At 45.4% G+C, this 115,343-nt stretch carries 96 protein-coding genes, 4 tRNA genes and 3 pseudogenes (1 of these 103 cut by a window edge); 57 read left to right on the forward strand and 46 right to left on the reverse strand.

Annotated features, from left to right (window positions below):
- The 5 genes from C1A10_RS05090 to C1A10_RS05110 form a co-directional block, all read right to left on the reverse strand.
- Positions 1-363: the 5' portion of a hypothetical protein gene (locus C1A10_RS05090; RefSeq protein ID WP_101909221.1), read on the reverse strand. 27 nt of this gene lie to the left of the window's left edge; the window shows 363 of its 390 coding nt (coding positions 1-363); it begins with the start codon at positions 361-363; its stop codon lies beyond the left edge, outside the window.
- Positions 364-382: 19 nt separating this feature from the next.
- Positions 383-5,782, reverse strand: coding sequence for an RHS repeat domain-containing protein (locus C1A10_RS05095; RefSeq protein ID WP_101909222.1), 5,400 nt, complete (start codon positions 5,780-5,782; stop codon positions 383-385).
- Between the two features lie 499 nt (positions 5,783-6,281).
- Positions 6,282-6,830: a recombinase family protein gene (locus tag C1A10_RS05100; RefSeq protein ID WP_101909223.1), complete on the reverse strand. Its 549-nt coding sequence runs from the start codon at positions 6,828-6,830 to the stop codon at positions 6,282-6,284.
- A 204-nt stretch (positions 6,831-7,034) separates the two neighbouring features.
- Positions 7,035-7,874: a zinc ribbon domain-containing protein gene (locus tag C1A10_RS05105; RefSeq protein ID WP_101909224.1), complete on the reverse strand. Its 840-nt coding sequence runs from the start codon at positions 7,872-7,874 to the stop codon at positions 7,035-7,037.
- Positions 7,875-7,901: 27 nt separating this feature from the next.
- Positions 7,902-8,105 carry a hypothetical protein gene (locus tag C1A10_RS05110; protein WP_101909225.1) on the reverse strand — a complete coding sequence of 68 codons (204 nt, stop codon included), beginning with the start codon at positions 8,103-8,105 and terminating at the stop codon, positions 7,902-7,904.
- A gap of 152 nt (positions 8,106-8,257) precedes the next feature.
- On the opposite strand from C1A10_RS05110, the gene C1A10_RS05115 reads away from it, so the two are divergent.
- On the forward strand, positions 8,258-8,605 hold the full coding sequence (locus C1A10_RS05115; protein WP_101909226.1) for a helix-turn-helix domain-containing protein: 348 nt from the start codon (positions 8,258-8,260) through the stop codon (positions 8,603-8,605).
- A 55-nt stretch (positions 8,606-8,660) separates the two neighbouring features.
- On the opposite strand, the gene C1A10_RS05120 is transcribed toward C1A10_RS05115, so the two are convergent.
- Genes C1A10_RS05120 through C1A10_RS05130 form a run of 3 tightly spaced genes read right to left on the reverse strand, consistent with a single transcriptional unit; the run spans position 8,661 to position 11,054 of the window.
- Complete coding sequence (locus C1A10_RS05120) at positions 8,661-9,623, reverse strand: class II glutamine amidotransferase (protein ID WP_101909227.1); 963 nt, start codon at positions 9,621-9,623, stop codon at positions 8,661-8,663.
- Between the two features lies 1 nt (position 9,624).
- On the reverse strand, positions 9,625-10,752 hold the full coding sequence (locus tag C1A10_RS05125) for an amidoligase family protein (RefSeq protein WP_101909228.1): 1,128 nt from the start codon (positions 10,750-10,752) through the stop codon (positions 9,625-9,627).
- Positions 10,753-10,769: 17 nt separating this feature from the next.
- Positions 10,770-11,054, reverse strand: coding sequence for a DUF960 domain-containing protein (locus C1A10_RS05130; protein ID WP_101909229.1), 285 nt, complete (start codon positions 11,052-11,054; stop codon positions 10,770-10,772).
- 249 nt (positions 11,055-11,303) lie between these two features.
- Between C1A10_RS05130 and C1A10_RS05135 the strand changes: the two genes are divergently transcribed.
- Positions 11,304-11,483, forward strand: a complete 180-nt coding sequence (locus C1A10_RS05135; RefSeq protein WP_101909230.1) for a helix-turn-helix domain-containing protein — start codon at positions 11,304-11,306, stop codon at positions 11,481-11,483.
- Positions 11,484-11,494: 11 nt separating this feature from the next.
- Here the strand turns inward: C1A10_RS05135 and C1A10_RS05140 are convergent, their stop codons facing one another.
- Positions 11,495-13,255, reverse strand: a complete 1,761-nt coding sequence (locus tag C1A10_RS05140; RefSeq protein WP_101909231.1) for a hypothetical protein — start codon at positions 13,253-13,255, stop codon at positions 11,495-11,497.
- A gap of 183 nt (positions 13,256-13,438) precedes the next feature.
- Here C1A10_RS05140 and C1A10_RS05145 point away from each other — a divergent pair, with 183 nt between their 5' ends.
- The 5 genes from C1A10_RS05145 (at position 13,439) to C1A10_RS05165 (ending at position 16,490) form a co-directional block, all read left to right on the forward strand.
- Positions 13,439-14,536, forward strand: a complete 1,098-nt coding sequence (locus tag C1A10_RS05145; RefSeq protein ID WP_101909232.1) for a hypothetical protein — start codon at positions 13,439-13,441, stop codon at positions 14,534-14,536.
- Positions 14,537-14,787: 251 nt separating this feature from the next.
- A complete protein-coding gene (locus C1A10_RS05150; protein WP_101909233.1) occupies positions 14,788-15,057 on the forward strand; it encodes a hypothetical protein in 270 nt (89 codons plus the stop codon).
- A gap of 75 nt (positions 15,058-15,132) precedes the next feature.
- Positions 15,133-15,336 (forward strand): helix-turn-helix domain-containing protein, encoded by a 204-nt coding sequence (locus tag C1A10_RS05155; protein ID WP_101909234.1) that lies wholly within the window; start codon positions 15,133-15,135, stop codon positions 15,334-15,336.
- Positions 15,333-15,713 carry a tyrosine-type recombinase/integrase gene (locus C1A10_RS05160; protein ID WP_101909235.1) on the forward strand — a complete coding sequence of 127 codons (381 nt, stop codon included), beginning with the start codon at positions 15,333-15,335 and terminating at the stop codon, positions 15,711-15,713. Before C1A10_RS05155 ends, C1A10_RS05160 begins: the two co-directional genes overlap by 4 nt.
- Before the next feature lie 27 nt (positions 15,714-15,740).
- Entirely contained in the window at positions 15,741-16,490 is a 750-nt protein-coding gene (locus tag C1A10_RS05165; protein WP_101909236.1) for a tyrosine-type recombinase/integrase, read from the forward strand.
- 130 nt (positions 16,491-16,620) lie between these two features.
- On the opposite strand, the gene C1A10_RS05170 is transcribed toward C1A10_RS05165, so the two are convergent.
- The 18 genes from C1A10_RS05170 to C1A10_RS05250 form a co-directional block, all read right to left on the reverse strand.
- Positions 16,621-16,697: transfer RNA gene (locus C1A10_RS05170), tRNA-Pro, on the reverse strand.
- 37 nt (positions 16,698-16,734) lie between these two features.
- Positions 16,735-16,808: transfer RNA gene (locus C1A10_RS05175), tRNA-Gln, on the reverse strand.
- Between the two features lie 197 nt (positions 16,809-17,005).
- Positions 17,006-18,580, reverse strand: a complete 1,575-nt coding sequence (locus C1A10_RS05180; RefSeq protein ID WP_101909237.1) for a tyrosine-type recombinase/integrase — start codon at positions 18,578-18,580, stop codon at positions 17,006-17,008.
- A gap of 925 nt (positions 18,581-19,505) precedes the next feature.
- On the reverse strand, positions 19,506-19,703 hold the full coding sequence (locus C1A10_RS05185) for a hypothetical protein (protein WP_101909238.1): 198 nt from the start codon (positions 19,701-19,703) through the stop codon (positions 19,506-19,508).
- A 12-nt stretch (positions 19,704-19,715) separates the two neighbouring features.
- Positions 19,716-19,892: a hypothetical protein gene (locus C1A10_RS18425; protein WP_180950998.1), complete on the reverse strand. Its 177-nt coding sequence runs from the start codon at positions 19,890-19,892 to the stop codon at positions 19,716-19,718.
- Between the two features lie 201 nt (positions 19,893-20,093).
- On the reverse strand, positions 20,094-20,549 hold the full coding sequence (gene tnpA / locus C1A10_RS05190) for an IS200/IS605 family transposase (protein ID WP_101909239.1): 456 nt from the start codon (positions 20,547-20,549) through the stop codon (positions 20,094-20,096).
- Between the two features lie 181 nt (positions 20,550-20,730).
- Positions 20,731-21,201 carry a hypothetical protein gene (locus tag C1A10_RS05195; RefSeq protein WP_101909240.1) on the reverse strand — a complete coding sequence of 157 codons (471 nt, stop codon included), beginning with the start codon at positions 21,199-21,201 and terminating at the stop codon, positions 20,731-20,733.
- Positions 21,202-21,649: 448 nt separating this feature from the next.
- Positions 21,650-22,153: a hypothetical protein gene (locus tag C1A10_RS05200; protein ID WP_101909241.1), complete on the reverse strand. Its 504-nt coding sequence runs from the start codon at positions 22,151-22,153 to the stop codon at positions 21,650-21,652.
- Positions 22,154-22,175: 22 nt separating this feature from the next.
- Positions 22,176-22,676 (reverse strand): hypothetical protein, encoded by a 501-nt coding sequence (locus C1A10_RS05205; RefSeq protein ID WP_101909242.1) that lies wholly within the window; start codon positions 22,674-22,676, stop codon positions 22,176-22,178.
- Positions 22,677-22,855: 179 nt separating this feature from the next.
- A complete protein-coding gene (locus C1A10_RS18195; protein WP_145997700.1) occupies positions 22,856-23,518 on the reverse strand; it encodes a hypothetical protein in 663 nt (220 codons plus the stop codon).
- 369 nt (positions 23,519-23,887) lie between these two features.
- Positions 23,888-24,052 carry a hypothetical protein gene (locus C1A10_RS18430; protein ID WP_180950999.1) on the reverse strand — a complete coding sequence of 55 codons (165 nt, stop codon included), beginning with the start codon at positions 24,050-24,052 and terminating at the stop codon, positions 23,888-23,890.
- A gap of 124 nt (positions 24,053-24,176) precedes the next feature.
- Entirely contained in the window at positions 24,177-25,715 is a 1,539-nt protein-coding gene (locus tag C1A10_RS05220; RefSeq protein ID WP_101909245.1) for a hypothetical protein, read from the reverse strand.
- Positions 25,716-26,455: 740 nt separating this feature from the next.
- Positions 26,456-26,902 (reverse strand): hypothetical protein, encoded by a 447-nt coding sequence (locus C1A10_RS05225; RefSeq protein ID WP_101909246.1) that lies wholly within the window; start codon positions 26,900-26,902, stop codon positions 26,456-26,458.
- A gap of 385 nt (positions 26,903-27,287) precedes the next feature.
- Positions 27,288-27,860 (reverse strand): recombinase family protein, encoded by a 573-nt coding sequence (locus tag C1A10_RS05230; protein ID WP_101909247.1) that lies wholly within the window; start codon positions 27,858-27,860, stop codon positions 27,288-27,290.
- Between the two features lie 224 nt (positions 27,861-28,084).
- A complete protein-coding gene (locus C1A10_RS05235; protein WP_180951000.1) occupies positions 28,085-28,678 on the reverse strand; it encodes a SprT-like domain-containing protein in 594 nt (197 codons plus the stop codon).
- 324 nt (positions 28,679-29,002) lie between these two features.
- Positions 29,003-29,998 carry a rolling circle replication-associated protein gene (locus C1A10_RS05240; RefSeq protein ID WP_101909249.1) on the reverse strand — a complete coding sequence of 332 codons (996 nt, stop codon included), beginning with the start codon at positions 29,996-29,998 and terminating at the stop codon, positions 29,003-29,005.
- Positions 29,999-30,166: 168 nt separating this feature from the next.
- Complete coding sequence (locus C1A10_RS05245) at positions 30,167-31,483, reverse strand: DNA adenine methylase (protein WP_101909250.1); 1,317 nt, start codon at positions 31,481-31,483, stop codon at positions 30,167-30,169.
- Positions 31,484-32,137 (reverse strand): hypothetical protein, encoded by a 654-nt coding sequence (locus tag C1A10_RS05250; protein ID WP_101909251.1) that lies wholly within the window; start codon positions 32,135-32,137, stop codon positions 31,484-31,486. It abuts the gene before it with no gap.
- 517 nt (positions 32,138-32,654) lie between these two features.
- Between C1A10_RS05250 and C1A10_RS05255 the strand changes: the two genes are divergently transcribed.
- The 8 genes from C1A10_RS05255 (at position 32,655) to C1A10_RS05290 (ending at position 41,801) form a co-directional block, all read left to right on the forward strand.
- Positions 32,655-33,572, forward strand: coding sequence for a helix-turn-helix transcriptional regulator (locus C1A10_RS05255; RefSeq protein ID WP_101909252.1), 918 nt, complete (start codon positions 32,655-32,657; stop codon positions 33,570-33,572).
- Positions 33,573-33,683: 111 nt separating this feature from the next.
- Positions 33,684-34,526, forward strand: a complete 843-nt coding sequence (locus C1A10_RS05260) for a hypothetical protein (protein WP_101909253.1) — start codon at positions 33,684-33,686, stop codon at positions 34,524-34,526.
- 11 nt (positions 34,527-34,537) lie between these two features.
- Positions 34,538-35,977, forward strand: a complete 1,440-nt coding sequence (locus C1A10_RS05265; RefSeq protein WP_242968838.1) for a hypothetical protein — start codon at positions 34,538-34,540, stop codon at positions 35,975-35,977.
- A 30-nt stretch (positions 35,978-36,007) separates the two neighbouring features.
- Positions 36,008-36,532 carry a YcjF family protein gene (locus C1A10_RS05270; RefSeq protein WP_242968840.1) on the forward strand — a complete coding sequence of 175 codons (525 nt, stop codon included), beginning with the start codon at positions 36,008-36,010 and terminating at the stop codon, positions 36,530-36,532.
- A gap of 228 nt (positions 36,533-36,760) precedes the next feature.
- Positions 36,761-37,828 carry a hypothetical protein gene (locus tag C1A10_RS05275; RefSeq protein WP_101909255.1) on the forward strand — a complete coding sequence of 356 codons (1,068 nt, stop codon included), beginning with the start codon at positions 36,761-36,763 and terminating at the stop codon, positions 37,826-37,828.
- A gap of 3 nt (positions 37,829-37,831) precedes the next feature.
- Complete coding sequence (locus tag C1A10_RS05280; RefSeq protein WP_101909256.1) at positions 37,832-39,334, forward strand: AAA family ATPase; 1,503 nt, start codon at positions 37,832-37,834, stop codon at positions 39,332-39,334.
- A gap of 9 nt (positions 39,335-39,343) precedes the next feature.
- The gene (locus C1A10_RS05285) at positions 39,344-40,855 is read left to right on the forward strand and encodes a hypothetical protein (RefSeq protein ID WP_101909257.1); all 1,512 of its coding nucleotides are present in this window, start codon (positions 39,344-39,346) and stop codon (positions 40,853-40,855) included.
- 4 nt (positions 40,856-40,859) lie between these two features.
- Positions 40,860-41,801 carry a hypothetical protein gene (locus C1A10_RS05290; RefSeq protein WP_101909258.1) on the forward strand — a complete coding sequence of 314 codons (942 nt, stop codon included), beginning with the start codon at positions 40,860-40,862 and terminating at the stop codon, positions 41,799-41,801.
- A 90-nt stretch (positions 41,802-41,891) separates the two neighbouring features.
- Here the strand turns inward: C1A10_RS05290 and C1A10_RS05295 are convergent.
- The 3 genes and pseudogenes from C1A10_RS05295 to C1A10_RS05305 form a co-directional block, all read right to left on the reverse strand.
- Positions 41,892-43,052: pseudogene (locus tag C1A10_RS05295) on the reverse strand (IS256 family transposase).
- Between the two features lie 319 nt (positions 43,053-43,371).
- Positions 43,372-44,502 carry a hypothetical protein gene (locus C1A10_RS05300; RefSeq protein ID WP_101909259.1) on the reverse strand — a complete coding sequence of 377 codons (1,131 nt, stop codon included), beginning with the start codon at positions 44,500-44,502 and terminating at the stop codon, positions 43,372-43,374.
- A complete protein-coding gene (locus C1A10_RS05305) occupies positions 44,499-45,821 on the reverse strand; it encodes a hypothetical protein (protein WP_101909260.1) in 1,323 nt (440 codons plus the stop codon). Before C1A10_RS05305 ends, C1A10_RS05300 begins: the two co-directional genes overlap by 4 nt.
- Positions 45,822-46,765: 944 nt before the next feature.
- Here C1A10_RS05305 and C1A10_RS05310 point away from each other — a divergent pair.
- The 22 genes from C1A10_RS05310 (at position 46,766) to C1A10_RS05415 (ending at position 71,959) form a co-directional block, all read left to right on the forward strand.
- On the forward strand, positions 46,766-47,335 hold the full coding sequence (locus C1A10_RS05310) for a CD3072 family TudS-related putative desulfidase (RefSeq protein ID WP_242968841.1): 570 nt from the start codon (positions 46,766-46,768) through the stop codon (positions 47,333-47,335).
- A gap of 100 nt (positions 47,336-47,435) precedes the next feature.
- The gene (locus C1A10_RS05315; protein WP_101909261.1) at positions 47,436-47,996 is read left to right on the forward strand and encodes a CD3073 family putative ECF transporter S component; all 561 of its coding nucleotides are present in this window, start codon (positions 47,436-47,438) and stop codon (positions 47,994-47,996) included.
- A 300-nt stretch (positions 47,997-48,296) separates the two neighbouring features.
- A complete protein-coding gene (locus C1A10_RS05320; RefSeq protein ID WP_101909262.1) occupies positions 48,297-48,968 on the forward strand; it encodes an aspartate/glutamate racemase family protein in 672 nt (223 codons plus the stop codon).
- Between the two features lie 42 nt (positions 48,969-49,010).
- Complete coding sequence (locus C1A10_RS05325) at positions 49,011-50,081, forward strand: DctP family TRAP transporter solute-binding subunit (RefSeq protein ID WP_101909263.1); 1,071 nt, start codon at positions 49,011-49,013, stop codon at positions 50,079-50,081.
- Between the two features lie 77 nt (positions 50,082-50,158).
- Complete coding sequence (locus C1A10_RS05330; RefSeq protein WP_242968843.1) at positions 50,159-50,641, forward strand: TRAP transporter small permease; 483 nt, start codon at positions 50,159-50,161, stop codon at positions 50,639-50,641.
- Positions 50,641-51,912: a TRAP transporter large permease gene (locus tag C1A10_RS05335; protein WP_101909264.1), complete on the forward strand. Its 1,272-nt coding sequence runs from the start codon at positions 50,641-50,643 to the stop codon at positions 51,910-51,912. Before C1A10_RS05330 ends, C1A10_RS05335 begins: the two co-directional genes overlap by 1 nt.
- Positions 51,913-52,014: 102 nt before the next feature.
- The gene (locus C1A10_RS05340; protein WP_207654715.1) at positions 52,015-52,758 is read left to right on the forward strand and encodes a FadR/GntR family transcriptional regulator; all 744 of its coding nucleotides are present in this window, start codon (positions 52,015-52,017) and stop codon (positions 52,756-52,758) included.
- Between the two features lie 13 nt (positions 52,759-52,771).
- Positions 52,772-53,125, forward strand: a complete 354-nt coding sequence (locus C1A10_RS05345) for a cupin domain-containing protein (RefSeq protein WP_101909265.1) — start codon at positions 52,772-52,774, stop codon at positions 53,123-53,125.
- A gap of 52 nt (positions 53,126-53,177) precedes the next feature.
- Positions 53,178-53,978 (forward strand): beta-keto acid cleavage family enzyme, encoded by an 801-nt coding sequence (locus C1A10_RS05350; protein WP_101909266.1) that lies wholly within the window; start codon positions 53,178-53,180, stop codon positions 53,976-53,978.
- Between the two features lie 13 nt (positions 53,979-53,991).
- A complete protein-coding gene (locus C1A10_RS05355) occupies positions 53,992-55,431 on the forward strand; it encodes a four-carbon acid sugar kinase family protein (RefSeq protein WP_101909267.1) in 1,440 nt (479 codons plus the stop codon).
- A gap of 55 nt (positions 55,432-55,486) precedes the next feature.
- Positions 55,487-56,320, forward strand: a complete 834-nt coding sequence (locus tag C1A10_RS05360) for a class II fructose-bisphosphate aldolase (RefSeq protein ID WP_101909268.1) — start codon at positions 55,487-55,489, stop codon at positions 56,318-56,320.
- A gap of 220 nt (positions 56,321-56,540) precedes the next feature.
- Positions 56,541-57,164 (forward strand): recombinase family protein, encoded by a 624-nt coding sequence (locus C1A10_RS05365; RefSeq protein WP_101909766.1) that lies wholly within the window; start codon positions 56,541-56,543, stop codon positions 57,162-57,164.
- Between the two features lie 399 nt (positions 57,165-57,563).
- Positions 57,564-59,330, forward strand: coding sequence for a methyl-accepting chemotaxis protein (locus C1A10_RS05370; protein WP_180951002.1), 1,767 nt, complete (start codon positions 57,564-57,566; stop codon positions 59,328-59,330).
- A gap of 231 nt (positions 59,331-59,561) precedes the next feature.
- Positions 59,562-61,601: a methyl-accepting chemotaxis protein gene (locus C1A10_RS05375; protein ID WP_180951003.1), complete on the forward strand. Its 2,040-nt coding sequence runs from the start codon at positions 59,562-59,564 to the stop codon at positions 61,599-61,601.
- A 157-nt stretch (positions 61,602-61,758) separates the two neighbouring features.
- On the forward strand, positions 61,759-63,663 hold the full coding sequence (locus tag C1A10_RS05380; protein WP_101909271.1) for a sigma 54-interacting transcriptional regulator: 1,905 nt from the start codon (positions 61,759-61,761) through the stop codon (positions 63,661-63,663).
- Positions 63,664-63,964: 301 nt separating this feature from the next.
- Positions 63,965-65,212, forward strand: coding sequence for a four-carbon acid sugar kinase family protein (locus C1A10_RS05385; protein WP_101909272.1), 1,248 nt, complete (start codon positions 63,965-63,967; stop codon positions 65,210-65,212).
- 15 nt (positions 65,213-65,227) lie between these two features.
- On the forward strand, positions 65,228-66,379 hold the full coding sequence (locus C1A10_RS05390; protein ID WP_101909273.1) for an iron-containing alcohol dehydrogenase: 1,152 nt from the start codon (positions 65,228-65,230) through the stop codon (positions 66,377-66,379).
- 28 nt (positions 66,380-66,407) lie between these two features.
- Positions 66,408-67,442, forward strand: coding sequence for a 4-hydroxythreonine-4-phosphate dehydrogenase PdxA (gene pdxA, locus C1A10_RS05395; RefSeq protein ID WP_101909274.1), 1,035 nt, complete (start codon positions 66,408-66,410; stop codon positions 67,440-67,442).
- A 15-nt stretch (positions 67,443-67,457) separates the two neighbouring features.
- Positions 67,458-68,564, forward strand: coding sequence for a TAXI family TRAP transporter solute-binding subunit (locus C1A10_RS05400; protein WP_101909275.1), 1,107 nt, complete (start codon positions 67,458-67,460; stop codon positions 68,562-68,564).
- A 61-nt stretch (positions 68,565-68,625) separates the two neighbouring features.
- Complete coding sequence (locus C1A10_RS05405; RefSeq protein WP_101909276.1) at positions 68,626-70,563, forward strand: TRAP transporter permease; 1,938 nt, start codon at positions 68,626-68,628, stop codon at positions 70,561-70,563.
- A 32-nt stretch (positions 70,564-70,595) separates the two neighbouring features.
- Complete coding sequence (gene dapA, locus C1A10_RS05410) at positions 70,596-71,489, forward strand: 4-hydroxy-tetrahydrodipicolinate synthase (RefSeq protein ID WP_101909277.1); 894 nt, start codon at positions 70,596-70,598, stop codon at positions 71,487-71,489.
- A gap of 11 nt (positions 71,490-71,500) precedes the next feature.
- Positions 71,501-71,959, forward strand: coding sequence for a NanQ anomerase/TabA/YiaL family protein (locus C1A10_RS05415; RefSeq protein WP_180951004.1), 459 nt, complete (start codon positions 71,501-71,503; stop codon positions 71,957-71,959).
- A gap of 98 nt (positions 71,960-72,057) precedes the next feature.
- On the opposite strand, the gene C1A10_RS05420 is transcribed toward C1A10_RS05415, so the two are convergent.
- The gene (locus C1A10_RS05420) at positions 72,058-72,336 is read right to left on the reverse strand and encodes a zinc-ribbon domain containing protein (RefSeq protein WP_101909279.1); all 279 of its coding nucleotides are present in this window, start codon (positions 72,334-72,336) and stop codon (positions 72,058-72,060) included.
- Positions 72,337-72,535: 199 nt separating this feature from the next.
- Here C1A10_RS05420 and C1A10_RS05425 point away from each other — a divergent pair, with 199 nt between their 5' ends.
- The gene (locus C1A10_RS05425; RefSeq protein ID WP_180951005.1) at positions 72,536-73,312 is read left to right on the forward strand and encodes a trypsin-like serine peptidase; all 777 of its coding nucleotides are present in this window, start codon (positions 72,536-72,538) and stop codon (positions 73,310-73,312) included.
- A gap of 94 nt (positions 73,313-73,406) precedes the next feature.
- A complete protein-coding gene (locus C1A10_RS05430; RefSeq protein ID WP_145997701.1) occupies positions 73,407-73,661 on the forward strand; it encodes a hypothetical protein in 255 nt (84 codons plus the stop codon).
- Positions 73,662-73,724: 63 nt separating this feature from the next.
- Here the strand turns inward: C1A10_RS05430 and C1A10_RS05435 are convergent, their stop codons facing one another.
- The 9 genes from C1A10_RS05435 to C1A10_RS05475 all read right to left on the reverse strand — a co-directional run bounded on the left by C1A10_RS05435 (position 73,725) and on the right by C1A10_RS05475 (position 84,318).
- Positions 73,725-75,476 carry a methyl-accepting chemotaxis protein gene (locus C1A10_RS05435; RefSeq protein ID WP_180951006.1) on the reverse strand — a complete coding sequence of 584 codons (1,752 nt, stop codon included), beginning with the start codon at positions 75,474-75,476 and terminating at the stop codon, positions 73,725-73,727.
- A 200-nt stretch (positions 75,477-75,676) separates the two neighbouring features.
- Positions 75,677-77,041 carry an efflux RND transporter periplasmic adaptor subunit gene (locus C1A10_RS05440; RefSeq protein WP_101909283.1) on the reverse strand — a complete coding sequence of 455 codons (1,365 nt, stop codon included), beginning with the start codon at positions 77,039-77,041 and terminating at the stop codon, positions 75,677-75,679.
- 15 nt (positions 77,042-77,056) lie between these two features.
- Complete coding sequence (locus tag C1A10_RS05445) at positions 77,057-79,408, reverse strand: ABC transporter permease (protein ID WP_101909284.1); 2,352 nt, start codon at positions 79,406-79,408, stop codon at positions 77,057-77,059.
- Positions 79,402-80,109 carry an ABC transporter ATP-binding protein gene (locus tag C1A10_RS05450; protein ID WP_180951007.1) on the reverse strand — a complete coding sequence of 236 codons (708 nt, stop codon included), beginning with the start codon at positions 80,107-80,109 and terminating at the stop codon, positions 79,402-79,404. The genes C1A10_RS05445 and C1A10_RS05450 overlap by 7 nt, the downstream gene beginning before the upstream one ends.
- Positions 80,090-80,722, reverse strand: a complete 633-nt coding sequence (locus C1A10_RS05455; protein WP_180951008.1) for a TetR/AcrR family transcriptional regulator — start codon at positions 80,720-80,722, stop codon at positions 80,090-80,092. Before C1A10_RS05455 ends, C1A10_RS05450 begins: the two co-directional genes overlap by 20 nt.
- A gap of 151 nt (positions 80,723-80,873) precedes the next feature.
- Positions 80,874-81,923, reverse strand: coding sequence for an XdhC family protein (locus C1A10_RS05460; protein ID WP_101909286.1), 1,050 nt, complete (start codon positions 81,921-81,923; stop codon positions 80,874-80,876).
- On the reverse strand, positions 81,904-82,713 hold the full coding sequence (yqeB, locus tag C1A10_RS05465) for a selenium-dependent molybdenum cofactor biosynthesis protein YqeB (protein ID WP_101909287.1): 810 nt from the start codon (positions 82,711-82,713) through the stop codon (positions 81,904-81,906). The genes C1A10_RS05460 and yqeB overlap by 20 nt, the downstream gene beginning before the upstream one ends.
- On the reverse strand, positions 82,697-83,401 hold the full coding sequence (gene yqeC, locus C1A10_RS05470) for a selenium cofactor biosynthesis protein YqeC (RefSeq protein WP_180951009.1): 705 nt from the start codon (positions 83,399-83,401) through the stop codon (positions 82,697-82,699). The genes yqeB and yqeC overlap by 17 nt, the downstream gene beginning before the upstream one ends.
- Positions 83,389-84,318 carry a selenium metabolism-associated LysR family transcriptional regulator gene (locus C1A10_RS05475; RefSeq protein WP_145997702.1) on the reverse strand — a complete coding sequence of 310 codons (930 nt, stop codon included), beginning with the start codon at positions 84,316-84,318 and terminating at the stop codon, positions 83,389-83,391. The genes yqeC and C1A10_RS05475 overlap by 13 nt, the downstream gene beginning before the upstream one ends.
- 237 nt (positions 84,319-84,555) lie before the next feature.
- Between C1A10_RS05475 and selD the strand changes: the two genes are divergently transcribed.
- The 3 genes from selD to C1A10_RS05495 all read left to right on the forward strand — a co-directional run bounded on the left by selD (position 84,556) and on the right by C1A10_RS05495 (position 87,094).
- Entirely contained in the window at positions 84,556-85,596 is a 1,041-nt protein-coding gene (gene selD, locus C1A10_RS05480; protein WP_101909290.1) for a selenide, water dikinase SelD, read from the forward strand.
- 93 nt (positions 85,597-85,689) lie between these two features.
- Positions 85,690-85,776, forward strand: a tRNA-Leu gene (locus C1A10_RS05485).
- 913 nt (positions 85,777-86,689) lie between these two features.
- Complete coding sequence (locus C1A10_RS05495) at positions 86,690-87,094, forward strand: hypothetical protein (RefSeq protein ID WP_101909292.1); 405 nt, start codon at positions 86,690-86,692, stop codon at positions 87,092-87,094.
- A gap of 287 nt (positions 87,095-87,381) precedes the next feature.
- On the opposite strand, the pseudogene C1A10_RS05500 reads toward C1A10_RS05495, so the two are convergent.
- A pseudogene (locus C1A10_RS05500) lies at positions 87,382-88,435 on the reverse strand (IS481 family transposase).
- Between the two features lie 83 nt (positions 88,436-88,518).
- Here C1A10_RS05500 and C1A10_RS05505 point away from each other — a divergent pair.
- The 4 genes and pseudogenes from C1A10_RS05505 to C1A10_RS05520 all read left to right on the forward strand — a co-directional run bounded on the left by C1A10_RS05505 (position 88,519) and on the right by C1A10_RS05520 (position 99,368).
- Positions 88,519-89,022 (forward strand): LysR substrate-binding domain-containing protein, encoded by a 504-nt coding sequence (locus C1A10_RS05505; protein ID WP_242968844.1) that lies wholly within the window; start codon positions 88,519-88,521, stop codon positions 89,020-89,022.
- Positions 89,023-89,177: 155 nt separating this feature from the next.
- Positions 89,178-89,969, forward strand: a pseudogene (istB, locus tag C1A10_RS05510) (IS21-like element helper ATPase IstB).
- 1,027 nt (positions 89,970-90,996) lie between these two features.
- Entirely contained in the window at positions 90,997-96,912 is a 5,916-nt protein-coding gene (locus C1A10_RS05515) for a glucoamylase family protein (protein WP_180951010.1), read from the forward strand.
- Between the two features lie 23 nt (positions 96,913-96,935).
- On the forward strand, positions 96,936-99,368 hold the full coding sequence (locus C1A10_RS05520) for a glycoside hydrolase family 94 protein (protein WP_101909294.1): 2,433 nt from the start codon (positions 96,936-96,938) through the stop codon (positions 99,366-99,368).
- Between the two features lie 83 nt (positions 99,369-99,451).
- Here C1A10_RS05520 and C1A10_RS05525 read toward each other — a convergent pair whose 3' ends face one another.
- Positions 99,452-100,045 carry an ATP-dependent Clp protease proteolytic subunit gene (locus C1A10_RS05525; RefSeq protein ID WP_101909295.1) on the reverse strand — a complete coding sequence of 198 codons (594 nt, stop codon included), beginning with the start codon at positions 100,043-100,045 and terminating at the stop codon, positions 99,452-99,454.
- A 9-nt stretch (positions 100,046-100,054) separates the two neighbouring features.
- Positions 100,055-100,447 (reverse strand): helix-turn-helix transcriptional regulator, encoded by a 393-nt coding sequence (locus C1A10_RS05530; protein ID WP_101909296.1) that lies wholly within the window; start codon positions 100,445-100,447, stop codon positions 100,055-100,057.
- 399 nt (positions 100,448-100,846) lie between these two features.
- Between C1A10_RS05530 and C1A10_RS05535 the strand changes: the two genes are divergently transcribed.
- The 8 genes from C1A10_RS05535 to sdaAA all read left to right on the forward strand — a co-directional run bounded on the left by C1A10_RS05535 (position 100,847) and on the right by sdaAA (position 109,871).
- Positions 100,847-102,112 (forward strand): glycosyltransferase family 2 protein, encoded by a 1,266-nt coding sequence (locus C1A10_RS05535; protein WP_101909297.1) that lies wholly within the window; start codon positions 100,847-100,849, stop codon positions 102,110-102,112.
- A 214-nt stretch (positions 102,113-102,326) separates the two neighbouring features.
- A complete protein-coding gene (locus C1A10_RS05540; RefSeq protein WP_101909298.1) occupies positions 102,327-102,938 on the forward strand; it encodes a TetR/AcrR family transcriptional regulator in 612 nt (203 codons plus the stop codon).
- Positions 102,935-105,415 carry a phosphoenolpyruvate synthase gene (locus C1A10_RS05545; RefSeq protein ID WP_101909299.1) on the forward strand — a complete coding sequence of 827 codons (2,481 nt, stop codon included), beginning with the start codon at positions 102,935-102,937 and terminating at the stop codon, positions 105,413-105,415. The genes C1A10_RS05540 and C1A10_RS05545 overlap by 4 nt, the downstream gene beginning before the upstream one ends.
- A gap of 17 nt (positions 105,416-105,432) precedes the next feature.
- Positions 105,433-106,305, forward strand: a complete 873-nt coding sequence (locus C1A10_RS05550) for an ABC transporter ATP-binding protein (protein WP_101909300.1) — start codon at positions 105,433-105,435, stop codon at positions 106,303-106,305.
- Between the two features lie 10 nt (positions 106,306-106,315).
- Positions 106,316-107,113 (forward strand): ABC transporter permease, encoded by a 798-nt coding sequence (locus tag C1A10_RS05555; protein WP_180951011.1) that lies wholly within the window; start codon positions 106,316-106,318, stop codon positions 107,111-107,113.
- A 2-nt stretch (positions 107,114-107,115) separates the two neighbouring features.
- Positions 107,116-107,916: an ABC transporter permease gene (locus C1A10_RS05560; RefSeq protein WP_101909302.1), complete on the forward strand. Its 801-nt coding sequence runs from the start codon at positions 107,116-107,118 to the stop codon at positions 107,914-107,916.
- A 386-nt stretch (positions 107,917-108,302) separates the two neighbouring features.
- A complete protein-coding gene (gene sdaAB / locus C1A10_RS05565) occupies positions 108,303-108,971 on the forward strand; it encodes an L-serine ammonia-lyase, iron-sulfur-dependent subunit beta (protein ID WP_101909303.1) in 669 nt (222 codons plus the stop codon).
- Positions 108,972-108,983: 12 nt separating this feature from the next.
- Positions 108,984-109,871, forward strand: a complete 888-nt coding sequence (sdaAA, locus tag C1A10_RS05570) for an L-serine ammonia-lyase, iron-sulfur-dependent, subunit alpha (protein ID WP_101909304.1) — start codon at positions 108,984-108,986, stop codon at positions 109,869-109,871.
- 81 nt (positions 109,872-109,952) lie between these two features.
- Here the strand turns inward: sdaAA and C1A10_RS05575 are convergent, their stop codons facing one another.
- From C1A10_RS05575 to C1A10_RS05585, 3 genes are all read right to left on the reverse strand, one after another.
- Positions 109,953-110,171, reverse strand: a complete 219-nt coding sequence (locus tag C1A10_RS05575; protein WP_101909305.1) for a hypothetical protein — start codon at positions 110,169-110,171, stop codon at positions 109,953-109,955.
- A gap of 143 nt (positions 110,172-110,314) precedes the next feature.
- Positions 110,315-111,784 (reverse strand): Ig-like domain-containing protein, encoded by a 1,470-nt coding sequence (locus C1A10_RS05580; RefSeq protein ID WP_101909306.1) that lies wholly within the window; start codon positions 111,782-111,784, stop codon positions 110,315-110,317.
- 168 nt (positions 111,785-111,952) lie between these two features.
- Positions 111,953-112,035: transfer RNA gene (locus C1A10_RS05585), tRNA-Leu, on the reverse strand.
- Between the two features lie 506 nt (positions 112,036-112,541).
- Here C1A10_RS05585 and C1A10_RS05590 point away from each other — a divergent pair.
- The 3 genes from C1A10_RS05590 to C1A10_RS05600 all read left to right on the forward strand — a co-directional run bounded on the left by C1A10_RS05590 (position 112,542) and on the right by C1A10_RS05600 (position 115,272).
- Positions 112,542-113,495 (forward strand): GDSL-type esterase/lipase family protein, encoded by a 954-nt coding sequence (locus C1A10_RS05590; protein WP_101909307.1) that lies wholly within the window; start codon positions 112,542-112,544, stop codon positions 113,493-113,495.
- A 13-nt stretch (positions 113,496-113,508) separates the two neighbouring features.
- Entirely contained in the window at positions 113,509-113,979 is a 471-nt protein-coding gene (locus C1A10_RS05595) for a DUF4358 domain-containing protein (protein ID WP_101909308.1), read from the forward strand.
- A gap of 357 nt (positions 113,980-114,336) precedes the next feature.
- Complete coding sequence (locus C1A10_RS05600; protein ID WP_101909309.1) at positions 114,337-115,272, forward strand: magnesium transporter CorA family protein; 936 nt, start codon at positions 114,337-114,339, stop codon at positions 115,270-115,272.
- Positions 115,273-115,343: the final 71 nt, after the last annotated feature.

Here is a 115,343-nt window from a genome sequence, read left to right on the forward strand (position 1 = left end):
TACTACGCTAAACAGACATAAGCAAAATGAAACACGTAATAGCAACCCTAGCCAAAAAGCAAGTGCCTGAATTTGAGTTGTAGGAGTGACAAATATATTGATCGCAGCCAGAATGATGAAAACAATAGCGGTTACAGTAAAAACATGATACCAAATAAAACACCATTTTGTCATGTCTGGATTATTATACTTTAAGACACATGACAACAGTATTTTATCTTTCATTGACTGTTCTCTGCAAATTTTCTTTTTGCGTGTTTTGCTCATACCATAGAAGGCAAAATGATAAACGCATTTTCTTAATAATAGAGTAGATATCAAAGTAACGACTGTTAGTAGGAATATCCCTGTAGCTTCTTTCATCTTGCCTCCTAATTAATGGTTATGCAATAACCGCCCTGATTTTTTTCTTTGCACGGTCTTCCAGCCCAGTTGCATCAATTATTTTTTCGATTGTAGTATCACGTACTCCTTCAATTAACATTGTCCTAATAATTGTTTTCCAAATTTGTGTTGCAGTTTGCGAAAAATAATACGTAAGTGCATTTGAAATTTCTTTTGTTGCTCCTCTTCCTAGCTGATACATAACTGCATTCCCAACGCGAGTTGAAAGCGCGTTGCTCATTGAATTAAGATGTTCCAATGGGATATCCGGTATGCCCATCACTGCGCTAAGTTTATCGCCAACTATACCCATAGCAGCGCCTGACATTGTAGAAAACCCTAGGTCGAACCAGTCCACTTTTTCTATATTGCCGCCATTATCATATAACTGGGTAGCCAAGTTTCCTGTACCTCCAACTATCGCCCCTGCCGCCGGTGCAGGCACCCCAACCGACATCAAAGCTCCTCCAACAGCCCCGGAAGCCGCGGAAATGCCCACATGTCCCCAGTTTACAGCATCCCAATTTCCTTTTGACGCGATAAGTTGTGCACCAAGATTAACGCTAGCACCTATAGCCCCGCCGACAACCGCAGCGATAGCTATATGTATCCAGTTACCGTTCTTATCTACATATAAAATAGGGTTGTTATGGCAATAAGTATACAGGTTCAAACTTAATGGGTCAATAACGGCTTGCCCATTTGGCATTTTGTAAGTTAAGTGCATTATAGTATCTTGCTGTGTGAATCTTCCTATCATAGGGTTGTAGCTACGGTTACGCAAGTAATATATCTGAGTTTCTTTATCAAGATACTCCCCGCAATAGCGGAATGGGTTGAAATCCAGCGGTTCCGGATCGGTTTCAATACCAAACGCATCATAGTTGTAATTTTTCAGCAGATTGCAGTTGGCATCATACCGTTGGGTCACGTCGCCATGCGCATTAAAGGTGTAGTATTGCAGTGCCCCGTCCTGTTCGCGCGCAATGAGATTGATCCCTCGCAGATAACGTGCCGTTACGCTGCCGGTCGTGCCGATTTCCGCCACGATGTTCTGCCCGTCCCACAGGTGAGTAACAACGGATGCGCCGCTGGACTTACTGTGACGAAGTCCGTCCGGACGGTATTGGAATGTAACCGGTGCGCCGCCCATGCTCTCACTGACCAACTGATTGAGTCCATTATACACTCTTGTTTCAGTCGAATCAACAGTAGTCTTTGTAAGCTGGTTCCCGTTTGCGTCATAGGTATATGTGGTGGTTTCAGCCGCAGAATCTGTGGTTTTAACTTCGCTTACCAGCCGGTTTCCCGCTGCATAAGTATAATCTACCGAATACTCTTCGCCCCCTCCGGAAACTCTCATTTTAGAGCGGTTGGAGAAGCGGTCATAAGAATAGTTGATTGCTTTACCCCGGCGTACGGATTCCTCAATCAATCTGCCGAGCTTATCGTATCCGTAGCTGACCATCACACCGTCCTGATCTTTTTTCCGCGTCTGATTTCCATCCAGAGAGTACTGATATTCATAAGACGTCATTACCAAAATAGAGCCATCTATTGTAGATTCTTTTCTGTTTAGCACCGAAGTAACAAGATTCGCATCGTTATAGGTATACCGAATGAGGATATGGCTTTCCGGATATTCCAGCGCGGTACGATTACCATTGTCATCATAGCTGTACATTGCAATCGGGGTTCCATTTTTTGTTACCGTCTTTAGACGATTCGCCCTGTCATAGGTATATCCAAGATTAATTTCCTGGACTGTTCCCCGCTTTAATGTAAAGCTGATCCTGTTTCCTGCAGCATCATAACCCATGATTTTTACTACATCATTGCTTTCACTCTGTTGAATGACTCTTCCCTGTGCATCATACTGATAGGTAACTGACAGAGTGTCGTTGCTTTCACTGAGCTTCTGACCGGTTTTGGTATAGCGATGCTGCGTGCTGGTTGTTTCGCCACCGGCTGTTACGCTTTCATTTAGAATACGATCGAGTCCATCGTATGCATAAGTGTATACATTGCCATTTCGGTCTGTCTTGCTGATCAGGCGCCCCATACCGTCGTAAGCAAACCGTTCTGTGCGATCGGCGGGATCCGCCGCTGTCAAAACATTACCGAACCGGTCATAGGTGTATGTGATTTTCTCCGCACCGTCAGTTGAGTCGTCAAGCATACCTGTGTACACTGCCAGTTTATTGCCTACGTTATCATATACAAAGCGGGTACGTCGCTGGTCGTAATCCTGCCTGAACAGGATGGTATCTATCACGCGATTACGGCTATCGTACACATATTCGGTTGTTTTCCACTCGGTTTCTTCGTCGTAAACTGCGTAGAGCACTTCCTGTTTAATTATATTGCCTGCCGCGTCATAGAAATATCGAGTTACCGAACGCTCTGTCCCGTCAAGCGGAGAATCCTGTATAATCAAGCGATTCAGCGCATCATATGTGAACAAAGTTATATTACCATTGGGGTCGGTCACACTGATTTTGTTCCCAAGTGCATCGTATTTTATTACAACGTTTGCCAGTTCTGCATCGGTTTCTTTCACCACGCGGCCTGCATAGTCGTATTCCCATTTGGTCACATGGCCCAGCGCATCCGTCTGCGACAGCTTGTTGCCCAGTCTATCATAGGTGTAGCTCACGACCGCGTCCGCAAGGGAACCCGAGCCTTTTACCGTTTCCTGCCGCACCCGGCCCGCCTGATCGGTCAGTGTCTCGGTGACAACAGACGGCGCGTTTGTATCTCCGGTAATGGTTTTCACCACACGGGAAAATTTGCTCTGCACCACAGGCGTAAATACAGAAGTTTCTTTGGAAAGCTCTTTGCCGCCTGTATCGGTAACCGTTTTGGAAGCTATCCGTCCGTAAGCGTCATAGGTGTAGGCCGTTTTCGCTTTGACCGAGCCGTTCTCCAAGTAAGCGGTTTTCGTTGCGACGCGCTCCATGGAATCGTATGTAAACGCGGTGCGAAGCACTTCCGTCCCGTCCGGATTCACCAGAATCTCTTTTGCGATTTTACCTGTCTGGGTATACTGATACCGCGTGCGGTTACCTTCCTCGTCTTCAGCCAGAAGAATATTGTTTATGTCGTCGTAGGTATTGGCTTTGGACGGCTCCTGCTGCCCGGTTCCGGCGGGGTAGGTTTCCCGTGTGACCCGTCCCAGCCCATCATGTGCCATCCGGGTTGCGTTGCCGTTGCCGTCTGTTTTCTGCGTCACGCGGCCGAACCAGTCATAAACGGAAGTTTGCAGGATGGTTCCTGGCGCTTCCTGCGCGTTTGTTGGTGCGACCGGATTGCCTTGCGCGTCGCAGACACCCAGCGCCCTAATTTCTGTAGGTTCGGGAGATGTGGTGCCATAACGGTACTCCGTTACAAAGCATATTGCGGTGCTGGCAAGGTTTTCTCCGTAATACCGCTTCTCTCTTTTCAGCTGGTTGGCTTCATATTCAAAGGCTGTACGTTCCTTCAGGACACCGTTTTCATACACGCATTTCACCGCGGGCAGCCGCTTGTCGCCTGTCAGGTCGTACTGTTCCTTGATGGACCAGTTTGTATTGGAAGTCGTCTTTTCGAGCAGCAGACTGTAAGTCTGATCGTACTGCATGGTAACACTCTGGTCAATGCTCGCATCCTGAGCACAGCTCTCCGAATAGGAAGTCACGTTATCCTTGCTGTCATATGCCCAGCTTTTTGTGACCTTCACGGAATTCCCGCTTGCCGGGTCATAACTGGTAACGGTTTCTGTCACCGGCAGCTTCCGTTTGGAGGAATTGCTGTCGATCTCATAGGTAATGGTGCGCTCCTGTGCGAGAGCAGCAGAACCGGACGGGAAAACATAGGTCTGCTCCTTTTGCAGCAGGCCGTACCGGTTGAAGCTGCTGACCACCCGCTTTTCATTGGCGCCGTTCGCCCGGTAATCCACCGTCGCGCTGACAACTGCTTCTTCTCCCCACGCTTCCGTTCCAACTTCCTTTTTTCGCTCGTCGGTCAAATCCAGTTCCTTTGTCTGGAAGCTATAAGACTCTTCGTGCAGAACGGTGGATCCAGTACCGCTGACACGGCCTTTTCTGGAACTAATTACATAAGATCCAACGGTTCCTTTCATGCAGCTGCCAAGGTCCTTATAAAGCAGGCCGTAGGAATACTCCGTTTTTGCGCCCGAGGGATGCGTAATACCTGTTAAATTGCAGTAGGTAATGTCTATGCCCTTGTCGCCCGACTCGTCTTCGCTCCAGAACAGCGTGGTGTTCGCAATCTGCTGCGTATAGGTATAGGAAGTCACCCGTTCAATTAAACCATCCTTTGACTGCCGGACGACCGCCCTTGCATCGAGAAGCTGGTTATTCTGTACCGTATACTTGAACAGAATATCTCCGCTGCCTTCCTGCTGCCAGTAGAGCGTTTTGAGATTCGGATTCTGGCTGTCAACGGTTTCTTTGAGCTCGATTTTCCGCCCGAACGTATCCGTGATCTGTTTGAGCTTTTTATCTGAGGTATAGACAAAGCTGATCCGGTTTCCGAATTTGTCCTCCCGGTAGGAAAGTGTAAAGCCGTAATTCGCGTCTCCGGAAAAATAATCCTTTCGCCCGTTCCGGTAGGTGATGGTGCAGCCGGAGCTAAAAGATACCGTAAGGTCATGTTCCTTGTAATCTTCCAGCTCCCATTTGCTGTCCTCATAGTTTCGTTTCACCGGGATCGACCGGCCGTCGTCCAGATGCAGATACATCGAACCGCGAAGCTGGTCTTGCAGCTGTTCGATTTTGGTCGGCGCAATTACCTCAATTGACGGGAAGTTGAAACGCCAGCCGTATCCAAGCCCGAACAGATTAAGAAAGTGGGTATTGTCGCGGGCAATTGTTTTGACCTGCTTGATTTTATAAACCGTATAAAGGTTATAATCGTCCGCATAAAATCCGTTTCTTTCACGCTGCTTTTTTAGTTTGCTTTCACTGTCGAAATACATGTATTTCATAGCCAGCGTCTGCCGTTTATAGATTTCCTGACAATACATGCTCCCGCTGCCTTTGTCCGCGAGCGGATACTGCATGCCGGAAGCCGAGGAATCATAAACGCGCTCCACCACCAGATCAAACCCGTTTTTGCCGGGCAGGACGATATCCGGATAGGAAAGCTGCAGCGCGCCGCTGTTTAAGGAAACCGTTTCATTCTGCTTATAGTCATAGTGGTAGGGCGCTTCCTCATATTTACGCGGAAGCGTATCTATATTTTCAAACGCCTTATGAGATGAATCCTCCGAGCTCGATCGCAGAGACGCCTGTATCAGCTCCACGTTCTCTTGCGCAGGGCTTTCTACCTGAATCCGGTCTTGCTCTGCGCCTCTAACAGTCTCGCTGACTTTTTTGTTTTCTTCATTGGTTGTCATAAAAATAATCCTCCTATTTATCTAATGTTTGTCACAATACGCCAATTTGTAAACTTGTTTTTTTATTTCTCCTTAGTTTTGGCTTTAAATATTATAAAGCGCGAATCTCTTAAATTGCGAACCTGATTCCTCCTTTCAATTTTATGAATCTATATAAAAAAACCGATGCCCTGCGTGTAGCAGGTACATCGGCTCATCGGCTCAAGGCTCATCGGCACTATGTGTACTTCAACTTTTTAAATATCCGTATTGATTGCTTATGCGTTGGTTTTGTTTGTTTCTGTAACTTTATTGTAGCACGAACATCCGTTCGTGTCAATATAAAATCACAAGATTTATTTACTTTTATTTTATAAATTAAATATACTTGTATTAATCTGTTGTGTCAATTACTTCAGGTTAAAACAGAGTGGATACATCCGCGGTAGGGGTGATCATTTTAAAAAAGATAAAACTAATTTATACTTTTTCTACAAAAAAGAAAGCCCAATGCTTTCTTTTAAAGGTTCCGATACAGCGTGGCCTTTTTGACTCCGGTCAACTCCTCGATTTCCTGAATAGAATATTGTTTTGTCCCATACAGCTTCACCGCTTTCTTTACCGTTTCCGGGTTGACCTTTGGCCTACCGCCTTTCCGGCCACGCGCTCGAGCAGCCTTTAAGCCTTCCCGTGTCCGGTCTGCAATGCAGTCCCGCTCAAACTGCGCAATGGCGCTCATGAGCGTAAACAGCAGTTTTCCGGTGCTGGTAGATGTATCTATGGACTCCTTGAGACTCACCAAATGAACACCTTTAGACTGGAACAACTCGGTGAGTTCTATTAAATCTTTTGTACTTCTCCCAAGCCGGGAGAGCGATTCAATCACAACGGTATCGTCCTGTGTCATCCGTTCAAGCATCTTGTTGAGTTCAGGGCGTTCCCGTTTGGTACCGGTCGTCTTTTCCATATAAACGGTATTCACTCCATAACGGGTCAGGGCATCAATCTGCCGGTCAAGGTTCTGCTGTTCAGTGGATACGCGGGCGTATCCGAATATAAAATTTTTCATAATTGTTTCCTCCATATAAGAATAACCCCGCAAGCAGGGAATGTCCTGCTTGCGGGGCGTTGCTTTAACGACCGTTTTTGAGCCTGTTTTCAGACATTAAAAAACACCGCCGAAATTGTCCGTTTCAGCGGTATTTTCGTCTCAAAACCTGTTGCTCTATCTATGTATCGTTTCCCATACGTTTTAGAAGCATTGTTTAGAGCTTTATTCGATTTTCGTAAGATAACTTCCTGCTAAAACCGGGGTGATTGTCGTTCCGCCTCCGGTATTTTCATACTGGCTCATGCCCAGCGGAAGCCCCCAGACAGAAATCACATCGTCTTTAAAAATATCATCCAGGGCTCCCATATAAAAAACGTAATAGGATAACCCGTTCACATCTATCAAATTTATTTCGTTTACCGTAAGATTTTCATCGACCTGTGTTTCTTTTATTTGAATAACATAGACTTCCGGCAGATACATCAGTTGGTCGCCATATTTGTCGCTGTTCTTCTCCAAGTGTTTAAATTCGATGCTCCGGTCAACAAAACCAGATAATTCCTGTTCAGATGCTACAGGGAACAGATCCGGATGCGTTTCAAGGAATGTTTGCGCTTTTTCACTGATCTGGTAAGGAAGATCATCGTTATCCTGCAATTGCCCATAAAATTCAGACGGAGTTATACCGGCCTCGCTGGAAGCCGGAGCTTCACTGGAGGATTCCTCTTTTGAATTTACAGGCGCCGAAGAAGAGGACGCTAAATTGGAAGAGGATTCTTCCTTGAAATAGCTGTCCATCACAGAAGGGCTCATCATAAGGGAAATCATAGAACTCACAATACCCAGCCCAAACAGAACCGCAACGGTAATCAAGATCGCAAACAGGCAGCCCCGTTTTTTCCTGGGCGGTTTATGTACTGGTCCAGTCGGATTTGATATAGGCGGGACAGGCGCCTGCCCCTTCACCTCCGAAGGGTTTTCAGGCCCTCCTTGTGCCGCGCCGCAAAAACGGCAAAACGTGCTTCCTTCCGGTAGTTCCTGTTTACATTCTCTGCAAATCATTTCTAATACACCTCTACTTATTTATTTTCAATGAAAGATCAGCCGGAACAGCCATACAATCAGCATCAGCGGAATTGTCAGCCATCCAAGAATCAGTCCCCATAAAACACGGTCCCACATAAACCTGCCTACATCCCGGGTCAGTTCAACCCTTACCCCCATGAGGTGGTACTTTAAATACCCGATGCTCTTATATCCCAGAAACACGTATAAAATTGTTGCAATTACCATGACGACCTCCAACCTTCATTGTTTTTTGACATATTTTATCTTAGCATGGTTTTTCCGCAAATTCAATATCTATAGGCATTATAATTATGTGATATCTACTATAATTTGTGTGTCTATAGGATTCCCTCTATCATAATAGCTGGGGTGATCATATGAATGATCTGACAGCAGCATTGGGAATCCGGATACGGGAACTGCGCAAGGCAGGGGGAATGAGCCAGGAAGAGCTGGGTTTTAAGGCCTTCATCAGCGCCGCGCATGTGGGGCAGATCGAGCGGGGGCTCAAAAAGCCGACGGTCGAGACCCTCGGAAAAATCGCCTCGGCGCTGGACTTGTCATTGCAGGAACTGTTTGCGTTCGATGCGCCTGTTGTTCCTGCCAGAACTTCCGCGCCGCTGGATAAGATCACTGCGTATGCCGCTGTGCTGACCGAGGAGGAACAGAAAGACCTCCTGAAAGTGATGAAGCTGTTCAAACGCTTCCGGGACAATGAAGGATAAAAAAACAGAAGAATTGTGTGAGCCGCCGTATTCCAAAATACGGCGGCTTTTGTGTTCAGTAAGCGTAATCCAGATCATAAGATTCTCCCCACCTTAGTTCATGCAGATATTCGTCCAGCAGCTGGGGATCATAGAGGAGTTCCTCGATATCCAGCTCATCCAGCCCGTAATCCATCAGCAGGTCGATCTCCCGTTCACTGATGCCCATATTCCTGGCATAAGCATATAAATCATCAAAACCATGTGAGGGGGCATACGGTTTCGGCCATGTGAACCCGCGCAGATACTCCCGATTGATAAGACTTGTGGCGTCGAAGTTGCCCCGGATAAGTTCTCCCTGTGGGTCAATCTGCAAAATGTCCCCGCAGTCCAGTTCTACCTTTTCAAACGTCTGCTTCTGGAATCCCGTTTTCTTCAAAGCCTTTTTCAGGATATCCTCCGTGGAAGCATAAATGTACATTCCCGATTGGGAGTGGTAAATGTACAGGGGGCTGTCGCCTTTGACAAAGTACAGCCCGTCCTTGTTAAGCGCCGTAAACGTAAAAGAGCCCTCGACCTGCTCCGCCATCGTGGCAAGAGACGTATGGTCGAGGGCGTTTTCCTGTTCCAGCAGCTGGACGGCGATATAACTGTCCGTCCGGATATTGGTTGCCGGCAGCTTCTTTTGCTCCCGCAGCAGCTGATCATTCCACAGCACCCCGTTATGGGCAAACGCAAACTGCCCTTCTTTTGTGGTTCCGCAGAACGGATGGTTATTCTGCCAGTCCTTTTCGCTGCCCTGTGTGGCAGCCCGGGTATGTCCCATCACCAGATGAACTTCCTGCGGGATATGAAACCGCATCTTTCTGGCAGGCAGAGGACGTTTATAGATGTGCAAATGTCCCTCAAGGAAATAGGCGATCCCCGTGGCATCCTGCCCCCGGACTTCGCTTTCCCTTGCAAGGCAGGTTACCAGTTTGTTTTTCTGCCTTGGGGTGAGTGCATTATTATAATCAAACATTCCGAATAATCCGCACATCTTACTGTTCCTCCTCTGTTGTCTGAATTGGTTCATTGATATACAGCCGCCGCTCTTTCAGGTAGGTGACGAGTTCCGGAACCTTTGCCTTGTCCAGCGTCTCCACAAAGGCGCTCCAGCTCTGTTTAGCCAGTTCCTCATCGGACATGGAAACAGCCACATTGCAGATCTCCTGTACGAGCTGCAACGTGGCTGCAAGTGTATTGTATTTGAGTGTCCCCCGGAAGATTCTGAATTCGATCGTATCCCGGTTAAAGATGTTGACACACGTGTACCGGCCTCCGTATCCTTTTTTGGCGGTATCCAGGATTTCATCAGGCCGCTCCTTGTAGCCGTACCGGGCCGCCCAGCGCTTGAACTGCTGTTCCGTTCGCCGGCTGAACCGGAGCAGTTCCGCCCAGTGGTGTTCCACAAAATAGAGAACCCGTCCAATTGCTTCATCCTGTTCTTCCACGCTATCCCCGAAATAGCTGCGGTTCACATGGACATGCAGTCCGCAGGTGCCTGTCCGGTGGCTGCAATAACCAAGATCGAGCGCTTTCTGCATGACCTGCCGCCACGGCATCCTGTGTAGATGGTAGTCTAATGACATCGGGTAGGTGACGATCTCAAGCCCGTCATCCAGCGAACCGTCCGATTTGATGTAGACATGTTCGCAGGCACGGTTTGCAAGGTCGGTCAGGGTTTCGGCGTTCTCGTTGTCCTTACCGCCGTCGTCGATTTCCAGCTCCACGCCTAAAAACAGGTTCCCGTTACCATAGAAGACGGGCTCCGGTTTGTAGCTGTAGTCATGGATGTAATCGTCAGACTGGCGGTCACTGTAACAGTCATAGCAGTAAGGGTCGTCCGAATCGTCTTCATAATAAGCCTCGGACAGGCAAAGCAGGCGGTTGCAGTTGGTACAGTTGGTATAGTAGGCGTCATAGCAGCGGTCGCATAGAGGGAAGAGGTCTGACCCTGCATTGTCATCCCGATAGATGCGCTCCCCACAGCGTTCGCAGAGTACGGTAAGCTCCTCCGCACAGGAAGGGCAGAGCTGATCCTCCTCGATTTCATACATCTGATGCAGTTGATGTTCCCCTCCGCAGTTGGTGCAGACGAATGTCCTGGCTTCTTTGCTTTCACTCATTTTGATTCTCCTCCAATTTAATATTCTGATGCAAGAAGCATCGTGCTGTGGTCTCCGTCGTCGATGACGAAAAGCTTGGCGGTAACGGGTTCAGCCCAGTCCAGCAGATGGACCTGTTCGTATGGCGGCTGCTCCTGCCGGTGGACGATCTTCTGCCTTCCGGATTCACCGGACAGTTCGAAGACCTGCAGGTAATCTTCCGGTTCCGGCATGGCTTCAATAAGATACCAGAGCAGCAGTACCAGTTCGGGCGGGATGGACAGGGATACGCCGCGGGTCAAATAGCGCGGGTTTTGAAACATGAAATCTCCTCCTCTTTTCACTCCAGATACAAAAACCCTGCATGGAAAATCCCATGCAGGGTTTTTATGTTCCATCGGGGGATATCCCAGGGGGAACCCCGACGCATCTATATAGTATGCAGTTGAAAAAATGGAGTTCAGCGCATTTGACGTTACGGAAAAGCGGTTCACGTTGCTGTCTGTTATTCTCAATGATTTGGCGTTGGATTGAACATCTGGATAATAAAAATTGAGGGGAGAAAAGCTGCAATGTTTAACAATTTTGATGACGTGTTAACGGTAGAGGAGCTTTGCGAAGCTTTGAAAATCGGGAAAAATGCTGCATACCGTTTGTTAAATGAAGGGAAAGTAAAAGAATTCCGGATAGGGCGAGTTTGGAAGATTTCAAAATCTTCGCTGGAAAGTTATATTCGACAGCAAAGCGGCTAACCACTTTGCTGCTATAGTTTAATAGGGTGGATTTTATGCTCCATCGTTTTTATGGCGCTCTCTCGATATAATTTGCTGATATTAAACATTAAATCTTTATAGAGGATAGGATCGCTGTTATCAATTCCAAAGTGTTTTTTTGAAAACACAGGAGAATGGTCAATAGATACGCGGCCTGATTGTACGGCTTCTTTTGAAAACAGAAGTTTGTACAAATCCAGAAAAAACTGATTCGTTTGACGGTCTTCTTTTGGTTCAGGAAAAAGTTCAATGTCTTGAAGATATTTCTTATAAAGTTCCGTTTTCCGCACTTCATCATCGCCGGCAAGCTCTTCCGCTTTTTCCTGGGCTTCCTTTTTTTCTTGTCTGCGGGATTTTTGCAACAGGCAGAAACGATCTGAATTATACTCGATTTTAAAGGGTGGGATGCATTGTCTATATGCCTCCTGAAAAGCAAATACGCTTCCTTTCTCTGGGATCTCTTCTGGTACAGCTTCAATATCCGGGTCGAATAGTTTATCTTCATAAAAATCATGCCGTAATAAATCCAAATGACTTTCTGCATATTGGTATAAGCTTTCCATCATAGCACTTAACACTTTTTTTGTATCTGGCAGTTTATTCTGTTCTTGCACTGTTCTCTGAAAGTGTTCATAGAGAAGGATGAAAAACGTTTTCTCTAATAAAGGGATCGTCAAATAAGCAAGTGTAAAAATGCATCGCCGGGCTTGCTTTTTCCATAGTTCCACCAGTTCAAATTCGGATTTTGGAGATCGAATGTTTTTACGTCCTAAAGCAGTGGGCTCGAGTTCGTAGTACTCAGGATTATCTGTACAGTTAGCTGCATCTATTATGATTTTCAAAATACGAGTCCGGGAGAATGCATTCGGAAGCAAGCAAACATCCGCTATGATTTGGTTAAATTCACCGCCTAAAAATAAATCGCGATTTTTTACGTTTTGAAACAATTTCACAGCTTTTTGAAAAAAGGAGAAATGAAAAAGCTGCTCCGTTTTATAATCTAGTAAAAGTTTGTCTACAGGGTCATCCCATATTAATTTTTGATCCTTTAGAGAAGTAAGCAAAGGGCGGGGTCTCAGGATATCGCAGACAAATTCCGAATATTTGTGGCTTAATTGGTAAATGTTGTCCCATGTTTCTTTTTCCGAAAGTTTCTCCAGTTGACAAGCAGGTCTCCACTTTGTTCCGAACCGAAAAATCCTGGCATAAAGGTCGGAATGATCTCTGCTGATTAAATATTCCTTTTCCCTTGTGTCTTCTGAAGAACAAATTTCCTGCAAAATACAGTTCCAATAAGGATCCTTACGTAAATATTTAATTTTAGAATATGTCTGTTTTTCCGGCAAATGATCTTCTTCCGCTATGGCATATTCGGATATGACTTTACGATCCTCAAAATAACCGATGCTGTGTAAGGCCCTATACCCTGAAAAGCCAACCTTATATTCAAGCTCATACACACTTACCTCATCCCCGCTAGTCACCAGTTCTTTTAGACGTGCAAGTGCGGAAATAATGCAGTGATTCGCCAGTGCGAGGGGCATCACCTGTTTCCTTGAAAAGTCTCCTATGATTTTAGGTGAAAAATACCGGTTGAGATCAATCCAATAGTTCTCGCAAATCCCAATACATCTGCTGGCAACTGCATCAATGATCTCGCCATCCCCCTCTTGAAAGTGCTGATCGAGATCCACGAGCAAGAGATATTCAATAAGATTTTTTTCCACCTCTAAATTGCCATAAAATTCCATATTTACCTCTTTTGTCAAATTTACATACTGAAACAAATATTAATAAATTAATAATCCTATTTTAGTATATAGATATTACGATTTGATGTCAATTTATCAAGGTTATTTTATTCTAATCTTGATGCTATACTTTGCTTGTCGATCGAAAATACATAGGGGACGCCCTAAAGAAGGAGAAAGAAAATGGAAGATCCGAAAGCAAAAATGTTTGCACCAATAATTCCGGGCATGCGCAAGGTGCTCATTCGTGAGGGTGATACCGAATGGCCGCTCCGTCCAATCATCCGCCAAGACAACCCAGGCTGTAATCAATCTTCGCCTCTACTCCCACATGCTGCAGACGATATCGCCAAATTGGACGATGGGCGGGAGCAGCCTCTCTCTAAAGATGATGAGCAAACTGCCGACTGCTCAAAAATGATAAAGCCAATTTTGCGTGAAGGGGACGAGGGCTTTGAAAGGCTTCATTTGCTGAGAGTGATGCAGGGACAGGAGGTTAAGCCGCTTGCTGCTCTGCCATGTAACAAGTCGACAGGAGACGAAGGTGGTTTTTCAATAACACCGACTGAACAGCCGATACCGGTAGCGCCAAGTCTGTCTGATCAGGCCCAACCGATTATTGTTCCGGCCGATGACATTGTGGTAAAACAGAAAGCAAAGGAACCAGTGAAAAACCGGATGTCTGCCGTTGAAATTGCGGAAATTCTTCGAGCAAACGTTGCATTTCGAATGGTGGATAATGCTTTGTATGCATACATCAAGCAGGTTTATGTCTTTCTCGATACCGGTGCGGCACTGAGGCTTATAATGCGGTATTGCCGGGATGCGGCCCGTGACTACGGAGATGGGCAGATCATCCGCCGGGTATACGATTTGATTGTGATGGAACCGGAGATTGCCCAAAAACGAATCACGATTTCCGATCGGTACATCACATTCCGCAACACCGTATTGGATGTCCATACGGGGGCTTCCTTTCCGCCCTCGCCAAGTTATTTTAACACGGCTTTTCTCGACGTGGACTACGTCCCCGGAGCAATAGCGTGCCCGAATTTCGATGCGTTTTTGGCAACATTGGCGGCCGGCGATCCGCTGCTGGTGGCGCGGGTATGGGAAACATTCGGATACCTGCTTTCTAACGACATCTCCGCGAAAGTTTTCTTCGTGATGCAAGGAGTCCTAAATAGCGGCAAAAGCAAGCTCGGCGAGTTCATTAAGAGCCTGTTTAATATTGACGCTGTCACCAATTTGGACATTTTTGTCGCTTTCTCAGTTTTCTGAGACGCTTGGGAGAACATTCGACGGATATATATTTCCCGCTCGTTGGCGCGAAAATAGTCAAAATCCACAGCATGGATTCAGGGGGATAATCCTTAAATCGTGTGCCGATGTGTCGGTGTGCCAAGGGGGATAATCGGTCAGGATACTAAAAATCAGCAAAAATCGCTGGCTCTATAGCAAAATTTATACAGATCGGCCGTGTCGGTACGCCGACACGGCACACCATTTACAAAATTCATGGAGGTTTCAATATGAGAAAGGCTAACATTTATACCAAAAAGTTTTATGCAATCTGGGGCACAAATGGCGCAGGTGTCTTCGACGATTGGGGATATGCGCAACATGCACGCAAATATATCCGAAAATCCGGTATTAAAAAATTTAGCTGCTTTACAGAAACCGAAGGCTATGCCCTCAACATCCTAAATGAAATTCTACCGCTCGATGTTCAAGCCCCGTTTAACATGAGGCTAAACAAGCTGGTATTTTGCAGCCAGCTGGCAAAGGGGCAGCCAAGATAATTAAATTCCGTAAAAGCAAAGCGTTACAGCTATATACTATACAAATATAGTATATACAAAGGGAGGACAAAAAGAATGAGTAAACAATTTGCAAGTGACAACAATCACACGATTTTATTTGCTGATTTGCCGGATGTGCTGGCTGTTTCGGACATTCAACAGGCACTTGGGATTGGACGGGCAGCGGCTTACAAGCTTGTGGGCGAAAACAAAATCAAACATATCCGTATTGGAAAAATCATTAAGATCCCCAAGCCGTTAGGAGGAATCAATATATGACAGGATCATTACAAACAAAAAATGGCAAGTATTTCGTGGTTTTAAGTTACAAGGATTTTAGCGGAAAGTGGAAGCAAAAGTGGGTTGGAACTGGTCTTGAGGCAAAAGGCGACAAACGAAGGGCTACTGAATTTATGCCACAAATTGTCGGAGAACATGCACAAATGGAGGTTTATCTTGCGAAAGGAGAAATTTTGTTTGCGGATTTTTTGAAATACTGGTTGGAAAGCAAAAGAGATAAGATAGAGCTTTCGACATGGGAAGGATATAAAGTGTATACAGAAAAGCATACCATGCCCTATTTTCGATCAAAAGGGTTGACTCTGACTGAATTGTCTCCCCGCCATTTTGTAGATTACTATAACTATGAATTTTAACAAGGGCGTGTAGATGGAAAAGGGGGTATGTCAATTCGTTCAATTCGAAGTTTCAGTCTCATCATAAAAGAAGCATTAAATATGGCGGTCATTATGGAATATATTGGCCGGAATTCCGCACTTAACGTTCCTCTTCCCAAGCAGGAAGATAAAAAACAAATCGGGACGTTCCTTGGGGTTGAAGATGCCAACAAGGTTCTGCAGGCATTCCGTGGACACCATTTACAGCCGTTGATTTATGTAACTTTGTACTATGGCTTGCGGCGCTCGGAAGTGCTCGGACTTAAATGGGGCGCTATAGATTTTAATAATGATACAATAGAAATTAGGCATACGGTGGTTAAAAACCTAACGGTGGTAGCAAAGGACAAGACAAAAACCGTTTCCAGCAACCGCACATATATGCTACTTCCAGAAATCAAAGAGCTGTTGCTACACGTTAAGGAAAAAACAGAATATTACAAGCACATGTTCGGAAGTGAGTACATTGATACAGACTACATATTTACTTGGCCTAACGGAAAACCCTATGCGCCTGACTCTGTGACAAGAGGATTTCAGCGGGTACTGAAAAACAATGGACTGCCCAAAATGCGGTTTCATGATCTTCGCCACAGCACGGCAAGTATTCTTTATGACATAGGGTGGGATTTGAAAGATATTCAAACGTGGCTGGGACATGCTGATATTGAGACAACCGGGAATATTTATACTCATATCAGCAAGCTTAGAAAACAGACAATGGCCAATAACATTGAGCATTTGTTCCATTTGTAAACCCGCAGTCTTTTTTAGAAATAGCGGGAGCGGAGATCATGAAAGGGAACGGAATGAAAACAGCGCAAAATAAAAGAACCTGTAAACTGGCTTTAAAAGCCCGTTTACAGGTTCTTTTCCGTTTCCGGTTTGGTCGAGGTGACAAGACTTGAACTTGCGGCCTCTGCGTCCCGAACGCAGCGCTCTACCAAACTGAGCCACACCTCGAAGATAATTATGGCGGCAAAAATGCCGCCACATCAGTTGGCTGCCCGACTAGGATTCGAACCCAGACAAACAGAGTCAGAGTCTGTCGTGCTACCATTACACAATCGGGCATTGTATTTAAGCTGTTTCTCGCCGAACAGCTTTATCATTATAGCTCTAAAAGTCTTTGGTGTCAATATATTTTTCAATATTTTTCTTCAAAATTCCCCATCAGGATCCCCGAAAATAAATGGCTTACAAACAAATCCGATTCCACACGAACTGTTTGTAAGCCACTTCGGTAAGCCACCGATCGCAAGCGCCTGCTGTTATCTCCAAAGAACTGTATCCAACCCCTTAGAATAAGCTCCACTAGCCGCCAGAATATCACTCTTATCTACAGAATTATAGACGCGCATTACCATATCCATGGAATTGTCCCCCATCGTTAGTTGAACAGTCTTAGGGTCTTTATTATATTCTTTAAATAAACTGGTGCAGAGTGTATGACGGAAACGATACATATTGTAATAACTGCCATCCACACCATGCCGCTTCAATTCCTTTTTATACTCATCCCCATAATAGAAAGGCAATCCCAATTTGCCATCTGTTGGTTTGGTAAATAAATATTCTGCGGTACCGTTCGCTTCTCTTTTTAAAACTAGAGTTGGATTGCTCTTAATACTTTCTTCCCATCGCTTTACTAATCCCAGCACGTTGTCACTTAACTTCAAAAGTCTTCGAGCGTATTCTTGTTTACTTCCACGCTCATTTTTAAGCATTTTGATCAACGGCTCCGCGCCACTTGTTTTCTTCATTTTAACATCAGCATTTTTTCTTTCGCTTAACGTTCTTTTAATAGTGACAGTTTTCTTATCATAGTCGAAGTCACTAAATTTAAGAGCATATGCTTCGCCCGGCCTGATTCCTGTATATGCCATAATAGTAACCATTGTCTGGAGCATAGGCTTGTTGGACAGGCTATTAATTATCATGCTGACTTCTTCATATGTAAGCGCTTTATTTTTATCCTCAACATATTTTTTTGCAACAGGTTTGTAAATATCTTCCATAATGTTTTCAGACAGAAGCTTTTTTTTAACAGCGTATTTAATAACGCACTTAAGGTTGGTATATACTTTGTTAATATGCTGTTGGGAATACATACTGGTTTTGCCACCTTTTGTGTATGTTTTGGATGTCCAGCTGTTTATGTATCGCCTTACAATATCTTCGGTCAATTCACTGACATTATAATGTCCCAATTCTGCAATAATCGGCTTTGATAACAATACCTTGCCAGAGTATGCCCGTTCACTGCCAGCACCCTCAATGGATAACAAATAATCGTTGTAGCATTTCTCAAAGCTCATTGTACTCGCAATGGCTTCCTGTGTTGTTTGAGGTTTTAACGTCACCCCATTCCTCATAAACTCGTTATATGCTTGCCAAGCCAGTGCTTCCGTTTCAGCAGTCAAAATCTTTCGATTCCTTTTACCATTCTCGCTACAGCCCAAACTGATAGCTACCTGCCATTTTTTGCGGGTTTCATTGTAAAATACACTGCCTTCTCCCTGACCTCTGCGAGTCATACTCATAAACTCCCCTTCATCTAAATTCTCTATAGAGTAGGGGGAATGATAACGCTGTTCAAAGCCAAAGTCTGTAGGTCTTTTGTGAACATTTTCGTCTGTCTTGCCAAGAAGGAACAATGCAATTGAAACGGTGCGGAGTTTTGGCATCGCTTCTGAAATAGTACATAATATTTCGGATTCGATCATTGCATTTACCTCACAAACAGTACACCCTAAATACTTCGCGGCATCATCAATGCTTAAAAGCTGTTTCCCGGTTGCTTTTTCAATCTCGTTGGCTTTTGAAATGACTTCTGCTTCTAACATAGTAGTAAACAAACCCTTCTAAAATTTATTTACCACTAATACACAAACGTCTAAAAACACGTCTTGACCGAAATAGGGAACGTTGTTTGCACAAGATGTTTCGTTGTAAATAGGTTGCGGGTTATTGTCAGACAGTTGTTTTTCAATCTTTCATCGTTTCAATGTTTCTGTTAAAGCTGTTAATAAATTCTGAAAGGTTCTATATGTACAGTTCTTTCCCCAGAAAAAATAAGCCTTGGGGAAAACTCAATTTCTTTTTTCAACTAGTTCGAAAACTGTTGGATTTTAAAATCTGCGACAGCAACCCCCTATTTCTATTTTTTTTGAAAATCCCTGAAAATCGCCTGTTTTCCCAGATTTTTTCAAAAAAATCTCATTTCAGTTTGCGTTTTACTGCGATTAATGGAATTCAAAAACACTCGAAAACACCTCAAATCATGCATTGTATTTAAATTGTCATCCAGAATTTTCCACAAAAACCGTATTTTTTTTTACTGGAAATCTTTTGGGGGACAGGGGAGCCCTCGCGACCGGTTCCGATTTTTTTCAACTAGTTAACAAAATGATGAAAAACCGACCCTGTAATCATTTGGTTTAAAGCAGGGGAATGCTTATTTTCTTCTCTCAACTAGTCCTGAAAATGTGGAAAATAAAAAAATTGGACAGATTTTAATCCGCCCAATTTCATATCCGGTTCTAAATCCACTTATCTTTTTCTCGTTTAAAATCATCCAGAAGAATAGTGAAGGTCCTGTAAACAGACTTCATTTTTCTTAACAAGGCTCTAAAAAGCATAAAAATCGACCTCTGCATAAAAATGATCCAGACAGCGGAATGCTTCAATCCCACTCTCAACTAGTCCGCAAAAAGACGAAAAATTGAAAATCAACAAAATGGGCGAGCTGAAAAGCCCGCCCGATTTTCTTTATTGCATTTTACGGTTATTCCCTTTGTAAACGTCCCACCGAAGTGCTAACGCCTTCGTAATGATATCCAGTGCCTTCATGTCTGTCATGTATTGCCTGTCTGGCGGCATTGAGACGTAGCAAATCACGATTTGCTGTGGTAGATACAGGCCATACACATTGTCACGCTGTGCAATCCCGATATTGTTTAAACGCATACAAATTACCTCCTATATTTCACGTATGATGTTGCCGGCGTTATCGCAGGCATTGATGAATGTGTTCAAAAAATAATCCTTTGAGAGTTCGTCCACGTTGTCAAGGTAAACGTCTGTTTTGAAACGCCTGATAATTTCTCCTGTTGCTTCATCTTCCAGCTGAAAAAAAAGATTAAGCATTGCGCGCATGCTGTATGCCTCCTTCCCGATCAAATTTCCAGTGATAAAAGATACCTCCCTTCTTTTTTTTATATCTTAATATCACTTGAAAGCAGTTTTTAAGGCTTCATTCTAGACTGGCAGAGGGCAAATAACTTTAACGGGCGTAGCCCTTGATTGCTAGCCACCCCTAAATGAGGTTGGTACGGTCTGGCACACGCGAAGAGCGTTTTACTTGCTACCCGTGAACGGGTTCTCTTCCTCCAGTGTCAGCTGACCATTAAGCTCATCTTCTTTGAGTTGCTTTGCGATATATTCTTGTATCTTTTCCGCATTCTTTCCTACCGTATCCACATAGTACCCCCTACACCAGAATTCTCTGTTTCGATATTTGAATCTCATATTGCCCCACTTTTCATATATCATCAGGCTGCTCTTTCCTTTTAGAAAGCCCATGAAACTACTTACACTCATTTTAGGCGGTATTTCTACCAGCATGTGTATCTGGTCTGGGCATACTTCTGCCTCTATGATATTTACACCTTTCCATTGGCATAATTCCCTCAATATTGCTCCTATTTCCAGACGTTTCTCTCCATAAAATACTTTGCGTCTGTATTTTGGTGCCCATACTTTGTGATATTTGCAGTTCCATGTTGTGTGTGATAGACTATGACTGTCATTCACTTTGACTGACCTCCTTTTGATGTCCCTTGCAGTTGCCAGACCGCAAGTTTATCCTACATCAAAAGGAGTTTTTTTGTCATGTCTCATCGCTAAAGCTCCACTGAACCCCGCGACTATCGCGGGGTTTTCATATACAAAAAAGACCCGCCGTGAAAGGCGGGTCTTTAAAGCTTTAATAGTATTACACGGATTCTTCTGTTACTTCAACCCCTTCGCAAATAGCAATCTTTCCTTTTCCGTCTAAATAAGCCCCTCCGCATATTCCCCCAAACTCCAATAAAGCTTTGAGCCTGCTCTCTGAAATATTGGTTCTGGCAAACCTGCTGTTTACCACTTCATAAACAGTCTCTTTTCCCTTATGCACTCCGACGAGCACATAAATCATGTAGACAGCGGAACTGGACAGCACCAAAGGGCGCAAGCCGTTAATGCCTGTTTTAACCATGATATTGCAGGTGTGAAAGCCTTTCTCATCTAACTGCAAGGAACCGCCCGCATCCAGCGTAAACCCATAAACTCTTTCCTGCGAGCGGAGCATGTCTTTAATCTGTTTCTCGGTATAGCCCATAATTTCTTTTGTCTCCGAAATATAGACCTCATAGCCCACCGTCCGTTTTCCTAAGTCTACCCGATTGATTAAATATTTTGCCATGTCATAAGCCCCTTTCAATGTGTTGATTTATTCCCTGAAACACATCATAACGCTGAACAGAGCGTAAAGGCTATTGACGGTATGAAAGGTGTTCAAGCAGAAATTATAGGGAAGATATCCTATGTTTCCGGTTCTCTTATAAACTCATTTGACACCCAATATCTATTTAAAATTTGGAATCAATTCTGGAGCCCCTGGGAACCTCCAGAACCCACTTCCTTTACTCATCAATAACTAACACTACTTCGGCTACAAAACTCGGAATTACCAGGCTGGGACTTGTTGTGGATTAATTCTCTCTTTTTCTTTAGAAATCCAATTTTTAAGACCTAATCTGACTTTCTGATTTTGGCAGTGCACTTCCAAGAATTATTGAATAGGACAGTTCTCCATAACAACAAAGGGCTCCCAAAATATTTTGGGAGCCCTTTGTTTAATTTATTTTTGCTTATCCGTAAATTGCGTTGTTCCAGCCACCACCAGCTTTAGTCTCACCAGTTCCTTCTCCAATTGGTGTTCTACCTGTTTCACCAGGGGAAGTATTACCCGGCTTTGATGAGCTGTTGCTTGCTGGTTTACTTGCTGTGCCTTGCTGCGCATCCTTTATAGCCTGCTGCTCTTTTGATAAACTGCTGTTCTGAGGCTGGCTTTCTGCAACAGGGGCCATGGCAGTTACGGCCTCCTGATTATATAGAACATCCTCCTGTAATTCAGATAGGGAAGAGGATAGCTGATCACGCTTTTGGGCTTCTGTCTCTAATTTCTGCTGGGTGGATTCTAGATCAGAGGAAAGCTGCTGTGCATTCGATTGGATGCTTTCCAGCTTGCTATGTAAATCATTTAAACTCTGATTTAATATGTTGATCTGCTGGAACAGATAGAAACTTACTATGAGACTGCTTGCCAATAAACAGGCCAGCACGATATTGAAAATGAGAGATTTATTCTTCATCTGAATGTCTCCTTAATCAAACTTAACCATATATTGAGCTGTCTACACCATAACCTTTAGTCTTACCAGTTTCTTTTTTATCTGCTGGTTTTAACTCGTCCCAACTAGTATGAATCTTTGGACTGTTGCTTGCTGGTTTACTTGCTGTGCCTTGCTGGGCATCCTTTATCGCTTGTTGCTCCTTTGATGGGCTGCTGGTCTGAGATTGACTTTCTGTTACAGGAGCTATTGCGGAGACAACATCTTCATTAGCTGCCTCTAAATCATCTAAGTCCTTTTCTTGATTTACAATACCGTTTTCTAAATCAGATAAACTTAGTTTGCTTTCTTCAAGCCGATCTTTTATTTTGTTGACCTGAATACTTGCATTTACAATAGAAATTTGAGTCTGCTGAATGGTTTTATGTAAAGAGGAGACTTGATTATATAAATATCCTGTTAGACTTATACTTAAAACCGCCCCAACTGCTAAAATAACATATATTCTAATTTTCGTTTTGCTTCGGTTCTCCGTTTCCTGCATACTCAATGTTCCTCCTACTTTGTGTCGTTTTATAGTACAATAGTACCGCCAATAGAATTCAAATGCAATTCAAAGTTTTACAATTAATAAGAATTTGCAATAGAGGAGGGGAAAGTGGTCAAAAGTCAAATAAGAATCCCCCTCACAAATTTGTGAGGGGGATTTCCAACTTTACAAGGTTAATACTGATTTACTTGCATCGTAGGTGCTACAACCTCTGTCGAATAGTCGCATGTGACGATGTATTCACTTACATTGCCTTCCCTTTCCTGTACATTTTCATCAATAGTCATTGTTACAGGAATATTGGCTTTGTTATCAGTCCAATTGGGAATAGACGATGTGTCAGCTGGTGTAATCGTCCATACGAAAGTTGATGCCCCTTTCTGCTTAAACTTCATTACAGAGCCTAAGTCAGTGTAATCAACAAGCATCCCTGCTTCTTTTGCTTGCTCGATGTTTGCATACATAGCATCAGCCGTTTTCAGCTGACTCGCAGTGTTAGTCATTTTAATTGGATTACCCTGTGGGTCTACATATCTGACTGTGATAGTCGAATATCCCGGAGTGAATGATGTGTCAGTCTCAACTGAATCGACCGCTGTGGTGCTGTTCGAAGCTGTTTCAGCCGATTCACTCTTAGATTCTACTTCCGATGAAGTCGCTTCTTCACTGGACGAAGAATCTGATTCGCTGGATTCCACTGCAACATTATTCGTTTTCGATGAACTTTCTGAAACTGAAGATGTATCGGCATTAACTGATTTTGATTCTTCGCTTGAGCATGCAACAAAAGCTCCTGCAATTATTGCTGCTGATAATAGTGCCATGATCTTTTTCATTTTTTCTGTCCTTTCTTAACCGTCGAAATAAAGGCATTTAATTTAGACATAAAATAATCATATACTTCTATTTCATATATGTCAACACTGATTGGCTGATATTGGGAGCCTCTGGATTCCCTATCTCTTACCTACCAATATCCAAACATTACTCCAGCCATGAAACCCCGAATTTCCCCCTTGGAGCTTGCTGTGGCTTAATTCATACTTTTTATTGAGAAATCCAAATCTGACTTTCTAATTTCGGCAGTGCACTTCCAAAATTATTAAATAGGATAGTTCGCCAACAATTATTACCAATATATGGAAATAACAACTTGATAAATCCCATAACAAAAGCCCCACTGATGTGAGGTCTTTGTTGGGTACTTATGATAAATCTTGTACATTCACGTTTGGAATGTAGAATTTCTTTGTTTGTGTAAATGCTGTATGTAATACTATTCCATCTACTATCATTAAATCACCTGCTTTTTTACCTATAACTATTGCTTTCCCTTTTGGGAATTGTATCTCTATTTTTGTTATACTCAAGCTGTCTTACCACCTTATTACTATAATAGCTTGAGTATATCATTTTTAATTTACTTTTATATCTTATACTGCTAAAAAATAAGACTCCCAAAATATTTGGGAGCCTTAAGCCTGTTTTTATTGCTTAACCATAAATGGAATTGTTCCATCCACCACCAGATTCAGTCTTACCAGTTTCACCTTCATATTTTATGCCGTCGAATCCATCATGTATAATTAATCCATTTGGACCTTTGCTTGCTGGTTTTGATGAGTTCTGCTTCGATTCATCTATAATCTGCTGTTCTTTTGATGAACTGCTGTTCTGAGGTTGTGTTTTTGGAGCCGTAGGTGCAATGGCTTCTACTGATTCTTTCTCCGGTAAACTACCTGAACTTGAACTACTTGCTGCATCCTCAACGCTTGGTACTGGTACGTTGCTTGGTATACTGCTGCTTGAGTTATCTACCACCTTGCTCTCCATCGCCCCAAACTCATTCTCACTTAAATACCCATATAACTTGTTCTTCGCTTCTGCTACTTTTATTAATAACTCTATACTCTCTGACCTGCTGATTGGCTCATCCCACCGTATCGCATTTTCTTCATCTACTCCCATTAACCCTAATTTATCCGCTATTACTATTGCATTATATAACTCCTGCTGTATCCCTTTATCAGGATTCTGTAACATATAATATAATGTATATGTCTCCCAATTCTTCTTTTCCTCTACCTCTTTCGTATCTTTGTTCTTTATTCTAAACCCTTGCTTTAATGCTATATCTCCACCATTCTTTACATCACTATAACTTACTTTCTCTTTCGGATTTACTTGCTCTAATTCCTTACTAAACTGACTCTGTACTACCATATATATCGCTTCTAATCTCGTTATACTCCCTTGACTATTATTTCCATCTAAACTCCCATCCGCCGCTTTTAAAAAGCTATATCTATCCATTTGCTTTGCAAATGCTGTATGTGCTGTTTCTCCACCTACCTGCTGAGTATATGGGTCTGTTATCCCTGCATAATCTGCTAAATAATCCTTTGATACCGGTGTATTGTATCTATATAACAATGACGCAAATTGCTCTCTTGTAACTGATTGCGTTGGATTAAATGCACTTGGATTAACACTGTCTGACAACAAATTATAATATGCATTTATGGATGCCATCAGCGCATACTGCCCATTCTCACTTGCATCTATATCAGCATACGCTTCAGAAGCTATTTTCCTTAAGGCTCTCTTTGTCTCATCCTTCGACCAATACTTCTCTTGGAATACTTTGTTTCTTAATCCATCCTCTAATGTCGAATTCCCATTCCGCTTTCCATCTTTTCCAACAAATAAACATCCATTCTTCCCACCCTCACCATTCTCACTAATGATGACTGTATAGAAGATGTCGTCAAAATCAAGCCTGAATGCCTCATTGTAAGTTTTAAGTTTGTCTAGCTGTATCCATTCAAAAGTGTCAACCTGCTGACCAAGTATATCCTGTACTTTATAACTGCTTGGGGCTATTACCTCAACAGCTATATTGTCCCCACTGTCTATTAATTCTACTAAATCAGATGAGGGCATAAGGGCACAGCCGGATAATTGACCGGCTAGCAATACTAATAAAATCAATGGGACAATTCGTTTCACCATGTTGATTTCTCGTGTTGTCATGTCTGTTCCTCCTATATCGCTAATCCTTATTTTATCATAACGCCGATTGAAAGCAAAAGCAATCTGTTTTGTTTTTACAAATTTATAATGTATTTGCTCATCTATTTTCATTGGGAAGAAAGGTAGAATTATATCTCAAATAAGTAGTTTAGGAAGTCTTTGCGGTAACAACTATATGCTTACCGCAAAGACTTTTGTGTATTAAAAGGAATCCGATTGTATTTTTATTTTTTTTGCTTGTATAGTTCGCATATCAATGTGCGAACACTACAAAATCTTTGTATATATAATTTTTTGAATGCATATTATGAATTCTAATGCAATTTCTTTTTTTACCATGCTTAATTATAAGTTCCTTGTATATCAACCTTTTTAGTACTTATCTCAATTTTCTTGACTGCATATTAATTTCTGTTATTAAATTCATATAAGGAAGGGGAGCCGGGTTCATAACATCTCATCCGGGTTAGTTGATATTAATATCTCAAATAAGTAGTTTAGGAAGTCTTTGCGGTAACAACTATATGCTTACCGCAAAGACTTTTGTGTATTAAAAGAAATTCGATTGTGTTTTTATTTTTTTTTGCTTGTATAGTTCGCATATCAATGTGCGAACACTACAAAAATCCATGCATATATGCCATCGTCAATTGTAATATCAATTTCCTTGACTGCTATAGATATGAGTTTAGTGCATAACATTTTAATCCATGTATTACTCCTTGATTCAATGTACTACATCATTTTCTAATCAACCCCATCTGCTCTAAACGTGACTTCGCTGTATGCCAATTTATTCCTTGTATCCGCGCGACTGCATTAATGGACTTCGTTTCCTTAAAAAGCTTTGCCATCTCATGTTGATCCACTAAAAGTCTATCCTTTAAAGATAGATCGTAACATTTCTGATTAATAAAGTGCATAACTTCTTTTATGTCAACTCCATAATGCTTTAGATAATAAAGATGGTTTAACCTCTTATATTTCTCGCAATTTTCTTCTAAGCGTTCTATATCTTTTTTTAATCCGGATATTCTGTTAATCAATTTTTCAATCAGGTATAGTACATCCGGGTCTGCTTCTTCAAGATACTTTGTAAACTTTCCCAGTTCATTGTCATCATAATCTCCGATGCCTAATTCAATATCACTCTCAATCGTTATGATCGCATCTTTTAATTTACCCATGCTAATTTCTCCTATTGTATAATAATTTAGTCCCTATTTTGGTAAATGGTAACGATTTAATATCTGAATGTTATTGCGCTAGGATGTCCATCCTTATAATCAGGTCGTTTTCCTCATTTTAAAAACCCTTACCTACCGAAGAATTTTTTCTGAATCATAATTTACGCTGTTTTGACCCGAATGTATCTATCAAAATCCATCGTGCTCAAGCGTAATATAACTCTCTGTTTTACCGTTTTTTTCATCTGTCCCGGCAATCATTCCACCCCTTTATAAATGTCTGTTTTGTGCCTTAAATTATTGAGAAAGCTGTTGCAGCCCTACTGCATCAGCTTTTTTCACAACTGTGCAGCGGGGAAGTACCTTCCTTCAAAACCCTATGCTATTACCGCTCAATCGAATGAGGGGATTGGTGTGTCTTTACATACCGGTAAAAGGTTGACCTTGAAACTTTTAATGTGCTGCTGGCTTGTTTTGCTGTAATCTTTTGACTTACCCAGTCTGCATAAACCGTATCAAAGCAATCTACAGCTTTCATAGGGCGTCCAAGGTGTACCCCTTCTGCCTTTGCCAGCTCAATGCCTTCCTTCTGCCGGTCTTTAATATAGGCACGTTCCAGCTCTGCCACTGCTCCGAATATTGTAAGCATGAATCTGCCGGTAGCCGAACTGGTGTCTATGTATTCTTTTTGACTGATAAACTGAACCTCTTTTTTCTCCAGTTGTTCAATTAGCTCAAGAAGGTCTTTTGTATTGCGTGCAAACCTTGAAATGCTTTCTACGATCAATACATCTCCCTGCCTGACAAACTCCATCATTTTGTTGAGCTCTGGTCTGTCTATGCTCTTTCCGCTCATTTTATCCGTGTAGATCTTTTCTACTCCCAGCTGCTTCATCAACTCGTCCTGTCTCGCTGTGTTTTGCTCCTGGCTGCTTACACGGACATATCCGACTTTCATAGGCTTCGCCCCTTTGTTTAAAGTATGATTTATAAAGCAAGATACAAAAAGGGAAGACCCGTTTTCTGTTCTGAAATACATATCCCGAAAGGTATACCTTTCACTACAGTCTTTCCTTACCATACAAACCTGTTCCATAATACAGATTTCGTACTTATGGAGCACCTTTTGCTACATTGCTTTAAAAATACACCCTCTATCTTTTTAGAGCACCTATGAATGACTTAAACTTTTTCCATTGGGCACATACAATCTCCGCAAATGATATTTACATCTTTTGTAGCCCTGACACTAATCCCGCAGGATTTGCACACATACTTTCTGGTGCTGCCTTTTTTCTTTTTTGTATCGTCATCATTCCCACCAACAGGGGAGGGGGGAGCATCCCCAGAGACTCGGCAACGGTCTATGTTTGCTAAGAGCCCATGCTTTCTAATCATCCCGATAAACGATTCTGTAGGAGAAGTTATACTATAACCGATATACTGTGCATACTCAATTTTCAAATCCCGCTTCTGCGCTTCAGCCTGAAACCGCTTATTATGGTACCGACCATTTTTGCTTGTGTCAGCAATACCGTTAATCATGCAATATAAATGCACCATTTCATGCATAAGCGTAGCCAATACATTTTCTATTGGTCTGGATAAATGCTCTGCAGAAATATTTATCTCATAATAATTATTTCCGTTGTCTTTCCAAACCTTTTGCGTTGTAATATAGCCATAGCTTTTCGGACTTGATTGGATTGTAATCACTACATCCGGAAGACTGTCACTGAAATATTTCTGATTCAAAATCTTAAATGCTGTTTCCAATAGTAGGCTGTTCTCCGATAGCATTTTAAAACCTCCATTTCTTTATCTGTAACTTATATAAAACAGTTGAAATGAAGGATGAAAAAAAGACCATACTTGGCTGTGCACTTCCAAGTATGGTCTTAAAAAATAAAGCAGCATTCGAAACAATAATCGAATGCTGCTAGCATGACATATATTGTATACTATGCGGTTACAATGGTTACAGCGGTTACACTGGTTACAATTCAGATAAAATTTATACTTATGTGATAAGTATAGCTTAACTGTCAGACTTTGTCAATAGATTGCTTCGTCTTATTCGCATTGCTTATATTAAATTTATTAGTGATTATCGCCTAAGCCTTTAACCTTTGTTGCTCTTTTGCATGGAGGAAAGCGAGAACTTTTTACCTTATATCTATAATGCAAAAAACTAGTTTGAAATTTGTTTTTGACCTGTTTTACGAATTCTTTGTTGTTTAAATCAGAATATTCTCTATTCACATTTTGAAATAGCTCTTGACTTTTAAGATCATTTTTCCATGAGCAGCAAACAATATTTCTTTTCAAATTTTTAGAAGCAAGATACGCCTTTTTTCCGTGCAAATCTTCAAAGCTATCCTTTTCCATATTTTTAATTATATAATTTTTAAACCTACATAAATCACTCGCTTTTTGAAATCTTTTTAAATGAAATCCGCCATAAATCCAAACATTTTTAAATTCCTTGTAATCTATATAAGGTAAGTTGCAGATCATATGATAGTGCCAATTTCCAGAATTTTGTTTTGCCATTACAGCTACATACTGAAAGTCTCGATATCGATATCGCATTTTTTGAATAAATTTTTTAAATAGCTTATTGCATTTTTTTACATCAGTCGCATCAAAATCTGAGCTAAAATCCTTACTTTTATTAGGTAGCTCTGTGCTTACAGAACTATCAATATTGGAAGCGGTGTCTAACTTCTTTGACCGCTTACTATTTATTTTATTTTGAGCTAACTTTTTCAAAATTTCATTGGAGAAGGTAAGGGTAATGTTCATGGATGTATGTGCGTTAAAATTGTTGGTAATTAACTCTTTTATGGTGGCGACACGTTTTCTCCTTCTTTGTATGTAGTTCTCGGCATAATAGCCTCCCTGATCGATGGGAAAATTATCTGCAGTTTTAGATTCATCGATTAACCTTTTAAATTCTTCATCAGACATTCTTGGATTTCTAAATTTGCAAAAATAGTCAGCGGGATTATATCCGCCACGTGCGCTCGTATTGGCGTAAATATATTCGATCATCGTTGTACAGTATTTCCCTATGATATATTTCTTCTTTGTCATTGCTCATAGCTCCTTATTTAAAAATATTGATATAAGGAGCTATATGTTTACGGTGTTTTCAAAGTCTTAACAACTAAAATTGATGTTGGACAATTAAAATAGAGAGTATTAGTAAAAACTAATACTCTCTGATTATTAAAGCTAAAGCTGTTTTAGTTTGCACAGTTGTCAATAGTTATACCAAAGGACTTCAAGCCGGTCGTTACCTGCCTTGCCTCCTACGCTTGTTTTCGTTGGAAATTCAATTCGCCTCCACCCATTGTCCTCATTCAAATATTTATTGTAAAGGATCAAATCATAATTAGATACCATTATTTTGCAGCTGGCATCATAAATACATTTTAGAAATTCCTCATGATCATCATAATTAAACGATGTTGTGTATAACTTGCCAAGATTGGCTGGCACTTTTTTATTCTCATATTTTTTCTTAATTGCTCCAGATAGACTGTCGACTGATTTCCAATCGATGCCTTCTAGAAGTTCTCTTTCAGATCGTGGATTTATGTAAGACGGGTCAGCATAGACCATTACCTGGGGGTCATGGATCCATGGCAACTTAATAGCGTCACTGCTATCGGCCACTTCCGCTGTTTGATCCCTGTTTATACCTAAAATCTGTCTAAAAAAATCCATAGCGTCCATTTCATAAATAAGGACATTTTCCATTCTTTCGGCACATTTAAAGAGCTTCGCCACTTGCTTATGGTATTGCATATTAGATTTGAATTTTTCATGGGAAAAAGTTTGCCCCATGGCATCACGGCTCTGCATAAATGTAATATATGTATCGACTGCCAAATTCATATCAGAATCAGCAGCATCCCTTATCACATCTCGCGAACGCTCAATATAGCCTTGCTCTACCTTATGATCATAAATAGTTTTATAATTAGCCAACAAAGAGATCAATTCATTTTTCAACTTAACATCTTTGTTTACTTCATTTAAGAGATTGAGCATCCATTTATCTGTTGCTTTACTATGTGCCTTGTTATTTGTATCATTATTATAAGTTGACTCCGGCTCAATTTCTTCTTCGCTATTTTCGTTGTAGTCAATAAATTGTTCCAATAGAAAATCGGTTGTTTTATTAACAGCCCATGGACTAACTATATTATTTTTGATCAAAAAATTCTTAATGTTTTCCCGTGCCTGCTGTTCAAGATTATATTGCGCATGGTCATAATTTTTTTTGGATTTTAAAAACTGTTCTTCACTGTATTCAGTATCCATCAACCTGTAAATAAAATCTTTGGCTGTTTGAGGATTAGATAATGCACTCATAATTGCATAAAGTCCCTCGTCCAAGTCGTTATAGATTTCAAGCTGATGGCGCGGCTTGTTTAATAGTGTCCTGCAAGCGCCTCCGAAAGGCTCAATATAAATCGTTGTGTCATCATAGTTAAGTCTTTCAGCAATAAACGCTGCCATTCTAGCTTTGCCACCATAATATGGCATGATGGAAAGCGGCCTCTTTCCCATTTATTCACCTGCTTCGTCCGATTTCTTGGAGATATATTGATTAAGTTCCTTTGCTTTAATGCGCATAACTCTTGTTGGCTTTTCATTTATGCGAGTTAAGTAGGAGTATCTGCCGGTGTTACATTGGGTATAATTTAAATCTTTTAGCATCTTCTTTATTTCTTTTAAATCATGGTCACTGTATTCGCTATCTTGGATTGATTTGTTAAATTGGTCAACAGGAATATCATAGAATCCGTCTACAAGCTCATATTCACTACACAATTCTGCCACTAGGTGCAAAATATCATCAGTTAGTTTCTTTTCATAAAGGTTAACATATTGTATAGGAAGTGTGAGGTAATTTTTTTCAATTTCATTTTGCAAGTCTGCGTAAACGATGGAACTGAATGCTACCCCATACTGCATAAACTGTTTCAGATCTTTTCCTAAACTATATATGTTGGTTTCGATAGAACCATTGGGCTCGTTGTTATAAAAACTTTCAATGATTAAGTGCTCCTGATACGTTTGGATAACTTTTTTTCTTCTTAATTGGAAAGAAAACATCTTCTCAAAATCGCAATTTACGCAATCATTTTTTATAAAAAGATTTGCATATCCATCATCGGGCTTTAAATCCCAGCCCCAGTCTATTCTCTTGCCTTGCGCCATATCAAAACCCTCACTTTCGAATCTTTTAATTATATTATACCACAAGTGCAAAGCACGCGGTGGTATAATTGGCCATTGGGGCAGGAGCGAGCCCTGCGAACGCATTGCCCTGGCCATAATCCGGTATAATGACCGTCTTGCGGTTATTATACCATAAATTCCCTTAATCTCTACATTTTCGACTTCTAAAAATCGCATTACATTTTAGTATGTTTTTATAAAAGGCAGAGGATAACGTGTAATCCAGAGAATAAAATTGGATTTATCCATCTGATTGGATGTGCTCTTCCTCCGTTGTCGAAGCCCCTGCACCAAGTTCCACTACTTTTGTGAAATCAAAGTTCTCCTTAAAATTTAATTAAATATAATCAAGCATCGCTGCAAATAAGGAAGAAAATTATGGAAATATAGGATTATGAGTGGTATCATAAAAAATAAAGGTCTTGTGAGAAAAATTTTTGGCATTCCCTATATATGTCCATCTTGCTATGTATAATACAGACAAAAGGGGGCGCAGATGGTGACAGTTGACTATAATGGCAACAAAGGATTTCGCTTATTGAGCATATATGAAACTTTGAATAAGGGCGAAGTTGTCTCAAAAACACAGCTTGCACAACAGTTTAGTGTAACTGAAAAAACCATTCAGCGTGATATAGACGACCTGAGGGCATATCTTGCCGATACCCATTTCTCCGAAGGTGAAGTGTCTATTCAATATGACAGGCTACGCGGCGGCTATTATTTAGTCCGCATAGAACGAGAATGGCTTACGAATGAAGAGGTCTTAGCTACTTGCAAGATTCTCTTGGAAAGCCGTGCCTTTTGCAAAGAGGAGTTAAATGTTCTGCTTTCTAAACTTTTGATGCAGGTGGCACTAAATGACCGCAAGAAGGTTGATGACATGATACGCAATGAGCAGTTTTGCTATATTCCCTTGCGACATGGTAAAAAGCTCTTGGGTGTTTTGTGGGAATTATCCCAATATATCACGAAAAACGAAATCATTCGCTTTACATATTGTCGCAAGGATGGCGTACAGCGCGAACATGAAGTCAAGCCGGTAGCGATTATGTTTTCGGAATACTACTTTTATTTGATTGCATTTATGGCTGATGATAGTAAGGATTTCCCCACTGTATTTCGAGTGGATCGGCTTGATAAGTTATGTGGAACTAATAAGAAATTTTATGTGCCATACAAGGATAAGTTCAATGATGGGGAATTTCGCAAGCGTGTACAGTTTATGTATTCGGGTGAATTACGGAAGATTACTTTCGAATACTGTGGACCATCTATCGAATCAGTATTAGACAGACTACCGACAGCAGAGATTTTGTCTGAAAAGGATGGCATTTTTACGATAAAAGTAGAAGTTTATGGCAACGGCATTGATATGTGGCTGAGAAGTCAGGGAGACTATATAAAAATGTAAGTCAACAGAATATGGGGATATGAGCTATGGAAAAGAATGAAATTACAATCAAAGCAAAGGAAAGCCGCAGTTAGCGAAAAATATAGTCAGAGATGAAAGGAGACAATTATTATGTTATTTTCAGGGGCAAAGAAAGAGGCTTTCGCAATTCATGAGCGAGCCGTCAGCAAATACAACACAACGCTGGCAAATGTGCAGAAAAAGTGTGAAGAACTCTATGTTACGCGGCAACAGTGCGTTATTAAGATTGAGGAAATTGAGAGGCTTATAAATAGTATAGCAAATACGCCAAAAGAGTTTGAGTGTTCCCTATCTCTCATCAAAACAGAACGTATGAAGTTTCGTGAAACGGAAAGCTATGCCGCTGAAGCTTATCAAAACGCAATTAAATCTGGTGTCGGGGTAGCCGCCAGTGTCGGAGCAGGCGCAGCTGTCGCAAGTTTGGCACCAACTGCCGCAATGTGGGTTGCCACGACATTTGGCACAGCGTCGACAGGTACAGCAATATCTACGTTGTCAGGCGCTGTTGCTACAAAAGCAGCACTTGCTTGGCTTGGAGGTGGCGCACTGACAGCTGGAGGCGCAGGTGTTGCTGGAGGTCAAGCGTTATTAGCATTAGCAGGGCCAATAGGTTGGGGAATCACAGCCTTTACAACGGCAGGGTCTGTTGTTGCACTCGGAAGCAAGAACAAAAAAATCTCCAATGAAGCCATTGAGGAAGCAAAGGAGATAACTATTGCTGGGGCGAAGTTAAACGAAACTGGTGCGGTTGTTTCTAATATACACAGCGAAACAAAGTTGTTGCTTGACAATATCAAAGAGCAACTAAGCCAAGCTAATCCGTTAGAGGGATGTGACTATTCCGCTATATCGAGCGATGAACAGCTTTTACTCGGCACTTTGGTTAATAATACACTTTCGTTGGCAGTAATGCTTAATAAAACAGTAGCGTAGAGGTCATGACCATGGACATTTCATCAATTATTAAAAGCACACAGGAACAAGCAGTCGCCTCTTGGATAGATTACCTTAATCAACTGCGCCTTAAGGAGCTGATATCCAATCTTGCTAAGCAAGACACTAATCTTGAGGGAGCACTGAGTGAACTTCAAAAATTAAAGGATTTTGTAGGTGATACTGCTCACATACTCGGTAGTAAATTAACCAAACACGGTGAAATAGCTGAACACGCTCAAGTCAACATATCTAACGCACGCAAAATTATTGAGGGGTTAAAGAGTGAATACTCCTTTCAAGGTGTGGGCAGAACGGCCCCCGAAGATTATTTGCGAGACGGAATAAAAATACAGTCAAAATTTTATACTGGTAGCTTAGGAAATAAAACGTTTGAGGCTATTAAAGGACATTTGGACAAATATCCTGATTTTATTCGTAATGGCGGTAAATACGAAATTCCCAAAGATCAGTACGATAAAATCACAGAATTGCTTAGCAAACCATTGTCACAACTTAGTCGCAGTGAGTATACTTTTGTAAAACAGATTAGGGATTGGGAAATGAAAAACGGGATCTCATTCTCTGATAAAGTAAATTCAAGCGTTGTTGATTATGCCGATGTCCAACAGTGCGAAATTGATGATACCATCAAGAAAGAGCAAGATAAAATAGAGGAAACCGACCAAAAGCGTCGTGAGGAATTCCATGAAGAAAGCAAGCCGACGCTTCAAGAGGGCTTAAAGGCTACTGGCGTTTCAGCCGCTGTCGAAGGAGGTATGAGTTTTTGCTTAGGTGTGGCAAAAAAGCTGAAGTCTGGCAAGAAACTGGGAGAGTTTACAGAGCAAGATTGGAAAGATGTTGGAATAGACACCGCCCTAGGAGCCGGTAAAGGTGCAATTCGAGGTGCAAGCGTCTATACGCTAACCAATTTCACAGCTACGCCTGCTGCCGTAGCTTCTGCGCTGGTTACTGCGTCGTTTGGCATGGCAGCACAAGCACAACTGCTGCATAAAGGCGAGATTACTACAGAGGAGTTCATCGAGAATTCAGAGGTTGTCTGCCTTGACGTAACAGTTAGTGCCATTGCTTCGGTAATGGGTCAAGTGCTAATTCCTGTTCCTGTTCTCGGTGCGGTTGTTGGTAACGCTGTCGGGATGTTTATGTATAGCATAGCGAAAGATAACCTCTCGGAACAAGAACAGACGTTGGTGCTCGGATATAATGAGACTATGCAGAAGCTGAACGAGCAGTTAGACACACACTACAAGGCTCTCATTGAACTGCTCAAGCAAGAGTTTGCCAAGTTTAAGTCCGTTATCGAACTTGCGTTTAACCTAAACGTGAACATTGCTTTTTCGGGCTCAATTACATTGGCCCGATATCTCGGATGTTCCGATGAGAAAATTCTCAAAGATAAAGTGGCTGTTGATGCGTTTTTCCTTGATTAATGACCAACTAAAATATAAAGGAGAGTAAAAATGAACAATAATGAGCATGATTACGAGGACGATTTGATGTCGGATTTGCAAGACTTTGAGTATAAGGAAATGTTGGAAAAGGCTGACAACGTAGTATTGGGCTTTGTTGCCACAACCGGGGCGACAGGTGCTATACCAATACCATTTGCCGATGCTCCATTGCTTATTGGCGAGCAAGTGGCAATGATGGTCGCCATTAACGCCATATTCAAGTTTGACGTGAGCAAAGACGCATTGAAATCACTTGCTACTGTTGCAATAGGTGTCGGCGGCGCAACGGTGGCTGGCAAGACTATTGTCGCCAATGCGTTGAAGTTCATTCCCGGCGTGGGTTCCGTTACGGGTGGAGCTATATCAGCAGCAACGGCGGCTTTTATTACACTTACACTTGGCAAGGCATATATACAAGTGTGCAAAATTATAAAAATGGGCAAGCTAAACCAAGATGATCTAACAAAAAAAGCAGGTGCCGACGCGCTGAAGGTAGCGTTTAAGGAGCAGCTTAAAAAGAATAAGCAGAAATAGCAATTATAACAGCTGACAGGTACTCTTCTTGAGTATCAGTCGGCTGTTACTGATGCAGATGACGCTATACTTAATTGACAAGACTCTTACAAAGATGGTTTGTTATTTGTGCAGTCTCCAATGGAGCAAATGCTACATATAAAACTAATTTGATACAAGTGCAAAGTAAACAATGCGAAGAATTTTGGCAAGAGTTTATTTAATGTTTTAAGAAGTGAGGTAAATAAAATGGCAAAGACAATTAAATTTAATCTTATCTGTAACGGAAACCCAGTAAGAACTTTAGATGACCTGCGCAATAATTTTTCCATTGAGGATGTACTTGAATATTACAAAAATCAATTGCTTCAAAGATGGCTTACCGTGCGAGGATACTCCGAAGAATTGAAAAAACTGGAATCAATTAAAGAGTCAGAAGACTTGCCTCTGATAAAAGCCTTAATTGATCTTTTTGAAGTGGAAGTTGATTCGTCCGTGATAGAAAAAGACACTTACATTTTAGGCTATAAAAAAGAAAGTGAGTTTCTTGCAAAAGAATATGAGATACAGTCATACAAGATTTCTTCAATTATTAGCGACTACCATTCAGAATATCAACAACTTGTAGCTACTATTATTGAGAACAAGAATGATATTGCAAAAATCAAAGCTGCTGTCAAAACAATTGATGAAAATTATCACGCCATATATGAATTGGATTATAGAACGTTGTTCAATATATCACTTTTATATGCTCCAATGACAATCTTTGTAATGCTTATGCGTGAGAATATGAGAAATAAATATCTGCCAGCAAATGATGATAAGATTGCAAATTATAGCAAACTCAGTAATAATAACACTTACTATGCAGATAGCATGACTTCATTAAATGGTATTTTCTCAAGAATACTGAAAGTAACAGAAGAAATTGCCAGTCGAGACATAGATGCTGAGAGACTTGAAAATACACAATCTCAGACAGATGCTAAAATGCGCGCTTATTTAAAAAATGATTGTTATGTAATGTACGCCGCAATTATTGAACTGACAAAATCGTACTCAGAATTGAAGGAAATTTTGGGAGATAATCTTTGTGAATTTGCTGGTGTTACAGATGGTTACTGGAAAGATGTTGAACCAAAAGGCAAGCGTTATTTAATTCTTAAAATGGAGCCTGGCAACTTTATTCGTTCTGCAGGTGAATCTAGAGGCGATCTGGATTCCAGCGTTATTAAAAATAGATTCGTGATTCTTGATGGAATCGATTACAAAAGTAACAATACAAACGATAAGTTGCTATATATGGAGGTGTAATTCATGCAAAAAAAATTCGAGGATATTCTTGCCTCTTATGTTGATGCACTACATCCCATTATCTATATTAACCACTTTGACTTTTCGGTAATTGATGATGCATTAAAAAATATTGGTCAGGGAGTTAAGATCGCAGAGTTTAATAATGCACTTGGAGCAATTGACTTCCAAACGAAAAGTCCCATGTTGGAATGCGATTTAGAACATTTCTTAAAATTGTCTATGGATGATGGATTCGAAATCGATACATTTATTGTTCTTAAAGATGTTCACCAAGAAATGGAACACCCCAAAATCATTGCTTTGCTTAAAAGAATTGCAGAGGACAACTTATATCGCGACGATTACCACTGTACTGTTTTTATTGTTTCCTCTAAGACAGTCATTCCTTTGGAGCTTGAAAATTATATAACAGTTTTTGATATACCATTGCCAACAAATATTGAAATTATGGCAATTATTAATGATTTCATAAATGACTTGAATATTCAAGCTCCGCAAGAGGTTCTCAATGATATTACCCTTTCATTCAAAGGTCTAAACGAGTTTCAAATCAAACAGATTCTTAATTTAGCATATCAAGATGGTGGTTGCATTGATGCTGAGGATAAGCAGTTAATTTTGAAGGAGAAAGAACAGTTCATAAAAAAGGCTGGAATGCTTGAAATCGTTAACTTTAGGGAAACAATTAACGATATTGGTGGATTGGAAAACTTAAAAGAATGGCTGAGAAAAAAAGCGAAAATATTTGCGAGCCTTGATAAGGCAATTAAGTTTGGTGTTGATATCCCTAAGGGAATTATGATTATCGGTATGCCAGGTTGTGGTAAGAGCTTAACAGCTAAGGCAACTGCTGATTTGTTTCAGATTCCTCTAGTTAGATTAGATGTAGGAAGACTTCTCGGAAAATATGTTGGTGAATCTGAGGATAATATGCGAAAAGCACTCAAGCTTTCCGAGGCAATTAGTCCCTGTGTTTTATGGATTGATGAAATTGAAAAAGCTTTTGCCGGTGTTGGAGGTGACGGAGGCGGTAGCGATGTTACTACTCGCCTGTTTGGACAATTTTTAACATGGATGCAGGAAAAAGAAAATACTGTATTTATCGTTGCAACTGCAAATGATATTTCAAAAATGCCTCCCGAATTTTTACGAAAGGGCAGATTTGATGAGTTGTTTTTTGTTGATCTACCAAATGGTGAGGAAAGAAGAAAGATTCTTGAAATTCATTTAAAGAAACGAAGCAAATGGAACAAAGGTATTGACTCAATTGCTTTAATAAAAGAAACGGATGGATTTAATGGTGCAGACTTGGAGGCAGTTGTCAAAGATACTATTGAACTTGCATTTATAGATGGCAGAACAACACTCACAACAGCAAATTTAATAAAATCTATTAAGGATACAAAATCAATCTCCAGCACCTTAAAAGAAAAAATCTCACAAATCAAAGAGACCATTAGCAAAATTGATATAAAGCCGGCGAGTAGAGCTGACGAAAAATAGGAGAATATTATGGATGAAAATATGAACGACAATCTTTTACTTATTGATGATATGCTCCAACCACCAATAGGCGTAGATGTGGGAATAAAACTTAAACCAATTCAAAAGCAATTTATGCAGAGTTATATTGCCCATAAAGATGAAATGCCTGTTGAAAAATGGCTTATCATGGAAATGAAGGCAAATTTGCCGGAAAAACCAGATATGGAAATTGCAGCAATAAGCTCTGAAATAATATCAACCATAAAAACCAGCGAGGAGAAAAAGGCTTCTCTAGAGAAAGCTATTGCAAATGGAAGAAGTAAGGAATCGTGGTTTGCCAGTGAAGCGAAAAACGCCACCTCATTTATGAGTGCTCAAGAAGCATCGACCTATCTGAAAAGCTTGGATAAAGCGCTTAATAATGCTAACGAGTCGCTGTATAGCACTATTTCAACACAAGCTGGTGTTATAAATCTTAACCCACATTTAGATGGATTTATAGCAGAACAATACCATGCACAGACGTTTAACTTAAATGCAGAAGCAACAGGCAGCCAATATCGTGCAAAAGTATTGCAGCCTGATGGTACTGGATACACTAAAAATTCGGTTGATGTTGTGATTATGGACGACAATGGAAAAGTTGTAAAACGTTATCAATCCAAGTACTGTAAGGATGCAGAAGCAACAGCGAAGGCTTTTGATAATGGAGATTATCGTGGTCAGCAAAAATTAGTGCCAGAAGATCAAAGTGCAGAAATTCAAAAGAAAAATACTACCGTACTGGAAGCACCTGATGGAACAACAAGCAATCCGCTTACAAAGCAAACGGCGAAAGAATTACAAAAAGAGGCACAAAGTGGAAATTGGAATGACCTTAATTGGAATAATTACCGAGCTAAGGACTTAGCATTAGGCATTGGAAAGCAGGCTGGACAGGCAGCTCTTTTGGGAGCATCTATTGGTGTAGGATTCGATGTCGCGCAAAAAGTATGGAGCAAAGAAGAGATTAATGGCGAAGAAATTGTAGAGACAGCACTATCTTCTGGCGCAGACTTTGGCGTTAAGGCTGCCGCCGCTGGAGCTCTAAAGGTCGGTGCCGAGAAAGGTATTATTTCTGTAATTCCCAAAGGTACGCCTGCAGGTACTATAGCCAATATTGCATTTGTCGCAGTAGAGAACGCCAAGGTTATTGGCAAAATGGCTACTGGTGAGCTAACTGTCAAAGAAGGCATGGATAAAATGGAGCAAGTGACGGTGTCCACTGTCGCTGGCATTTCAACAAGCGTAAAGGGCGCAGCCCTTGGAGCAACCATTGGGACTGTATGTGGTCCAATCGGCACTGCTGTTGGGGGATTCATCGGAGGCACAGTAGGCTATATGGCGGGTTCAAAAATTGGCGAAACTATCGCTAAAAGTGTACAGAAAATCAGAGAAAACACTCGAGAAGTGCTCAAATCCATAAGTGGTGCTATTTTATCAGGAGTTGGCAATTTTTGTAGCGGCGTGACGAGTTTTTGCAGTCTGTTTGGGTGGTAAGGTTATGGAACAAAAGAACTGTGTAGCTTTTTTAGACTTATTAGGTTTTTCTCATTTGGTTGAAACTGATATACGTCTTGCGTCTGAAAATTTAGATTATTTTAATCATATTATACAGACTAAGATAGTAGATGATAAAATTCAGCCTTGGCAAAAAGAAGCCGGAGAACTCCAGCAATTCGTCCGCAATTCAGGAGTGACCGCTATTGAAAATTTAATCAGCGTTAGCGATTCAATCATTATCTCGGGATCTGATTGTGACAACTTTATAATACAAATGTGTAATTTGATATCAAGTATGTTGATTCAGTCAGGAGAACCTTTTAATAAGCCGTTTACAGATATTAATACCGTGTCATATGAATACGATAATAATTTCGAAACTCATACTACAAGTAAGCTTTCTAAAAGTGCGTTTCCTTTGCTGTTTCGAGGTGGGTTTGTAATAGGAGAAAAAGATGATGTAGAGTTTTTTGATAATCTAAAAATACAAGATGGATGCGTTAGTAATAAAAGCGGAAATGTTTTTGGAAAATCTTATGTTGAAGCTGTAAAATTAGAATCATCTGGGAAAGGTCCCCGTATATTTTGCAAAAAAAATATAACAAACAATTTATCAAGTGAGTTTGCTGAAATTGTTGTTCCCACTGAAATATCGGGAATATGCGAAATCATATGGACCTTTTATGCCTTCGAGAGCATGGAAAACTGTTCAAATAAACAGGAAAATCTTAAAAGATGTTTAACTAAAACGATTTTTCCCATCGCAGAAAATTTATATCAATATTATTTAATAAAGTCACCATCTGTAGCGGAACACTACTATCAACTTATTGTTCTAATCATTAAAGGAGCCCGCTTATACTGTATTAAAAACAATATTTGTCAGAATGATATAGAAAAATATTGTAAGAATATATTTGAAGAAATGGGAAGTGACATATAGTTCAGGTAGTGTCAAGAGTTATGCGCAAATAGGTTTGCAGTCTCTGAGGGAATGAAGTCATCCGGCAATGCAAGCGTTCTCAGCCGCCGCCTACAGATGCTTCATGTTTTCATATACTTTTTGTTGCTCCACTGGGTACCTGCAACATGCCGGAGCCGTGCACAGACCAGCATGAGGGCAGAGTTCCTATCGAGGAAACATCCCATCACATGTGTACGCCTAAGAATCTCTCGGTTGAGCCGTTCAATGACATTGTTGGTACGAATGCGTGTCCAGTGCTCAAAAGGGAACGATGTGTATGTAAGCGTCTCCTCCACATCGTCCTCTACCTTTTTGGTAGCCTCCTTTAGCTTCATCTCTTTGAGTGCGGCAACCACATCTCTGGCCTTTGCCAGTGCGGCGGCCTTACTCTCCTGAGCATGAATCGCCTTGAGCATCTTTGCCACCAGCTTGCCTTTGGAGCGAGGGACAAAGGAGAACACATTGCGGCAAAAGTGCACCACGCAACGCTGGTATTTGGCGTCCGGGAACACTTCACCCACAGCCTCCAGCATGCCCCGGCACTTGTCGCCGACTATGAGTTTCACGCCGTCCAAGCACGGCTGCGGAGCCACTGGAAGAAGCCGACCCAGCTGGCCTTGTCTCTTCTTTCATGCCCTCAGCAGCACCCAAAACCTCTCGGTAGCCGTCCTCATTGACGGCGATTGCCACCAGAATGGCTACATTCTCGTACTCTCCGCCCCAGTTGCGGCGCAGGTAGATGCCGTCTACATAGACATATGGATACCTTCCGTCCTGCAAGGGGCGGTTGCGCCAGTCTTCAATGTGGACGTAGGCTTTCTTGTTCAGCTCGCTAATGGTGGAGGGCGATACCTTGCTGCCCCAAAGCGCCTCCGTGATATCCTCCACTCGGCGAACAGAAACACCAGCAAGATACATTTCGATGAGTGCTTCCTCTACGCTGCTTTCCCTGCGGCGATACCTCTCGATGATGGCAGTCTCAAACGAGATCCCCTTGAGCCGCGGCACATTGAGCGTGACGTCGCAGGAGGTAGTGGTGAGATTGCGGCTGTAATGGCCGCTGCGGTAGCCTTGCCGTTCCTCGCTGCGCTCATATTTGGCAGCTTGCGTCAACTTATCCGCCTCGGCCTCCAGCAGACCGTTGAGCGTTTCTTCCACGCTGCCGCGAACCAGTTCTTTGATCTGGCCCTTGATTACTTCCTCATTAAGCTGTACAATTTTTTCGGACATGGTTTGCTGTCTCCTTTCAGAATGGTGTGTCGTGACTTCATTCTAACAGAGAGCTGCAAACCGTGTCCCTTTTTCAATTTGCGCAACTTATTCTACCTTATCACCTTGATTATTACAATAACCGTCGCAGAAAGGCAAAACTGAAGGGCTTACCGCCTGCAATTCACAGACAGCAAGCCCTTCAGGCTGCTTAATTCATTATTTGTCTAACTTTTTGGGGTCATTTTATTTCGTCCTTTGTGCTTGCTTTTCCGTACCTGTTTGTCTGCATATCATATCTCTATGCACTTTGCGATTATATGTCTTATTTTTTAATTGACTATTTTTCTGTTATAATAAAACTATCTGAATGTTTCCAGATGAATTCTAGTTTAAAACCTGTTGCACTGCTAATAAATGCAATAATATTTTTACAAGCCTTTAATTGCTCTATTAAAGCTGTAGGTTTACTATTAAAGCGTTGAAATAATTCTATTTCAAACGGTTTATCTTTTAATACGAATTCGAAAAATATAAAATCCATATTATTTATTAAGTTTATGTACCACTCTGGATTACGAAATGATCTTTCTATCAGTCCAATTAAGTTTTTTGTATATTTAGGCGGTATAAATTTAATGGGTGCTATTATTGAGCTATTGCTTAAAAATTGCTTAGGAATTTTATTCTTTATTTCCTCATTTGCATATTGAATTACCGTATTAAATAAGTTCATTATATGCTTATCATCACTGTTGCCAAAAGTTAATCTTGATTGTACATATTCTAAGATCCCGAACGGACTTAAACCCATTAAATTATCACATATTTTTAAAAATGAATACGAAGTTAATAAAATTGCCTCGCAAACTAAATATTTTATCGCTTGAATTTGTTTTTCATCGTTTATAGATTTAAGTGATTGAATTAAAGAAGCTATAATGCTAATTGATATATTAAGACTTGTATAGGGTTGGTCAAGAAAATATTGTTTGTGAATAGTAGTTAAATATTCTGTAATAGATTGATTGGTTTTTAATGCTTCTTCTATGCTTTTAAGAAAATTGGAATAATATTCAAAATCACAATAACCTTTTCCTTCACTATGGATATATGAATCTACCTCATTTTGAGTAATGACTTTTACGTTGCATTCATTTGCAAAATGAAATACTTCTTGTGTTGCTTTAGGAAGAGCCACATATATTGAGTCTGCTTTCAAAAACGAGCCTAGGCCTTTTGCCCAGAAAATCCTTTCATACGGTTTAGAGCGTGCTTTGTTTTTGCAGTCGCAAATGACCCTAATTTCTCTAAAAGGATATGAAAAGCTAATTGCTGTAACATCAACGTCTGTAACATCCTGTTTGCTACCTGCTTGGACTGGAAGTGAGCGCCTAACAAAATAACCTTGCTGTTGAAAAATTTGGCTAATTGAATACTCAAACTCAGTTCCTTTTCCATCTAAATTCATCGAAGAGCACCACCTGTCCTTAAGGATTCAAGTATTTGACTCTGTATTTTTAATATTGGTTTAGGCTTGTTAGCTTCCATTTTTGTTCTTCTTTCTTCAGGAGTAACAAAAGAAGAAGGCAATGAATCATAAAAGCTATTGTCCACTGCTGTTTGATCAATTTTCTTTCCGTAATAAATCATTTGCTGCACTAATTCTCCAACTTCTTTTTGACGCAGGCGCATATTGAACATTGATCCTGAAGAATGAGTAACTTGAATAACACCCATTTTTTCCAATAGTTGATAGTCTTGTCCGATAGCTGTACAGGGACCCACCCAATCTCCTCTGTTTAATTTATTAAGAATATTATTCATTTTGCTGCTAGAACAAATAGAACCTCTTCCATAATTTGACTTGTATTCTCCATACCTTAAACAACTTAGTAATAATTTTGCACTATGAAAAATATCTTGATTCCAATAGTTAGCACCGATACCTACACCAACTAAATGTGGAGTCGTATAGAAAACAGCATTCCCATGTTGAGATTCAACGGTAATCCCATTAAGTAATCCTACTCCTTCCATAGTCCGAATTGTTTCTGAAGATATTTTTTTCTCAAGATTAGTATTTAAATATCCTTGCTCTTCTTGTATTAATTTTAATACCGCTTCTATGTCATTTCTTTGAGAAGCGGAAACTCCGTTTAGTGCTTTGGTTATCTTCTTTATGTCGCCTCCGAATGCATATTCATTATAATATATCTTTTCATTATCAATTTGATTGACCTTTACCAAATCAAAAGTATCTTGTATAGAAATTGTGCTATCAACAATTTTTTCTGGCATTGAATAAGTATTGCATAGCATATTTTTATATTCATCAAAAGTTCTAGGCATATCAAATGTCGCTTGTAAACCACAAATATTAGATCTTTCTAATTCAGAAGGATCCAAGTACTCAAATATGTTATTTACTGTCTCCAATGCATCTTCTTGTGAAAAGCAATATATTTCCAATTCACTAATTTTCCCATGTATATCTTTGCTAAAATCGACTTTTTCTTGCTTCTTTAATAAATCTGTATACGTATTTATTTCTGCAGGGACAATCCCTGATTGCCTTGCAAAAGCTCTTAATATATCATATGTTATAATTTCTTGTTTGTCCGCTAAAAGCTTGCTAAGCAACAATCCACATTTTCCAGCCTGCTCAGTTACATTCAAGCTATCTAATTCCATAGTATCTGTGCGTATTTTTTTGAGGTGCTTTACAACATTCATTATCCATGACGCTTTAGTTAATGCATCTATAGATTCTTGAATCGTAGTACTCATTTTTATCCTCCTAAAATACCAAAATTAAGCTCATATCATAACAACTATTATAATATTAGCACAATAGTGTAGTATTTCAAGATATTCTGACTAAAATAATCTCATTATGCTTAAATTAGTTTGATAAATGGATAATTTTTGAATGAAAAAAATTATCAAATTTTAGATAAATTACGTGTAAGCCACTTGTAAGCCAAGGCCTATATTATCACGCGAAATCTCCATTGGCTTACACACGAAACGTGTAATTTCTCTTACACCGATACTAATAAAAGCCCATGGAATCAACAAAAAAGCCCTGCTGGTTTTTTACCAGCAGGGCAAAAATTCGTTATTGATGCAGTCAGAGTCTGTCGTGCTACCATTACACAATCGGGCATTGTATAAAGCTGTTTCTCGCCGAACAGCTTTATCATTATAGCGCGGACGACCATCTTTGTCAATATATTTTCGAGAAGAAAATACAGAAAAAGAGGTAAATTCCATTTTTCATGGTAAAAATATATTACTAATTTGCAGGGCCTTTAATTTAAGATGACAGCAGTGAATGGGCGTAGACAGAGAGCAACTCTGCCCTCCTTGACACACCTAAAGAACTGGATAAAGTTACGATATACATCGTCTGTTGATTTCCGATGACATCGATCAACGAACAGTGGTGTGAATAAGGTTTGACAACAGCAATCGATTCTTCATCATCCGAGATATCGAAAAATTGGCGGACCAATCCCCCTTAAATCAAGCCTGCTCCACAAATTCCCGCTCTATATTGATGTAATCAATCCCACTGAATTTACTAATCATTTTTATTGCTTTGATTGCCCCCACGGCTTGACTTTTGAAAAATAACATGAATAATAAGGATTACTGCCAGTGGAAACGATGGACAGCAGCCGGTTGCGTGGTAGGATTGTTTTCACTATACATGAAAGGGTGTTGCCTGTATGATGGAAAATAACGATTCTCGTGTCCTGCGCAAAATTGCAGTTGTCAGCCACTGTATTTTGAATCCTGCGTCGAAAGTCTTCGCACCCGGCAATCACCAACTGGAACAAGAGGAGTCGCTGCGCAAGAAATTTCTTTATGCTGCGCTGGAATGCGGAATAGATCTGCTCCAGCTGCCATGCCCGGAGTTTACGCTTTATGGCTCCATGCGCTGGGGGCATGTCAAAGAACAATTTGACAATGTATTTTTTCGGGCACACTGCCGCAGGATACTGGAATCGGTTGTGGAACAGCTTGCGGAATATGCGGTCCATCCGGAACGGTATCTGATTCTTGGAATTGTTGGTATCGACGGCAGTCCCAGCTGTGGGGTGTCCGTGACCTGCCGGGGAAGATGGGGAGGCGAGCTGGAAAGCGCCGACCGGCTGGAACAAAGAATCGCATCTGTCCAAACTGTAAGGGAAAACGGCGTTCTGATGGAAGAATTAAGTGCTCTGCTGAATCAATATAATCTTTCGCTTCCGATCATGCCCTTGGATGATGCGCTATTGGAAAGGATATTAAAATAGATAAAATCTATAAATAATGGTTCGAATAGAAATTACCAATTAGACACACGCAGATATGTATGCTATATTGAGTCCACCTTGTTTTGGGAGGATGAAATCAATGGCAACTACAAAAACGCGGGTCTTAGTGTTAAGTGCAATTGCAATCGCCTGCAATATTGTCCTTGGAATTGTGACCAGTGCCCTCAAGCTTCCGCTTTATCTGGACACAATCGGTACGGTTTTTATCGCAGTCTATGCGGGGCCGCGGTATGGAGCAGCTGTCGGCGGTCTGACAAATCTTCTCACAGGGATCATCTTCAGCCCGAAAGATATTCCTTTTCTGCTCGTAAGCGTTGCGATTGGTTTGATTGTCGGCTATATTGCGAAGAAATTTCCTTATAATCTTGTGGTTGCGATAATAACGGGACTGCTGTTAAGCGTAGTGGCGCCCCTGATTGGTACGCCGATTGGTATCTGGGTATATGGCGGACTTACCGGTACAGGGATGGACTTTCTGGTGATCTGGCTGAAACAGAGTGGGAACAGCATCTTTGTTTCTTCATTTATTCCAAAGATTATTAATAATCTGCTTGATAAAACAGGCACCTGTCTGCTTGTCTACTTTTTGCTGAAAGGTTTGCCTGCGCAGTACAGGCTTCAGACATCAGTCTCTAAATAACCGTAGCAATGTAGCGCCGGTTGAAACAGAATATCGATGATCGTCCCCTGTAAGCCCCCTTTACGGTTTACAGGGGACTTTTTATGCGCAATCAATCCCAATTGGCTATTATGTAGATAATTAGTCTTGTATTTTGTGTAAGTGTATAAATTAATTAGGGAATACGATGGGATTTTATAGATAATTTTGGTTTAAAAGCGAATATACAAATCAAACTGGAATGATATAATAGGCACATAGAGCATACATCCTACGTTGAACATATACCCTACAAAATCCAATGCAAAAGGAGCAAACACTATGAAAGTCGGAATTGTTTACACAAGCACGACCCCGGAACTGATTGATCTTGTTGAGAAGGAGCTGAGGAAAAACGTCGGTGAGAAGGCGGAATTTGTCAGCTTTCAGGATCCTTCCATTCTGGCGGAGGTGCGGGACAGCCAATATGTTACCCCGGGAGCATCGGCCAGACTCATCGGCCTGTACACACAGGCAATCAACGCGGGGGCGGATGTTATTCTCAACTGCTGCTCTTCGGTTGGCGAAGTTGCGGACTGTGTGCAGGATATGGGCCGGTTTACCGGAATCCCGATTGTACGGATTGATGAGGAGATGTGCCGTGAGGCGGTGCGCAAGGGCAGCCGTATAGGCGTTATGGCAACGCTTAATTCCACTTTAAATCCTACCAAGAACACGATCCTGCGTGTTGCTCGGGAAATGAATAAACATGTGGAACTGGTTGACGCACTGTTGGAAGGCGCGTTCGGACTCTCACAGGAGGAGTTTAAACAGCGGATGCTTGCGAAAGCCATGGAAATCGTGGATAATGTTGACGTGATCCTTTTTGCGCAGGGCTCTATGGCGTATTGTGAGGAGCTGATTCATGAAAAATCCGGAAAGCTTGTCGTGTCAAGCCCCCGCTTTGGTGCGGAAGCCGTTAAAGAGGCACTTGAAGCCAAGGGGCTTCTCTGATAGAACAGAAACATTCGAATCATTTCGGGGAGGAAATTTAAAATGTTAAAAAAAGTTCTCGCACTACTTCTGGCATCTTCTATGACCCTCTCGCTGGCCGCGTGCGGCGGCAGCGCCAAGAGCAATAACGCTGCTTCCGGTACTGCGGCCGGTGCTTCCAGTGCCGCGGCAGCCGGCGGAAAGGCAATTACCCTGAATTTCAGCCACACACAGGCTCCGAACTCGGTGAGTGATATGGCTGCCAAAGAATTCAAGAAAATTATTGAGGAGAAAAGCGCGGGCAGCATCAAAGTAAACATCGTGACGAACTGCGGGCTTTCCGGAGGCGATTTGACGAAAGCGCTGGAAATGACTACGGCGGGGGATATTGACATCCATGCCGCCGCCCCGACGAACGCAGCGAACTTTGACCCCCGGTTTTATATTTTCTGGATGCCCTTCCTGTTCCCGACAATGGATTCACTCCTGAAGGTTTGTCAGAGCGAAGAAATTTACAACGAAGTGGACAGCTGGTGCGCTGACATGAACATGAAAATGCTCGGCTTCCATAACGCGGGTGCCCGTCAGCTTTCCAACAGCAAAAAAGAAATCCGTACTCCGGAAGACCTCAAGGGCATGAACATCCGTGTCCCGGGTGCACAGCTCTTTATCGACCTGTACAGGGACTGCTTCGGCGCGAACCCGACCGCAATGGACTTCTCCGAAGTTTATACCGCATTGCAGCAGAAGACCATTGACGGGCAGGAAAATCCTGTCAGCGTATTCGACTCTTCCAAATTTAACGAAGTTCAGAAGTATATTACCCAGTGGGATTATGTAAGAGACACCACCGCCTGGTTCATGAGCAAGAAAACCCTGGACAAGCTTTCTCCGGAACAGCAGACGATGGTTATGGATGCGGCAAAACAGGCGCTTGACTGGGCAAATACTTACGTCACTGAAAATGAAGAAGAAATCGTAAAGAAACTGGAAGAAGAAGGGGTAACCGTTACCAAGCTGTCCCCTGAAGAGCAGAAAGCATTTGCGGATGCCGCCGCGCCGCTTTATGAAAAGTACACCGAGACAATCGGCAAAGATGTAATCGACCTGTTCCAGAAGGTCGCAAACGGCTGATCATTCGACAAACAAAGCCGTCTTGAGCGGATTCAAGACGGCTTTGCTTCTTCAATATGGAGGAAAGGTAGAAAAATATGAAGAAATTCATAGATAACTTTGAGGAATACATGTGTTCCGCGGGGCTTGTGGTGATGACAATTTTCACATTCCTTGGCGTTATTTCCCGCAAGCTGCCGCAGGTAAACCTGTCCTGGACCATGGAGCTGGTTACCACTATGTTTGTCTGGGTCTGCGCCCTTGCTTCGGCGGCGGCATTTAAAACCAATTCCCATATGGGCTTCTCGTACCTGACTGATAAACTCAGAGGAATCCCGCGCGGAATCCATAAATGGCTGCGTGTGGCAATCATCTTTGCAAACTATGCGTTGTGGATTATTTATGGATTCAAAATGGTGGCCGATCAGATTGAAAGCGGCCTGGTGACTGCCGTTATGGCTACCCCGGGCTGGCTGATTGGTCTGGCTGTTCCGATTTCCGCAGTGCTGACGGTCATCCGTATTTTGCAATATGAGCTTGGATACCGGTTCGGCAAAAAAGAGAAGGGAGCGCTTCAATAATGAGTTCAACGGTTATCCTGTTTGGAACGCTTGCGATTTTTATTTTTATCAATATTCCGATTTCGGTTTCTCTGGGCCTTTCCAGCGCGATCACGTTACTGTATATCGGGATGCCTGTAACAGCGATGCCCTCTATTCTGCAGGCGACGGTGCAAAAGTTTTCCCTGCTCACCATCCCGCTGTTCGTTTTGGCAGGCGTCATTATGGACAAGGGCGGCATCTCAAAACGGTTGATTAATATGGCAAACAGTATGATCGGCCCCATTCACGGCGGCCTTGGTTATGTTTCGGTTGTGACCGCAATGTTTTTTGCGGCAATTTCCGGTTCCGGTACCGCGACGGTAGCGGCGATCGGTTCCATCCTGATTCCGTCGATGATCAAGCAGGGCTATGACGCGGGATATACAAGCGCCCTGTCTGCGATATCCGGTTCTCTGGGAACCGTCATTCCGCCTTCCATCACATTCCTGATTTATGGAATGATTACCGGTGAATCGATCAGCAACCTGTTCCTTTCCGGCATCATTCCGGGTGTCGTATTTGCGACCTGCCTATGCGTTTCCGTGTTCATCATGGCGCGTAAAAACGGCTGGAAAAGCAACGATGCCCGCGCTTCCTTCAAAGATTTCCTGCATTCTCTCAAGGATGCTTTCTGGGGCCTGATGAGCCCTGTGATTGTCCTCGGGGGTATTTATTCCGGTATCTTTACGCCGACGGAAGCGGCGGCGGTCGCGGTGATTTACAGCTTTATCGTCGGTGTTTTTATTTATAAAGAACTCGATTTCAAAAAGCTGGTGCAAACGCTCAGCGAGACTGCGATTACCACCGGTATCATCCTTCTGATCATCATGAATGCGGGTGTCTTCGCATGGCTGCTGACTCAGCAGGGCATCGCGGCGCAGCTGACAGAAATGGCGCTGGCCTTAACTACCAATAAATATGTGATGCTGTTTGTCATCAACATTATCTTCCTGATTGCCGGCTGCCTGATGGACAACACCAGCGCCATGTACATCCTGGTGCCGATCATCATGCCGATCGCGCAGGCGCTTGACATTAATATGATACATCTGGGAACCATCATTGTGTTGAACCTCTCGATTGGCCAGGTAACGCCTCCGGTCGGACCGAACCTTTATGTGGCCGCCGATATCGGCAGGGTGAAATTCGAAAACATCTGCCGCAAAATGGTGCCCCTGATCATCATGTCGCTGATTGCCCTGTTTATCATCACCTATGTGCCGTGGTTCTCGCTGGCATTAATTAAGTAGCCATTGCCGGGAAGGCAAACAGAAATCTTGCATTACGGCTTTCGTTTGATGTATACTTAAGCCATAAATAGTAAAGAAACAGCGAGCGAAGGATGGATGGATGTGGCACAAAACAAAAGCCTTTTGAGCGCCTCATTGGCGAATAAATCGGTGGTTGACCGTGTGGTGGATCAGATCACGGCGGCAATCATCAGCGGGGAGCTTAAACCGGGAGATAAAATTCCGACGGAAGTGGAATTATGTGAATCGTTTGAAGTGGGAAGAAATTCCGTTCGGGAAGCAATTAAGGTTTTGGCTTCATTCGGCGTGTTATATATCAAGCGGTCGGAAGGCACCTTTGTCAGCGATCAGTTTCATCATCGAATGCTGGAACCCATGCTCTATGGCCTAATCCTGCAAAAGGATTCCGCCACGGAGATCATGGAGCTGCGGCAGGTGTTTGATACGGGAATCATTCAGGTGGCTGTGGAAAAGGCGTCTCCGGAAGCTCTGGAACAAATGAAAAGCGCCCTTGCAGATCTTGAAAGGGAAATCCTCTGTAAGGACGCTTCCCCCGAAAAAACGCTTGAGGCAGATATCGCGTTTCATAACGCTGTAATCCGGTCGACCAATAATATCCTGATTTCGAATATTGCCGGGTATATCGACCGGATTACGATTCCGTCCCGCGTGCGCACCATGCAGAAAATTCTTGCGAGCGGAAAACAGTCCGACTTTATAGATCTGCATAAGCGGATTGTGGAAGTGATTGAGAACCGCCAGGCTGAACGCATTGCGCAGACTGTAAAGGATCACTATCAGTTCTGGAGGTTGGAAGCCTCCCCAAAAAAGCAACAGAAAAAGTGAGGGTCAAATCATTATGATTTATAGAAAAGCCGGTGAGATTGTACCGGTGCCACTGGAGAATGTGATGGGCGGCGAAGGCACCGTCATGATGGAAAAGCTGCTGATGGCGCCGGAGGAAATGCTCGGGAAAGGCAGGGCTTATGTCCGCCACACCTTAAATCCCGGAGTCAGCATTGGCCAGCATAAGCACGAGAACGAAATGGAATCGATGGTGATTGTTTCCGGACGCGCTGTCCATGTGATCAACGGGGAAACGCAGCATCTGGCAGCTGGCGACATCATTGCGGCGATGCCGGGCGACACCCATGGCATTGCCTGTGAGGGTGAGGAACCGCTGGTTCTGATCGCTCAGGTGCTTTATCAGTAAAGTTGTATCTGACTAAGTAGTATGTAATACGTAGGTTGAAGGGGCTGCATTTATGGATAAGGTTTTATTATCGGTTGCACCTGTATCGGCATCCGACACGCATATTGACCCGAAAAAGATCGCCGAGGATGTCATCGCCTGTGAAAAAGCAGGCGCGGGCATGGTGCACCTTCATGTGCGCGACGCGCAGGGGAAACTGACCCCAAACTTGGAGGTCTTCCGGGAAACGATTGAACGGATCAGGGAAAAATCCAACATCGTTATTGAAGCGTCCACAGGCGGGGTATCCAACCTGACGATTCAGGAACGCTGCGCGCCGCTTTATTACGATAAGGTGGAATGTGCGTCCCTGAATGTCGGGTCGGTCAACCTCGGCACAGCGGTCTACCAAAATCCGATTGACGAGGTTCGGTTCTGCGTGCAGGAGATTATCAAAAACAAAAAGACCCCGGAGGTGGAGGTTTTTGAGCTTGGCATGATTCACACAACAGTGCAGCTGTATCAGGAGTTTTCGATACCGGATCCACTGCTGTTCAGCATCGTGCTGGGACACGAGGGAGCCGCTCCCGCGACTGTTGAGGCGCTGATTGCAATGCGCGGCTTTATTCCCGGCAACATGCTGTGGGGGATTACCCATGCGCACCGTGTGAACAACGACATCATCTGTGCGGCGGTGGGCATGGGCGCAAAAACCATCCGTGTCGGATTTGAAGACAGCAATTATATGGATGCGGGAATGCAGAGTGAAACCAACGCGCCGATCGTGGCGCATTTCACAAAGCTTCTGGAGAGTATGGGCAAGTCACCGATGACTCCGGATGAAGCGCGCGAGACCTTCCGCATCGGACGCTGAAGGGAGGCAAACGATGAGTAATACGCTGGAACCCCTGTCCGTTTCGGTGCTTTCCGGTTTTCCGGAGCCGGACAGAGCGTCTGTTAGGCGTGCATATGAACAGGAGCTGTCCAGACTGAACCGCAAAATTGTGGTTCTGGATGATGATCCGACTGGTATCCAAACGGTACACGACGTATCTGTATATACCGATTGGAAAAAAGAAACCCTGCTGGAAGGATTCCGGGAGAAAGGCAGCATGTTTTTTGTCCTGACCAATTCGCGCGGATTTACGGTAGAGCAGACACGGGTGGCTCACCGCGAAATTGCCCAAAATATCGCCGCGGCCGCCAAAGCGGCTGGCTCCGATTTTCTTGTCGTCAGCCGCGGGGACTCCACGCTGCGCGGCCACTATCCGCTGGAGACACAAACGCTCCGCCAGATTCTGGAAGCCGAAACCGGCAAGGCCTTTGACGGGGAAATCATCCTGCCGTTTTTTAAGGAAGGCGGACGTTTCACCATCGGCAATGTGCATTATGTCAGGGACGGCGACCGGCTGATTCCCGCCGGCCAGACTGAATTTGCAAAGGACAGGTCGTTTGGCTACCGCTCCTCCGACCTTACAGAGTGGTGCGAGGAAAAAACGCAGGGGGCATACCCGGCGAAAGAGGTCACCTGCATCTCCCTGGAAGATCTGCGGGCTGGAAAGGTCGACAGCATTGCAGAGCAGCTGAAGGCCGTATCCGGATTCCAAAAAGTCGTCGTCAACGCCATTGATTACTGTGATGTGGAGGTATTCTGCACCGCGTTTATAAAAGCGGTGCTTTCAGGCAGGGAATTCCTGTTCAGAAGCGCCGCCGCGCTCACCAAAGTTCTGGGCGGGGTGCCGGACAAGCCTCTGCTGACGAAGGAAGAGCTTGTGGAGCCGGGCAATGTCAACGGCGGGATTGTGCTCGTCGGCTCCCATGTCAATAAAACCACGCTGCAAATGGAGGAACTGCGCCGCTCCAAATTTCCGATTGCGTTCCTTGAGTTTAACCAGCACCTTGTGCTGGTGAAGGGCGGCCTTGCGGGAGAGGTTGACCGCGTGGTTGCGCTTGCGGAAGAAAGAATCAGAAACGGGCAGACCGTCGCCGTCTACACCAGACGCGACCGGTTCGATCTGCCGACCGACGACCCGGATGAACAGCTGCGCGTTTCAGTCGAGATTTCGGATGCGGTGACCAGTATTGTGGGGAAACTTTCTGTGCGTCCGAACTTTATCATTGCAAAGGGCGGTATTACGTCAAGCGACGTCGGCACCAAAGCGCTGCATGTAAGGCGCGCGACTGTCATGGGGCAGATTCAGCCCGGCATTCCGGTGTGGATGACGGGTGCGGAAAGCAAATTCCCCAATATGCCGTATATCATTTTTCCCGGCAATGTCGGCGAACAGGACACCCTGCGCAAAGCGGTAGAATTGTTGATGCAATAACAAGCAAGGCGCCTGAATCCATTCAGGCGCCTTACTTGATAGAGGAGGGCACAGGATGCTGACCAACAGTATCACACTTTTAAAAGACGCGCGGGCGCATGCCCAGTGCATACCGGCATTCAATATTTATAATCTGGAGACGGCGCAGGCAGCCTTTCAGGCGGCCAGGCTGGCGCAGAAACCGGTGATTGCGGCGTTTGGCGAGGGATATCAGGAGAATGCGTCGCTTTTGGTGATTGCTGCGATTGTGAAAACGCTGGCCGGACAGCATCCCTATCCTGTCGTGCTGCATTTGGACCATTGCAAAGAGATCGACACGATCTACAGGGCAATTGACGCGGGCTTTACTTCCGTGATGTATGACGGGTCCCGCCTGCCTCTCAAAGATAATATCGCAAACACCCTGCGGGTGGTGCAATATGCGCATGAGAGGGGTGTCGGCGTGGAAGGGGAACTGGGCTGCATGAACCCGGAGGACGGGAGCGAAATGCCCGACAGCATCAGCCACAGCGCTTACACGGACGTGAATCAGGCGCGGCGGTATGCCAAGGAAACAGGGGTCGACAGTTTGGCGGGTGCGGTAGGCAATGCGCATGGTTTGTATAAGGGCACTCCACATCTGCATATGGAACGCTTGGAAGAGATCTATCGCGCCGTGGAAATTCCTTTGGTGCTGCACGGATGTTCGGGGATTCCCGCCGGGCAGATACGGCAGGCAGTATCCATTGCGGTGGCGAAGATCAATGTCAACACCGAGCTTGCACTGGCCGGAAGCAACCAAATTGCGGCGCTGCTGCGGGAAAAAGAAACTATGCGTCTTGAAAAACTGATGCTGGGAGCCCGGGAACGCATGGCGGAAGTCATGAAGTCCTTTTTTGATTTTGCCTGACGGGAATTGCTTCTGAGATATGGGAAAGCGTGTCACACGGACGATGTTCTGTGTGACACGCTTTTTGCCGTCCTGACGGGGGCATCAGAAGTTCACTGCTTGATGTCTGGATATATTTACCGCATGAAAGATTAAGCAAAATGGGTTTATTTGCTTGGAAAAACAGCTTAAAATGGAGAAAAAAGGCAGCGGCCTTAAATATTTCTATTGGAGGAAAAACATGTCTGGGAAAGTTTACGGGTACATAAGGGTTTCAAGCAAGGATCAAAACGAGGACAGGCAAATCATTGCCATGCGGGAAAAGGACATTCCTGAAAAGAATTGCTTTATCGATAAACAGTCCGGAAAGGATTTTGAGAGGCCGGCTTATCAAAAATTGATTGCCACGTTAAAACAGGGGGATCTGCTTGTCGTTAAAAGCATTGACCGGCTGGGGCGCAACTACAAAGAAATTATGGAGCAATGGCAAAAGATCACAAAGGAAATCGGCGCGGATATCACAATTCTGGATATGCCGCTTCTTGACACAACAAACAGCAAAGACCTGCTCGGGACTTTTATCAGCGATATTGTTTTGCAGCTGCTTTCATTCGTCTCGGAAAATGAACGGGAAAACATCCGCAGGAGGCAGGCGGAGGGGATTGCCGCGGCAAAAGCGAGGGGAATCAGATGGGGCGGCAGATATAAAGAAATGCCGGCTGAATTTCCGGAACTTTACCGTCAGTGGATGAAAAAAGACATCAGCCTGAATGAATTCGCCGGGCGGTGTGGTGTCTGCAAGAGCACCCTGTTTAAAAGAATTAAGGAGTACCGTGGCAATCATCATTCCGTTTCAGGTAAATAGCGAATAAAAATTTAGAAAAATATGTCGAAATTTGTTGAAATTGGAAATTTTCGATGTTATAATAAATAAAAATATACGGTTTTAACTCCATTGAAGTACACTTCAATGGAGATTTTTTATTTCTTCTAATTTACTGATAAATAATAAATTTTTGCCTGTAAGATCTCAAAAAAGCGAGAAAAAGCCGGGTTGAGAGTCCATTTAAGGTGCAATCATATAAGCCCATTGAAGTGTACTTCGGTGGAGTAATTTTAAAGAGGGCTTGTGTTTCTGTCTGACCGGCAAAATATAACATGGAGGAAGATGAACGGAGTGGTATCAGGATAATCACTTTTGCGGGGTGTGTGGGGAAATGTTTGTTTTCATAGCGCTGAGGAAATTGAGAGAGGGGTCATGAAATTGAAGAACTTTAAAATCAGCAAAAAGCTTGCGGTAGCTTTTGGAACGGTAATTCTCCTTTTTGCAGTAACCGTTGCTGTTTCCATGATTGGAATGTCAGCCATATCTGCCGATTTTTCAACTTTTTATAACGAGTCTTATGTTGTGGCCACACAGACAATGAATATGCGCAGGGGATTTCAGAGTGCGGAAAAGTATATGCTCAGCGCGATTACCAGCAAGGATTCAAAATCAGTTCAGACCAATATGGATTTATGCCAGGAACAATTAACCGCTTTGAAGGACCTTGTGGGGACTGTAAAAGCGAAGCTTACTCAGGACCAGCAGATGATGGAGGAGTACGAACAAATGATGAATTCCTCCATTCCGATCAAAGAAGAAATCTTTAAAGCGTTAGAAGGAGGTCAGAAGGATGCGGCGCTTACCACATACCAGCAGGAATACGCGCCGCTGCTGCAAAGTGCCCGGGATGTTCTGAACCAGATTGGAACCAATGCTTCCGAAAACGCGGACGACTTTTATCAAAGAGGTCTTTTGGCACAGAAGGAGGCGTTTCTTTTGTTAATTGCGCTCAGCATAATTTCTTTGGCTGCCATTTTGGTGTTCTGTGTCTATATCATTATCAGCATTACCAAACCGCTAAAGGAAATTGACCAGGCGGCGAACCGGATGGCACAGGGCGACATGGGCGCAGCCGTAATCTATATATCCAAAGACGAACTGGGGCATCTGTCCGAAAGTATGCGGGAAATGATGGATTTCCTGCGTTCCTATATTAACAATATTTCCGAAGTACTTGGAAAGATGGCCAAAGGGAATATGGATGTTACGATTGAAATGGATTATAAAGGGGATTTCGCGCCTATTAAAACATCCATGCAGCGCATCCTGTTTTCTTTGAATGACGCGCTCACTAAAATCAGCCAGTCATCGGAGCAGGTGGCCGGCGGTTCCGAACAGGTATCAAGCGGCGCGCAGGCGCTTAGCCAAGGCGCAACGGAACAGGCGAGTTCTGTGGAAGAACTTGCGACTACCATCAACGAAATTTCGGTAAAAATCAAAGAAAACGCACAGAATGCGCAAAAGGCAAACGATATGGTTGGAGAGACAACGGAAAAGCTGACCTTTGGAAATCAAAAGATGGAAGATCTGATTTCAGCCATGAATCAGATTACAGAGACCTCCAATCGGATCGGAAAGATCGTAAAGACGATCGACGATATTGCGTTTCAGACCAATATCCTGGCTCTGAATGCCGCAGTAGAGGCCGCAAGAGCGGGTGCCGCCGGCAAAGGCTTTGCCGTGGTTGCGGACGAAGTCAGAAACCTTGCCGGTAAGAGCGCCGAAGCGGTGAAGGATACGACCGCACTGATTGAAAATGCAATTCAGGCTATTTCGAATGGAACAACTATGGCGGACGATACCGCAGAATCAATCAGAGCAGTGTCTGCTTCCGCGAAGCTGGTCTCGGATTTGGTCAACCAGATCGCGCAGGTCTCCAACGAGCAGGCAACCGCTGTTTTACAGATTACGCAGGGTGTGGATCAGATATCCGGCGTGGTGCAGACAAATTCCGCCACGGCGGAAGAAAGTGCCGCCGCGAGCGAGGAACTGTCCGGGCAGGCCCAGATGCTCAAGCAGCTGGTCGGCCATTTTAAACTGAGCGGGAAAACCGTTTTCAATGAACAGCCTGCGGATTTGCAGGATGAATTGCCTTCTGTCAGCCAGACAGATGAAACAAAAGAGCTGACGTTCGACAAGTATTAATCATTCACCAATCAAAAAGGTCCCGTATCCGACTGGATGCGGGACCTTTTTGATTGGTGAATGTTGCAAGTCACAAATTGTAAAGATGATTTCACATACGCCTTGTGATTGTTACAAATAAATAAATTTTATGAAAAAATTTTGTAACATATGTGTTGATTATTGCAATTTTATGTCGAAAATAAATGCAAAGGTTGTATGGTAGAGATCACTTTAAGTAGGAGGGGTATTATGAAAAAAGCGCGGAAAACCAGTATTTTTCAAAAAATGATGATTGGAATCTGTCTGCCTGTGGTTATGATCTGTTTGGCGGCGGCGATTCTCTCGCTGCGGGCGGTTGTCCAGCCGATTGTCAATTTAACGACACAGGAATTAACGACAAAATCGCAGGCATCGGCTTATCAGGTCAATGAATTTTTTACGCGGTATTTTGAAATCAGCCGACAGATGGCAGCCAATACGCAGTTTGAGGATGTCCTCTCCGCTACGAAAACAGGGGGAAATTTAACGGGGGCAGCGGGATTTGCCAGCCTGAAACAAACGATGATCAATGTGCAGCAGACGGATTCGGAAACTATTATGGCGGCATGGATCGCCGACTTTGACACAAGCCAGCTGACGCAGTCGGACGGCTATACATCCGATGCCAGCTGGGATGTCACCTCCAGGCCGTGGTACGCCCAGGTTACGGAAGCCAAGGCCACCATTTTGACAGAGCCCTATGTGGATACAGCAACCAAGAAGATGATTGTCAGCGTAATAGCGCCGGTGTTTCAGAAAGGGGCCGGCACGATGGTCGGTGTGGCGGGAATTGATTTTTCGATTGACAGCCTCTATTCGATGATGCAGGGCTATACGCTGGGGGAAACAGGATTTTTCCTTCTGTCCACAAAAGGCGGTGTGCTGATCTATCATCCGGACAGCAATCAACTGCAAAAGAATGTGCAGGAGGCGGACCTTTCTGAAAATGCAGTCAACGCGATTTTGGGTCAGCAGACGGGAGAGATTCTCTACTCGGCTATGAACCAGAAGGCGCACGGATACCTGACACCTGTTGGGCAAACGGGCTGGACAGTGATCAGCGGACTTCCGGATAAGGAATTCAATGGCACGGTTGATGCCATCCGTTTCACGGTAATTGCTGTTTTTGGAACCGGGATTTTACTTTTAGCAATTCTGCTGGTCTTTATTTCACGCAGTATCACCAAACCCCTCAAAAACCTCGCAGGTGTTGCAAACAGAATTGCGGACGGCGAGCTGGATGTTTCGGTTGATATCCGCGCGAACGATGAGGCTGGTCAGGTTGCAGAGGCAATTGCACGGACCGTTGAAAGACTCAAAGCCTATATCAATTATATCGGAGAAGTTTCCGCAGTGCTCGACCAGATTGCTGACGGGAATCTGGTATATGACCTGAAATATGATTATACCGGGGAGTTCGCTAAGGTGAAACAATCGCTGGAGCATATCAGAAGTACGCTGACCCAGACGGTTTCCCAGATTGTCGTGACCGCGGAGCAGGTCTCGTCCGGCTCGAACCAGCTTTCTGACGGGGCACAGGCGCTTGCGCAGGGGGTCACCGAACAGGCGGGCTCTGTTGAACAGCTCTCAACTGCGGTGCTGTCTATGGCGGACATGATCGAAAAGAGCGCCGTGGACGCCGCGGACGCAAAGAACAAGTTGGCGCAGTCGGAATCCGAAGTAGCTCAGAGCAACCAGTATATGCAGGAAATGATTTCGGCTATGGCGGAAATCAGCGATAAGTCCGGACGAATCGAAAGCATTATTCAGACCATTGAAAACATTGCTTTCCAAACCAATCTGCTTGCCTTGAATGCGGCCGTTGAGGCAGCGCGCGCGGGAACCGCAGGCAAGGGATTCGCGGTTGTTGCCTCGGAGGTTAAGAATCTGGCTACCAAAAGCTCGGAGGCGGTGAAGAATACGTCCCAGTTGATTGCAGAGTCGATTGAATCGGTGAAAAACGGAACGGATATCGCAGGCCAAACCGGAACAATTCTGCAGAAGGCAACAGAAAGCTCACGGGAAGCGGTTTCCCTGATTGAAAAAATTTCTGCGGCGTCCAGTGAGCAGGCAGACCGGATTCAGCAGGTAAAATCCGCTGTCGGGCAAATTTCGTCAGTGGTGCAGACCAATTCCGCAACCGCTGAGGAAAGTGCCGCAGCCAGTGAGGAACTGAACGGGCAGGCGCATATGCTGAGTGCCATGATGTCAAAATTTACGGTGGGTGAAAAAGACCCTATGAAAGTCTGAAACAGGCGTATTCATTAGGTATCAAAAAAATCGAAACCCGGTTTTTCAATCAGAAACGCCGGGTTTCGATTTTTTTGCCCAATGTTCAACACTTGTTTCATCGCGCATTGCTTTTATGATATAATCTATTTAGCTGAATTTTACGGGGGTTGTGACTATGAAAGAGATCGTACTGATTGCGCCCTACGAAAAGATGTATGGCTTGTCGCTTGAACTGATAAAACAACATGGGTATACGAATGTGGACGTTGCGAAGGGTGACCTCCGGGAAGGCGTAAGAGTCGCCAACCAGGTAGTGGACGCGGGGGCAAAGGTCCTGATTTCGCGCGGGGGAACATTTACGCTCATCAAGGATGCGATCAATGTGCCGATTGTCGAGATTCAGACGAGCGCTTATGATGTCATTGCAAATGTCCGGAATGTGATCGGACAGGACCAGCCGCTTGCCATTGTCGGGCACCGCAATATCGTGTACGGCTATGAGCTGATCAAGGATCTGGTACAGACGGTCAAAAAAGTGGATATCGAACGCGGAGAAAGTGTCGACGAAAAAATCAGGCAATGTGCCCGGGAGGGTATCACTGTATTTATCGGAGACGCTGTTGTAAACGGAGTCTGCAAGCGTCTGGGCTATACCTGCTATATGCTGGAAAGCGGCGAAAATGCAATTTGCGCAGCGATTGAGGAGGCAAGCCGGATACTCATAGCGTCCAAGCACGAAATTGAGCGCGCGAAACGGTATATGACGCTGATTGACTACGTGCATGACGGCGTACTGGCCACCGACGACCAGAACAGGGTGCTCCTGTTCAATTCGGTTGCACAGGAAATCCTCGGGATGCCGCGCGAAGATGTGATCGGTCAAAAAATCGATGACCTTGTGGGTACGGAGACGGTGCTGGCGGAAATCGCGCAGGGAGCCCAGTTGATTGATCAGGTGCGCCGGCTGAACGACACCCAAATCACCATCAGCAATATCCCGATTGAGGTTAATCACGAAAACAAGGGCTCGGTTGCGGTCTTTCAGGATATTACCAAGCTGCAGAATCTGGAAAAGAAGGTTCGTATTCAGCTTACCGAAAAAGGATTTATTGCAAAGAACACCTTTGATTCCATTATTTATCGAAGCAAGGAAATTGCACACTGTATTTCAATTGCCAGGAAATTCAGCTGGTATGATTCCTGTGTCCTGATTGAGGGGAACTCCGGCGTCGGGAAAGAACTGTTTGCCCAGTCGATCCACAATGAAAGCCGGAGAAGGCCCGGCCCGTTTGTGGCGATCAACTGTGCCGCCCTCCCGCGCAGCATCATTGAAAGCGAACTGTTCGGCTATGTGGAAGGCGCGTTTACCGGCAGCAGGAAGGGCGGAAAAGCAGGCGTTTTTGAGCTGGCCCATAAGGGCACCATCTTCCTGGATGAAATCAGCGAGCTGCCGATTGACTTGCAGGGGCGGCTGCTACGTGTGATTCAGGAACGCGAGGTCATGCGGTTGGGCGACAGCAAGGTCATCCCGCTGGATGTGCGCATCGTCTGCGCGACGAACCGGGATTTAAAGGAGATGGTGCGGGAGGGGAACTTCCGCCGCGACCTGCTTTACCGGATCAATACGCTCTCCTTTTATATCCCTCCGCTCAACCAGCGCAAAGAGGATATCGAAGTGATTGCGCAGCATTTTCTGAACCGCTATTGCAAACGTTACGCCAAGGAGATTGACGGCTTCAGTACGGCAGCCATGCACTATCTGATGGACTACGAGTATGAGGGAAATATCAGGGAACTTCAGGGGATGGTGGAGCGCGCCGTCATTATTTGTGAAGATACCATGATTAAACTCAGCGATCTTAACGGCGGCAGAGCCGGGCAAACAGAAGCAGCCGGGAACGACCCCGCTGTGGCAGACGCGCTGACGGAGGATTTACCGAGCCTTCAGAATGTGGAAAACCGTTACATACTTTCCGTATATGAGAAATGCGGAAAATCGCCGGCAAAAACCTGCGACATTCTCAAGATCGACCGGTCTACTTTATGGAGAAAGCTGAAAAAAGCAGCTGCGCAGGTGTAGTTATTTGCAACGATGATTGCAATTTACAATTCGTGTAGTTGCAAATTGCAATCATTTATAAAAACGTTACATAGCAGGAAAAAGCGGAGAATTATTTTGGTATAAAATGCCGAACAATTCTTCGCTCTCTTTTTGACTTTCCAACAAAAGCGAACTGTAATTGTTATATAAATGTTATAAAAATCCTTTTTTTCTGAATAGCAGCATGGGTTGGCACGCTTTTTGCTTCTTAGTTAAGGCGTAGCGGGTTTTGGCTGGTGCCCAAAGGCCAGCACGGTTTTTCAGAAAACGAGGTGAATTTATGATTATCATAGCAGATGATTTGACCGGCGCCAGCGATTCTGCGGTCCCGTATAAAGAAAACGGTTTTTCCACGATTGTGGAAGTTCTCTATGAAGACGGGGATATTGAACGCTACAAGGAATACGATATCCTCTCCATCAACGCGGATACGAGGTGGCTGGACAGCCGGCAGGCGTATGAGAAAGTATATTCGATTACGCGCCAGATGAGCGGTATTGATTGCATCTATAAAAAAATCGATTCTGTATTGCGAGGCAATCCCGCTTCCGAACTGGATGCTGTGATGGACGCAATGAATTGCAGGCTGGCGCTGGTGGCGCCGAGCTTTCCGGAAAATGGAAGGATTGTCTGCGGGGGGATCCTGGCGGCCGGTGATCTGCGGATTGATGCGGTGGAGCTTTTTGCCCAGGGTATGGAACGAAGGGTAGAAGGGGTATTGCTGGATACGGTGCGAAAAGGCACAGAAAGTCTGGAAGCCTTCCTGAGGGAAAAACAGGCGGGAGGAACGGAAGTCTTTGTGCTGGACGCCTGCACCGACGAAGACCTGAAGATCATTAAAGAGACGGCAAAGCTGTTTGAAGAAAAAAAGGTTTTGTGCGGCTCCGCAGGGTTTGCCAAGCAGGTCAGCGGCGATGAAAGCATGGTGGGATGCGGGTCTGAGTTCCCGCGTAAGAAAAAAGAGAACAATGCCCGCCTGATTTTAGCCGCGATCGGTTCCCGCAGCGTAGAAACGGCTTGTCAGGTCAAAAGGGTATCGGAGCTTTTTCAGGTCCCGATTGTGCAGCTTGAAACGAAAATGGTTCTGAACGGCTGCGCAGACAGGGCGGTAAGAGCGTGTATGGACCGCCTGACGGAAGTGATCGGGCAGAACGGGGAGCTGGCTCTGGTTACGGTGGACAGTTTATTCCGTGAAAATGAAACCGCGGCCCAAAGCGGCCGGGAAGAAAGCGAACAGGCAATGCAGATTGTCGAAGCGCTCGGGAAAGTGGTGAAGGAGGTTTACAACAGATTTCATGTGGAGGCGATCATCTCCACAGGCGGGGATACGTCGCTGCAAATCTGTAAAGCGTTTTGCACCTCCGGAATCGAACTGCTTGATGAAATCGCCCCGGGTATTCCGATCGGCAGGATGGTAGGCGGAGAGGCAGAGTCCACTTTGATTGTCACAAAATCGGGAGGATTCGGAATCGGCGATGCGCTGGTTCAGGTCATTGAATATATTCAGCGGCGTAAGCAATTCTCATAAAGGGAGGGATACATCATGCAATACCAGATTCAGGTTCCGTCCCATATTTATGGGGGACAGGGCAGTATTGAGAAGCTGCAACCAATACTGGAACGGCATCATGCGAAAAAAGTCCTGCTGTTTACAGATCAGGGCGTGCGGGGGGCTGGCCTCTGCGACAGCATAACCGAACAGATTTCAAAAGCGGGTGCTTCCTGCCGGATTTTTGACGGGGTAACCGCGGAACCGTCCACCTATGATGTTGACCGCGTGATCCGGCAGGCGGCGTACGAGCAGGCGGATCTGCTGGTCGCGGTCGGCGGCGGCAGCGTGATGGATACCGCAAAGCTGGCTTCGGTACTGATCGGGGCGGATGATACGGTCTTTGACCTTGTGCGCGACCCGTCTCTGGCGAAAAAGAGCATTCCTTCGGTGATGATTCCCACAACCTGCGGTACGGGATCGGAAGCCACCTGCAATGCGATCGTGGCGATTCCGGAGGAAAGCTCCAAAAAAGGCATCGTCAACGCGGAGATGATACCGGATGACGTGATTCTGGACGTCAATATGATTGCGAAGCTTCCCAAAGCGATCGTTGCGGCGACCGGCGTGGACGCGCTGGCTCATGCAGTGGAATGCTACACTTCCAAAAAGGCGACGCCGATGAGCGACACCTATGCGCTGGCAGCGGCCAAGCTGATTTTCGCAAGTCTGGAAGAGGCCTACCGCGACGGTGATAATTTAAAAGCCAAAGAACAGCTGCTGTTAGGGGCATTTTACGGCGGCGTGGCAATCACCGGCTCGGGAACGACCGCCGTTCACGCACTGTCTTATCCGCTGGGGGGTAAATACCATATCGCGCATGGGGTCTCAAACGCGATTTTGTTTGCTCCGGTTATGGCGTACAATCAGGAAGCCTGCGAAGGCCGGCTCGCGTCGCTCTGCGATACAATCTGTCCCGAACGGGCGGGGGACAGCCAACCGGCGAAAGCGGCATATGTGGTTGAACGGATTGCGCAGATTGTCAGGAAGACGGAAATCCCCACCAGCCTGCAAGAATTTGGCATTGGGGAAAGTGATCTGGAGTTCCTGGTTCAGGCGGGAAGCCAGCAGCAGCGTCTTCTGGTAAACAACCGCAGAGAGTTCAGTCTTGATGATATCCGGGCGATCTATCGTCAGGTGATTTGAGACGAAAAAGGAGGAGACGGCGGCTAATATGACTGTTAAACCGATTTTAGGGATCACCATGGGGGACCCGGCGGGGATCGGGCCGGAAATTACCATTAAAGCGCTTTCGCATCAGGACATCTATCAATCCTGCCGCCCGATTGTAGTGGGAGACGCCCGGGTTTTGGAAAAAGCGGTGTCTCTGGTAGACTGCAAAAAGATCAGAATTCACCCGGTTATGGCAGTTGAGGACGCGCAGTTTGAATTCGGCACCATTGACGTATACGACCTGAAAAATACCGATATGGATGCGCTGGAATACGGAAAGGTCTCCGCGATGGCGGGGGATGCCGCGTTTACGAGCGTGAAAAAAGTCATCGAACTGGCACTGGAGAAGAAAATTGACGCGACCATCACCAACCCGCTCAATAAGGAAGCCATGAATCTGGCGGGACATCATTTTTCCGGACATACGGAAATCTATGCGGAATATACCGGCACGAAAGATTACTCTATGATGCTGGCTGACGGCGACCTGCGTGTCGTGCATGTCTCCACCCATGTTTCCCTGCGGGAAGCCTGTGACCGTGTGAAGAAGGAACGGGTGCTCAAGGTCATCCGGATTGCAAATCAGGCCTGCCGGGATATTGGAATTGTATCTCCGCGGATTGCGGTGGCGGGACTAAATCCGCATGCCGGAGAAAATGGGCTGTTCGGGCGGGAAGAGATTGATGAGATTCTCCCTGCCGTGCGGCAGGCGGCTTCCGAAGGCATCTGCGTGGAGGGGCCGCTCCCTCCGGACACCATTTTTTCAAAAGCGCTCGGCGGCATCTATGATATTGTTGTCGCCATGTACCACGATCAGGGACATATTCCGCTGAAAGTGCTCGGGTTCCAGTATGACAGACAGGCAGGGAAGTGGAAAGCGGTCAATGGAATCAATATTACGTTGGGGCTGCCGATTATCCGCAGTTCGGTGGATCACGGCACAGCGTTTGATCAGGCCGGCAAAGGAATTGCCAGTGAACTTAGTTTAATCAATGCCATCGAGTATGGCATAAAATTAGCAAACAACCGCAAATAAAGAGGAGGAAACATAATGAAAACATCATTCAGCATGAAAGTCATGGCAACAGTTCTTGCAACAGCTACACTGGTTACTGCTTCCGGCTGTGGCGCTCCGGCAAGCCCGGCTTCCAGCGCGCCTGCTGCATCCACGGCCCCTGCGGCCAACAGCGCCGCGGCATCCTCTCAGATCACGAAGCCGCAGGGCGAACCGGTCGACGTTTTGTTTTCAACCCACTCGGTAGGTACTTCCAACTACACCATTTCCGCAGGGCTCGGAACCATGTGGCTGGACTATCTGCCGGAAGGCTCGTCTGTTGACGTACAGCCTACTTCCCCGGGCGGTATGGGAGCTCCGTACCTGTTTGCCGACGGACAGGCCGATGTTGCGTTTATCAACGGCGCGCCTGCAAAATGGGCTTATGAAGACGGGACTCTCGGCAAAGAACCCACACAGGAATATCGCGCAATGGTTGGCAGTCTGACATCTGTTTCCGCAGTCAACTTTATGACCAAGGCCTTCATCAATAAATACGGTGTTGACACAATCGAAGATGTAGTCGCAAAGAAGCTGCCGATCCGTATTGGCTGCAGCCCGAAAGGCTCGATGGATGAAAAGGTAGTGGAAATGCTTCTGAACCATCTCGGCGTTACTTATGATGACGTGAAATCATGGGGCGGCGATATTGTGCATGGCGGCGGTTCCGATCTGGCCGCAATGGTAAAAGACGGCAAGCTGGATATGATGCTGGACCACACCTCTGTTCAGTCCTCCACGATGACCGAAATCGCTATGACCTGCGATGTGCATTTTACACAGTGGAAAGATGAAACGCTGGATTGGTTCTGCACGCAGGGCTTTGAGCGCATCACAATCCCGGCCGGTTCCTGGAAGGGCCAGGATAAAGAGATTATCAACGCCGGGACCCCCGACTGCATCTTTGTTTCCAAGAATCTTCCCGATGATGTGGTTTATAACCTGACAAAGGGTATGTGCGAGCAGAGGGAATATCTTGTCAGCCAGTATGCTTCTATTGAGCCTTTTGACCCCGCCACCTGCTGGAAGCCTGAAAAGAACGGCAATGTTCCGCTGCATCCGGGCGCGGAAAAATACTTTAAAGAAATGGGTTATATAAAGTAACCAAAGGCCGAAAAGCGGGGACCTCGGTCCCCGCTTATTTCAAAAAAGTCGAGGTGTTGATATGTTTAAGAAAAAGCAGATTGCAGCCGAAGGCATTCCTGTAGCCGAACAGCCCGAAGCAAAATCAGATGTCTGGAAATATTGGACAATCGGTTTTATCACGATGGGATTCCTGTTGTTTCAGCTTTATATCGGAATTGTGCGCCCGCTGCCGACACTGGTCTCCAGCCCGCTGCATTTAAGCCTTTCATTGATTCTTATATTTCTTTATAAACCCCTTGCGGCAAAAACAGGGAAGAAATGGATGTGGGCTGTCGACTGGATATTCATAGCGCTTGCCGCAACCATAGCCATTTATTTTATCAAAGATCTTGACCGTCTGACTTACCGAATTATGATGGTGGATAAGATGACCTTCAGCGACCTGTTCTGCGCGTTTGCACTGCTGGTGATCCTGATGGAAGCAGTAAGAAGAACACTGGGCTTGAACCTCTTCATCTTTATTCTTTGCTTTATCGCATATGCTTTTCTGGGCCAGTATCTGACCGGTCCCCTGCGTTACAGCGGTATGACCTGGCAGCAGTTCGCTGAAATGCTTACGCTGTCTACCGACGGTATCTTCGGTTCGCCCCTGACCACTTCCGTGAATACGCTGTTCTACTTCCTGCTGTTCGGCGCTTTTTTTGCAAACTGCGGCGGCGGATCAGTCTTAATTGACTGCGGGATGAAACTGAGCACCAAAACAGCTGGCGGCCCCGCGAAAGCGGCGGTTGTATCGTCCGGGTTAATGGGTATGATCAGCGGAAGCGCGGTCGCCAATGTCACCACAACCGGTGTCATGACGATCCCGCTGATGAAAAAAGCCGGCTATACACCGGAACAGGCGGGCGCGGTGGAGGCCGTTGCATCTACCGGCGGACAGATCATGCCCCCGATTATGGGCGTCGGCGCGTTTATCATGGCCGAAATGATCGGTATCAGTTATGCGAAAATCGCGATGGCTGCGTTAATTCCCGCGCTTGCATACTATGGTTCCGTATTTTTGCTGGTACATTTTATCGCGAAAAAGAACAATCTTCAGAAGTTCAGCGAAGAAATTGCATTAAAGCAGAAAGCTCCGCCGATTCTGCCCCGCCTTTACCGGCTGCTCCCCATTATTATTGTGGTTGCCATGGTGTTTATGGGTTCCTCGCTGACCCGTTCGGCGCTTGTAGGCATCGTTCTTTCCATTGTTGTCAGCATGGTCTCCAAGGAAACCAGAATGAGTGTAAAGCAATTGTTTGATACGTTGCTGGACGGTGTCAGGCAGGCAGCTAATATTGCGATTCCAACAGCGGCCTGCGGTATTATGATCGGCATTGTGGTCCGTTCCGGCGCCGCGAATAAACTGACCAAAATCATCGCGGCTGTCGGCGGCTCGAATATTGTAGTCGCGCTGATTATTGCAATGCTCGGCTGCATGCTGCTTGGCATGGCGCTTCCGACAGTGGCGGCTTATCTGATCGCAAATATCCTGTTCTGCCCGACCATCATTGCCTTGGGAATTCCCGCGCTTCCGGCAAATATGTTCATCTTCTATTTCGGCGTCATTGCGCAGATTACTCCGCCGGTTTGCCTGGCGTCCTTCACTGCGGCGGGAATCGCGGGGGCGAATTCCTGGAAAACGGGGTGGACGGCCTTTTTCTATGCAATTGTGTCGTTCCTGGTCCCCTATATATTTGTCTTTCAGCCGTCCATCCTGCTGCAGGGAACGTTTGGAGAAATCGCCTATACAACAGTTATTATGTCGATCGGTATTTTCTTCCTGGCCTCGGGAATGGCAGGCTATATGTTTGCCCCGATTGAGAGCAAATTGATGCGCGGCCTGCTGATTGCATGTGCGGTCTGCGTAATCATTCCTGAATCTATTACGGATGTCATTGGCGTGGTGGGCGCCGGCATTATTTGCGTTTTCTATCTGATCAAATCCAGAAAGCAGAAGGCTCAGGCAGCAGTCTGAATCTTGTTTAAACAGGAAAGAAGTGTTATAATATGACAATTGGAGGCATTATTGCGGCGATGGCTACCCCTATGTTTGAGGATGGCAGCATCAATGAGGCGGAGCTCCGCAATCAGGTCAACCGGCAGATAGCCGCGGGCGTGACGGGAATTTTCTGTCTTGGCACAAACGGGGAAGCCTACATCCTGAATAAGGAGGAAAAGATCCGTGTGATGCAGCTGTTCGTGGAAGAAGCTGCCGGGCGCGTACCGGTGTATGCGGGGACAGGCTGCGTTGGAACCAAAGACACTGTCGAGCTGTCTCAGAAAGCCCAGGAGCTGGGAGTCGGTGCCCTATCGGTCATTTCTCCCTATTTCGCCGCAATTAACCAGCAGGAACTTTATGAGCACTATGCGTCTGTGGCACAGTCTGTCGACCTACCGGTAGTGCTGTATAATATGCCGGCCCGAACGGGGAACCATCTGGACTATAAGACCGTTTCGAGGCTGGCACAGAATTTTAGGAATATTGCCGGCATCAAGGACAGCAGCGGAAATTTTGACAACATACTGCGCTATATCGAAAGCACGGACAGCGAGAGTTTTTCTGTCCTGTCCGGCAATGATTCTTTGATTTTATGGACGCTGATGGCGGGCGGAAAAGGCGGGATCACTGCGGTGGCCAATATCCTGCCTGAAATCATGGTCAGTATCTATCGTTATTGGGAGGCCGGGGATTTCGAAAATGCGAAAAAAGCGCAGGATTCGATCCGCCCGATTCGGGACTGTTTTCGCTTCGGCAATCCCAACTCGATTGTAAAGCGGGCTGCAAACCTGATAGGACAGCCCATAGGCCCGTGCAGAAAGCCGTTTGGTATTGTTAGTAAAGAAGCGGATGACGCGATTACAGAGACTCTGAAAACGTATTACGCCGCTTATATGAAATAGGGGGAATGCCGATGCTGCTTTTCGATTTAAAAGACCTCAGCCTGTGTAAAAAACTGGGCGAAAGGATGATGCGTGCGGCGGAATATCTGGAATCCATTCAGATTGACGCGCAGAGTGACGGGCGTTATGCGATTGCTGACGACGACATCTATATGGTAGTCAGCAGTTATCTGACAAGGGAACCTGATGCGAGCCAGTTTGAAACCCATCAGAAGTATATTGATATTCAATGCCTGATCAGCGGAGAGGAACTTATCTTCTGGAACCGTGGGAGTGATATGCGTCCTGACGGAGATTACAGTCCTGAAACGGATAAGCAGAATTATTTCGATCAGGATGGAGCTGCCTGTGTACGATTACGTCCCGGCATGGCGGTGGTCTTTTATCCGGACGATGCGCATAAAGCCTGCTGCAAAGTGGGAGATACACTGCAACCTGTCCGGAAGCTGCTGATGAAAGTGAAAATTTAGAATAAAAAGGCCGGATGATTCCGGCCTTTTTAACGATCAGATTGTTAATCGCAAAAAAAGGTACGCTCGAAAGCGTACCTTTTTCACGGTGTTTATGATTATCTTCTGTTTGCAAAGCAGTCGCTGCAGTAGACGGGACGGTCGTTTCTGGGCTCAAAAGGAACTCTGCAGGTTTTTCCGCATTCAGCGCAGGTAGCTTCATACATCTGGCGGCTGCCCTGGGAATCACCTTTGGAATTTTTGCGGGAAGAACGGCAGGATTTGCAGCGCTGGGGCTCATTTGTGAAACCTTTTTCCGCATAGAACTCTTGCTCACCAGCAGTAAAAATAAATTCAGCGCCACAGTCTTTGCATGTTAAAGTTCTGTCTTCGTACATTGAGTAAAATACCTCGTTTTTTTAAAATTGCTCAACGATAGGTTAAGCGTTACTATTAACTATATGCGGAATTGAGCGATTTGTCAACAAAAATCTATAAAGTATATTAATTTCTATGAATCGCTGAATAAATGGATTTATGATTACCATCTTTTTCAAGTTGAAATCATTTCCAGATAAAGTTACTATAGAAGTAGAGGTGATTTTTATAGAAAAGTTTTGGATATTTCTGGCGGCGTTTTTTACTGCGGCAATGCTTTCTGTCCCTATTGAGGCAGAGACCCCGAACAAACCGCAGGAAATGCAGGCTACAATCTTTGGAAAAGACGACCGGGAGCCGGTTGCAAATTCTCTGCAGTCACCTTATAACGCCGTCTGCCGCCTCAAAATCACCTATCAGGACGGAAGCATCGGATACGGCACAGGGTTTATCTATGGAAAGAATCTTCTGGCGACTGCGGCACATTGTCTTTATGACGCAAGCCGCGGCGGAAAGGCAGATCATATTACGGTATATCCCGCGGCAAGCGAGGAGATGCTGCCGTTTGGGGAATATACGGCAGACGCAAGCAATTCCGTTTTCCATTATCCGAAAAAGTGGAGCGAAAACGGCGAATGGAAATATGACTTTGGAGTGATCGAAACAGACGAAGCATGGGATGCGCGGATTCAGCCTCTTAAACTGGAAAACCGCAGCATTTCTCAATTAAAGAGCGGAACTTTTTCGCTGGTGGGATACGACTATAAATCCTTTACACAGTACAGTTCCACCGGGAAGCTATCCCGGGTCCGCAGCAATGATCTGCTTTACCGGTTGGATGTTTTGCACGGGGAAAGCGGGGCACCGGTGATGGACAAAAACGGAATTGTGGTTGGAATTGCGAATTACGGCGCGGAGGAAGGAGGCCCGAATTACAATTCCGCCGCACGCATCAGCAGCGCGGTTTACCGATATCTCACTTCCTATCTCAAATAAGATGGATGTAAAATCAATCCTTTACAGTTTGCTGCCGGATTTCTTTTTTGGCAAAATTGTGATACACTTAGAAAAAACAGCAGGGGATTTTAAAATGGAAAAAGAAACAATCAAAATACCCGATCAGGAATATTTTGGGTATGGGAATATTTATTCCGGGAGCCGGAAAGAGTTTAATTACAAAATTACTCCTAAGGATGGCATACTGCGAACGGTGGTTTGGTATGGAAAGCTGTGCAGTGAGAAAAGCGAACCGGAAGCTTCTCAGGAGTATCCTTTGGATGATCGTGGTTTGCTGGAACTGGTTGATTGGCTGAACGGGCAATATGAGCAATATCTGAAAAAATGAGGCGGATCAGAGCATATCAAAAAACAGGCATTGGGGCTTAGCCCCAATGCCTGTTTTGACGTTTCATTTACGCAGGTGACCTGCGGATTGCACCAAAGTCTGAATCGGGTATGCCATATCAATGCAGATAATGATATCGCCTTCTGCGGTTTGGCACAGGCTCGAATAAGTGCGGCATAATCCGCCGGTTGCACCGGAAATATATTCCTCAGACTGATAAACATCACCATCCAGACGCAACGCTTTGGTGAAATATTTTTTGGTGGTATGGAGATCGCCTTTCTGAGCGGGTTTAAACTCGCCGGATACGACCAAAGCGGATTCATGGCTCATGACAGTGCTGCTGACCTGCGTGCCGTCACTGCGGATGAGATAGATGCATTCAATATTAGACGCACTGTTTACAAACGATCGAATCAGTTTGTCATATTCAGAGGAAACCGCTTCAGGCAGACGGGATTTTAACTGCTCCATTAAGGATCGAGCGGATTTGTCGATCACCGAGACCCTCTTTTTCTCCAATTCCGGGTCGCCGCTGCCTTTCAGGCGGAACTGCTTCATCAGCTGCGCAAGTGTATCAGCCTGCCCGTTAAGGGTGTCGCTGATTGCTGAAACTTCCTGCGCGTTGGCCGCGTTGCCTTCCATGACATCGGAAATCCCGCAGATCAAAGAGGCAATGCGGCTGATGCCATCGGACTGTGTCTGGGAAAGCCCCGCAATTGTTCCGCTCAGGTCTGAGGTAACATCTACTGCGGACTGAATATCCTCAAACACTTCTGCGGTTTTGGATGCGATGGAGGAGCCGTCTTTTACTTTTGCGATACTTGCACGAATCAAATCTTCCGTCTGCTTGGCTGCTTCGGCGCTCCGGTGCGCAAGATCCTTGACTTCATTTGCCACGACTGCGAACCCTTTGCCTGCCGCACCCGCGCGGGCGGCTTCAACGGAAGCATTCAATGATAAGATGTTGGTTTGGAAAGCAATGTTGTTAATCAGTTTGATAATGGAAGAAATGTTGTTGGAAGAATCCGCGATGGACTCCATAGAGGAAAGCAGCTGGCTCATATAAGTGTTTCCGGTGTTCGCCTTCTCCTTGGCCGCATGCGCGTTCTGTGCGGCAAGCGCCGCGTTTTTCGCGTTTTCTCCGGTATGGATATCTATTTCAGCGACCATGTTGGACAAACTGTCGATATCGGCCGCCTGCTCGCTGGAGCCCTGCGCCAAAGCGTTGGCACTGCGCTGTAGCTGGACAGAGAGCGCAGAGAGTTTTTCCACATGGTTGTTGATCTGAGAAAAGGTTTGGTTAAGGGAAGTAATAATTTTCGTCAGGGCATTTTTGATCGGAACAAAATCTCCCACATACTGGTTGCGTGATGACATCGACACAGACATATCCCCGGCGGAAAGATGGGACAGGATCCCGGAGATTTCATAGATATAGGCGTTCAGGCTGCTGTTGATCTGCGAAAAGCTTTCAATCAGCTCTGTCAGCTGGTTGCTGACGATGGAACTGTCGCCCGAAAGATCGTCCAGGCTGCCGCGCGCCATCTCTCTGGAAGCATCGGTCAGCCGGTCATAAACCTTGTAGAGCGGAAGAAGGAATATGCGAAAGCCGACGAACCCCAGAATGGCCCAAATCACCAGAGAAACAGCGAATGCGACCGCAACCCGGAAGGAAAGGCCCGCACCTGCCAGGCAAGCTGCCGTAAACGAGGCGAACAGCAAAATGGTAAGGATGAACATAGCCGCAAAGTAAGAGGTGAGTGTCCTTTTTAACGTACTGCCGGAGGTTTTTACACGGTATCTGGTTTTCAATCTTCTCACTCCTATATTTTTGATCGGAGACCTATTAAAAACGAAAGAACGATCTGCCTGCGAAACGCAGATTTCGACCCTGTGACAGCTTAAAATAATGCCTATATTATACTCTTTTGACATATAGCTGTCAAATTCATCCAGAACCGCCAAATAAAAACTCCCCATCCCGTTTTCTATGTACGGGATGGGGGCTGCAGTTAAAATGAGATTCGTTTTCCTTCTGTAACAGCACTGTCATAAGGGTCGAGAATCACCTGATCCCCCTCCGAAATTCCGGACAGGATTTCTATCCGGCCGCCGCTTCGGACTCCTGTGGTAACCGGCGTCAGCATTGCTTTTCCGTCACGGGCAAGATAAACGCCGCTTCCGCTTTCCATTGGGATGACTGACGAAGCCGGAACGGACAGGGCGTTTTGGGCGGCGACAGATGTGAAGGTCAGATCGACCTGATGCCCGCCGCCGATTTTCTGCGGCAGGCCGACCGGAGTGAGCTTGATTTTGCAGCGGTTTTCTGTTATGCCGATGGTGGAGAGCGTTTCCTGCGCTACCGGGGAGATAAACCGGATTTTAGCCTGCAAAGCCGTGCCGTCGGCAAGGCTGCAGGTTGCAAGATCGCCGACATTCAGACGCAGAGCGTCTTCGGAAAGGACGTCGGCCTCAATTTCCATTTCCCCTTCGCCGTTTTTGTAAAGCTTGGCGATCGGCTCGTTTTTCGATACAAAGGAGCCTGCCTCTACAAGCATTTCCCAAACCACAGCGTCGAACGGGGCGGCCGGCGGCTCGCGGTTCAGCTCATCCTGAAGATTGCTGATGGTAACCTGAAGCTGCTGCGCCGTGGCGTTATTGCTGCTTCCGGTATTCCCCTGTAGGTCGTCCAGACTGTCAAGCTGGGCTTCGTAAGAGCTGATCACGCTTTGATAGTACTGTTCGGTGGTTTCGGAGTTTTCGCTCTGCGCCACCATCATATCCTTCTTTGCGAGCTCCATCTGGTTGCGCAGGGTGTAAAGCTCCAGATCGGCGACCTCGTCGTCATCCTCATCGTCCAGATCTTTTGCCTCGTTATAATTTCTGCGCGCGGTGTAGTAGGAAATCTCCGCAATGTTCATCAGGTCTTTTGCTGTGCCGTCGTCTCCGAACAGGCGGTCATATTCATGCTGCGCGGCAGCCAGCTGCTGCTCAAGCTGTTCCCGCCGCAGCCGGGTTTCGGACAGCGCGGTGGTGTTTTGGGCATAGAGGGCTGACTGCTGGAATTGCAGACTCCTGACCTGATCTTCCATCTGGCGGCGCTGGACCGAGTCGTCGATTTCCGCCAGCCGGTCGCCGTTATGTACCGCCATTCCCACCTGAAACGGAACAGAAATCACTTCTCCCGAGGTGTTGGAGTTCATGATAACGCTGTCTTTCGGAAGAATGTTACCCTGCGCGGTAAAGCTGTCCTGAATAGCGCCGAAAGACACGGTTTCCACTTCTACCGCCAGCGGTTTTAAATAGGAATACACTCCCGCAGCGATGCTTAGAACAATGACGACAGAAATTAGTAACAATTTGTATTTTTTCTTCATAAATATCCCCTCTGTTTATTCACGTTCCCGCAAGAGTTCTGCGAGTGACAGTTTTTTTAGCTTCCGAAAGACCATTCCCGAGCTGAACATGACGGCTATTAGGGTAAGACCCACAGCCAGCAGCAGGGAATTCGCATCCACAAAATCCGGAATCGTATAAAGGTCGCTGGCCATCGATGCGGACATCAGCCTGCTGACCCCCATGGTCATGGGAATGCCCAGCAGGATTCCCCCAAAAGTCAGCAGCCACTGCCCGGTCGAAATGACATCCAGACACTGCCGGCTGTTCAGCCCAAGCACCATCATCGTGGAAACTTCGCGTTTGAGCTCTTCAAAGCTGATCAGCGAACTGGTATAGATGACGGAAAATCCGATCAATACGCCCATCATCGCCATGGAAGCCATCATCTGTTCCATGCTTCCCATCATACTGCGCATTTTCGCGATCCGCTCCGACCGGCTTTCAATGCCGGATACTGCGGTGGCATCCTCCACCCGCTGCAAAATTCTCTGCTGCGTTTCAGACGGGGCCTTCAGCAAAAGGGACGTATAAACGCCGCGGTAATCGCTGACACGCCCGACCTCACTGTAAGACATATAAACTCCGCTGCCGAGATATTCCGCAATGATAGAAGTCACGGGGACTCTGCTGGTCAGCTTGCGGGGGTAAGAAACTTCAATTTCGACGGAGTCGCCGATACCCACGCCAAGCCGGTTTGCATTATGTCTGGAAAGCACAAGGCCGTCCGGCTGAACGGCTACCTGATGCCCGCTCTCGTCAAAAAGCCTGTAAAGGGCGGAACTTTCCGAAATTCCTTTGATAGAGGTATCGATGCTTCCCGAAATCCCCTTGATGGTCGCAGGCAGCTCAACAACGCCTTCTGCGGTTTCGATTGCAGGGTCACGGATGGCGCGGAAGGCGTCCTGTGCCTTGACCGGCTCGGAGAAATTGACGGAAATGTCCTGCTGCTGGCTTTTTTCCAGTGAGTCGAACAGGAAAACATCAAACAGCGTGTTCATGGATGTCAGGGAAGCGGTAATCATATAGGCGCAGGCGATCCCGAATAGGGACAGCGCGGTGCGGCGCTTGTTGCGCGAGAGGCTTCTCACCGCCATCAGCCCCGGAACCGTAAACAGCCGGGTAAAGCGGGGAATCCGCTCGAGCAGGGACTTTCGGGCCGCTTTTGGAGCCGGAGGGCGAAGCGCCTGGCAGGGCGAAAGGCGGCTTAGGCTGTGCGCGGAGCCCCAGCCCACCGCCGCGCAGAAAAAAGTGGACATCGCGGTGCCCAGAACAAGATAACGAACGGAGATCGGCGCCGTGACATTGGGAAGGCTGAAGTAGGTCTGATAATAGCTTACAAGCGGCTTTGCGGATAAGCTGCCCAGCACGCCGCCTGCCGAGCCTCCGAACAGGCCGATTGCCGCGCCGTATGCCAGATAATGCAGTTCCACAAGACGGGCCGAAAATCCCAGCGCCATCAGCGTTCCGGCCTGGATGCGCTGCTGCTCAATCAGCCTGTGCAGGGTGATATATAAGATGATGGCGGCGACTGAAAGAAACAGGAACGGGATGACCTGGGCCATCTGGTCAAGCTGATCCAGTTCGGATTCCAGCATGGAAACGCTCGACTGGTCGGAACGGTCATAAATGCGGTAGCATCCGTATGGTTCCAGCACCTGTTCAACCTGGTCTTTCACATCTTTGAGGGAATAGCCGGGCATCAGCGTGAACACAAAGTTGTTTGCCAGTCCGTCTTTCTGGAGCAGGCCGGACAGGGTTTCATAGCTGAGAAATCCGGCACCGTACGCCGCGGGGTCCGGTATCATATCGCTGATGGATTTGACCATGTAGATATTTTCAGGCGAGATTCCCGCCGCGGTAACGGTCATAGGCACTTTTTTCCCATTGATGATCAGATTGATCTTTTCACCGGTATAAAAACCGTTGGCGTCAAAGAAGTCGTCCCCGGCCGCCAGTTCCTGCTTTCCTTTTTCGGGAGGCGTGCCGCGTGAGAGCAGGGGAAGGTTTAGCTCACTGCCGATAGAGACGAGCTGGAGTTCCGCGTCCTCCTCTTTCAGCCCGTCTATCCGCACCGTATGTACCAGCCGCCCCTCCGCTTTCTGGATACCGGGGATCTGTTCGAGTTTCCGCGCAGTCTGGAGCGGTGCCTCCTGAACTTCCGCGAACCCTTCGGAGAACGAGGTCGCTTTATAAAAATAGTCCTTCGCCCGAACCAGATGATCCGCCGTGATGGACAAAACGGAATACCCGCAAAAACCAACTGCGACAATGACGGTGCAGATCCCATAGGTCACCGCGCTTTTTTTAATATCACGCAGCATTTTTCGAATCAGAAGCATTACCATTCCAATTCCTCCACAGGCACGGGCGCCGGATTGTCAGCTACACGGTCAATTCTGCCATCTTTGACGTGAAAGACCCGGTCGGCCACCCTCGCCATTTCGGGATTGTGCGTAATCGTTACAACGGGGCAGCCCAGCCGGTCCCGTACTTCCAGCAGCAGCCGCACGACTGCAATGCTGTTTTTGCTGTCCAGCGCACCAGTGGGTTCGTCGCAGAGCAGAACGCCGGGGTTTTTTACAATTGCACGCGCAATGGATACCCGCTGCTGTTCCCCTCCGGAAAGCTGGGAAGGGAAATGGTTCCCTCTGTCGGCAAGCCCCACCAGCTTCAGCACCTCTTTACAGTCCATCGGATCCTTGACGATGCTGGCTGCCAGTTCCACATTTTCGGCCGCTGTCAAAGATGGGATAAGGTTAAAGAACTGAAACACGAATCCGACTACGTCCTTCCGGTAGACTGCCAGCCGGTCACTGGAAAATTCGGTTAGCTCAGTATCCCGGTACCAGAGCCGCCCTCCGCTGGGGCAGTCCATCCCGCCCAGCAGATTGAGCAGGGTGCTTTTTCCGGAGCCGGAAGGTCCGAGCACCACAACAAATTCCCGCTCCCTGATTTCAAAGGATGCGTCTGTGAGGGCGTTCACCGTTACGCCGTCCCCCTCATACCGCCTGGACAGGTTTTCCCCTTTAAGAATCATTTGGTTCATCTGATTTCTCCCTACATAAAATCCCGTTTTGTAAAATGTCAAATACGGCTTTTACCCTGCGGGTGCAGGTTTCACGGTCCCCCGATGCATAATACTCTTTTACGATCGTGATGCCGATTGAGATGTACATCTCCATTACCAGATTCAGATCGACGCCTTCGCGGATATTCCCCCTGCTCCGGTCTTTTTCCAGATAAGCAATGAATTCATTACTTACCGAACGCATTTTTGTGATGATATTTTGAATAAAATCGCTGCTGTCCTGTATCATCAGCAGACCGATGCGGTTATAGGCCGGACATCGGTCAAGCCAGTCAAAGATATCCGGGATGGATGTGAGTATTCCTTCTATAAATCCGGCTTTGGACTCTGGTGACTGATATTGCGAAAGTATCTCCAGTTTCTCTTTTGCAATCTGTTCCAGTACATACAGATAAAGGTCCTCTTTATCGTTAAAATACTGATAAAAACTGCCGCGCGGGATTCCGGCGGCCTTTATAATCCGGTTGATGGACGCATCCGTAAAGCGGTATTCGGAAAATTCCGCCACCGTAGCGTCATAAATACGCTTCTGCTTGTCTTCCGGCAGACGGAAAAATGTTGCATTCGGCATAAAATCCTTCTTTCTAAGATATGACAAGGGTGTCATTTCAAGTTAAGTATACCATAGAGAATCTGATATGACAAGAGTGTCATATCAGATTCCGCGGATATTTTAAAACTCCCCCGCGGCAATTGCCACGGGGGAGTTCGTATAAAATTGATTAACGGAACGAATCACCTGAAATGGGGTCGAGCAAAACCCTGATTACTCCGCCGCAGACCATACCTGCCTGCGTGGCGTCTTTATTTGTCATGCTGCACTCCATAACGCGGGGACGCCGCCCCCGAAGAACCTCCGGAGCGGCGGCGATTACCGAGGCTTCACCGGCCCCGCCGCCAACGGTGCCGTAGAGGTTGCCGTCACTGTCAGCCAGCAGTTTTGCCCCGACCCCTCTGGGCGCGGATCCCTCCTTCTGCAAAATGGTGGCAAGCACCATTGGAACACCTTTCGCAAGAGCATCCAAAGCAGCGGGCGGAATACTGCCGTCGGATGCGCCGCTGCGCACCTCAATCATCTGCGCCGCAATGCAGACGGCGATTTCCGCGGGCGTCTGCGCGCCGATTTTCAGCCCGATGGGCGCGTAAACCTGATTTAAAAGCTCCCGGCTGTAGCCTTCCTTTTCCATCTGTTCCATCACAATTCCGACCTTGCGGCGGCTGCCGATCATCCCCACATAGGCAAAGCGCTCCCTGAGGATTTTTTCAAGGCAGAGCCTGTCATCCCGGTGCCCGCGTGTGATAATGACAAAATAGGTATTGTCTGTATAACTGATCTTGTCCAAGGCGGAATCAAACGGTTCGCAGACGATGCTTTTTACGATGGGAAATCTTGCCGGATTGGCAAATTCCTCGCGGTCATCAATCACTGTCACATCAAAATCCAGCATGCTGCCCAAATTTGCCAGCGGCAGCGCGATATGCCCCCCGCCGCAGATAACCAGTTTCTGGCGGGAGGTCAGGCGCTCCAGCAAAAGCTCAAATCCATCCAGTTCGGTTAAGCGGGGGAGCGCACCGGCACCGGCTTTTTCAAAAACTGCCGGCCAGTATCCTGAAAGGCTTTCGTCTGAAGCAGTGATTTCCCCATCTGCCCAAAATGCCTTCTGCGCGGACGCTTTTATCCCGCTGTACTCACCGGATACAACCGTCGCCTGTACGACGCTGCCTCCCGCCAGCAGCAGGCGGGACAGCTCTTTATAGTATTCCTTGCGCATGTTCCTTCCTCCGTTTTAAAAATAGCACGGCTTCCAGCGCGCCGCCGCCGAGGGCGCGCGCTTTGTCCGAAATTGTACGGCAGTATTCCGGAATACCGCGGGGGTCAATATCTCCGGACTTCATCCCGCGTACGACCGGAGTCCCTGCGGGCAGCATCCCCCGGACAACGCCGTCCAGAAGGGCGAACACGGGAGTCCCTCCGACCCGGGCCACAGGTTCCCCCTTTTTCACCAGATCACCGATCTGCCGGATTGGTACAAATAAACCGTCCTGCGGTGCGCGGATAATGCGTTCGGTCGTAAATCCGCCGATGTTGCCGGGCACCCCCGTATTGGGAGCCGCGCTGCCTTCATAAAAAACGCGCCCAAGATTGTGCCCGCGCTTGGTTTCGACAACCGCGTGGCAGTCGACCCCGGCGGTAAACCCCGGGCCCAGCGCCACGACAATCGGCGCGTCACGCATGGTTGTTCCCAGATTTGATTTTGCAATCACCGCATCGATGACCGCGTCAAACGGAAGTTCGTTCAGAATTTTAGCTGCGGGGTCGGCAATTACGGCAATATCCCCGGATTGTACGATTTTCACGGCGCTTTGGACAGTGTCTGCCAGACGGGCAGTAACCCCTTCGATTTCGGCGCTGCCCTCGTAAACCGCGCGGGAAAAAGCCACGGTACAGCGCACGGTGGTGGGCTGCGCAATTTCGGTCATGACAACCTGTATGCCACATTGGTGGAAACGGTGGGCTACCCCGCTGGCGAGATCACCCGCCCCTTTAATCAGTACCAGCATGATTGTTTTTAACCTCCTGCCTGAGAGATAGAATCAAAATCCGCTCTATTCCGCCGGCCCGCAGCCGCTTTGCAGCCTGTTCCGCCTGAGACCGTTCAAACTCATGATCGGCCTGATTCAGGAGCACAACAGGATTCCAGCGCCGGTAACCGGCCAGAAGCAGTTTTGCGATGATCTCCGGTGTAACCGGTTCGTCGGGCAGCAGCCCCAGAGTTTCCTGTGCAAGCAGCGCGCGATGGCATACCGCCTGAAGAGGTTTGCCCAGTGCCGAAAGCCCCGCAACCGCAATTACCAGGTTGCAGCCGGGAACAATTACCGGTTCTGTGGAGCTTGGGAATTTAACCGGCAGCATGCGAGACCCATCCGCTTCGATCAGAACCCTGTCTGCGTTTTTACAGATAGAATCCATCACTGCGGCGGAAGGCGCAGATAGTTTTCCATTTGGCGCGGGAGTTCCAGCTACGATTATTCTGCCGGACGGCAGCGGTATTTGCAGACCTGATGATAACAGAAAGTCCGGCTCGCAAGGCTGCAGGATATGCGTAGTCGTAGTCAGCACGGTTTTATCTCCGGCCGCCGCACATTCCCGCGCAAGCGCATATAGCAGGGTAGTCTTGCCGCCGGAGCCGACAATCGAGATGACCCGATGCTGCGCACCGATTCCGAGCTTCCGCGTCAATGTTTCCAACTGGTTTCCCCCTTTGCCTGGTGATAGGCGAGCACAAAATCCGCGAAAGCCTTTGCCTGCGGGGAAAGATGTTCGTTTTTCCGGCAGACAAGATAAAGCTTGCGGGTCATGGCAATGCCTGAAGGGGGGAACGCCAGCAGCATTCCAAACCGCTCAAAATCAGCCGCGGCGCGTTTGGAAATGACCGAAATACCCATCCCTTCGCTGACAGCATGCTTGATGGCTTCCGGGTCTTCCATTTCAGCGGCAACATGCAGCTTGTCCGTATGCAGGCCAAAATCGTTGAGAAACTGCTCAAATTCCCGGCGTGTACCGGACCCGCGTTCGCGCAGGATAAACGGCTCCTGCGTCAGGGAGTCCAACGGGAATCCTCCTTCTCCCAGCGCGCGGAATTTTGGGGTGTTGGGTGTGATAACCACCAGTTCATCCTCCGAAAATTCCCAGAAGCTGCAATGCGATGCGTCAATGACGGCGCCGGTCATGCCAATCTGAGCTTCGCCGTCCGCTATACGCCGCGCTACCGAGGCGCTGTCACAGTGGGTAATGCGAAAAGCAACATCGGCATGCTCTTTGCGGAAGGCAGTCATCACTTCCGGGAGAATATACTGCGACGGAACTGTGGAGGCCGCAACCGACAGCGTCCCCTTCAGCTGTACCGTGGGCTTGGCGGACATGGCCGCAATGGCGTCGTCCCGGAGGCGAAGGATATTCTGCGCGTAAACATAAAGGCGTTTGCCCGCATCAGAGGGATACACCTCTTTTGTAGAGCGTACAATCAGCTTGATGCCCAGCTCCTTTTCCAATGTGCGGATATGTGCGCTGATTGTCGGCTGGGTCAGAAACAATCGCTCACCGGCCTTGGAAAAACTTCCGAGGCTGATGACGGCGGCAAATGCCTCCAGCTGTTTAAAATCCAAACACTCACCCCCACTCAATTTTCTGACGCGATTTATTGAAATTTTCTATAAATCATTGCAAAAATAAGTCGCTGACAGCTCAAAATCCCCGTGATTTATAACCGTTCGTGAAAAAATAAGTATGATTTTTTTATTATTATAACAAATAGCAATCGAAAAGTCACGTTGTTTTCCACAAAACACACTTGAGTTTTAGGGAAAATTCGGGTATACTGCAAGTTGAGAGGAGGGGAGAATATGTCTGACGAGAGAAAGCGCCTTACGCAGATGACCAGCTCAGCCGGTTGAGCGGCTAAAATCGGACCGGGTGTCCTTGCACAGGTTCTGTGCAGCTTGCCAAAATTCAGCGACCCCAATTTAATAGTCGGCTTTGACACCAGTGATGACGCCTGCGTATATCAGATCAGTGAGGAACTGGCGATGGTGCAGACAGTAGATTTCTTCCCGCCTGTGGTGGACGACCCTTATTCGTTCGGGCAGATTGCTGCGGCAAACGCGTTAAGCGATATTTATGCCATGGGGGCAAAACCTGTTCTTGCCATGAATCTTCTTTGCTATCCGACCTGCCTTTCCAAAGAGATGGTACAAGCCATTTTGCAGGGCGGCGCGGAAAAAGTGGCGGAAGCAGGAGCGGTTCTGGCGGGAGGCCATACGATTCAGGATCCGGAACCCAAATATGGGCTTTGTGTCAGCGGTTTTGTAAATCCTAAAAAGGTGTTGACCAATACCGGAGCAAAGCCCGGCGATCAGTTGATTCTTACGAAGCCGCTTGGCATCGGCGTCATGACAACCGCCGCCAAAGCGGACCTGCTTACCGCGGAAGAATTTGCGCCCGCGGTTAAGAGTATGGCTGCCCTCAATAAGGCCGCGGGAGAAATCATCACCGGCTATACCATTCATTCCTGCACCGATGTAACCGGATTTGGCCTGCTTGGCCATGCATATGAAATGGCTGCGGGCAGCAATGTTTCCATCCGGATTCATTCCGGCGAGGTTCCGATTCTGCCAAAGGCACTGGAACTGGCAGATATGGGGATTTTGCCTGCGGGAGCCTATGCAAACAGTTCTTATGTGGAAGCGCATGTATTGTTTCATAAAGATGTGCCGCGTGTGCGCTGCGATCTTTTGGCTGACCCGCAAACTTCGGGCGGACTGTTGGTCGCCGTCCCGAAAGAAGAAGCACCGGAGCTGCTGCTGCGTCTGGAAGAGGCAACTCCATGGGTGCGTATCATTGGTGAAGTAAGCAGCCGGCAGGAAAAAGCAATCTATGTAGAATGAAAAATCACGCACCGGTTCGGTGCGTGATTTTTTTGCAAAAACCTCTTGCGCTTTGGCCGGGTGTTTGCTATAATACCATAGTGCTCAATATTTGCCGGTATGATGGAATTGGCAGACGTGCTGGACTCAAAATCCAGTGGTAGCGATACCGTGTCGGTTCGACCCCGACTACCGGCACCATAATTAAAGGTAGAAAAAGATGTCATCGGCAGAAATGCCGATGACATCGCCATTTGTAGCCCTTTCTCTTAGAAAAAAGGGCGTTTTTTTATCAGTCATTTTCGTGGATGTCATTTCACTATTTTTCGGTAAGCAGTGTATTTGAACTAACACGAAAGGTACTTTGTGGATAAAATAGACTACATATAGTAACAAAATTTAAAAGAACATAAAGTAGCGCCCTTTTTGAAAAATAACAAGTAGCCCAGTATTCAAGCCGCTTTTAAGCTATTGCTAAAAAGGGCGCCACTTACAAAAAATAATATAAAACGGATAAGGCATTGATTTCTAATGAACGAAGTCAATGCCTTTTTTGCGTTTATAGAGGAACGGAGGAATTTTATTGAAAAAGTGATGGAAACATCAAGTTGCATTTCTAAACAAAAGGTAGCGCTCTTTTTCAGCTACCTAAAATCAAATAAATATGTGAACAGTACGAGCGGTCGATTTTGAGGATTTTTCCTCGAGTTGACCGCTCTTTTTAGTTTACGGAAAGGATATAAAATGCTTGTACAATACAAACGAAACAAACAACCTGCCTGTTATAACTCAAATTGCTTAGTCAGCACTGACAGACCTGAAGCACTCCTATCACCCACTGGCCCATTTAAAAGTTGCGGAAATTGTCACTATGCATCACATGGATTTGTATGTTACAGCCAGGAGGGAGATTGCTTAAAGACAGATATGCAAAAAATCAATAAAGGAGGAAAAGATTATGCGAGCAATAATTGAATGCATTTATAAAAACAATTATCAAAACTCAAGCTTTCCCAGCAAGGAAAAGGAACTGCAACTTTTATGTGATAGCCTTGGAATTGCTAACACATAAAATACTGAAATCAAGATTGGAAAAATCCATAACGATGAAAAGATGACAACTCTACTCTCGGGCAAAACAGTAAATCTGGATGAAATCAACTTTCTTGCAAAGCGTTTGGACAGCTTTGATGCAAACGAACTTACCACATTCTATGCAGTAGCTTATGCCCAAAAATCTGAAAGTCTTAAAGACCTCATAAACCTTACCTTTAACACACACTGTTATAGCGTAGTATCCGATTTCAGCGAACTAAATGCAGTAGGCAAACAGATGTATCTAACGGAGCAAGGGGCAGTAAATCTGATGGAATTGCAGAACTTTGACGGACAAGGATACTTTGAGAAAATAATCCAAAACAATTCTAATCCAAGAGTTACCTCATACGGAATTGTCTATCGTAATAAAAATGAATATGAACACATTTATGACGGAAAGCACTTCCCCCAGTATAATTGAAAAGAAAATATGGGAACCGTTACAATCGCCAAAGGCAATGAGCAAGAATACCTGTATCTCCCCTTTGAGGAAACTGAGCTTGCTAAAACACTTCAAAGACTTTGCACAAAGAATATTGAAGAATGTGAAATTGAATTTGACAGTGAATTTCTATCTGTCAGCAAGGCGAAAAAGCATTTGTAGTTTATTTAGCCGAAATTTTTGCCGAGAAACTTCCATAGCTTAAAGACTTCTCCCCCCGCAATCTTCGCAGAATGCGTGACTTTTACAAAACATATGATGTATAACTAAGAGTCATGTCTAACAGATGAAGCGAATTCCAACACGGTATCAAAAGGGCGTTTCCCACGGTTTCTGTAACCCCTGTGAGGTCGTTGGGTGTTATAGTGGACGAGCCACTGGTCTAAGTCCTCCTGCAGCGCCTCCACATTTTCATAAAAGTTCTCACGGAAAGCAATACGAAAAAACTCGTCCAGCACAGTCTTATTGAAGCGTTCAATAAAGCCGTTGGTTTTGGGGGATTTGACCTTTGTCCGCCGGTGCTCGATGTCGTTTAGGGCAAGGTAAAGCTCGAATGGATGGTTCTCGGTTCCACAGAACTCCCTGCCATTATCGGTCAAAATGGCACCGACAGATAGTCCGTGTTTCTGATAAAACGGGAGCACATCATTATGGACCAGCGCAGCGGCACACTCCGGCTTTTTGCCGGTATGAAGGAATCCAAAGGCATAGGAGCCGTATGTATCAACGCAGGCATGCAGATATACTTTTCCGACCCCTTTCAGGTTACCGACAAACATGGTGTCCTGGCACAAAAGTTCACCTGGGTGCGACGATTCCACATGCCGTTCCTTGAAACAGGGGTTGTATTTTTCTATCTTAGCCACCCTGCTCGGCAGTCAACTCTATGCCTGTCTCCAGATGGCGTTCTTCCACCTTGAGCCAGCGATCGTAGACACTCGCCATGTCATTGCGGGTGAGGATCTTTTGTACGGTAGGAGAACTGACCGAAATCCCTTGCAATTTCAAAAAATCAGACAGTTTCACGCAGCCCCAGGACGCATGAGCGAGGCTGCATTTCAGAATAGCAGCTTCTGTTTCGGGGGTTGTCTGATTGGGCTGCGACTTGGGAATAGGCGGCATGTCCTTGAGCCCCTCCAGCCCATGCGTCTGAAATCGCCGCTTCCATTCATAGAAGCTCGTCCTGTCCATACCCCCGCGACGGCATGCTTCAGAGATATTCCCGAGCATCTCGGCCATTTCCAATACGCTCAGCCGCTGCTTTGCTATTTTGATTGTCGGATCTTTTTCTACAATCTTTCCTGCCATCTTTCCTGCCATCTTTATCTCCTCCAACATCAATATATCATCTGTTTTGATGTTAGACAAGACCATTAGTCATACACATAAATAATATTTATGATATGCTTAAAAATTACGAGGTAGATTTACCTGTTGTCGAGGGGAAAGTTCAAGATACCAGCATTAATTCACTTCTACTTGACACAGATTCGTTAATGTTGGTCGTGTCAAACAATAACCCCTTGGCAAAAAAAAGCATGGTGACCATAAACGAGTTAAAAAAACAGCCCTTAATTCTTCGCAGACCGTCATCAGGAACAAGAAACCTGTTTGCGGCCCACTTGGAAAGCAACAACATGTTACTTGATGATTTTAATGTCACTTTGGAAGTTGATAATATTGCCACAATTAAAGACCTTATACGGCGAGATGTAGGAGTTTCTATTCTTGCACGAAGCGTGTGCCTTGATGAATTAAAGAAAGGGGAAATTACCGTATTGCCTATTGAGAATCTCAGCATGATTCGAGAAATTAATATTTTATATCACAACGATTTTAAGCATGTGGATATTTTGCAGAGTATTATAAAGGAATACAATAAGGTGGTAAAATTTTATGCCTCATGAAGCCACTTACGCAAAACGGCAAGCAGGGCAAGTGTATTGGCACTTGCACATTTTTGAGATTTTCCCTTACGAGAAAACACTCTGCTGGATGGCGACCATATCATCGACTTTCCCATCAAACCGCATGATTTGAGCCGTTATGACGAGGTGCTGTTATGACGGAACTGACGATGGAACGCCTCAAAGAAAACCTCGAAAGCCTTAAGATGAAAAACACGCTGGAGATACTGAACAATTATCTTGAGAGAGCTGTAAAGAACGAGCTCAACATCGTGGAGGTGCTCGACCATATCTTTGCCGAGGAGGCGCTGTCAAAACGGCGGCGCGCCTATGAGAAGTAGGTACAGATGTCCGGTTCCCCCATCAAAAAAACATTGGAAGATTTTGATTTTAGTTTCCAGCCTTCCATTGATAAGCGCCAGATTGAGGAACTAGCCACCATGCGCTTTCTGGGAAACGGAGAGAATATCGTCTTTCTCGGCCCGCCCGACGTGGGCAAGACTCATCTGGCCTCAGCACTGGGGCTGGTTGCCGCCAGGCATCGATTCTTCACTTATTACATCAACTGCCACACCCTAATTGAACAACTCAAAAAGGCCCATTTTGAAAACAGGCTGCCGGACAAACTCAAAACTCTGGGCAAGTACAAAATGCTTATCATTGACGAGATCGGCTATCTCCCGATGGATATTCAGGGGGCGAACCTGTTCTTTCAGCTCATCGCCAGACGATATTAGAAAGCATCCACGGTCTTTACCTCAAACAAAACATTCTCCCAATGGAACGAGATCTTCGCCGATGTCACCATTGCCTCCGCAATCCTCGATCGTGTCCTGCATCACTGTACCGTCGTAAATATTAAGGGCGAGAGCTACCGCCTCAAAGAGCGAAAGGAATACAGGAAGCAGAAGCAGCACATTGTCAACACCCTCTTCGAGCAGGGGTAAAATAATTTTTCAACATTTCCTAACCTCTATTTTCCTGCATTTTTTAACCGGCGAAAACCTGCAAATTCAAATCGGTGTTGACAATGACGGCATATATATGGCAGAGCATGCAAAGGAGGGCAAGATTAGCCATTTCATGGCATACGCGCAACCTCCTAAATGTTTGCTTTTAAATACTTCCGATACTCTTCATAGTGCTGACTCTTGTCAATAGTAGAAGACGGCTGCACGAATTTGAAAAAATTACGATACCAAGAGGGAATTCCATTATGCAGTTCTCTGAAAAGTTCTCTTATTTCTGTAAAAATGAAATCTCTTCTAGAAAAATCGAAAACCACATTATTTACTTAATAAATAGAACTGGTGAAAACCGTTTGAAAATGCAGGTTCTTACCAGTTCCATATACCAATATTTACTTGCAAACTCGAGTAACTTCTATTGAATGGAGACTTCTCAATATCCAGTGGCAGCGATACCGTGTTGGTTCGATCCCCAACTATCGGCACCAGGTTCAAACTTTCACAAATCCCTTATTTAAGAGGATTTGTGAAAGTTTTTTTAGTTCCCAACGCCGCTTGGTGTTACGAAATTATTAAAATTCAATCTGCAGTTCAAATGTGCGCAGATGTTTGCCGCCGTGCCAGGGTTATTTGCGTTACAGTATGCTCTTTTTCAAAGCACCGTTGGAGTCATGTTCCTGATTTGTGGATTTTTTCCGAATCCAAACATGCAATTGATTGCTATTCTTTATGGAAAAACAGACAAACTATCTGTGGAGAGATGCCGTTATGTCTGAAGCATTTCTTAACTAAGGAGGAGCATCAATTGCAGATCTTGTTGAAAGAAATTAATTTTTATATAGAGTCACCGTCTCTGCCGGTTATTCTACTGATCTTAATTTCACTGTTCTGTTTTGTTTTATTCATGCTGTATCACCGGTTTAGCCATTTTGGTAAAAAAGTAAAGTTTTCGGATTGTTCCCGGGGAGAAGGAGATAATCCGGGTCCGAACGAGTGGGAGAAGCAGATGCTTGATCTGGCAGAAAGCCACAGTCAGATCAGATTGACCGGATATAGCTTTGTTCTGAATGATTATAATCAGGCCGCCTATAAAGAACTGAACAAAATCAGAAACAGCATCTCTGCCGTATCCGCCGATATGATTTCCCTGATACCGGCAGCGCGCTGGCTCTTTGACAATTTCCAGATGCTGTACCGGGAAATTAAAAAAGTACATGCTTTGGGAACAGGCTATGCCGTATTGCCAGTCCTGAAAGGAAAGGAATACCATAACTTTCCCCGTATTTATGTTGTGGCAAAAAAGATGGTAGCTCTTTCCGGCGGACACCTGAGTAAAGAAACTATTTCCGTGATGCTGAAGGCTTATCAGCAGAAGATACCGCTTACGGACAAGGAAATCTGGGTTTTGCCGGAAGTGCTGGGCTTTTGCCTTCTTGAAGAGATCATTGCAATCGCGGATGAAATTCTTTATACGATTGATGTGAAGTCGAAGGCAGAAAAATTTCTCCGGGATAAACTGGCAGATCAGCAGGGGCTGACCGATGTATCAGCATTGCTTTGCGAAATAGAGGATCACTTAAAGCGAAACTACTCATTTCATGCCCATGTACTATATCTGCTGAAAAATATGTCCTTTGATGAGGCTTCCATACAAAGATATCTCGAATATCATTTTGCATCCCCGGGAAGACAGGTGAAGACCTCCGGTATCTTTCTGGAGGAAGGAAAGATTGAATCCTTTCTTGAGACAAATATCCGAACTTTGATTGTCAGCCTGAGGGATATCAATGAAGTGGATGAGGAAAAATTTTTTGAGGAATATTCCTGTCTGGAGCAAATTTTATCACAGGATCCGGACGGTGTTTATCAAAAGATGGATTTGGAATCCAAAGGCATGTACCGTGGAGTCATTGTGAAGTTATCGCTCCGTTATCGGCTGATGGAAGAAAAGATAGCGAAGGACTGCCTGGAACTGGCGGTTCAGGGGAGGGAGGGTCTGCATTGTTCCCATCATGTGGGGACCTATCTTTTGAGTAAGGGCTATCCGATTCTGAAAGCTAAGACATTAGGAAAACCGATCCCCAAAAGCATAAAGAAAAGGAAGAACGTAAAGGGCTTCCTTTATTTCCTAAGCCTGTTCCTTGTTACTGCGGGGCTGAGTGCCTGTCTGCTCTATACTTTCCGAGCCCTTGGCGGGTTGCAGGATACCAGCCGGCATATCATTACGCTTCTGGCGGCAATGCCGCTGTTGATCGGTATTTCCATAGAGATTACAAATTTTATATTTACCAGAAGAATCGTAGTCAAGAAGATTCCTTCTCTGAACTATCTGAAGGAAATACCGAAGGAAGCAAGAACCTTTGTGGTCATGCCGGTTATTGTCTCCTCGAAGGAACAGGGTCTGGAATACATGGAGCGTCTTCAAAAGCATTATCTGGCAAACCGGCAGCCGAACCTTTACTTTGCATTGCTGCTGGATTTTGAGGATTCTCCGGACCAGTTCATGCCAAAAGACGAGGCGATTGAACGCGCTCTTGCTGCACGTATGAAGGAACTGAATGAGCTCTATCCGTCGGAATACCAGCGATTTTCCCTGTTCTTCCGCTGCCGCAAATGGAATAAAGCGGAGAACTGCTACATGGGATGGGAGCGTAAGAGAGGGAAGCTGGAAGAGTTTAATAACCTTTTGAATGGAGAAGGAAAGGAGAATACTACCTTTTCTTCTGTTTACTGCGACCAAGAGCTTCTTACCACCTTCCGGTATGTGATTACACTGGACGCGGATACAAATCTGATCCGTGACAATGCCGCGAAACTGGTCGGACTGATTGATCATCCTTTAAATAAACCAATTCTGGATCTCGCCGATCAAAAGGTGAAGGAAGGCTATGTCATCATACAGCCCTCGGTAAGAAATCACATCGTAGATAAGAATGGCAGCAGGTTTACAAAAATCTTCGAAGGAGAATCGGGCCTTGCCCATTATGGAACCGTAATATCGGATATCTATCAGGACATTTTTGATGAGGCAATTTATACCGGAAAGGGCATCTATGATATAAAAGCCTTCCACAAGGTGCTTCAAAATAAGGTGCCGGAAAACCGGATTCTCAGTCATGACCTTTTTGAAAGCTGCTATGCGCGGACGGCTTTTTCCAGTGCAGCCAAGATTATGGACAATTTCCCAAACAGCGTTTTATCCTTCACCAAAAGGGAACACCGATGGCTGCGCGGGGACTGGCAGTTGCTGCCATGGCTGTTTACGAAAAAGGCACTGAATGGGGAAAACTTATGCGCATTATCAAAATGGAAAATCTTTGACAACCTGAGAAGAAGCATGGTTCCTCTGAGCAAGACTCTGTTTATCTTGCTAAATCTGGCATGGATGCCAAAAGCACATTATCTTTGGTTACCCTTTGTTTTCTTCAATGATCTATTTGCCCTAGTAATTCGGCTGTTTGCAGTGATCACCCAGAAACTGATCTGGCCGAAGCTCACGATTGTTTATAAAAGCTTCTTAAAGGAACTTTCCGTAATGCTGGAAAGAGCATTCCTGGAGTTTACAATCACTCCCTACCGTGCTTATATCGCATCCGACGCAATTGTCAGAACTCTATATAGAATGTTTATCAGCAAAAAAAATCTGCTTCGCTGGAATACGGCCGAAGCGGTGGATGCCTCCATTGTCAATACCAGAAAAGGATATTTTCTCAGCATGTGGAGCTCTCTTGTTCCGGCGCTTGCGCTTGTGATCATTTTATTGATGGGATATTTGAACCCCGCAGGAATGATTCTGACAGCAATCATTATTGCCGGCTGGAGCATTGCTTTTGAAATCGCATACCGGATCAGTCAGCCGGAAAACAAGCTTCGTAGGAGCGATAAAGCACAGGACAGTGAGCTGCTTCTGGATACTGCGCGCAGAACCTGGCTGTTTTTTAAGGAGTTTTCCACGAAGGAAAATAACTGGCTCTGCCCGGATAATTATCAGATTTCAAAGGCTGAAAAAGTCAGCGATAAAACATCGCCGACCAATATTGGACTCCAGTTTCTGGCAATCCTGTCAGCCAGAGATTTGGGGTTTGAAACGCTGAGCTCTACGGTTGAAGCCGCGGAAAATCTGATGGAAACGGTTCAGAAAATGCTGAAATGGAAGGGGCATCTCTATAACTGGTATCATATTAAATCCCTGGAGGTGCTCAATCCTGCCTATATATCAACCGTAGACAGCGGGAATTTTCTGGGACATCTGGTCGCCCTGAAAAACGGCCTTTTGGAGCAGATCGACAAGCCGGTTTATCCGGACAATTTTCTGTCCGAACTTCGGATTGCGGTTGAGAACAGCAATGAGGAAATTCAGCTGAGAACAGGCAATTCTGCCGGATACAGGCTCAGCACCGGGTATCAAAGCATAGGGAAACTGATCAAAGACATTGCGGACATCTGGGAAAATTTAAATGAGAGGAAGCTGAGACCATCTGCGGATTACCGCTGGACCAGACATTTGATGAACCTCATTGAGAGTACTGTCAATGAGGCCGCAGCCTTGAAACTCAAGGAAGAGGGTTTTTCCTCTTATCCTGTGCTTAGCCGTGTCGCAGCGGAGGATAATAGCTTTGCGAATAGCATGATTAATCGAATCAAAACACTCTGCAATACCATAGACTGCATGTTAGCAAATGCTGATTTCCGTTTCTTATTTAACGAAAAGAGAATGCTGTTCCATATCGGGTATCATGTATCCTCGCACACGCTGGATGACGGATGCTATGACCTGATGGCGTCGGAATCAGCACTCACAAGCCTTCTGGCGATATCCATGGGGCAGGTGCCGTTAAAACACTGGTATAAACTGGGAAGGCCGCTGACCCTTGTTAAGGGCATTCCATGTTTTGTATCCTGGAGCGGTACGATGTTTGAATATCTGATGCCGAATCTTGTATTCAAAGAATATGAAGACTCCGTCTACGCACAGACTTCCAGGGCGGCGGTGCTGCAGCAGATAAAGTACGCAAAGGAGGCGGAGATCCCCTGGGGAATATCAGAATCCCAGTATTATCGTTTTGACTTGAACTCAAATTACCAGTACAAAGCCTTCGGTGTTCCGAAGATAAGACTCCAGCCGGTCCGTAAGAATTCCCTGGTAGTTGCTCCCTATGCAACGATGCTGGCGCTGGACATCGCAGAAGACGAATGCATCAGCAATTTAAAACGGCTGAAAGAGTTAGGCGCCTTTGGCGTTTTCGGTTTCTATGAGTCCGTTGATTTTAACTTACCGAATTCTGTGGAACTGACGCCTTACTGTATTGTAAAGTCCTATATGGCACACCATCAGGGGATGAATCTGGCCGCCATTAATAATTATCTGAATGAGGGCATCCTTCGGGAGAGATTTCATGCGGAGATGATGATCAAGGCTTCGGAAGTCCTGCTGGAAGAAAAACGCCAGGCCTATTTGATTTCCATTGCCAGACAGGGATATACCATAAAAATAGGAAATCCCCTTTTTAAAGAAGATCGTTACAGTAACCGGTATGTCAACAGTGCAGGCGTGAATTCTCCGGTTGTGAATTATCTGTCCAATGGTAAGTACTCGCTGATGATCACTTCAGATGGGGACGGCTTCAGTAGATATGAGGACCGGATGCTTTACCGCTGGCGATCGGATATTCACGCGAACACAGGTAATTATATCTATGTCAAGGACATGAAGCAGGGAAAGTTCTGGAGTACCGCCTATCATCCTACAAGAACGGAACCGGAGGAATACCAGGTGATTTTCTGTCCCCACCAGGCGGAATTTAAACGCAGAGACGGGGATATCTCGTCAGACATGATTGTCAGCCTGGATGCGGATCATAACTTTGAGATACGCAAGGTTACATTTACCAATCACGGGAATGAGGAAAAGCAACTGGAAGTGACCAGTTATCTGGAGGTGGTGGATGATACCTATCCGGCGGAGTTAAGCCATCCTGCGTTCAATAAGCTCTTTCTGGAAAGTGAGTATCTGGAAGAGCAGGAAATCTTCCTCGCGAAAAGACGGCGGAAGAAGGAGGATGATGCTCCTTATGTGATGCACATGGCAAGAGCAGGAACCAAACTATGTAAAAAATTAGAATATGAAAATGACAGGAAACGCTTTATTGGAAGAAACAATACTCTGGAGAATCCGGATTCTGTGGTTAACAGCATTGCTTTTTTCAATAATTCGGGCTTTTGTAATGACCCGATCATGAGCCTGCGGGCACAGTTCTGTATAGGAGCAGGTGAAACCGCCTGCATTTCTTTCGTTACCGGGGTGTGCGGCAGTAAGGAGGAAGCAATAAAAATAGCAGGGGAATTGAATGTAAGCTACCGGATTGATGATATTCTGGAGAAGTTCAGGCTTCAAAAGAACTTGGAGCTAAAGTATCTGGAGATTACCAGAACCCAACTGAATGCCTTTCAGGATCTGATCAGCCCGGTCTTCTATTCTGCGGGTATCTACCGGGGACCGGATGAAACTATAAGACGGAATTCTATGAACCAGAGCTCCTTATGGAAATTCGGCGTATCCGGCGATAATCCTATTCTGCTATTAATGGTTCGGTCCATTGAAGAGGAAAGACTTGTGAAGGATGTATTGAAGGCTTACGAATATCTGAGAGTAAACCGTGTTATGGTGGATCTGGTTGTCTTGATTGATTCCAGACACGGTTATCTTCAGGAGGTGGATGAATTAATCAATGATATGACAAGCTCTCTTCGAATTTATGATTCCGGAAACGAGAAGCCGAGCTTTTTTACACTGCATACGTATGAGATGAAACCGGCAGAGATTGATTTGCTGTATACGGTAGCGCGGGTTGTATTTTCAGCGAAGACGGGGATTTATTTTACCAATGTAAAAGAAAATCCGTATGAGTTACGTGAGAAATAGTAGTCTTCAAGGAGGAAGAGGCTTTGGACACAGGATATGCGCCAACAGCACAGGAGAACGAAACAGAGGGTTATGAATTTTTTAACGGCTTCGGGGCGTTTGCCTGTGGAGGCAGAGAATATGAAATTCTGCTGGAGGGGGATAACAGACCGCCGGCACCCTGGATTAATGTTATCTCAAACAAGAGCTTTGGATTCCAGATATCGGAGTCGGGCGCGGGCTTTACCTGGAGTATTAACAGCAGGGAAAATAAGCTTACGCCCTGGTCCAACGATCCCGTAAGTGACAGAGCCTCCGAGGCAATCTATATTTTGGACGAAATAACCGGCGAGGTAATAACTCCCATGTCCCTCGGAAGGTCTGACCGGGGCATTTACCGGGTAAGGCATGGTTTTGGATATAGCAGGTTCCTCCATGATGAGGCACTCGTTGATCAGGAGCTGACCGTTTTTACCCCTTTGGATGAGTCATTGAAGCTATGGAACCTTAAGCTGACGAACCGTTCGGATAAAGTGAAATATCTGAGCCTGACCTATTATGTGGAATGGGTGATGGGCACGCACAGGGAGCATACCAATCCCTATATTCTGACCTCCTATGACAATGAGCATGAATGTTTATATGCAAAGAACATCTATACCATGAATTTTCAAAACACCTATTCCTACCTGTTCTCCAGTGAAACGATCGCCGGTTATACCGGCGACAGACAGGAATTCCTGGGGCAGAGGGATAGTATCCGGGAACCGCGGGGAGCGGAAGTCAAGCTATCCTGCAATACCGGTGTATGCTATGATCCCTGCGGAGCAATTCAGGTATCCGTTGCGATACAGCCGCAGGAGAGCAAGACGGTGCTGTTCGGGCTTGGGCAGAGCAGCAGCCTTCACGAGATATACAAAATCAGATACAAGTACAGGGATATAGCCGCCGCTGAAAAGGAGCTTGACAGGGTGAAAGCCTACTGGGACGAATTATTGGGGACAGTTCAGGTCAGGACGAAGGACAGGGCGGTCGATATCCTTGTGAACGGCTGGCTGCTCTATCAGACGGTGTCCTGCCGCATCCATGCAAAAGCAGGTTTTTATCAGTGCGGAGGAGCTTATGGATACCGGGATCAGCTTCAGGATGCCCTTTCGCTTCTTGTTGCAGATGCAGGTATTCTGCGCAGGCAAATTCTGATTGCCTGCAGCAGGCAGTTTGAGGAAGGGGATGTCCAGCATTGGTGGCATCCTCCGATGGGGATCGGGGTAAGAACGAGAATATCCGATGATTTACTGTGGCTGCCTTATTGCACCGCCGCCTATATCCGAGGCACCGGAGATGCCGCAATTTTAAAGGAACTGGTGCCTTACATCAAGGGCCCGGTGCTTAAGGAGGGGCAGCAGGATATCATGTTTACCCCGGAAATATCCGAGTGTTCCGAAAGCGTTTATGAGCATTGTAAAAGAGCCATCGACCGGGCCCGCTTCGGAGAACATGGACTTCCTCTCATGGGAGGAGGAGACTGGAACGACGGTATGAATGAGGTGGGCGCGCTGGGGAAGGGAGAAAGTGTTTGGCTGGCCTGGTTTTTGTATACCGTACTGGGCGACTTCATTCCCCTGTGCGATCAGGAAGGCGACAGAGCCTACGGCCAGGGACTGGAGCAGAAACGGGAAACCCTGCTTCAAAGCGTTGAAGAACATGCCTGGGACGGGGAGTGGTATCTTCGGGCCTTTTATGACGACGGCTCGAAGCTCGGTTCCAAGGAAAACGATGAATGCAGGATAGATTCCATCAGCCAGTCTTGGAGCGTGATATCCAGGGGGGCGAAAAAGGAACGGGCAAAAACAGCAATGCAGTCGGCGTGGCGTTATCTGGTAAGAGAGGAGGATGCCCTCTCCCTGCTTTTGGCGCCGCCCTTTAATAAGACAAGCAAAAACCCGGGCTATATCAAAAATTATATCCCCGGCATACGGGAGAATGGAGGCCAGTATACCCATGCGGCGATCTGGCTGGCGATCGCCGCATCGATGCTGCATGACTATAACATGGCACAAACCCTGTTCACTATGCTCAACCCGATTTACATTACGCAAAACAGAAAGGATGCGCTCAGGTACGAGAAGGAACCATATGTAATGACGGCGGATATATCCCTCAGCCAGCCCTATACCGGAAGAGGCGGCTGGAGTTGGTATACCGGTTCTGCGGGCTGGATGTATCAGGGGCTGTTAAACTGGTTTCTGGGCATCCGCAAAGAGGGAAATGAACTGGTCATTGATCCGGCGACACCTGCAAGTTTTGGGGATTTTACCATTGAATATAAATATGGAAGGTCTCTCTATGAGATCAGGGTTGAAAGCAGAAGTAAGGGAATGCTGACAACGGAAACAGTCACTCTGGACGACAGGTTAATTCAGGGAAACAGAGTATTGTTGGAGGATGACGGAGAAAAGCATCTGATTATTGTATAGTTAGCATATCCGCGCACAAGAGAAACCCACTCGTGGATGTCATGCCTGACTTCCTGCGAGTGGGTTTATTAGGCAATGCATCATTACCTGCGGGAAAATAGGATTCCGTCAATTAATCCATATGCCTTTGCCTGCTCAGCTGACATATAATAATCTCTTTCCATATCCGCTTTGATTTTCTCGAGCGGCTGACCTGTAAGCCTGCTATAGATCTCATTCAATTTCTCTTTTGTTTTTTCAAGCCAGTCACTATGGATTTTAATATCTGTGGCCTGCCCCTGCAGTCCTCCGGATATTGACGGCTGATGAATCAGGACTTCACTGTTTTCCAGTGCAAAACGCTTACCTTTCGTTCCAGATACCAGCAACAAGGAGGCTGCGCTCCCTGATTGACCTACGCTGATGGTGGAAACGTCGCATTTGATATAGTTCATTGTATCCATGATTGCGAACCCGTCCGTTACGGAACCACCGGGGCTGTTTATATAGAAATGAATATCTTTGTCACAGTCAACAGATTCCAAGAAAAGCATTTGTGCTATAATCAAGCTTGCTGATTCATTTGTTACCATGCCGTTAAGCATTACAATGCGGTCATTGAGCAGTCTCGAGAAAATATCATAAGAGCGTTCTCCTCGGGTTGTTTGCTCAATTACCATTGGTACAAGATTGCTCATATTACCTCCTTATGCGGCTATATTCGTGATATTATTGAAATAGTAACTGAGATTGATAACATTGTTGAATTTACCACTTCCATATAATCTGCGGTATTTTCCCGGCGTCAGACCGTAAATCCGCATAAAGGCTCTTGAAAAGGATTCCTGAGAAGCATACTGGTATTTCAAGGCAATATCAATAATTGGCTGGCCTGTCTGGACAAGCTCTTCTGCAGCCCTCTCCATCCGCCTTCTGGTTATATATCTGGCGACAGATTCTCCTGCTATTTTGTGAAAAAGCCTGTGGTAGTGATATTTTGACAGATAGACTTTTTGCGCAAGATCGTCGAGATTAATTTTGCCATCGAGATTTTTTTCAATATACTCAAGTGAATCATGCACTTTTGAGCGGTAATCCATATACTTTCTCCTTTCAAGAATCTATCATTATTATATACCCCGCAAGAAATTTGTTCTTGACAATTTTTGCTCAAATCAATTTATTTATATTTCTAATTTATGGAAGCGGGATTTTCTCACCTTCGCCTGCGGGCAGTGAGATCAGTCTGCCACTATCTGCGCCTGCATCTACGAAGCCTGCCAGAAACACCAGAGGAACGCGATAAGGATTTACTGATAAACTGTCGAGAACAGATTCTTCCTGCAATTGAAATAAAGATTTCATATTTATAGAAATATCAATGAGTTTCGCATATGCATATATTAATGGGATGAAGATCCGGTGAATCGGCAGGGATATGTCCAGGTTTCTGTTTGATATTTAGCCGGCCGACAAATTCAGGTAAGGAGAACAGGAAAATGAGTACAGAACCGATTCCCGCGGAGCAAACCGAAAAAGCAGAAGATGCGGTGTCTCCGCTGGTAAGTATTGTGGTGCTGGCGTACAATCATCTGGATTACACCCGGCAGTGTATAGAAAGTATTTACCGCTATACATCCCACATTGATTTTGAACTGATTACCATTAATAACGGTTCCTCGGACGGAACAGAAGAATATTTTAACAGCCTGCCCAACAAAAAGAAAATCAGCTTTCAGGAAAATATCGGCGTATGCAAGGCGTTTAATTATGGATTCAGAATAGCGGAAGGCAAATACACAATGAATGTCAGCAATGATGTTGTGGTCACTGCTCACTGGCTTGACAACCTTCTGATCTGTTTGGAATCCGACCCGAAAATCGGTATGGTGGTACCGATCTGTGATGCGTCATGCAATTATCAGCAGATCAATTTGCCTTTTCAGACAATGGAGGAAATGCAGCAGGTTGCCGAGCGGTACAATGTCAGTAATCCCGATTTGTGGGAGGAGCGGCTGAAAATGACGGTCTATGCGGCCATTTTCAGAACGGAAATCCAGAAGGCGCTGGGCGGCTTTGATGAGGATTTTAATCCCGGATGTTACGATGACGACGCCATCTGTTTCAGCATCAGAAGAATGGGTTATAAGACGATTCTGGCAAAGGATACGTTTGTCCATCATTTTGGTTCTCATACTTTTAATGCGGAATATACCAAAGACGAAAAACTTGCGGTCCGAAACAAAAGGCTGTTTTTCGGGAAATTCGGGGTGGATGCCTATGTAGCGGGATTGATCGATTTTAACGTGCTGAATGTCCTGGACTACAGCTGTAAAAGTGGGGTCAATATTCTGGGGATCGGGGGTTCTTTCGGAACAACCGTTCTGCAGCTGAAAAATGCATGTAAAAGCTATGGCTGCAAGGATGTGGGCCTTTACTATCTTTCTGAACAAAGTAGTAATATGACAGAGCTGAAAACCATATGCAATGAATGTGTTCAAGGTTCAGCGGATGATGTTCAGACATGTTTCGGCAGCAGGCAGTATGATTATATTGTAGTGGAAAGTGACTCGACCACGCTCCGCAATAAAGAAGGATTGTTTACCATCCTTTATGGCCTTTTAAAATCCGGCGGTCAATTGGTATGTACGGCGGCAAACCCGGACGTTCTCTATGAAATCATGGGCATCCATTACTGTCTGGGCGCTGCTTTTAATAAACAGATCAACAACTATTATTATCTGTCGTTTACCAAACCGGAGTAATCGCTGCGCAAGTAGATTGAAGGGTATGAAACCTGTGCTGAACAGGGCTCATACCCTTTAGTTTTGCCTTGATGGAGGCAAAAATTGTCTGCTGGATTTTCGGACGCTATCCCATGTGAAGGTAACAAAATTTTTATATTGACCGATTCGGTTTATCGTGTTATACTGACGCCATAAACCGAATCGGTCAATATTAATCTTAGAGGGTGAGCGGATGGAAAAATTTAAAGAACTTCCAAAAGAAAAGCAACTGCCCATGATTGATGCTGCGTTGAAGTGTTTTGGGAAATATGGCTATAAAAAGGCGTCCATGAAAGATATTGCCCAAAATAGCGGAGTATCCAAGCCAATGCTGTTTCACTATTTTGGGACGAAAAAGGAATTATATAGATTCCTTACGGAATATGCGAGGAATGTTATGCTTGACGGCTATAAACGTGACGAAATTGATTCCTATGATGACTTTTTCGAGCGTTTAATTGTTGCATCTGAAATGAAAATGGGAATACTGGAAAAGTACCCGCACCTATCACAATTTATCGTCAGTATGTTTAAAGAAACGGATAGTGAAGTTGCGGAGATTACAAATTTAATGATGCCCGATGCTCAGAAATTTTCATATAACCTCGTCGTAAAAGACGGGGACATGAAAAAATTTAAAAAGGGCGTCGATATCAATATGCTTATGCGCCTCATTTTCCTTATGGCGGAAGGGTACGCATATGAGGTATCCGGGGGGAATTCCGATTTCAGCAATGTATCGGAGGAACTGAAAAACATGATGCGCATGCTGAAAAACAATCTATATCGGGAGGAATATTTATGATGTATATCTTTAAAATCCACGATAGGGAAGCCGCTTCGCTTTCTATGTCAGGTGGCAAGGGCGCGAGCCTCGCAAGGCTGTCCCGGCTGCCCTCGGCGAACGTACCCGGCGGCTTTATCATCACAACGGAGTTTTTTAAGAAATACATCCTTCCAGTTGTAAACGAAGCGCAAAGCAATGTGAAACGCGCCGTAGCCGAACTGACTTTGCCTGCCGAAGCGAAGGAACTGATTCAATCCGCGTATGCGGACATGGGCGGTGACATTTCGGTCGCCGTTCGTTCGTCCGCCACGGCGGAGGATTTGCCGGACGCTTCCTTCGCCGGCCAGCAGGATACCTATTTGAACGTTTCCGGCGTTGAAGCTGTAGAAAAAGCGGTGATCAACTGCTTTGCCTCTTTGTATAACGAGCGGGCGATTTCTTACCGGGCAAAAAATAAGTTTGATGAGAGCGAAGTCCAAATGGCGGTGGTTGTTCAAAAAATGGTGGATGCAAAGGCGGCGGGTGTTATGTTCACCGCCGACCCAATGACCTCCGATCGCTTTACAATTGCGATTGAAGCGGTGGAAGGATTGGGTGAGGATTTGGTGTCCGGGCGCAAGACGCCCATTACATGGACGATCAAGGATGGTATAAAGCAAAAGAGCGGCGGCAATCCCTGTTTGAATGAAGCGCAGATAACCGCCCTCGCAAACATCGGGAAAGAGATTGAACGCGAATACGGCTGTCCGCAGGATATTGAATGGTGTTTTGACGGCGAGCAATTCCATATCGTCCAATCCCGCGCAATCACGACGCTTTTCCCCTGCCCGCCTTCGCCGGACGGGTTCAAACGCTGTTTCATTTCGGTTGGACATCTGCAAATGATGACCGACATCATCATGCCGTTGGGTATGTCCCTTTGGGAATTGATGTCAAAAACCGTGAAGGTTACGGAAATCGGAGGGCGCCCGTATATGGAGATCACGCATAACTTAAACAGTCCGGTTGGCAGGGCGCTGGTGCGGCAAAAACTGTCTAATTCCGATGAACTGATGAACAGTGCTTTCAATCAGGTTTTGGCAAGGAAGGAGTATATCCAATCCATACCGAAGGGGCAAAAAAGCGACTTTGCCATACCAAAAGGTGTTGGCAGAAGTTTTTTAGCGGGATTAAGAATCTATCGAAAAAATGATCCGTCTGTCATTGACGGCTATAACCGCCGCATGGAAGCCTTAATTAATAAGACGAGAAATAGGATTTCAAAGCTGAGTGGCGGGGCGATGATCGAGTATATTTTGAATGACACGGATAATTTGATGAAAAGTCTGTTTGACCCGGAAGGCTTTGGGCCGCTTATGGTTGCTTTCTTCCTCACAAAACCGATCGATAAAGCGGGGAAAGTCCTGCTTGGACGTGACAATATAAGCGTTGATGTGTCAAAATCCATAAAGGGAAATATCACTTCCGAAATGGGGTTTTACGTCAGCCATATCGCGGACGCGGCGCGGGATTTCCCGGACGTTGTGAACTATCTTGAAACGTCGGGAAATTCATTCAGCCTTGACGAATTAAGGAAACGGCAGGGCGGCGGTGAAGCCGTAAAGGCGTTCGAGGCGTTTTTCTCCCGGTATGGAATGCGCTGCCCCGGAGAAATCGACATCGCGAAACCGCGGTTTGCCGAGGAACCGTCGAAAATTCTTTCGACCGTGCTGGCGGACATAAAGCTGCCCAAAGGGCATGCCGCACAAAAGTTCGAGCAGGGGAAGCAGGAAAGCGAAACGGCGGTAGAAGCGCTTGTTTTTGCAGCCCAACAAAAATGGGGCGCGCGAAAAGCGAAAAATCTGGCAAAGCGGCTGTCTTTTTACCGTAATTTTTTAGGCCTGCGCGAATCGCCGAAATATTACTGGATGAAGCGGTATTGGGAGTATAAACAGGCAATTATGCGGGAAGCCGAAAAGTTTGTCCGCGCAGGTAAGCTCAGACGCGTCGAAGATGTCTACTATTTGCGCCTTCCGGAACTCGCCGATCTGTTCGCCGGAAAATATGAGCCCGATTACGCGAAAATTGATGCACTGCGCGCGGATTATGAAAGGTACGCCGCGCTGACTCCGCCGCGCCTTATTTTTTCCGATGGCGAGGTAGTGGAAGGCAAATATAAGCGCAAGGCTCCCGAAGGGGCGCTGCCCGGACTTGCCGTATCAAGCGGGGTAGCCGAGGGGCGTGCGCGGGTCGTCCTTGACATAAAGGATGCGGAAAAAATAGAAAAAGGCGATATTCTTGTGACGAAATTCACCGATCCAAGCTGGACGCCGGCATTTATCTCCATTGGCGGGTTGGTTACGGAGGTAGGCGGAATGGCTACCCACGGCGCGGTTATCACGCGTGAATACGGACTGCCCGCCGTTGTCGGCGTGATCGACGCGACAAAACACATTAAAGACGGGGACCGGATTCGTGTAAACGGCAATATGGGATATGTTGAGTTTTTGAAATAATAAAGGAGGCCTTCGCAGTGAATGCAATTGAAATTAAAAACCTGACCAAACGCTATGGGGAACACAGAGGCATTGAAAATGTCAGCTTCTCAGTAGAGGAAGGCGAGATTTTTGGCTTTATCGGCCCGAATGGGGCGGGTAAGTCTACTACCATTCGCACTCTTCTGGCGTTAATTCACCCGACATCCGGCAGCGCGGAGATTTTTGGCAGGGACTGCATGAAACAAGCTGCGGAAATCGCGAGAGATGTAGGGTATTTGCCCGGCGAGTCCGCCTATTATGAGAATATGACGGTTGGGGAACTGGTACGATACGCGGCGGACTTGTACGGAAAAAAGTGCGACGGCAGAATTGGGGAGCTTTCCAAACGCCTGAATCTTGACTTGTCCCGTAAAATTGCTGACTTATCTTTGGGCAACAAAAAGAAAGTCGGGATTGTGTGTGCTCTGCTGCATTCGCCTAAACTCATCATATTAGATGAACCTACCAGCGGCTTAGACCCGCTGATTCAGCAGGAGTTTTTCAATATTTTGAAAGAAGAAAATCAGCGAGGGGCAACGATCTTCTTTTCGTCCCATGTTCTGTCGGAGGTGCAAAAAATCTGTGACCGCGTGGCGATTGTGAAAGAGGGTAAAATGATCGGCGTACAAAAAATCAGTGAGCTTCGGGCAAACAGCCATAAAAAGATCAGCGTTACGGCAGATGATATCCCCATAGGGCATTTTAATCTTGGAGGCATTACCAATTACCAACAAGACGGCAGCACCGCAACATTTATGTTTATGGGGAACATCGCGGATATTCTGGCGAAACTGTCCGCCTTGAATGTACATGATTTGTTCATCGAGGAACCGACACTGGAAGAAGTCTTTATGCATTATTACAGATGAGGTGTATATGATGACGATATTCAGGTATGAACTGAAACAATTAAAGAAAAATATCATCATTTGGGCACTGTCGATGGGCGTGCTGATCTTCCTGATGCTGCCGACTTATATTGGTTTTACTTCGGGCGGCGACCCTTTGATGGCGGAGGCGATGAACAACAATCCTTTGTTTGAGGCTTTGGGAGTTGGCACCGCTTTTGTAATGACTCCACTTGGTATGTTCAGCTTTTTGGGCAGCTTTGCTATGATAGCGGCGGCGATTCATGGAATGAGTATCGCTTTTTCGTCGCACACAAAGGAATATGAGAGCAAATCGGCAGAATTTTTACTGACGAAACCGCATTCGCGAGGCGAAGTTTTCTGGGGCAAGTTTTTTGCCTGTACGGTGGACAGCCTGCTTGTAGGAATCGCTTATACAGCAGGAGCGGGGTTAGCACTGCTGACGGTTAAAAATGTAAGCATTGATTGGCGGGCGTTCCTGCTTATCGCGGGGTCGCTGGTGTTGGTTGAGTTGATGTTTGTGGTTTTTGGAATAGTCGCAGGGACGTTTTTTTCAAATGTACGCACCCCTGTACTCATGTCATCGTGCGTTATGCTTGCGCTATTTTGCCTGAGCACCATGTCAATGAAAATCAATCAGCCAATATTGGGCTATTTAACGCCGTTTGCGTTTTTTAAGCCTATGAATACCGTTAAGACTGGATTTTACGAGTGGAATTTTGTGGTGTGGTATGTTGTGCTTGGCGTGGGGTTGCTGCTGACCAGCTACAGAAAATTTCTGAAAAAAGACGTCGTGTTTGGAGGTTAAGTATGAAAGCAATCTATTTAAAAGAGCTGAAATTAACGCGAAAAATGACGATTATTTGGCTTGCGTTAATCGTGATACTTACGGGATTTGCGGCGATAGAGTTTGTTATGCTGAAAGATGCGATGGCGGAAATTGCCGCGCTGGCAGACAGTTTCCCCAAAATCGTATTGATTTTATTCGGGATGAATGGGGCGAGAGTGGACACAGCCTTAGGCGCTTATCAGTGCATGGTATATTGGACCAACCTGCTTGCTTTCTTCTTTGCGGGATTCTTAGGGGTGTATGCTGTTGCGAGAGAAGAAAAGTTTGGTACGAGTGAGTTTTTGTTTTCAAAACCATATAAGCGTTCAAATGTCATTTACGCGAAGATTTGGGCGGCTGTTACAAACCTTGCGATATTTGCGCTCACTGTTGGAATCATGTCATATTTGTGCATCATTCTTCCGCTTGGCGATATGAGCATAGTCGGCACGCATATTATCACAACTGTCGGAATGTTTATCACGCAGATTGTGCTGTTCGCCATAGGGCTTTTCATTTCGAGCTTCGCGAAAAACTATAAAACCGCAAGTCTTTTTACGATGCTCACGATTGTGTCATTTTATGTGATTAGCTTTGTGCTTGATTATATCGGCACCATAAATTTCTTAAATTTTCTAACACCGGTGAGATATTTTGAAGTGATATCGGTTTCGAAAAACGGGTTAAGCTTTTTTTACATTCTGCTTTCTTTGATCATTATTTTGGGTAGCTGTTCTGCAGCAAGCAGACTTTACACAAGAAAAGATCTGCGCGCCTTGTAAAAAATGTAGTCTGGCTGGCAGCAGGTCGGATTTGGCTTTGATATTTATTACATTTACTTTTATGAACCGCTGGAGTGCAATCGGGGGGCAGACCTCCATGTCTGACATTGGAATCGCAGTTCTGACATTTGCCGAATTCGTTTATTGCCAATGGTATTTTAAACGAGAAGCCTGAAAAACAATGATCTTCTTTTTGGCAAGTGATTAAAAAATCAGAAACATGTTGCGGAGATTGCGATTTCTTCATACTGCGTTTATAATGAAGGAAAGCGCTGCCGTTGGGAAGTAATTTGTATGAAGGCTTGAAAACGACAGACACTAATCGTATAGAAACAGTTCGGCAAAATGATTGAAACAAGAGCCGTGAAAACTGTAAAGGAGAAACGATGACATTTATCAGTGCGTTTGACGTGATTGGCCCTAATATGATCGGCCCCTCCAGTTCCCATACAGCCGGTGCGGTTTCCATTGCACTGCTGGCGAAAAAAATGCTTCCCGGAAAGGTGAAAAGGGCGAAGTTTACGCTGTATGGCTCTTTTGCTGAGACTTATCGGGGGCATGGAACCGACCGCGCGCTCTTAGGCGGAATTATGGGATTCGCAACCGACGATCTGCGCATCCGGGATTCCTTCCAAATTGCGGATGAAACAGGTCTGGAATATCAATTTTACGCGGATGAACGGGAAAAAGGCACGCATCCCAATACGGTGGATATCCGGATAGAGAACGAAGAAGGCACGGTTTTAACCGTTCGCGGAGTATCTACCGGAGGCGGAAAAGTTAAGATTATTCGGATTAATCAGGTGAAGGTTGAATTTACGGGAGAATACAGCACATTGATTGTAGTCCATGACGATAAGCCGGGGCTGGTCGCGCATATTGCCAGGTGCCTCAGCGAAAGCAATGTGAATATCGCGTTTATGAGGCTCTACCGGGAGGATAAAGGCGCCGTCGCGTATTCTGTCATAGAATCGGATGAAAAGATCCCGCAGCAGGTTTTGGATGCCGTCCGAAGCAACCCACGTGTGCATGATGTCATGCTGGTGCAGATATAGGAGGATATGATCATGCAGAGCGCAGATTTTATCAGTGGAGCCGAACTGTTGGGGCTTTGTGAAAAGAAAAAATGCCCGATTTCCGCAGCTATGCGGGAGCGGGAGATACAATTGACGAATGCAGGCCGTGATGAAATTGACCGGCGGATGCATACGGCGCTGTCCATCATGAAAAACGCCGCCCATCAGCCGCTGGAGGAACCGGTAAAGTCAATGGGCGGCCTGATCGGCGGCGAATCCGCCAAATTGCTTGCCGCAAAAAAACAGGGGAAATCCATATGCGGTCCGGTGCTTTCTGCGGCGGTCACTTATGCGATGGCTGTTTTGGAGGTCAACGCATCGATGGGGTTGATTGTTGCGGCTCCGACGGCCGGGGCCTCCGGCGTGATTCCCGGGGTTTTGCTGTCATTGCAGGAAGAATTCGGACTTTCTGATGAGCAGCTTATGGATGGGCTGTTTACGGCGAGCGCGGTTGGCTATCTGATTATGCGCAACGCGTCGGTAGCAGGAGCGGAGGCGGGCTGCCAGTCGGAGGTAGGCTCCGCTTCAGCAATGGCGGCGGCAGCTGCCGTTGAGATCATGGGGGGATCGCCCGACCAGTGCCTGAATGCCGCATCCGCCGCACTTTCCAATTTGCTGGGGCTGGTGTGCGACCCGATAGCGGGTTTGGTGGAATACCCTTGCCAGAACCGGGACGCCGTCGGCGCGTCCAATGCGCTTACCTGTGCGGAAATAGCGCTGAGCGGAATTAAGCAGGCGGTCCCTTTTGATGAAATGGTGGATGCCATGTATCATGTCGGCCGTGCGCTCCCGTTTGAATTACGGGAAACCGGGATCGGTGGCTGCGCCGGAACTCCTTCGGGATGCAGGAAAGCCTGTGAAATTTTTCAGGGCAGATAAAACAGCAAAGCCGCCTTCGGGCGGCTTTGCTGTTTTAGGCGGCTTCGCTTTTTACTGAAATTGCAGGAAAGAGCAAAGCCGTTATTTTGATAGCTGCTTAATAATGTCGGATGGCGATTGGCCGGACTGTTTCACCAGTTGGTACAGGGCTTCCTTTTCCGCTTTTTCTTTTGAAGCCAGCAGACTTTTTTTCTTTGTGTTTAGTTCGGTAATTCTTGACTGATAAAGTTCTATCTTGGACTGGATTTCCGCGACCTGACTGTCGATTGATTCCGGTGTTCTTTTTACCCCGCGAGGCATATTGATCACTCCTGTTCCAATTTTATTTTACTATAGTATAGTCATAGGAGAGAAATAAATATGCGCGAATGATGCGGTTTTCGTAAAAAATAGAAATAAAAATAGTTTCATGATCATGAAGGACGCTAGATAGAAACGAACAGCTAATCACAGACAAATACATAACTTCCTGTATGATCAGATTGGAATACTATCACGAGACCGTCCTTGGTACTTCGGACCTTTGCACCTGTACTGACGTAATTTCCGTCTTTCATAAATAGAAGATCAATATTTTTTTTGCCTTTTAAATCTTCCGGAACCTGTATATAGAACAGCATTGGAGCATTGTTCTGAATCTGAAAAGAAACGGGATCCCCTTCAGCGGAATCAAACGCGATCTGATATTCCGCTTTTACGTCCTGTTTTGGTGCCGTTTGGCCAAATACAATTCGGTTGACACGGTTTCCGGAAAATTTTATATTAGAAGTCCCGGGAGATGTTTTCAAACGGGTGAGCATACCATATGCTTTGAGAAAATTTCCTTTTTCATCATATGCGATATTTGATATGCCATACTGGCTTAAAGCATTTGCATACATTGATTCCAGCCTGCCGATACTGTCTGACGGAATTCTAAACTGCTGCAGAGGAGAAGCAGATAGATATTCCAGATAGGTGTTTTCAAGTGCGGACAGATAAGCATCTTTGCCCAGAACAGCTGCCTGACTGTATAACCGCTCCGTTTCAGAAACAATCTGATAGATTGCGGCATCAATTGAAAAATCCGCGCTTGCACTTTCACTGACATTGCTGTTTTGATCCTGTACACAAAAATCCAGATGATATGTTTTTTCATCTGCTAATGTTAAAGTATACTCATTATTCTGGCCCTTTTGTAATGTCTGCCAACTGTCATTAATGTTTACCAGAACAGCATGCAGGTTCCAGGCATCCTTTGGAACAATCGTAATTGTTACCGGGCCTGAATAGATATCCTGTACTGCGGGCAGCGCGCTTTTGACCGTAATTGCCGGCGGTTCGGGTTCCCTGTAATTGACGGACGGTTCAATGTTTGCCAGCCATTGATAGAAGGTCGTCAAAGTATGTTTTGCATAGGCAGGGAAACGCAGCCTTTGTTCGGCGGAAAGCTGGTTATACCTTTTTTTCAGGGAAAGAATCAAAGCTTTATTTTTTGCAACCATTTCATCGGTGGTGGTATTCAGATTCGGCAGGGCGTTTACTTCGTCTACAAGTTTTGCAAGCTGTCCATCAATTGAAAAATGAATTTGTTTAATCGTACTGGCCTTTGTCCGGTTGTCCTCGATCCGGAATTGGTAAGAATAGTTTCCATCCTCGGAAAAAGAAACATAAAATCCGTCTTTTCGGCGGTCCGGCAGCTTCATCCAAATTCCATTGTAATCAATAAAAGCCAAAAGTTCCTCGGAGTCACTTTTTGGCTGAAGATTGATTGTCACAGTGCTTGCATAAAGGTCCGTATTCGAAATTTTATTTCCGGTTACAGCAATATCAAAATCTGTTATGGCATCGGCAGCATCCACATGAAAGAACCAACTTGTGAAGAAAATGGCCAGAAGAAAAAAACAAGAAAAACAACGAAACAGTTTTGCCATAGAAAACTCCCGCAATTATAAGAATCAACTATTTACTCGACACTTATTCTTATAATTAAAGACAAATCCTTAAATTTCCCTGGTGTATTACGATAATAGCTGCTTCTGTTGTGCTGGAAATAAAAAAAGTCCTTGTAAACTAGCTCATGAAGCCAATCTACAAGGACTTGGTGCGGCAGATGGGACTTGAACCCACACGCTCGCGCACACGCCCCTCAAACGTGCCTGTCTGCCGATTCCAGCACTGCCGCACATTTTAATATATGTCGAAAGTTCCCAAAAAAGGGGCAGAAACTCACTCGACGAAGTATATCTTAGCATATTGAATATAAGATGTCAAGAAAAAAACTCTATTTTTCAATAGAAACTGACCAAACGAATACGGCATCTGGGATTAAGAGCATGGACCCATATATTCATCACAAATGGTATAATTAATAAAAAGCGATTAAAAAAGGCGTAAAATAAGAACCTTTTTTAATAAATTTCCTATTACTGGATAATAATATGGTTAATAAATGGTTGAAAGGTGGAGGAAAAAAGGCTGAATGCCTTATTTCATCGGAACATATCTGTTGAAAACTCAGTGGAAAGTGTTTATAACTTTCTGTATAACGCCCTTTTATAAAGTTTGGAGATCTTATATAGAATTTTACCGGGCCTTTTTTGGCTTTACAGTTACGCCCTGGTGATGTATAATAAGGGCTGTCCAAACAGCCAACAGGATCTGCGGACGATACCGCTTTAGGAGTTTGCTATGTCTTATAATAAATCAATGAAAATCAACCGAAAACGTAGAAAAAACTCGGTTTTACCGGTCTTTCTGTTGCTGCTGGTCGCTCTTGCAGTTTCCCTTGCGATTGCCGGTGTCTGGCAGGCGGCAACAGGAGAAGCACATGCGTCTTCTGCGGAAAGTTCATCCTCACAGCCGTCTTCAGAGGCGGCCTCTTCTGTTTCTGAGCCATTGGAATCCTCCTCCGTACCGATATCGCAGCCGGAACCGGAAACCGAACCGGCATTTGAACCGGTTCAGGGAATAGTCCCTAAGACGGAGCGAATCGACAATCATTATTTTGACGATGCGGTGTTTGTAGGGGATTCTATTACGACCGGAATTGAACTTTACGGAATGATGGAGAACACCGATGTGCTGGCCGGCACGGGAGTAAACCTTTTGACCGTTTATACCGCGCAGGTGGTAAAGCTGGATGATGGCAGCCGGATCACCATCATGGATGGGCTGAAGAATAAACAGTATAGCAAGGTTTATATCATGCTCGGCGGAAACGAAGTACGCGATGAGGCTAAAGAGCAGTTTATTAAGAACTATTCCAGGGTCATCGACGACATTCGCAAGCTTCAGCCAGACGCAACACTTTATATCCAGTCAATTACGCCGGTTACGAAAGTGAATAACTACAAAATGGATAACCAGCGGATTGATGAGTTTAATGAGGCGCTATTAAATTTATGTTTGGAAAAGGACGCTTATTATCTGAATGTTGCCGAATGCATGAAGGATGAAAATGGAATGCTGCCGGATGCGGCTTCTCCGGCTGACGGAATGCACTTCGGGCCGGAATATTATAATAAGTGGTTTGATTATTTAATGGAGCACACGGTTACCCGAAGTGATAAAGATCACACGGATGACAGTTCTTCCGCGATCGAAACCGCGTCCTCTACGAAAGAACAAGATCAAAAAGCATAAGGAGAATTGAAAAATGAAAAAACTAGTGGCTGGTGTATTGGCTGCTGTGGCTTGCATGATGATGTTTTCTGCCTGTGGAAAAGGCAGCACCCAGAAAGAGCCGGCGACTGCCGATGTGGCAAAGGCGGTAGTGGATCAGCTTACTTTCCGTGACGAGCTGATGGTGCTGGATGATAAGCAGGTGGATGTGATCTATCGGCTGGAAGAAGACAAAATTGCCGAAAAGACCTGCTATGTAAGCGGTTCGCGCGCAACAGCTGAAGAGGTGTCCGTTTTTAAGGTGAAAGATACCGCTGATGTCCAGATGGTGAAAGACGCAATTGAGGAACGAATTGAAGACCAAAAAATAGCCTATGAAAATTATGTCCCCGAAGAGATGGTCAAAATCAATGGCGCAGTGACATATCAGCAGGGAAACTATGTGATTCTGGTAATGGCTGATGATACTTCTTCAGTGGAAGACATTTTTAAGAAGCAATTTTGAAGGTTCAACCTATCCTAACGCCGGATTGATTCCGGCGTTTTTTCTTTTAATTTCTGGTATTTTGCCTGATTCCACTGTATTTGACCAATTAAAACGATTTTGGTCGTTTATAGATAATTATTGCAGAATATCTATGAAATACGCTTGCATTCAGATGATTATATGCTATAATAAATAAGGCGTATATGGGAATGCTCCCATTATAAAGCGCCTCATTTAAATTTTGGAGGTGTAGATGTGAACCCTGACCCGGGAAGTATAAATGCTCCCAGTACGATCAGATTTAGTCAAAAATTCAATATGGGCAGGGGATTCGTCACACCGTAGCACCATCCCCTGCGAAAGGGGATAAGTGCGATGCTTAACTTTTATAAAACTGTTGACAATCGTATTATCAGAATCGACGCGCCGGAACCTGGCTGCTGGATATCGGTCGTCAGTCCCGTAGAATCGGAGGTAGCATTTTTAACCAAAGATTTGGGGGTAGAAGCCGATTTTGTCCGTGCTGCCCTTGATGAAGAGGAAAGCTCCCGTATCGAAACGGAAAACGGCCAGACGCTGGTGATTATCGACTATCCGTCTGCCGAGGAACAAGCGGATGAAAACAAAACGATTTTATATACGACGCTTCCAATGGGCATTATTATGACGCGTGACTATGTGATTACGGTTTGCATTGAGGATAATCTAACGATTGAGGACATGGCACAGGGCCGGGTAAAAGCTCTGCAAACCTCTTTGAAAACCCGTTTTCTATTATTAACGCTGTTAAAAATCGCTACAAGGTTTCTGCAATACCTCAAGCAGATCGATAAGATTTCTTCATCCACCGAGCAGCGGCTGCATCAGTCGATGCGGAATAAAGAATTGATTCAGTTGCTTGGACTGGAAAAATCGCTTGTTTATTTTTCTACTTCGCTGAAATCGGATGAAGTAACACTTGAAAAAATCCTGCGCGGAAGGATCATCAAACTCTATGAAGAGGATGAGGATTTGCTGGAGGATGTGCTGATCGAGATTAAGCAGGCAATTGAAATGTGCAACATCTATTCAGGTATTTTGTCAGGTATGATGGATGCCTTCGCGTCGGTTATTTCCAACAATCTGAATATTGTCATGAAGGTATTGACCTGCATCACAATCATTATGGCAATTCCGACCATGATATTCAGTTTCTACGGAATGAACGTTTCCAGCCTGCCTTTTGCAAACACGTGGTTTCCATTGGTGCTTTCCATCGCGGCATCGGCTATCGCAACGGTGATTCTGATGAAAAAAGATATGTTTCATTGATCTACCGCTAAGAATTGACAGTTCATTAAAAACGCCCGCGATATGCGGGCGTTTTTAATTCGTAGTGGGAA

The organism is Marasmitruncus massiliensis, assembly GCF_900186535.1.
Lineage (GTDB): Bacteria > Bacillota > Clostridia > Oscillospirales > Ruminococcaceae > Anaerotruncus > Anaerotruncus massiliensis_A.

Bases quoted from the DNA above. Each gene is read 5' to 3' on its own strand.
- C1A10_RS05180 (WP_101909237.1), bottom strand. From the start codon at position 18,580: ATGTTAGAAGCAGAAGTCATTTCAAAAGCCAACGAGATTGAAAAAGCA.
- C1A10_RS05430 (WP_145997701.1), top strand. From the start codon at position 73,407: ATGGAAAAAGAAACAATCAAAATACCCGATCAGGAATATTTTGGGTAT.
- C1A10_RS05255 (WP_101909252.1), top strand. From the start codon at position 32,655: ATGGTGACAGTTGACTATAATGGCAACAAAGGATTTCGCTTATTGAGC.
- C1A10_RS05280 (WP_101909256.1), top strand. From the start codon at position 37,832: ATGCAAAAAAAATTCGAGGATATTCTTGCCTCTTATGTTGATGCACTA.
- C1A10_RS05365 (WP_101909766.1), top strand. From the start codon at position 56,541: ATGTCTGGGAAAGTTTACGGGTACATAAGGGTTTCAAGCAAGGATCAA.
- C1A10_RS05095 (WP_101909222.1), bottom strand. From the start codon at position 5,782: ATGACAACCAATGAAGAAAACAAAAAAGTCAGCGAGACTGTTAGAGGC.
- C1A10_RS05495 (WP_101909292.1), top strand. From the start codon at position 86,690: ATGACAACTCTACTCTCGGGCAAAACAGTAAATCTGGATGAAATCAAC.
- C1A10_RS18195 (WP_145997700.1), bottom strand. From the start codon at position 23,518: ATGAAAAAGATCATGGCACTATTATCAGCAGCAATAATTGCAGGAGCT.
- C1A10_RS05525 (WP_101909295.1), bottom strand. From the start codon at position 100,045: ATGAGCAATCTTGTACCAATGGTAATTGAGCAAACAACCCGAGGAGAA.
- C1A10_RS05110 (WP_101909225.1), bottom strand. From the start codon at position 8,105: ATGGTAATTGCAACAATTTTATACGTGTTTCTGGGATATAAGAGCATC.
- C1A10_RS05390 (WP_101909273.1), top strand. From the start codon at position 65,228: ATGCAATACCAGATTCAGGTTCCGTCCCATATTTATGGGGGACAGGGC.
- C1A10_RS05250 (WP_101909251.1), bottom strand. From the start codon at position 32,137: ATGGCGCAAGGCAAGAGAATAGACTGGGGCTGGGATTTAAAGCCCGAT.
- C1A10_RS05355 (WP_101909267.1), top strand. From the start codon at position 53,992: ATGAGTAATACGCTGGAACCCCTGTCCGTTTCGGTGCTTTCCGGTTTT.
- C1A10_RS05260 (WP_101909253.1), top strand. From the start codon at position 33,684: ATGTTATTTTCAGGGGCAAAGAAAGAGGCTTTCGCAATTCATGAGCGA.
- C1A10_RS05545 (WP_101909299.1), top strand. From the start codon at position 102,935: ATGATGTATATCTTTAAAATCCACGATAGGGAAGCCGCTTCGCTTTCT.
- C1A10_RS05230 (WP_101909247.1), bottom strand. From the start codon at position 27,860: ATGAAAGTCGGATATGTCCGTGTAAGCAGCCAGGAGCAAAACACAGCG.
- C1A10_RS05245 (WP_101909250.1), bottom strand. From the start codon at position 31,483: ATGGGAAAGAGGCCGCTTTCCATCATGCCATATTATGGTGGCAAAGCT.
- C1A10_RS05360 (WP_101909268.1), top strand. From the start codon at position 55,487: ATGCTGACCAACAGTATCACACTTTTAAAAGACGCGCGGGCGCATGCC.
- sdaAB (WP_101909303.1), top strand. From the start codon at position 108,303: ATGACATTTATCAGTGCGTTTGACGTGATTGGCCCTAATATGATCGGC.
- C1A10_RS05415 (WP_180951004.1), top strand. From the start codon at position 71,501: ATGCTGCTTTTCGATTTAAAAGACCTCAGCCTGTGTAAAAAACTGGGC.
- C1A10_RS05320 (WP_101909262.1), top strand. From the start codon at position 48,297: ATGAAAGTCGGAATTGTTTACACAAGCACGACCCCGGAACTGATTGAT.
- C1A10_RS05100 (WP_101909223.1), bottom strand. From the start codon at position 6,830: ATGAAAAATTTTATATTCGGATACGCCCGCGTATCCACTGAACAGCAG.
- C1A10_RS05600 (WP_101909309.1), top strand. From the start codon at position 114,337: ATGCTTAACTTTTATAAAACTGTTGACAATCGTATTATCAGAATCGAC.
- C1A10_RS05580 (WP_101909306.1), bottom strand. From the start codon at position 111,784: ATGGCAAAACTGTTTCGTTGTTTTTCTTGTTTTTTTCTTCTGGCCATT.
- C1A10_RS05555 (WP_180951011.1), top strand. From the start codon at position 106,316: ATGACGATATTCAGGTATGAACTGAAACAATTAAAGAAAAATATCATC.
- C1A10_RS05200 (WP_101909241.1), bottom strand. From the start codon at position 22,153: ATGAAGAATAAATCTCTCATTTTCAATATCGTGCTGGCCTGTTTATTG.
- C1A10_RS05325 (WP_101909263.1), top strand. From the start codon at position 49,011: ATGTTAAAAAAAGTTCTCGCACTACTTCTGGCATCTTCTATGACCCTC.
- C1A10_RS05575 (WP_101909305.1), bottom strand. From the start codon at position 110,171: ATGCCTCGCGGGGTAAAAAGAACACCGGAATCAATCGACAGTCAGGTC.
- C1A10_RS05445 (WP_101909284.1), bottom strand. From the start codon at position 79,408: ATGGTAATGCTTCTGATTCGAAAAATGCTGCGTGATATTAAAAAAAGC.
- C1A10_RS05195 (WP_101909240.1), bottom strand. From the start codon at position 21,201: ATGGCAAAATATTTAATCAATCGGGTAGACTTAGGAAAACGGACGGTG.
- C1A10_RS05455 (WP_180951008.1), bottom strand. From the start codon at position 80,722: ATGCCGAATGCAACATTTTTCCGTCTGCCGGAAGACAAGCAGAAGCGT.
- C1A10_RS05595 (WP_101909308.1), top strand. From the start codon at position 113,509: ATGAAAAAACTAGTGGCTGGTGTATTGGCTGCTGTGGCTTGCATGATG.
- C1A10_RS05165 (WP_101909236.1), top strand. From the start codon at position 15,741: ATGTCAATTCGTTCAATTCGAAGTTTCAGTCTCATCATAAAAGAAGCA.
- C1A10_RS05335 (WP_101909264.1), top strand. From the start codon at position 50,641: ATGAGTTCAACGGTTATCCTGTTTGGAACGCTTGCGATTTTTATTTTT.
- C1A10_RS05225 (WP_101909246.1), bottom strand. From the start codon at position 26,902: ATGGGTAAATTAAAAGATGCGATCATAACGATTGAGAGTGATATTGAA.
- C1A10_RS05460 (WP_101909286.1), bottom strand. From the start codon at position 81,923: ATGCGCAAGGAATACTATAAAGAGCTGTCCCGCCTGCTGCTGGCGGGA.
- C1A10_RS05375 (WP_180951003.1), top strand. From the start codon at position 59,562: ATGAAAAAAGCGCGGAAAACCAGTATTTTTCAAAAAATGATGATTGGA.
- C1A10_RS05290 (WP_101909258.1), top strand. From the start codon at position 40,860: ATGGAACAAAAGAACTGTGTAGCTTTTTTAGACTTATTAGGTTTTTCT.
- C1A10_RS05300 (WP_101909259.1), bottom strand. From the start codon at position 44,502: ATGAATTTAGATGGAAAAGGAACTGAGTTTGAGTATTCAATTAGCCAA.
- C1A10_RS05540 (WP_101909298.1), top strand. From the start codon at position 102,327: ATGGAAAAATTTAAAGAACTTCCAAAAGAAAAGCAACTGCCCATGATT.
- C1A10_RS05150 (WP_101909233.1), top strand. From the start codon at position 14,788: ATGAGAAAGGCTAACATTTATACCAAAAAGTTTTATGCAATCTGGGGC.
- C1A10_RS05380 (WP_101909271.1), top strand. From the start codon at position 61,759: ATGAAAGAGATCGTACTGATTGCGCCCTACGAAAAGATGTATGGCTTG.
- C1A10_RS05265 (WP_242968838.1), top strand. From the start codon at position 34,538: ATGGACATTTCATCAATTATTAAAAGCACACAGGAACAAGCAGTCGCC.
- C1A10_RS05160 (WP_101909235.1), top strand. From the start codon at position 15,333: ATGACAGGATCATTACAAACAAAAAATGGCAAGTATTTCGTGGTTTTA.
- C1A10_RS05405 (WP_101909276.1), top strand. From the start codon at position 68,626: ATGTTTAAGAAAAAGCAGATTGCAGCCGAAGGCATTCCTGTAGCCGAA.
- C1A10_RS05155 (WP_101909234.1), top strand. From the start codon at position 15,133: ATGAGTAAACAATTTGCAAGTGACAACAATCACACGATTTTATTTGCT.
- C1A10_RS05420 (WP_101909279.1), bottom strand. From the start codon at position 72,336: ATGTACGAAGACAGAACTTTAACATGCAAAGACTGTGGCGCTGAATTT.
- C1A10_RS05240 (WP_101909249.1), bottom strand. From the start codon at position 29,998: ATGACAAAGAAGAAATATATCATAGGGAAATACTGTACAACGATGATC.
- C1A10_RS05505 (WP_242968844.1), top strand. From the start codon at position 88,519: ATGCTTAAAAATTACGAGGTAGATTTACCTGTTGTCGAGGGGAAAGTT.
- C1A10_RS05140 (WP_101909231.1), bottom strand. From the start codon at position 13,255: ATGGAATTTTATGGCAATTTAGAGGTGGAAAAAAATCTTATTGAATAT.
- C1A10_RS05305 (WP_101909260.1), bottom strand. From the start codon at position 45,821: ATGAGTACTACGATTCAAGAATCTATAGATGCATTAACTAAAGCGTCA.
- C1A10_RS05345 (WP_101909265.1), top strand. From the start codon at position 52,772: ATGATTTATAGAAAAGCCGGTGAGATTGTACCGGTGCCACTGGAGAAT.
- C1A10_RS05535 (WP_101909297.1), top strand. From the start codon at position 100,847: ATGAGTACAGAACCGATTCCCGCGGAGCAAACCGAAAAAGCAGAAGAT.
- C1A10_RS05440 (WP_101909283.1), bottom strand. From the start codon at position 77,041: ATGAAGAAAAAATACAAATTGTTACTAATTTCTGTCGTCATTGTTCTA.
- C1A10_RS18425 (WP_180950998.1), bottom strand. From the start codon at position 19,892: ATGCGCGCAATGCTTAATCTTTTTTTTCAGCTGGAAGATGAAGCAACA.
- C1A10_RS05590 (WP_101909307.1), top strand. From the start codon at position 112,542: ATGTCTTATAATAAATCAATGAAAATCAACCGAAAACGTAGAAAAAAC.
- yqeB (WP_101909287.1), bottom strand. From the start codon at position 82,713: ATGCTGGTACTGATTAAAGGGGCGGGTGATCTCGCCAGCGGGGTAGCC.
- C1A10_RS05115 (WP_101909226.1), top strand. From the start codon at position 8,258: ATGAATGATCTGACAGCAGCATTGGGAATCCGGATACGGGAACTGCGC.
- sdaAA (WP_101909304.1), top strand. From the start codon at position 108,984: ATGCAGAGCGCAGATTTTATCAGTGGAGCCGAACTGTTGGGGCTTTGT.
- C1A10_RS05310 (WP_242968841.1), top strand. From the start codon at position 46,766: ATGATGGAAAATAACGATTCTCGTGTCCTGCGCAAAATTGCAGTTGTC.
- C1A10_RS05270 (WP_242968840.1), top strand. From the start codon at position 36,008: ATGAACAATAATGAGCATGATTACGAGGACGATTTGATGTCGGATTTG.
- C1A10_RS05105 (WP_101909224.1), bottom strand. From the start codon at position 7,874: ATGATTTGCAGAGAATGTAAACAGGAACTACCGGAAGGAAGCACGTTT.
- C1A10_RS05145 (WP_101909232.1), top strand. From the start codon at position 13,439: ATGGAAGATCCGAAAGCAAAAATGTTTGCACCAATAATTCCGGGCATG.
- C1A10_RS05285 (WP_101909257.1), top strand. From the start codon at position 39,344: ATGGATGAAAATATGAACGACAATCTTTTACTTATTGATGATATGCTC.
- C1A10_RS05530 (WP_101909296.1), bottom strand. From the start codon at position 100,447: ATGGATTACCGCTCAAAAGTGCATGATTCACTTGAGTATATTGAAAAA.
- C1A10_RS05130 (WP_101909229.1), bottom strand. From the start codon at position 11,054: ATGTTTCAAAACCCGCGCTATTTGACCCGCGGCGTATCCCTGTCCATC.
- C1A10_RS05185 (WP_101909238.1), bottom strand. From the start codon at position 19,703: ATGCGTTTAAACAATATCGGGATTGCACAGCGTGACAATGTGTATGGC.
- C1A10_RS05515 (WP_180951010.1), top strand. From the start codon at position 90,997: ATGCTTGATCTGGCAGAAAGCCACAGTCAGATCAGATTGACCGGATAT.
- C1A10_RS05220 (WP_101909245.1), bottom strand. From the start codon at position 25,715: ATGACAACACGAGAAATCAACATGGTGAAACGAATTGTCCCATTGATT.
- C1A10_RS05125 (WP_101909228.1), bottom strand. From the start codon at position 10,752: ATGAGTGAAAGCAAAGAAGCCAGGACATTCGTCTGCACCAACTGCGGA.
- C1A10_RS05120 (WP_101909227.1), bottom strand. From the start codon at position 9,623: ATGTGCGGATTATTCGGAATGTTTGATTATAATAATGCACTCACCCCA.
- C1A10_RS05315 (WP_101909261.1), top strand. From the start codon at position 47,436: ATGGCAACTACAAAAACGCGGGTCTTAGTGTTAAGTGCAATTGCAATC.
- C1A10_RS05450 (WP_180951007.1), bottom strand. From the start codon at position 80,109: ATGAACCAAATGATTCTTAAAGGGGAAAACCTGTCCAGGCGGTATGAG.
- C1A10_RS05275 (WP_101909255.1), top strand. From the start codon at position 36,761: ATGGCAAAGACAATTAAATTTAATCTTATCTGTAACGGAAACCCAGTA.
- C1A10_RS05385 (WP_101909272.1), top strand. From the start codon at position 63,965: ATGATTATCATAGCAGATGATTTGACCGGCGCCAGCGATTCTGCGGTC.
- C1A10_RS05135 (WP_101909230.1), top strand. From the start codon at position 11,304: ATGTTTAACAATTTTGATGACGTGTTAACGGTAGAGGAGCTTTGCGAA.
- C1A10_RS05205 (WP_101909242.1), bottom strand. From the start codon at position 22,676: ATGCAGGAAACGGAGAACCGAAGCAAAACGAAAATTAGAATATATGTT.
- C1A10_RS05330 (WP_242968843.1), top strand. From the start codon at position 50,159: ATGAAGAAATTCATAGATAACTTTGAGGAATACATGTGTTCCGCGGGG.
- dapA (WP_101909277.1), top strand. From the start codon at position 70,596: ATGACAATTGGAGGCATTATTGCGGCGATGGCTACCCCTATGTTTGAG.
- C1A10_RS05560 (WP_101909302.1), top strand. From the start codon at position 107,116: ATGAAAGCAATCTATTTAAAAGAGCTGAAATTAACGCGAAAAATGACG.
- pdxA (WP_101909274.1), top strand. From the start codon at position 66,408: ATGACTGTTAAACCGATTTTAGGGATCACCATGGGGGACCCGGCGGGG.
- C1A10_RS05350 (WP_101909266.1), top strand. From the start codon at position 53,178: ATGGATAAGGTTTTATTATCGGTTGCACCTGTATCGGCATCCGACACG.
- C1A10_RS05400 (WP_101909275.1), top strand. From the start codon at position 67,458: ATGAAAACATCATTCAGCATGAAAGTCATGGCAACAGTTCTTGCAACA.